We start from the raw sequence: 87,223 nt of genomic DNA, 5'->3' as shown, positions 1-87,223 counted from the left end.
ATAACATCCCAGTTCACGAAAAAGTAATGCAAGGTGTTTATGGTAGCTATGCAGAGGCTTTACAAGAGATTAGGGCTAAAGATATAGACATCCAAAAGAATTTTGCAGAGCGTTATGGTATAGACATGAAAGAAATGTTTGAGGATTATTACAATGCCGAGAATACAACACCTTCTGGAGATGGAGATAATGCTCCAACACCAAAAAAAGAAGACTCTAGCAACGACGATTTATTAGGATAAATTGGCACTTCGAGTGATTTCGGTTTATATCGAAATTGTATCTATAAGTTGGGCGTTGCCTACTTTTGCTATTAAAGGCAAAAGTAGGTCAGGCTTTCACTACTCGCTCTCTGCGAGGAGCTCAAACAGACCGTTCAATCGCTAACGCGGACAGACCTCAAAGGTTTTGGAGACTCTGCAAAGTCGAAGTCAAAACTTTTGAGGTCTTAGCTTCAATCGTAAATCAAAAATCGTATATCGTAAATCAATATGTCTAACACTATTTATATAGGTTACAATTTTAAAGTCAATCCATTACAACCAGCAACCGAAATTTTAATTGCTGAGCTCGGTTATGCAGGTTTTGAAAGTTTTGTAGAAACAGAAGAAGGAGTGACGGCTTACATTCAAAAAGACGAATGGAACGCTCAGATTTTAGACGACATTCATATCTTAAGTTCTGATGAGTTTGAAATCAAGTTCGACTTCAATGCCATAGAACAAACCAATTGGAACGAAGAATGGGAAAAGAACTTTAATCCTATCATTGTTGACGATTTGGTTTCGGTACGTGCGCCATTTCATGAAAAGCCAGACACAAAATACGATTTAATCATAGAACCCAAAATGAGTTTTGGCACAGGGCATCATGAAACAACGCATATGATGATTCAACATATTCTAAAAAATGATTTTAAAGGAAAATCTGTTTTAGATATGGGTTGTGGTACTGGTGTTTTGGCCATTTTAGCGGAAAAAGTTGGTGCTTCTAAATTAGATGCCATAGACATTGATAATTGGTGTTACCTCAATAGTTTAGAAAATGTAGAACGGAATCAATGTGAACATATTTCGGTATTTGAAGGCGATGTAAAACGATTAGAAGGAAAAAAGTACGACACTATTATTGCTAATATTAATAGAAACATATTACTCGCAGATATTGCTGTTTATGCACAATGTTTAAACAAAAACGGCAGTCTTTTTCTAAGTGGTTTTTATGAAGCTGATATTCCAATTATTGAAGCAGAATGCGCTAAGCACATGTTAAAATTGACCGAAACTATACAAAAAGGGCTGTGGGTTTCGCTAAAATTCATAATTTAGTAGTGTTAAATTTTAGGAAATTGTTACACTGAGTCTTTCGACTATGCTCAAAATAACCCAAAGTCGAAGTGTCTTAGTAACGTAGAACTCTCAAATCGGTTAACGCCATGACAAAAGAAAAATATTCAGAAGAACTTCTAGTTGAAGAACAAGAATTAAAGCAAAATGAAATCGTTTTATTTAATGACGAAGTCAATACATTCGATCATGTTATTGATACACTCATTTACGCATGCGATCACATGCCAGAACAAGCGGAACAATGTGCCTTACTTGTGCATTACAAAGGCAAGTGTACGGTAAAGACTGGCTCTTATGACGATCTAGAACCACGATGTTCCAAACTCTTAGAAGCAGGCCTTAGTGCTGAAATAGTTTAATAAAAAATCCCACGCTTTGTGGGACTTTTGGTTTTTGAAATATTTTTTAATACTTTCAATTTCCTATTGTTTTAGCAACTGTAGAAGGTTTACAGTTTTTATAATATAGTATTAACCTTTAAACTTTCTCAGCTTTGGTAAAAATTATAAAGTCGATGGACAAACAAAATCCGTCGTCTTTAAATCGGTATTTTTTATAGCACCAAAGCCACCAGCAACATCAATCAACTTATCAAAACCTCTTGCTTTTAATATGGAAGCTGCAATTACAGAACGGTAACCACCAGCGCAATGCACATAGTAGGTTTTATCTTTACTGACCTCATTCATCTTTTCATTAATAAAATCTAAAGATAAATGCTGTGCGGTTTCAAGATGCGACGATTGGTATTCGCCATCCTTCCGAACATCCAATATATTAATGTCATCTGCTTTTGCGCGTTGTGCAAATTCTTCAGCCGAAATTGAATCTAAAGTCTCAATATCCTTTCCTGCATTTTGCCAGGCTTCTATACCACCTTCTAGATAACCTAAGGTGTTATCATAACCCACACGAGATAATCTGGTAACTGCTTCTTTAGATTTTCCTTCTGGTACCACTAAAACAATTGGTTGTTTAATATCTTTTATTAAAGCACCCACCCAAGGAGCAAATCCACCGTTTAATCCAATAAATACGGAATTTGGAATATGACCTTTAATATAATCAGATTGTGGTCTTACATCTAAAACCAAAGCTGCTTCATGATTTGCCATTGCTTCAAATTCTTTTGGATTCAGTGCAACATCACCAGTCTTTAAAACCGTATCAAACGCGTCGTAACCCATTTTGTTCATCATGGCATTTTTTGCAAAATACTGTGGAGGTGGAGCTATACCATCAAGCACTTCTTTTACAAATTCAGCTTTAGTCATATCAGCACGTAGAGCGTAATTGGTTTTTTTCTGTTCCCCTAAAATACCAACAGTTTCTTTACTTAAGTTTTTTCCGCAAGCAGAACCTGCACCATGCGCAGGATACACAATAACGTCATCGGCTAATGGCATAATTTTATTTCTGAGCGAATCGAATAACATTTCTGCTAAGTCTTCTTTCGTTAAATCAGATTTAATGGCTAAATCTGGTCTGCCAACATCGCCTAAAAATAAAGTGTCGCCAGAGAAAATAGCATGATCTTTTCCGTATTCATCTCTTAATAAATAGGTTGCAGATTCTAAAGTATGTCCTGGAGTATGTAAAACCTTAATGGTTACGTTTCCAATTTTTAATTCTTCACCATCTTTTGCCGAATGTATGTCATATTCCGTTGTCGCTCCTGGACCGAAAACAATAGTTGCTCCAGTTTTTTTGGCTAAATCGACATGACCAGAAACAAAATCGGCATGAAAATGAGTTTCTAGAATATATTTTATTTTCGAGTTATTAGCTTTTGCCTTGTCAATATATTGCTGAATTTCTCTAAGAGGGTCAATGATAGCCACTTCACCTTCAGATTCAATATAATAAGCACCTTGTGCTAAACATCCTGTATATAATTGTTCAATTTTCATGTGTCATAATTTAATAAAGTACAAATTTACAAAACTTCGATTTTCGGAATGTGACTTTTGTCACAAAGTGTCTTAAAAAAGTTCTTTGTAAACAATATAGATGGCCATAATTAATGTAAAATATCCGAAGCCTTTTTTTAGTTTTTTACCACTTATAAATTTTGAGATATACATACCTAACAGAATGCCTAAAACGGAAATTGCCGTAAAGCTTAACAGAAAAGGCCAATCAATTGCTGTATTTGAAACATCTCCTAGAAAACCGATTAGAGAATTTACCGCAATGATAAAAAGTGAGGTGCCAACAGCTGTTTTCATGGGTAATTTTGCAAGTAATACTAGAGCTGGAATAATGAGAAAGCCACCACCTGCACCAACAAGACCAGATAATAAGCCAATAATTGCAGCTTGTAATGCTATTAATGGGTAATTATAGGTGATATCTTCAATAGCGATAGGACTTGTATTTTTTCGACCTTTAATCATTGAGTAACTGGCGAGTAACATAATGATAGCAAAGAATACCATGATGAATATACTATTGGTAACCGCAAAGCCATTTACTGTAAAGACAACTTCTGGAATTGTTGGTACAATAAAGCGTCTGGTTAAATAAACCACAATAAAAGCGGGAATGGCAAAAACAATGGCTGTTTTTAAGTCGACACAGCCTTTTTTGTAATTTTTAAATGCTCCAAAAATGGATGTTGTACCAACAACAAAGAGCGAATATCCTGTAGCGATTATAGGATTAAGACCTATAAGATAGACCATTATAGGAACGGTTAAAATAGAACCTCCACCACCAATTAAGCCTAAAACTAAGCCAACTAATAGAGCGCCACAAAAGCCTAAAATTTCAGTTAATTCCATTTAATGCGGAAGTTTGTTTTTTAATAAGCCGTAAGTATAAGTGCCTAAAATCGCAGCTGCAATAACAATGATTATAGAAAAAGCTCCTGTGCCTAAAAGCATATACATTGGTCCAGGACACGCTCCGCATAAAGCCCAACCTAATCCAAAAACGGTACCTCCAATAATGTATCTTGTAAAGCCTTGTTCTTTTAATGGTACTTTTAAAAGGCTACCTTCTGTCGTTTTAATCTTACCCATTTTAGAGAGTAATAACAAAATAATACCTGTGCCAACGGCAGAACCAATTATACCATACATATGAAAGGATTGAAATTTAAACATTTCGAAAATACGGTACCAAGACACAGCCTCTGACTTTACAAGTACAATTCCGAAAATAATACCAACGATAAAGAATTTTATATATTTTCCCATAATTAAAAGAGTATTGGATAAATAAGATGAATCATTATTAAACCTCCGATAAAGAAACCGACTACCGCTATTAATGATGGCAATTGTAAACTACTTAATCCGGTAATGGCATGTCCGGAGGTACAACCACCAGCATAGCGTGTTCCGAACCCAACAAGAAATCCACCAATAATAAGTATTAAAATACCTTTAAGACTAAAAACGCTATCCCAACTAAATAATTCTGGTGGTAATAAGCTTTGTCCAACATTGCTAAAACCAAGGGCATTTAAATCTTTAACAGTGGCTTCACTGAGGTTTATGTTGATGGGATTTGATAATATATAATGTGCAATAAAAGCTCCGATGATGGTTCCGAGTACAACGACCAGATTCCAACGTTGACTTTTCCAATCAAAATTAAAAAATGCGACACGTTTTCCTGCACCACCAATAGCACAAAGTGTTCTAAGGTTAGAGGACATGCCAAAAGTTCTACCAAAATAGAGTAGTAGAAACATAATGATGGCAATAGCTGGACCAGAAATATACCAAGGCCAAGGTTGTAAAATGTATTCCATAGATATTATTTTGACGTAAAAATAGCTTTCTAATTATTAAGGTTATGTGACAAAGGTTACTAAAAGTCTAAAATTGAAATTTTGTTCCTGCCGAGTTCAATTCGGTTTTCACGTTCAAGCTGTTTTAAAAGTCTTGAGATAACGACTCTAGACGTGTGTAGATCTTCTGCTATTTCTTGATGTGTAATTTCCAATAGCGTCGAAGCTGAAAGTTTTACCTTATCTGTTAGGTATTTAAACAAGCGCTCATCCATTTTCATAAAGGCAAGGGTATCGATGGTTTCTAGCATTTCATCAAAACGAATTTGATAACTTTGAAGGATAAAGTTCCTCCAACTTTCGTTAGAGTGAAACCATAATTTCATATGTACAATAGGAATCATTATTACAGTGACATCTTCATCTGCTACAGCTCTAATTTTACTTACCGCTTTTGCCATGCAGCAGGTTAATGACATGGCACAAGTATCTCCAGACTCTAATACATAAAGTAAGAGTTCGTCACCATTTTCATCTTCTCGTAATACTTTAATATTTCCTTCAATAAGTAAAGGAACAAAATTTAAATCTTGACCAATATCTATAATAATATCACTTTTTTTAAATGTCTTTAGAAAGGCGACATTAGTGATGTTGTCTATTATTTCAGAATCGAATAAGTAATTAAAAGGTAGAAGTACTGCTTTTGAAATCATGCTTCAAAAATAAGAATTAGAATTTTGAAAAAATAGTTTGGTTGGTTTTTAATAAATATGTTATATTTGCACCCACTAAAAAAGGCCTCGTGGCGCAACTGAATAGCGCACTTGATTACGGCTCAAGAGGTTACTGGTTTGAATCCAGTCGAGGTCACGAATAAATAGTTTCAAAAGAAAAAACGCCAAGTTTACTTGAGCGTTTTTTTGTTGAAACTATTTTCAAAGCGGAGCTTAATGGATGCGCAGCAATCCTTTAAGCTCTGTTTTGTTGAGAAATTGAATTAATAGTCAAGTTTACTTAGCGTTTTTTGGTTTTAGGAGATTACTAGTTACGATAGTAAATAGAAAAAATTTCTTGGACACGAATCAAGCTTATAAGTTTTAGTTTGTTAAATGGGTGCGAGAATAACCGTTGCCAAAGCAATAGCTTAACTCTTCTTGAAAAAACCTAAAACTGTAGGTGTTCAATTTACTCATATAATATGAGTCAGTGACAAATAGATCTATCAAGTCGCTTACATTATGAATAAGATCATTTATAGTGTATGGCAACGTGTCTTTTTATATTTCATATTAAATGCTTTGCATTGTAGAAGAAAAGGTTGTTAAAGAATAGCATTGTTAGAGGCTATTCGCAAAGCGATAATTGTTTAGATTTAATGGTGAATTTAACACTGCATAAAATTAATCCTACCCAAGCGAGTGCTTAGTCACATAAACACGCCAACCGATTATAGCCAGCTGAAATTTACTCGCTTTACTAAGGTCTAATCGTTTTTTAGAATAACTAGGAAGCATCGCTTTGTTAACTTTGGCGATGAGTTTAAAGATGGAGGTCTTCATGGTTTTGGTTTATAACACAAGTCTCTTTTTAAACTTTTGTTAAATGAGAGTCAGGTTCAAAAATAGTAAAACTTATTCTAGAACTAAGTTCTACTTTTCAGCCTGTTGGTGGTCAGTTTGGTTGTGGTTTAGATTATAGCTAAAATAAGCTCGATAATCAATTTGGCTAGTGTCATCATAATTTTTTGGTTTTAGAGGTTAATAAAATACATTGTTTGTTTGATTGAGTTTTCAATATATAATCTTAAGGCTATGTTCTCCAAACGTTTTTATAAAAATCGATGAATTTGAATTCGAATTTGTAAGATAAAAAACAAAATATGTTTCGTAAATATGTGACTTACCTACAATAAGATTATAATATGTAACTTTAAAATTTATTTATGGTTTCGTATTGTTACTTTTTAAGGGTATTTTTTGACTAGTTTTTCTAATCGTAGTGGCATTTGGTTATCAAACTATCAGATTTTCAGTAATTCATCTTTTTTCGAATTTAATTTTCTGACATATATCATCTTTTATTTGAACTATTTTTTGTAATTATTTAAGTCCTAATCGTCATACTTAATAATAAAAGTATCTTTGTAAAAAATTAAGAAATGAAAAAAATTGCTTTAATACTTGTAATGCTGTTTTCTGGATTCACTTGGTCGCAAGTTTTAGTTATCAACGAATTAGAGGCAGATAATCCAAGTATAGATTCTAAAGAGTTTATTGAGTTAAAATCACAAACACCTAATTTTTCTACCGATGGTTACATTTTGGTATTTTTTAATGGCTCTAATAGTGGTGGTGATTCTAGCTACTTTGTGTACGATTTAAATGGGTTTACAACGGATATTAACGGTCTGTTAGTGGTTGGTAGTGCTAATGTTTCGCCATTTCCACAAGCTTTAATGGCAGAAAATGTCATTCAGAATGGAGCAGATGCAGTGGCAATTTATCAAGCTTCGGTAAATGATTTTCCTGAAGAGACTGTGGCCACTCAAACCAATTTAATTGATGCCATGGTTTATGGTACTAACGATTCTGACGATACAGGTTTATTAGCCTTATTAGGTCAAACGATTCAGCATAACGATAATGGTACCAATGCCAATCCTAAATCTATTCAACGTTTTGTGGATGCTATGGGTAATGTAACGTTTTCGGCAGCGCCAGCAACTCCAAGACGCGAAAATGATGGTTCAGGTATTACTATCAATCCAATTGCTATTTCTGTAGCAGCTACAGAATATAGTGAAGGTGACGTTTTTGATATCACTTTAACTTCTGAAGTAACCATGACATCAGACGTTAACTTTAATATTAGTTTAAGTAATAACGGATTTAATACGGCTGATTTTTCAGGAAATACCAGTCTTACCATTCTTAGTGGTGAAAATGTAACGACGACGACTATTACTCTGGTCGATGATGCTGATAATGAAGGTGATGAGGTTATTAAAATTAGACTTTTAGATTTGGTAGAACCGATCATACCTTCAAACGGAGCGGTTGAAATTAGAGTGGTTGATAATGATTTTACTACAGCAGCTTGGGGAACACCATTAAATCCAACATACGGAGCTGTTGCGAGTACACAGCCAAGCGGTTATTACGATAGTTTGGACGGTTTAGCTGATGTTGCTTTGCGCCAAGCCATGCAAAATATTATTGCAGATCCACCAACGGTTAGAGCACACACCTATACCGATGTTATTGATATATTAAGAGAAGCAGACGAAAATCCTGAAAATAGTAACGAAGTCTGGTTGGTTTATACCGAACAAGGAAGATCAAAATTAGATTACCAAACCACTTCTGTGAATACGGGTAAATGGAATCGAGAGCATACCTTCCCACGATCGCGTGGTGGATTTTTTAGCATTGAAGAAGATGAAATTGCCGATGGTATCGATGTATTTTGGGAAACGGAAGCCGATTCATTAAGACATGGAAATTCTGATGCACACGCTTTACGCGCGGCAGATGGTCCAGAAAATAGTAGTAGAGGTAATCAGTTTTATGGAGAGTACAACGGTCCAACAGCTACCTCAGATAGTTTTAAAGGTGACGTTGCAAGAGGTATTTTCTATATGGCTGTGCGTTATAATGGATTGGAAGTTGTCAACGGGTTTCCTGATGGTATTGTTGGACAATTTGGTGATTTAGCCACCTTATTAGATTGGCATAGAAATGATCCACCAGATGATTTTGAAATGAATAGAAATAATGTCATTTATAACTGGCAGAAAAATAGAAATCCGTTTATAGATCAGCCTGATATGATTGAATATATCTGGGGAGATAACGTTGGCGATATTTGGATGCAATCATTAAGTCTAGAAGAGCAGTCTCAATTACAACTGAGCGTATATCCTAATCCTACTCAAGGAAGGGTTACGATAAAAGGTAGCCATACCGCTGTTGAGGTGACTGTTTTTTCTATTGATGGAAAGCGTTTAAAGCATTTTGAAGGAGTAGAGGATACCATTGATTTAGATGTAGCGTCTGGTTTATACCTTTTGCAATTAACAAGTCAGAATCAATCCGTAGTTCAAAAGATTATTGTAGATTAAATAGAAACGTTTTAGTTATAAAAGTAAAAGCCAAACTGAATTTTTAGTTTGGCTTTTTTTTGTTTGATTGAGGCTGAGACTATTTTGTTCTCGCTATTAACGAGCCTTCTGATTTGCCATATTCAATATTCGGAATACCACTATTAGATTTCCAATTGGCAATGCTCTGAGATCCAGTGTCTGTCCTTAGACTTATTTTAATACTTGTTATTTCTCCTTTGCGATTGCGTTTTAATTTGGAGTACTTTACAGTGATTCCAATTTTTGCGAGATTCAATTTATGATTTTCTAATACTTTATCCGTAGAATATTTTGAAATGTAGGCTAAACTCGCATTTTTAGATTCATCGTCGTCAGTAAATGATATGGACGATATTTCAGCTTTTAGCGTTTCAATTTGTTCAGTTTCTAATGCAATATTGCGTGCTTCACCATTTTTCATTGTAATCTTAATCACTCCATTTTTTCCTTTTTCTCCATAAGTTTTTACTGCATCTTCTCCTCTTAACACACTCATACCTTTAATTTGTTTAGGGTTTATAGTGTGCATAGCCGCTTTGCTTATTTCTTTTCCGTCAACAAGAATCAAGAATTTTTTATTAGGTTCTGTAAAATAAGGTAAATCTTTATTTTGTTTTAACGCTCCAATTGTTATAAGTACATCATCATTTGAAGAGATTTTAGTTTTATTAGATTTTGTATGTTCAGTATGTTTTGTTTTGGATTCTTCGTCAAGTTCCTCATCAGTTTTAGAGGTAATAATTATTACACCATTTTTACCTTTTTCTCCATATTTGTCTGTGGCAGACTTTCCTTTTAAAACGTTCACTGTTTTTATCGTTTCTGCATTCATTCCTATAAAGGAAGCGTCGTTTTCTGAAATTATTTTGTTGTTAACAATATATAAAGGTTTTTCTTTTTTTGAGATGACTAAAAGCTTGCTTTTTTTACCATTCCCAGCATTATCCGTATGAATGTTATAGGTAATATTGCTGTCTTTGATTAGTGTCTGTATCAACTTCTATTTTTAGATCATCTCCATTGTTATGTAGATGTATAGTTCCGATATTAGTGTTTTCGCCAGTTGTATTGATTTCATCTTCAATAACTTCTGTCACATCTTTTATGGCACTTACTCCAAAACGGCCATCGCTGTTCATTTCAAAGTAAAACGATTTAATACCCTTAGTGTTTTTTACGTTATAGTTTGTAGAACCATGTTCGGTTTCAAAATCAATATTTATTTGTGAAATGTCACCATTGTTATTTCGTTTTATGCGGTTTACGGTCATGGTGACATCCTTTGCTTTTAAGTAAGATTTCATTTCGTCTAAACGACCGTCTGTCATGTTTTTAGTAAATGTGACTTTAACGCTTTCCTCCATAACGAATGAAAAAGGGTTTAATTGATCTGATAAATTATATTTTGAAAGTAACGCGTTAACTCTAGTGATAAATGCTGCTTTAGTGTCACTAAGTTCTGGTTCTCCAATAATCTGATCTAAGTGTAGTGCTCCGTTTTCTTCTCTGCCTATAAAACTGCCATTTTCTTCAAAAAACTCTTTGTAAATTAAAAACGTTTTAATAGCTGTATCGCTATGAGATTCATAAGTAGAACCAGATAACTTTAAATTAATATGCGTAATCTCATTTTGCTTATTGCGCTCTAAATTAAGAACACTAAGTGTCGCATTTTTTTCTTCAAATTCTTTGATTATAGCCTCAAATTCTGAATCTTTTGTGTCTTTGGTGATAATAGAAATCACCTTATCTTGATTTGATGAAGTTCCATTGACAGTCTCTGTTTCAACGTAAACTTCCTCCGTATTCATACTTATTAATAAGACGGCTACGAGCGGAAGAATGAAAAGGTATTTCAATTGTTTTGTGTTGTGTGATCTGGATTTGTTCATCATAAGAATTCGTTTTTTGATGGATGAATTATAAAAATGATTTGATAAGGACAGATCGTGATTTGATACACTTGTTTTTAGTAATAAGTGCTGATATGCTTTTTTAGATGCGGTTGCAATTTGGGTTTCAGAGTCTGCGATGTATTCTAAATTTTGGCGCACTTCTTTTCTGTAAAGCCAAATTAACGGATTAAACCAAAAGAGTACACAGGCTAATTGTGTGAATATAATATCTATGGAATGCCATTGATTGACGTGTACTTTTTCGTGTGTAAGAATCAGTTCTAGTTCATCGTCTTCATAAAGTTTTGGATTATAAACAATCCATTTAAAAAATGAAAATGGTGACATGTCGTTTTTAATAATCACATAGGTGAATTGTTCGTCTCTAAGTTTCGGGTTTTTGAGAAGCAATAAAGCTAAGGACCCAAATTGTAATATAAATTGAATAAGAAATAAGACGCAGCCAATACCATAGATAATAGGAATGAGACGTGTCCAATCAAAATTAGTTTCAGATTGTGCCACAACAACATCTGAAGCTAAAGTTGGAATAAAGTCGGTATTTTGAATAGCAACGGTTTCCATGGGTATATAAACAGGAATCACTATTAATGGAAAAATAAGTGCCACGACTAAACCAGCCAATAGAAACCATCGATTGTGCTGAAAAAAGGTTTCCTTCTTTAGTAACAAGAAAAAACACAAATAGAATAGTGCTATGACGACAGAAGCTTTTAAAAGATATTCCATAATTATTTTTTTTCTTCTATAAGCTTAATGATCTCTTTTAATTCGGCCACGCTAATTTTTTCTTCTTTAGCAAAAAAGGAAACTACATTTTTGTAAGAGCTGTTAAAATAGTTTTCAATAGCTGTACTCATAAATTTAGTTTTGTAAGCTTCTTTCGATACTATTGGGAAATACTGATGCGTTTTTCCGTAAGCTTTATAACTAACATAGCCTTTTTCTTCCAGATTTCTTATAATGGTAGATAGCGTATTGTAATGCGGTTTATCTACTTTAATTTCGGCTAATACATCTTTTACAAAAGCGTTTTCTAGCGTCCATAAGATGTGCATTATTTCTTCCTCTTTATTGGTGAGTTTTTGCATAATTTTAGTGTTGTTTTCAAATATAACTGTTTTTTTAGTTATATAACTAAAATAATAGTTAATTAACGAAAAATATAGTTTTGGTTTCTGTAGAAATGAAATGTTATCTTTGCGCCTTTAATAAATGATATCATATAAAATGAGTGTAATTCTTGTTATAGCTGGTTTAGCATTGTTGGTCGTTGGTGGTGATTTTTTGGTACGTGCTTCGGTAGGACTTTCATTTAAACTAAAGTTGTCGAAGTTGGTGATAGGTATGACAGTAGTTTCCTTTGCAACCTCTGCGCCAGAATTATTGGTGAGTTTACAAGCGGCTTTAGACGGAGTTTCAGATATTGCTTTAGGGAATGTCATTGGTTCTAATATTGCTAATATCGGATTGGTTTTGGGTATCACAGCCATTATTTCACCACTTGCAGTAGATAAAGATTTTTATAAACTGAATTGGCCAATGATGATGTTAGCCTCTTTTGTATTATACTATTTTTTGTGGAATGATAACCTTTTATCTGCGATCGAAGGAGCGATTCTTTTTATAGCGCTCATCGTCTTCCTAGTGGTTTTAATTAGAAGTTCTCGTAAATCCACTAAAGCGAATTTAGGCGATGTGGACGATTCGCTTGCTGTGGTTTCTAATTTTAAAATCATCACTTGGCTATTAATTGGTGCGGCAGGTTTGTATTTTGGATCCGACTGGCTGGTAGAAGGCGCAAAGCAATTAGCAAAATCCGTTGGTATTAGTGATTACGCCATTTCAGTAACCGTTATTGCCATTGGTACTAGTGTGCCAGAACTCGCAGCTTCCGTTATTGCGGCTTTAAAAAAGGAGAAAGCCTTATCTTTAGGTAATCTTATTGGTTCTAATATTTTTAATATTGCTTCTGTTTTAGGTTTAACAGCAATTATAAAACCTATTGAGGTAAACCCAGCAACACCAGAAATTTTAGGAACTAATATTTGGTGGATGATTGCTTTTGCGGCCATTTTAATTCCTTTTATCATCATCCCTAAACGTTTTGAAATTGGACGCTTAAAGGGAGTGGTGCTTTTTGGAGCTTACTTAGTTTTTATTTATATCACCTTAAAATAATTTGAATACAATTTACAGGTTGAATTGTTTTTAGTTGAGTTACTTTCAGTACCATCAAAAAGCATTTAAAATTTTATAATAAAGCACAAAAAAAAGGCTTACAGTAATTTAACTGTAAGCCTCTTTAGATTTAATTTATAATATTTACTTAAGACGTAATATTAGCACTTTTTACAGTTTTTATAATTCTACCAGCAATTTTATAAGGGTCAGCATTGGAAGCTGGTCTTCTATCTTCTAACCAACCTTTCCAGCCTTTTTCGACTACGATAATTGGAATACGAATTGAGGCACCTCTATCAGAAACTCCCCAAGAGAAATCGGTAATAGCAGCAGTTTCGTGATCTCCTGTTAATCGTTGGTCATTAAATTCACCATAAACGGCGATGTGCTCTTTTACAACGGGTCTAAAAGCTTCACAAATTTTTGCATATGTTTCTTTATCTCCGCAGGTTCTTAAAACTTCGTTTGAGAAGTTAGCGTGCATACCAGAGCCATTCCAATCCATATCCTTACCTAATGGTTTTGGGTGGTATTCAATATAATAGCCGTATTTCTCAGTGAGTCGGTCTAATAAATATCTCGCTATCCAAATTTCATCACCAGCTTTTTTAGCGCCTTTTGCAAACAGTTGAAATTCCCATTGTCCTGATGCGACCTCTTGGTTAATACCTTCAAAGTTTAAACCAGCTTTGATACATAAATCGGCATGCTCTTCAACTAAGCCTCTACCATGAGTGTTTTTTCCACCAACTGAGCAATAATACATACCTTGTGGTGCAGGATATCCACCAATAGGGAATCCTAATGGTAATTGCGTTTTGGTATCCATAATGAAGTACTCTTGCTCAAAACCAAACCAAAAATCATTGTCATCATCATCAATAGTAGCTCTACCATTTGAAACGTGAGGAGTTCCATCTGCATTTAAAACTTCTGTCATTACCAAATATCCATTAATTCTGTCTGGATCCGGATAAATTGCTACAGGTTTCAATAAACAATCAGAAGATCCACCTACCGCTTGTCTTGTAGATGATCCGTCAAAAGACCACATTCCTAATTCTTCAATTGTGCCTTTAAAGTTTTCATGCTCTTCGACTTTGGTTTTACTTCTCAAATTTTGAGTTGGAAAATAACCATCTAACCAAATGTATTCTAATTTAATTTTTGCCATAATAAAAAATGTTCTTTGAATCTTAAAATATAGATACAAATATTGCGATTTTTTTTTATTGGTCAAAAAAAATAGGGCATTTTAGACGAAATGTTATGAATTATTGTTGATAACCCTATTTTTAGGTGGGCTTCGATCTAATTTTTAAATATTTTGTATTTTTGTCTCAAAATATTACTGATATGTCAACATTGAGATTTCATGCTGTAAAAGCGGCTTTAAAGCGAAAGCCAATAAATATTAAAATAAAGAAACGTCGTTCCGAAATTTTTGGATCTAATGTGTTCAATGAGGTCGCTATGCGTCAATATTTAACCAAAACGGCATTAGATAGTGTTTTAGAAGCTATAGAAAAAGGCACAAAGATAGATCGTCTTGTTGCAGATCATATTTCCACAGGAATGAAAGAATGGGCTATTACTAAAGGCGCAACACATTACACCCATTGGTTCCAGCCTTTAACAGGCGCAACGGCCGAAAAACATGATGCCTTTTTTGAAACTATTGGTGGTGGTTTGGCTATTGAAAAATTTGGTGGTAATCAATTAGTACAGCAAGAACCTGATGCTTCTAGTTTTCCTAATGGAGGTATTAGAAATACATTTGAAGCTAGAGGTTACACAGCTTGGGATCCAACATCTCCTGCTTTTATATACGATTCAACGTTATGTATACCTACAGTATTCGTATCTTATACAGGTGAAGCCTTAGATTATAAAACTCCTCTTTTACGAGCTTTACAAGTTGTAGATAGTGCTGCTGTGGCAGTTTGTAAATATTTCGATAAAAATGTAAAAAAAGTAAATGCATCGCTAGGATGGGAGCAAGAGTATTTTTTAATTGATAGTGCTCTCGCCACATCTCGACCAGATATTTTATTAACTGGACGAACCGTGTTTGGACATTCGCCAGCAAAAGGACAACAGCTCGATGATCATTACTTCGGATCTATACCTGGCAGAGCGATGGCTTATATGCGCGACTTAGAACACCAATGCATGCTGTTAGGAATTCCTGTTAAAACAAGACACAATGAAGTAGCACCAAACCAGTTTGAATTGGCTCCTATATATGAAGAAGCAAATTTAGCTGTAGATCATAATGCCTTATTAATGGATATTATGCAAAAAATTGCGAAGCGTCATAATTTTACAGTGCTCATGCACGAAAAGCCTTTTGCTGGTGTCAACGGTTCAGGAAAGCACAATAATTGGAGTTTAAGCACCAATACAGGAGTTAATTTATTGTCGCCAGGAAAAACACCAATGAGTAACCTTCAGTTTTTAACCTTCTTTATTAATACCATTAAAGCAGTACAAACTTATGAAGAGTTGCTGAGAGCTGCCATAGCATCTGCAAGTAACGACCATCGTTTAGGAGCAAATGAGGCACCACCTGCTATAATTTCAGTTTTTATAGGAGAGCAATTAACTAAGGTGCTAAAAGAATTAGAAACAGTTACGAAAGGTAAGTTGTCTCCTCAAGAAAAAACCGATTTAAAGTTAAATGTGGTAGGTAAAATTCCGGAAGTGATATTAGACAATACGGACAGAAATAGAACGTCTCCTTTTGCCTTTACGGGTAATAAGTTTGAATTTAGAGCGGTTGGTTCTTCAGCAAACTGCGCCAGTCCTATGACGGTTTTAAATACTATTGTGGCCAAGCAATTAATCGATTTTAAAATTGAAGTAGATGCTTTGATTGATGAAAAGTCAATGAAGAAAGATGATGCTATTTTTAATGTGTTAAGAGAATACATTAAAACGTCTAAAGCGATTCTTTTTGAGGGTAATGGTTATAGCGAAGCTTGGGAAAAGGAAGCTAAAAAACGAGGTCTAAGTAATAATAAAACAACACCTGAAGCTTTAAAAATTAAAAAAGCAAAATCCACTATTGCACTTTTTGATAGTTTGGGTGTTATGAATAAAGTAGAGTCCGAAGCACGTTACGAAATTGAAATGGAAGAATACAGCCTTCATATTCAAATTGAGAGTCGTGTTATTGGTGATATTGCAAGGAATCATGTGGTGCCAACAGCAGTGCGCTATCAAAATATTTTAATCGAAAATGTCACAGGACTTAAAACCATTTATGGAGAGCGTTTTAAGGATTTAGCTAAGGAGCAATTGTCACTCATTCAGGAAATTTCGCATCATATCGAAGCTATTAATTCTTTAGTAACGCAGATGACAGATGCGCGTAAAAAGAATAATAAACAAACTGATATTGAAAAGAAAGCTAGTGGGTATTGTAATGAGGTAAAACCCTTGTTTGAAAAGATCAGATACCATTGCGATAAATTAGAGTTAATGATCGATGATGAGCTATGGCCATTAACCAAATATCGCGAGCTTTTATTTACTAAATGATGATATTTCAGCGGTTTACTGTAGGTTTTTTGTTTTGACGTACGTAGTTCTACGTATAAAATTGTAGAAAAAAAATGTAAATTGTGTCGTTTGTCGATGACTTCAAACTAGTTGTCGAAAAGGTACTAATATCACAATAAATAATTGAAAATAGTCATTTTTGAAAAAGGTTTAAGTTGTATTTTTGTCCTGCTATTAATCAATACTTGTAAAAATGAAAAAGTTACTACTTAGTGTAGCTATTCTTGTTGGCGCAACCTTAATTCTTTCTCAGGATAAAACTGAAGACTTAAATAAAGTAACAAAAGAATCAGTGGTGAATGTGCAAGCAAAGCTTCAAGCAGAATCTTAAAAATTAGACTTTTATTAGTCGTTAAGATAAAGGATAAAATCGATGTTTCGGTTTCATCCTTTTTTTGTTTTAAGAATCGTTAAGTGTTATCTTGTTATTGTTTTATAGTGCCGCCCTTTTTAAAATCTTCTATGGAATAAACTTACCTTTTAATAAAAGGTATATGATTCCAAAATTCAGTATTATTTTATATGCTCTAGTTATTGCTTTTGCTTTTTCTAATTTTGGGTTTTCTCAAAATGATGATGAACAAAGTGAAAAATCTATTAATCGTAGATATGCCTTTTTTAATTTTCGAGGATCTCATGCGGTAGACTTGGGCGCAGGTACAGCAATAGTAGGTGCCGATTATGAGGATCCTCAGTTTGAAGCTTATTTTAGAATAGGTTACAAACATCATCTTACAAGTCACTTAAATCTTAATGTTACGTTTAATAAATACAATGTTGCAATAAAGGACATATCTAATGAAGGTTTTATGTCTTTCGATTTAAATTTTGAATTTCTATTCAGTCCTTATACCAAGTTTTCTCCCTACATATTTGCCGGAGGTGGTTATAATTCTTCTAACGATTTTGAAAGTACTGCTACAAAAGCTCAAGGTGGCTTAGGTTTGGAGTTAATTATTACTGAAGGTGTAGGTTTAAAATTATTTGGAGAATATAATTATATGTTTACGGATGAGCTCGATGGACTGGTAGCAGGAGATTTTAATGATGTGCTACTAAGAGCAGGTTTAGGACTCAATATTTACTTCGGTGGCAACAAGAAAAAAGAAGCGCTACGAAGAAAAATGAAAACCGTAATTAATTCCAACCTAATCATTCCTTATAATTAAACGCAATTCTTACTTTTGCAGCAACAATATTAATCACATAGTGTTATGAGTAATTCGGTGAGTAAAAGATATGCGCAAAGAGGTGTTTCTGCATCCAAAGAAGATGTTCACAACGCTATAAAACATATTGATAAAGGTCTATTTCCGCAGGCATTCTGTAAAATAGTGCCAGATTATCTTACAAACGATGCTGATTTTTGCTTAATAATGCATGCTGATGGTGCTGGTACAAAATCCTCATTAGCTTATATGTATTGGAAAGAAACTGGAGACCTTTCGGTTTGGAAAGGCATTGCACAAGATGCTTTAATTATGAATATTGACGATTTACTTTGCGTCGGTGCAACGGACAATATTATGCTGTCCTCAACTATTGGCAGAAATAAGAACTTAATTCCAGGCGAAGTCATTTCTGCCATTATTAACGGAACAGAAGAATTAATTGAAGATCTGAAATCATTTGGTGTTACCATTCATTCCACAGGAGGTGAAACTGCCGATGTTGGTGATTTGGTTAGAACAATTATCGTAGACTCTACAGTTACAGCACGTATAAAGCGAAGTGATGTCATCGATAATGCCAATATTAAAGCCGGAGACGTGATTGTTGGTTTAGAATCTTTTGGACAATCTACTTACGAAACCGAATACAATGGTGGCATGGGAAGTAATGGATTAACATCAGCAAGACATGATGTGTTTTCTAAATACTTAGCCGAAAAATATCCAGAAAGTTTTGATGCCAGTGTGCCAGAAGATTTGGTTTACTCTGGTCAAATGAAACTTACAGATGCCGTTGAAAACGCACCTATAGATGCTGGTAAATTGGTTTTATCGCCAACACGTACTTACGCACCAATTATAAAAGCCATTTTAAATACCTATAATAGTGATGCTATTCATGGTATGGTGCATTGCAGTGGTGGAGCACAAACTAAAATACTTCATTTTATAGAAAATCTTCATATTGTAAAGGATAATATGTTTGCAGTACCTCCGTTATTCAAATTGATACAAGAACAATCTAAAACCGATTGGAAAGAAATGTATCAAGTATTTAATTGTGGGCATCGCATGGAATTATATGTAACACCAGAAGTTGCCAATGAAATTATTAAAATTTCAAAGTCCTTTAATGTTGATGCTAAAATAATTGGTAGGGTAGAAACGTCAAATACTAAAAGATTAACGATAAAAAGTGACTATGGAACTTTTGAATACAGCTAAGGAGAATGAAAGTTTCCCCAAAAAAAGAAACTTTAACTTCACTCCTTTTCTTATTATTACGATTGTATTAATAGCTCTTAATATCGCAGCCGGATTTTTGTTTGAGATGCAAGGCTTAAGAGTGGTTAGGATTGCAACAACGCTTATATTTTTTATTGGGTTTTTATCTCTGAGATTAAAGCATAAAAGGCTTTTTAGTATAATTCTTGCGCTAATTCTTTTATCAGATGTTGGTCTATTTAATTATGAAAACAAATGGTTTTGTTTTCTGAGATTTGTTACCTATATCATTATGAATTTGTTATTAAGCTATCATCTTTTTAATAAATCATTCTTTAAAAAGTTGAAGCCTTTTGCTTTGGCTGTAATTTTTGTCATCTTTTTATCCTGTGTGTTTTTAATTGAAAATTTAGCACAATTAATTGATTTTACCGTTTTTGGCAGATTTCATGAGTTTCTTTATTACTTTTATACGCTAACCACGTTTTTATTAGTATTTCTCACTGTCGTTTATAATCTTAATGAGTATTCTAAAAAAATGGATGTTTTTTTAGCAACAGTCGTCGCATTTTTAGCTTCCGATATTTTGTTAATGATAGGTTATTATGAAGATTTATACATTGTGATCCAAATAGAACGATTTTTTCAAATAATGGCTATTGCATTATTAATTTATTATGTGGTATTATTTGATGAGAGTAAAAGGTTGAAAATAGAAAATTAAGTAATACAATTGAAGAAGGGATTTTTGAATACAAGCAGCAACGGGTTAAGTAAAAATAGGGAAGGAGTGAATCTTTCTTATTTTATTATTGGAGTAAGTTTATTAATTCTAATTAATGTGGTTTTGGCACAATCTTTTGATTTGCAAGAATGGCGAATTACAAGAAGTATTACTACAGTTATTATTTTTGGTTGGTTTTTATCATTTAAAGTTAAAAAAAAGCTATTTTTTTCTTTAATTTTTGCGCTACTACTGATTGCAGATTTAGCTCTGTTAGACTATGAAGCAAAGTGGTTTTGTTTTTTAAGATTCATAACGTTTATAATTATTAATGCGCTTTTATGTGTTCATTTATCTAAAAAAATATCAGTAAAGCAACTCACACCTTTTGTATTAGTTACTATTTTTATTTTATTTGTGTCTTGCATATTCTTGGCAATTCAGCTATCCGAGCTTATAGATTTTACAATTTTTGGACTATTCCATGAGGTATTGTTTTACACCTATGCATTGTCAACATTTTTACTCGTGCTGTTTACAGTATTAACCAGTTTAAATGATTACTCCAAAAAAAATGATATTTTCTTAGGAGCCATAATTGCTTTTTTTCTGTCAGATGTCTTATTAATGATAGGCTATTACGAACAATTTTATTTAGCGTTTCAAATTGATTGCTTCTTTCATATTCTAGCAATGGCATTACTTATATACTATGTAGTGTTGTGTAATGACAATACTGCAGAGGCCGACAGTGGATTCATAAATTGAAAAGACATACGCTATCAATTTAAAACTTAGATCTGTTTAAGTACATGTTTAGAATTAATAACTTTTTATGGATCACCTTTGGTTTATGCCTCATTTGTCCTGTAACATTGTTTGCGCAGCCAGATTCATTGTATTTTCAGAATAAGACAAAAAAGAAAGCCGCTAAATTAGGTTGGACCACCAAAAAAGAAGTGGGTTTCGATCTAAATCAAGTGTCGTTTACCAATTGGAATTCTGGTGGTACCAATTCAATTTCAGGTATTCTTACAGGAAGAGCGACTGCCAGATATAAACAAGAAAGATGGTTTTGGAATTCTGACTTCAATGTCCGCTATGGTCTTAATAAGCAGGAAGATGCTAACATCAGAAAAACGGACGATGTTATCGAGGTGATTTCAAATGTAGGTTTAGAAAAAAATCCAGAAAGTAATTGGTTCTACTCCGCCAGGTTTAGTTTTAATACGCAGTTGGCTAATGGATTTAATTACCCGAATAGAGACGAGCCTATATCGCGCCTAATGGCACCAGGTTATATGTTTTTTGGATTAGGAATGGAGTACGGTCGCTTTATTGAGCGTTTATCATTCTATGCTTCACCCTTTACACTAAAAACAACGTTTGTTTTAGATGACGATTTAGCCAACAGAGGTGCTTTTGGTGTTGATCCTGCCATCTACGATTTAGAAGGTAATCTTATAAGGGAGGGAAAAAAGGTACGACAAGAACTAGGAATCCTATTAACCAACCAATACCAACAAGAAGTTTTTGAAAATATAAATGTGAGAAGTCTATTGCGCTTATATACGGACTACCTTAATAATTTCGGTAACATAGATATTGAATGGGAAGTCAATTTTGATATGAAAGTCAATAAATATGTCAGAGCCACATTTGGTTCACATCTAAGATATGATAATGATATTAAAGTAGAGGTGGAAACCAACGAAATTACAAATGAAGAAACGGTCCTTGTTGGTGCAAAATTACAATGGAAACAGATTTTAGGAGTCGGAGTGGTAGTGGATTTAGATAATATTATGAAGACGTCTACTGATCCATAATTACAGACTGCCATCGCTTAGATACCTGTAATCTTCCAGCTCATTCAATTTACCAATGCGTTTTGTAGTCCCATTTTTAAGCAAATAAATAGTATCAGACGCTTCAATAATGTGCTGGTACATATGATCTGAAATAATAATCGCTTTTTCTTTTTTTTCTTCAGCAATCATGTCTTTTACACTTTCAATATGTAAAGGTGATAAGTGCGAAAAAGGTTCATCTAAAAACACAATTTTACTTTTTGATTTCAGAATAACATACGTTTCAATAATGCGTCTTTCGCCACCAGATAAGGCTTTAAATTTTAAGTTTTCATAAATTGAAAAAGCCTTAAAATGTGATGTAAAATTAGTCCAATCTAAATTATAGAGTTTAAAAACAAAGCTCAGTTTCATATCATCAGGAATAAAATGATACTGTGGTAAATACTTAGCAATACCTGTGTTGTATAAAGGTTTTAGAAGTGGTTTGTTGTCTATTCTAACCAACTTATATTTCGGTTTTAAGTTCCCAAAAGCAATATTGAGCAAACTACTTTTTCCACAGCCATTACTGCCTAAAATGGCTGTTACTTTTCCAGTTTCCGCTTTTAGGTAAATACCGTTTAAAATACGTTCGTTTTTAAAGTAGAGTTCTACATTGTCGAGTTCAAATATCAATTTTAAAACTTGTGTTTAGATGAATTCCTTAAAAATAAGAAGAAAACTAACGGTTAAAATACAATCGACAATAAACATGGTAGAAAATAGCTTTAGAGACGATATACCTATGTTTTTATAAAACGTTAATTTACGTCTATTAGGTGTTTCATTGATGTAATACCATGCAAAAACCGTAAGACATAGTTTGGTGGCAATTGCAGGTCCGATATGCGGATTAAAAAACGCAATAATGGTATTTGCAATAAAAGACCAAACCACAAATGTTTTGTAAAAAGCGAGTATAGCTAGGAAACGATGCATCGTTCTAGGCTAACGTTATTTAAGTGCGATTTATTTTCTGTAAAAAAATGAATTTCAATTAATTTAGAGAAAAGAGAAAAATACATTTAATCTTTAATTGGTTAAATAAAATCACAAATTATAATCAGTGAGTTACAATTAAATCTTTGTTCTATAATCTAAAAGCGTAGCGGTCTATGTTCTTTTTTTTTAAAAAGTGAAGCGGTCTAATTTCTTATTTTTATCGTATTTTTGAAATTCAATTTTTGAACATAGATGTTAGAGAAAATACAGATTATAAAGCAACGTTTTGATGAGATCAATGACCTGATTATTCAGCCAGATATTATATCAGATCAGCAGCGCTATGCCAAGCTGATGAAAGAATACAAGGATTTTAAATTAATCATTGATAAAGGCGAAATTTATAAAGAAGCCTTAGATAATTTGGCTGAAGCTGAAGAGATTATTGCTGATGGTTCTGATGCCGAAATGGTAGAAATGGCCAAGATGCAACTCGATGAAGCTAAGGTATCTATTGACAAGATGGAAGAAGAGATTCGTTTTATGCTCATTCCTAAAGATCCAGATGATGCTAAAAATGTAGTGGTTGAAGTCAGAGCAGGAACAGGTGGAGATGAAGCGAGTATTTTTGCAGGTGATTTATACAGAATGTATTCTAAATACTGTAGCGATAAAGGCTGGAGAGTTGATGTGGTAAGCACAAGCGACGGAACCTCTGGTGGATTTAAAGAAATTATTTTTGAGGTGTCTGGTGAAGATGTTTACGGAACTTTAAAATTTGAAGCTGGTGTGCATCGTGTACAACGTGTACCACAAACAGAAACTCAAGGACGTGTGCACACAAGTGCTGCAACAGTAATGGTGTTACCAGAAGCAGAAGAGTTTGATTACGAATTAGATATGACTGAAGTACGTATTGAACGTACCACATCAACAGGTCCTGGTGGTCAATCCGTAAATACAACGTATTCAGCAATTAAGTTGCATCACGAGCCAACAGGTATGATTGTGAGTTGTCAAGATCAGAAATCATCACATAAAAATTTAGAGAAAGCTCTTAAGGTATTACGTTCTCGATTGTACGATTTAGAATTGGCGAAACAACAAGCCGCAGATTCAGAAAAACGAAAAAGTATGGTAAGTTCTGGTGATAGAAGTGCTAAAATTAGAACCTACAATTATCCGCAAGGACGTGTTACAGACCATAGAGTTCCTGGATTAACACTTTACGATTTATCAAATATCATTAATGGTGATATTCAAAAAATAATAGACGAATTAATGTTAGCTGAAAACACGGAGTTGTTGAAAGCTAATGATAATGTGATTTAAAATTCCTGCGAAAGCAGGAATCTTATGAATCAGTAATATATTTTGAATTTTAATATCTCACTGCTAGCGCTCGTTTGTAACGAGTGCTCATGTAAAATCCGAAAGCGACTAAAATAGAGCGTTGTTTTTAAAACGACCCATTGATATGAAACCATACACTCATTATATTTTTCTGCTAGTGTTGATGCTTTGTAATTTGAAAGGTGCCGCTCAAAATGAGACAAGAAAAGAGACCTTAGAAAACGAATGTATTTTCGATCAAGCAACACAAACAGATGCATTTCTAAAGGGTATTAAAGAATTAGAAGGCTATAAATGGGATGCTGATTCTAAGACTGCCGAAATTAGTTTAAACGATGATTGGTATTTATCCTTAAAAAGAGGGGGTTGTGATAGTTTTGAGTTATCCGCATCTTTCATTTACGATCGATTGTTAGATTTTGAAACAGATAAGCAATTAATTTTTGATCAAGTGATTTGGATTACCAATTTAATTGAGGGTTTTGACGACGAAGGCATTAAGAGTGCACTAAATAATAATCGAATTAGTACAGAAGTCTTAGATGAAAAGGTTTCTATTCGTTTTACGGATGATATGCTCAGCGATTTTTATTATATGATCTTTCAAACTGAGGATGATCATTCTTTTATTACTTTTTCATTTTATATGGATTAATCAATGACAACACAACAACTAACAACCCAAATCAAAAAAAAGCAATCCTTCCTCTGCATAGGCTTAGACGTCGATTTAAATAAAATCCCAAAGCACTTATTAAAAGAAGAAGATCCTATTTTTGATTTTAATAAAGCCATTATCGATGCCACGCATCACCTCTGTGTGGCTTATAAACCCAACACAGCATTTTACGAAGCCTACGGCATAAAAGGTTGGCAAGCTTTAGAGAAAACGATTAATTACCTAAACGAAAATTACCCTGAAATTTATACGATTGCAGATGCCAAACGAGGCGATATTGGTAATACAAGTACCATGTATGCCAAAGCTTTTTTTGAAGACTTAGGCTTCGATAGTGTTACGGTTGCGCCATATATGGGAAAAGATTCGGTAGAACCGTTCTTGGCTTTTAAGGATAAACACACCATTCTTTTGGCATTAACTTCTAACCAAGGTGCATTCGATTTTCAAACTAAAACTGTAGATGGCGTTGAGTTGTACAAACACGTTTTAGAAACCTCTAAATCTTGGAAAAATTCAGAAAACTTGATGTATGTGGTTGGTGCTACTAAGGCAGAATTCTTAGCGGATATTCGCAACATTATTCCAGAAAGTTTTTTGTTAGTGCCAGGTGTTGGAGCCCAAGGTGGAAACCTACAAGAGGTTTGTAAATATGGTATGAATGACGCTGTAGGCCTATTAATTAATTCTTCAAGAGGTATTATTTATGCGTCTCAAGATGAAGATTTTGCAGAAGCTGCTGCAAAAAAAGCGGAAGAGTTGCAATTGCAGATGACTCTTGAACTGAGTCGTCATTAATTAAAAAATTGAATACGTAGAATGTCCCCTTGAGGGGACTTTAGGGGTGTTTTTGTGATTATAATTCTTTTTAGTTTAGTAATTTCAACTGGTTTTTACAATATCTATGACGCATACTGACCAACTTAATCGTACTATTCAACTACAAAAAGTACCAAAGCGAATCGTTTCGTTAGTGCCTTCGCAAACGGAACTGTTAGTCGATTTAGGTTTAGAAGCGTCCATAGTTGGAGTTACAAAATTTTGTGTGCATCCAAAGCATTTAAGATTGTTTAAGAACGTTGTTGGTGGTACAAAACAAATTCATATTGAAAAAATAAAAGCGCTTAGGCCAGACATTGTGCTTTGCAATAAAGAGGAAAATACCAAAGCCATCGTAGAGCAACTAGATGGTGTTGCGCCAATTCATATCAGTGATATTTATAATCTTGAGGATTGTTTTGAATTGATTAAAATGTATGGTGAACTATTTCAAGTTGAAGAAAAAGCGTCAGAATTAATTGGACATATTCAAAAGGAACGCGAAGCTTTCCGAAGTCGTATTAAAACAAAAACACCATTAAAAGTAGCCTATTTTATTTGGAAAAAACCTTGGATGGTGGCTGCCTCAGATAATTTTATTGATGTGATGCTATTAGAAGCTGGTTTTGTAAATGTGTTTAAGGATGAAAAACGCTATCCTGAAATCGATTTAAGCCATTCCAAATTGCAAGAAGCAGACTTAATTTTTTTGTCGAGTGAACCTTTTCCGTTTAAAGAAACACATGTTTTAGAATTACAATCTCAATTCCTCAGCAAGACAGTTAAAGTTGTAGATGGAGAACTGTTTTCTTGGTATGGTAGCCGTTTGTTAAAGTCTTATCGCTATTTTGAATCGCTTTATGATTAAGCATTAAAAAAAGTCGATATTTTAAGGATACCGACGTTTTAATTCACTGTTGTGACAAGCGCTGAAATTTACACGACAAAGCTATTTTTCGTTTGTAGGATAACTATTCGTTGTCAGACCAATATGTTAATCCTGCAAAGCAAACACCTTCTTCAATAAATCTGTACTACGAGAAGACGCTTTACTTCTAATTTCTTTTTCCTCAACAGCAATCATGGTGTAAACACCTTTTAACGCTTCATTGGTAACATAGTCTGTTAAATCGGTACTGACGTTATTTGTAAAAGGAATGTTATTATATTTTGTGATAAGATTATCCCAAATTTTATCAGCACCAACTTTACTAAAAGAAGCACTAATGACTGGTTTAAATTTATCGTAAAGTTGCGTTTGTGTTTTAGAGGTTAAATAATTTGTAGCAGCATTACTTTCTCCCAAAAGGATGGTTTTAGCATCATCAAAAGTGATATCCTTTACAGCATTTACAAAAATAGGAGTCGCTTCTTTAACAGCATCTTCAGCTGCTCTGTTTAAAACTTTTAAGCCTTCATCAGCCAAATTTCCTAAACCAATTTTTCGTAAACCGTCGTCCACTTTTTGTAATTCCGCAGGCAAGACTATTTTAACCAAGTCGTTTTTAAAGAAACCATCCTCAGATGTTAACTTAGTCACTTGTTTATCGATCCCTAAATCTAGAGCTTGTCTTAATCCGGCTGCAATATCCGCATTGCCAAGCACACTGCTAGTGCCTTCTGGCAAAGAATCCACCACTTGTTGTAATTCTGCACAAGCCGTTAGGTTAAAAATTATAAGTACGGCAAATATTCTTTTCATCATGAGTTAAGGTTTTATATCTTTAGCAAAGATAAATTATACAATTGAAATCAGTCCAAATATTAATCTTAATCTTATGTATTTCTGCATTTAGTTGCACGTCGTCGATTGCTGAAAAAAATCTAAATCCGTATAAGCAGTATATTACAGTTCTTGGTATTGCACAAGATGCTGGATATCCTCAAATTAATTGCGAAAAAGAATGTTGTGCCGCTTACTATAAGTCGGAAGAATCAAAGAAACTCGTATCATGTTTAGGCTTGATTGATTTAGAGGCGAAACAAAAATGGCTTTTCGATGCTACACCAAACATTGGAGAACAAACCGAAATATTAAAAAAAGACCATTTAGATAATGGTTACATCATAGATGGTGTGTTTTTAACACATGCGCATATTGGGCATTATACAGGTTTAATGTATTTAGGTTTAGAAGCTTTGGGCAGTGATAAGATTCCTGTTTATGTAATGCCGAGAATGAAAAATTACTTAGAAACAAACGGACCATGGAGCCAATTGGTTAATAAGAACAATATTGAATTACAACGCTTAAAAAATGACTCAACTATTAATTTGAATAATAGGCTTGAAGTAAAACCCATCCTTGTGCCACATCGTGATGAATATTCAGAAACCGTCGGTTATAAAATTATTGGTAAAAATAAAACGGCTTTATTTATTCCAGATATTGATAAATGGGAAAAATGGGAGAGAAATATTATTGAAGAAGTCAAAAAAGTGGATTATGCATTTCTCGATGCTTCCTTTTTTAGAGATGGTGAATTAAATAGAGATATGAGTGAAATTCCACATCCTTTTACTACTGAGACTACGACCTTATTTCAGGATGAAGATTTAGTAACAAAAAATAAAATTTATTTTATTCATTTCAATCACACCAATCCTACTATAAGGGATAAAAATGCTTTAAAGGATAGTATTCAGAGTCTCGGTTTCAAATTTGCTAAAGAAGGTGATAATTTTCAGCTTTAAAATACGTTGAAACATTAACTATATCAATAATTGTTTATTTTTAGCATAGTATTTGATTAGTCATTGATAAATTGTATAATATATTATGAGTTGTTTTATGAAAAAACGCTTTACATTAATTATAATTTGTGTCCTAACAGCAACTTATTCTTTTGGTCAAATTAAAGTTTCAGAATTTTTACAGGAATCTACAATTGCATCAGCAGATGGCAATAAACTCTATTTTGTAGATTTTTGGGCTACGTGGTGTGGTCCTTGTATTACCGCAAAAGAACACTTGGGAGTGTTGCAAAAGCAATTTCCAAGCGATTTTTATGTGGTATCCTTAACAAGCGAAAACCCATTAATTGTTGAGAAATTTTTGAAGAAAAAACCGAATGGTCTAGCAGTCGCTATTGATTATAATAAAGAAACCTTTAAAAAGTATAACGTTTCTGTACTGCCAGAAGGTGTTTTGTTTAATGCCGAAGGAAAAGTATTATGGAAAGGTGGTGCGCCAGATTTAAAGAAGGACATCGTTGCTAAATATTTAAGACAACAAAAAACAACCACGTCCTTAAAAACCTTTTTTAACGTGGTTTCTTTAGAAGAAGAAAGCATCGCTGAGTACATGCCAATCGAGGATTTAGAAATAAAATTTATTAATAGTAATGACGAGGATTTAATGGTCATTACTAATGATGATTATTTGAAATTGTCAGGGTCGTTAAAACAGATTGTAGGTTACTTAGCTAAAATTTATAAGAATCAAATTGTATTAGAGGAAGGTTTAAATACCAATTATGAAATTTATTTTAAAAAGCCATTCAACACTGGCGAGAATTTGGCATTTAAGCTTATTACTAAAATGGAGCTTGGTGTTGAGAGAAAATATAATGAAGGCGAAGGCATCAGTTTTGTGATCGACACACCTAAGTTTTGGGATACCGACCAAATTGATTGGGGAAAAAATAACTCTCAATATTTAGTTGGCGATTCTCAGATTAAAGCAGATAACGTATCTCTAAAAGATATGGCATATCAATTAGCACATGTATTAGACATGCCAGTAATTGTGCCAGACGATAGTGAATTAAGCTTAGGACTTCACGACTGGGATTTTCATTACAAATTCTTTCAACTCATGCAATCTGATCTTGAAGACAATTACGGCATTAAAGCCGAGAAAAAAGTGGTGTCTTACCCTGTTTATCACATACAAAAACGAGTAAAGTAATTAGTGATGTCTGTTTTAGTGAGAATTAAATAAATTTACAGAGGTGAGTAGTTAAATACGCACTAAGAATTAATCATAATTAATTTTTTGATATTTGAATTATTAATAATTGTCCGTTCGAGCGCAGGCGAGAACTATTGATGTGCTTCTTGTAGGTCTCGACTGCGCTCAACCAGACCGTAGCTAATTAATTATCAATTCCCATAAGTAGCTATCTACAGTTCTCTATAAATTTAAAATTAGGCTACTTTTTTTGGAAAACAGTAATTTAAAACTGTGTATTTCTAATAGCTTAAGTCGTTATTTAGAATTTAAGTAAATCCAATTATGACATTTCCAATTGACTAAAAATATATCAGCGAAACGCAGTATGAATGAAAGGTGGAATTTCCAATGGACTTCAAAACCCGAATGATGGCACCTAATGGTGGCGAAATAGATTCAGATGAATTCTTTTTTTAGCTTCATCCTTTTTTCGATACATCTGATAAAAAATGAATAAGCCGAACCTGCAACTATATTGCGCTTGAAACAAAAAACGCAAGAAAATAGAAAGGATTTCCAGAAAACAGCATTGTCATTGGAAATGAGGATTCAGGCGATGTGATTTTTTTAAAACATATTGTTAATGGCTTACTATCTGAAGCAATTTATTCATAGGCTCATGGCAACATTGAAAAAATACCGGAATCAATTAAAGCATTAGACGAATAAAAAATGATGTGTGATTATTGTGTCTATCTCTAAGGTCTTGTAAAACTTCAACGCTAATAATCGACACATAATTTTCAGATGTAAAAGTACTATAAGTCATATCATAACAGTGTAAATACAAAAAGAGCCCCGAATTGGAGCTCTTTTTTATATGTAAACGCTAAACGTTTATTTAGTCTTAAGTATTAGTTACTTAAAACTCTAAACTCAGTACGTCTGTTTCTTTGGTGTTGTGTTTCAGAACAATCAGCACCGTTAGAACATCTGTTTGTTAAACGTGTTTCACCAAAACCTCTTGCAGTTAATCTGCTTCGAGAGATTCCTTTAGATACTAAATAGTTAACTACAGAATTAGCTCTTTGTTGAGATAAAGATTGGTTAAAATCGTCATTTCCTCTAGAATCTGTATGAGACATGATTTCGATGCTTACTGCAGAACCAGATAAGATTGGTAATAAAGTATCATCAATAGTCTTTTTAGATGCAGGAGTTAATCTTGCGCTACCTAATTCATAAAAAACAGGTAATACGTTTGGATCTAATAACTCACAATCAACTTCTTCCCAAGTAGTAATACCACCTTTCTTGTCTAAAACAGTTCTTGTAACCGTTTGGTATTGAGCAGCAATAGTGTTAGTCGTTGTTGATGCAGGTGTATCAATAACACGTCTTTTAATCGTTTTGTATTCAGCAGGAATTTCAATTTCATCCATTCTTGCAGGTGTTTTAACCACACGTTTTGTGTACGTTGTTGTTTGCTCTGGCACAGGAATAGAGTTTGTACTTGCGTCTGAAGATAATGTTGTAAATCCAACATCTCTCGATTGTGCAGGATATTCAACGAAACAAGCTGCAACACAGTCATCTTTGTTTACAGAAGGACAATCTTCTAAAATCTTATATTCCCATCCAGATGTTTTTGGATAAACTTCAAAAGTTCTAGAGTCATTTCCAAAAGAAGCAGGGACAACTTTTAAATCATTACGGCTCGCTTGTTTAACGTAAGGGACGTCAACGTTTTCGTAAGTAGCAGGCACATAGACAAACTTTTTAGAAGCTTCTTTTATTAAAACACGTTCTTCAACAGTTTTGTAAGTTGCAGGTATTACTTTTAATGTGGTGTAAGCCGGATACGTTTGTATCGTCTCTTCAATTTCTTTAAAGGTATCCTTTGTAATACATTTTACATAGCATTTACCTGGTTCAGGGTTGGTTGGTAAGCCTTGGGCTTGAGAAAATCCGATGCCAGCAATAAAGCAGACAAATAATAATAGTTTTGTTTTCATGGATAAAAATTAATTAGTTAATGGATTACATTTTTTTAGAGACATAGGTCTCTTACATCTTATTAGACGCAAATAAATCACAAGGGTCACAATTAACTTTTAGTTAGGATACGAGTTAATATTAAGTATGCAGTAGATTCGAGGGATGTTTATTGTTTTCAACAAACGGGTCGGCAATTTATAAAAAAAAATTAAAAAATTAACATAATTTTTGTGAATAAATTTTTAATAACTTTTCTTAAAACAGGAATATCCTTGTTAATTACTGAGGTTTTTTATGAAAATATCACCGTTTTATTATCATAAACCATTACTTTTCTATTGGCGTGAAGTTTAATAGCATTAGATAATACGATTTTTTCTAAATCACGGCCTTTCGCAATTAAGTCTTTAATAGAATGAGAGTGAGATACATGCGTTACGTCTTGTTCTATAATCGGTCCTGCATCAAGCTCTTCAGTAATGTAATGACTTGTGGCTCCTATAATTTTAACACCACGTTTGTAAGCTGAATGATAAGGTTTCGCGCCAACAAAAGCAGGTAAAAATGAATGGTGAATATTTATAATTCTATTCGGATATTTATGAATTAAAGTGCCTGAAACAATTTGCATATATCGTGCTAAAACGATAAAATCGATTTGATGTAATTCTAAGAGTCTTAATTGTTCTTGTTCAGCTTCAATTTTTGTTGTTTTGCTGATAGGAACATGATAAAATGGAATTTTAAAGCTGTCAGCAATTGGTTTTAAGTCGCTGTGATTACTTAGAATAAATGGAATTTCTAAATGTAATTCTCCAGAGTTGTAGCGTCCTAAAATATCATACAAACAATGGTCATATTTAGAGACAAATAATGCCATTTTTGGTTTTTTGTCTGCTTCAAATATGTTCCATTTAAGTTGAAAGGTATCTGCCAAAGTAGTGCTAAATAATTGTTTGAATTTTTCAATAGAAAAGGAAGCAGAATTAAATTCACATTCCAAACGCATAAAAAAGATATTCTGTTCTCTATCTACATGCTGATCTATGTATATGATGTTGCCTTCTCTATTAGAGATGAAATTAGTAACTAAGGCAATTATATTTGGTTGGTCTTCACAATGAATAAGAAGTGTAATCTGATGCATCATAGTAATCTGAAATTAAGTGTTAAAAGTAATTAAAATTGCCAGTGTCACTTACTTTTTATAAGTTTTAGATATTTGTTGATTATTGCTTTAATTTTTTGAATATTCCGTAAATTTGTGGCTCTAAATTCAACATTTATTAAGAATGATACAAGTGCCACCATACAAGCCAAAATATAAAATAAGAATTGTAACTGCTGCCTCTTTATTTGATGGGCACGATGCTGCCATCAATATAATGCGTCGCATCATTCAATCTACAGGAGTCGAAGTAATTCATTTAGGTCACGATAGAAGTGTAGAAGAAGTCGTAAATACAGCAATTCAAGAAGATGCAAATGCTATTGCAATGACCTCTTACCAAGGCGGACACAATGAGTACTTTAAATATATGTACGATTTGCTTAAAGAAAAAGGAGCAGAACATATTAAAATCTTCGGTGGAGGAGGTGGAGTTATTCTTCCAGAAGAAATCAAAGAATTGATGGATTATGGCATCACCAGAATCTATTCTCCAGATGACGGAAGAGAATTAGGGCTTCAAGGTATGATAAATGATTTGGTGCAACAATCGGAAGCCCCTTCTAGCTTTCCCAAAGGGGAAGAACCTAGAGTGTGTAACCAAGATGCTTCAGAACTCAGTAAGATGTCTAATGCTGAATTGATAAATTCCGTAAAGAATAAAGACGTAAAAACTATAGCACGTTTGATATCATTAGCAGAAAACAGGCATGATAAATTTGAAGAACTATTTTCAAAGCTGAGTGAGAGTTCTTCCCCTCAGGGGAAGCTAGAAGGGGTTTCTTGTCCTGTTCTTGGGATTACAGGAACAGGTGGAGCAGGTAAATCCTCTTTAGTAGATGAGTTGGTAAGACGTTTTCTTATTGATTTTCCTGAGAAGACAATTGGTTTAATTTCTGTAGATCCTTCTAAACGAAAAACAGGTGGAGCATTGTTAGGTGATCGTATTCGTATGAATGCGATTAACTCACCACGCGTTTATATGCGTAGTTTAGCAACACGTCAATCTAACTTAGCATTATCTAAATATGTCAATGAAGCTATTCAGGTTTTAAAGGCTGCAGAATACGATTTAATTATTCTTGAAACTTCGGGTATTGGGCAATCTGATACTGAGATTATGGAGCACAGTGATGTGGCTTTATACGTTATGACACCAGAATTTGGTGCAGCAACACAGCTCGAAAAAATCGATATGCTAGATTTTGCAGATTTAGTAGCCATCAATAAATTTGATAAACGTGGTTCTCTTGATGCTTTGCGCGATGTGAAGAAACAATACATGCGTAACAATAATCTTTGGGATGTTCATCAAGACGATTTACCTGTTTACGGAACCATAGCCTCTCAGTTTAACGATCCAGGAATGAATACGCTTTACAAAGCTATTATGGATAAATTGGTTGAAAAGGCAGATGCAGATTTAAAATCGACTTTTCATATTTCGGATGAAATGAGTGAGAAGATTTTTGTGATTCCGCCTTCACGTACACGTTACTTATCTGAAATTGCAGAAAGCAACAGAGCTTACGACAAAACAGCTAACGACCAAGTGGAAGTTGCTCAGAAATTATATGGAATATATAAAACAATCTGTTCTGTCGGTAATGTCACCTTGAGCGCAGTCGAAAGGTCTTTTATTGGAAAATTAGGCTTAAATGAAGATGAAATCCTTAATCAAGTTCAGGATGACACAACGAGAGATTTTATAAAATTATTAATCGCCGAATTTGACCGTGTAAAACTAAATCTAGATCCATACAACTGGGAAGTTATTACAGGATGGGACGAAAAAGTAAACAAATACAAAAACCCAATCTATTCTTTTAAAGTAAGAGATAAAGAGATAAAAATTGAAACACATACAGAGTCATTGTCACATACACAAATACCAAAAGTAGCTTTACCAAAGTATCAAGCTTGGGGAGATATTTTAAGATGGTGTTTACAAGAAAATGTACCCGGAGAATTTCCATATACGTCAGGATTATATCCTTTTAAAAGAACAGGTGAAGATCCAGCGCGTATGTTTGCAGGAGAAGGTGGTCCAGAACGTACCAACAAACGTTTTCATTATGTAAGTATGGGCTTACCTGCAAAACGTTTATCGACGGCTTTTGATAGTGTAACACTTTACGGAAATGATCCAGATTTACGTCCAGATATTTATGGTAAAATCGGGAATGCAGGTGTCTCTATTTGTTGCTTAGATGATGCTAAAAAATTATATTCTGGTTTTAATCTAGCAGATGTAATGACGTCGGTGAGTATGACGATTAACGGGCCAGCACCTATGTTGCTTGGTTTTTTTATGAATGCAGCCATCGATCAGCAATGTGAAATCTACATTAAAGAAAACGGCTTAGAAAAGGAAGTTGAAGCAAAAATTGCGAAGCTATACAAAGGCAAAGAACGTCCAAGGTACAATGGTGAATTACCAGAAGGAAACAATGGTTTAGGCCTAATGCTTTTGGGTCTTACAGGAGATCAAGTATTACCAGCAGATGTGTACTTAGATATTAAAACAAAAACAATTGCCCAGGTTAGAGGAACTGTACAAGCCGATATTTTAAAAGAAGATCAGGCTCAAAATACGTGTATTTTCTCTACGGAATTTGCCATTCGTTTAATGGGAGATGTGCAAGAGTATTTTATAGAAAATAATGTTCGTAATTTTTATTCGGTGTCAATTTCGGGTTATCATATTGCAGAAGCTGGTGCGAACCCAATTACGCAATTAGCGTTGACCTTATCTAACGGATTTACTTATGTAGAATATTACTTAAGTAGAGGAATGGATATCAATAAGTTTGGACCAAATTTATCATTCTTCTTTTCAAACGGAATCGATCCAGAATATGCGGTTATTGGTCGTGTAGCTCGTAAGATTTGGGCTAAAGCCATGAAAAATAAATACGGAGCCAACTCTAGAGCTCAGATGTTGAAGTATCATATTCAGACTTCGGGTCGTAGTTTGCACGCTCAAGAAATTGACTTTAACGACATACGTACAACGCTTCAAGCTTTGTATGCTATTTATGATAATTGTAATTCATTACATACCAATGCGTATGACGAAGCAATTACAACTCCGACGGAAGAGTCTGTAAGACGTGCCATGGCCATTCAATTGATTATCAACAAAGAATTAGGTTTAGCTAAGAATGAAAATCCAATTCAAGGGTCTTTCATTATTGAAGAATTAACCGATTTGGTTGAAGAAGCTGTTTTATTAGAATTCGATCGCATTACAGAACGTGGAGGCGTTTTAGGTGCTATGGAAACCATGTACCAACGTTCTAAAATACAAGAAGAAAGTTTGTATTATGAAACCTTGAAGCATAATGGTGAATTCCCAATTATTGGTGTCAATACTTTTTTAAGTAGTAAAGGGTCGCCAACGGTTGTGCCGAAGGAAGTGATTAGAGCGACGGAAGAAGAAAAACAATATCAAATTGAAATATTAAAGCATCTTCATGAAGCACATGATACTGATGAATTATTAAGAGACCTTCAAGAAAGAGCCATTAGCAATCAGAATATTTTTGAAGCATTGATGGAAGTTTGTAAAGTATGCTCTTTAGGCCAAATCACGTCAGCATTGTTCGAGGTTGGAGGGCAGTATCGTCGTAATATGTAATTCCGTAGGGACAAGTCGCGACTTGTCCGTACCGATGTTTTGTGAAAGAATTTGCAATGATTCCGCAATCCGTAGGGACAAGTGGCGACTTGTCCGTACAGCATATTGGATATAAAATTGCAATGGGCAAAAAAAATATAATCATTTCAAAGAATAAAAATATATGAGAAATCGCAAGCATAATCGTATGAAAGGATATGATTATTCGCGCGATAATTTATATTTCATAACCATTTGTGTGGATGGTATGCGGTATTGTTTGGGTGATGTGGTTGATGGGAATGCCGATTTGAATGATAATTTCGATTTGAATGCGAATGCTGATTTGAATGATAATGCCGTAGGGACAAGTCGCGACTTGTCCGTACATAAAGGCGATGTGCAAAAATCATCCCAAAAAATCATGAAATTGAATTCATTTGGTGAAATTGTAAAAGCCCAATTAAATTGGTTAGAAAATCAATATCAATATGTTGTAATGCATTCCGAAGTTGTAATGCCAAATCATATGCATGCGATATTAGAAATAGATCGCAGTTTAGTTTCAGAAAAAGGAGTGAAAATAAAATCATTATCAGAATTAGTTGGAGCTTTTAAAACCACATCATCAAAATTAATTCGTAGGTCAGGTTTTTTAGAATTTAAATGGAAGCGTTCCTTTCACGATCATATTATCAGGAACACTAAAGCTTACCAACATATTTCAGATTATATTCAAAATAATCCCTCAAAATGGGATCACGATGTATTCAATAAAACATGCTAGAAAAAGAATTCAAAGTAAAAACAAGTTGGTCGTCTAAACATAAAAAAGCCGATTCCGATTTGTTTTCAAACTCTAAAACGCATCAGGTTTATATAAAAGATAAAGCACCTTTTATTGTTTCGGCTGCAAAAGAATTTAAAGGAGATCAAACCAAACATAATCCTGAAGATTTATTTTTATCAGCACTTTCATCGTGCCACATGATGTCTTATAAGTATTTGTGTGATAAGAATGGGATTACTTTAATTGATTATACAGATGACACTTCAGGCAAATTAAAAGTTAAGCCAGATGGAAGCGGAGCATTTGTTTCCATAGTATTATCGCCTATTGTGACTATTTTAGAGAAAAATAAAATAGATTTGGCAATTCGTCTTCATACAGAAGCAAATCGCCTTTGTTTTATTGCCAACTCTTGCAGTGTACCAATAACACATAAGCCACAAATACAAATCGTTAAATAACATTATGTCTTTCAAAAAATTACATCCTTTATTAAAAGAATCATTAGAACATGTGGGTTTTGAAACCGCTAATGCACTTCAGAAAAAAGTGTTGCCTACGTTAAAAGGAGGTTCTAGTGCTTATGTAATTGCTCCTAAAGGAAGTGGTAAAACAACAGCATTGATTATTGCTATTATTCATAAATTAAAAGCAGAAGCTTATGAAGATTCACCAAGAGCAATTGTTGTGGTAAACGATAAAGAGCATGCCTTGGCTCTAAAAACTGAATTTGAAAGGTTCACCAAGAATACAGATTTAAGAATCTATGCGCTTTATGATGAATATGATATCGATAAGCAAAAAACAGAGGTGTATTACGGTCAAGATATCGTCATTGCAACTCCTGCACGTTTGAGTAAACTTTATTTTTTAAATGGGATTCACTTAGGGGAAATTCAAATTTTTGCACTAGAAGATGCCGATTATTTAGCTAGAAATAATGGATATAACCATATTTTACGATTGTCGGAAAGTATTAATAAATGCCAATTTATAATTACTGCGGATACGATGAATTCTAAAATTCAGAACTATCAGAATGGGTTTATGAGTAATGCGCATTTGATAGTTTCAAAGTAAATACTCACAACGTCAGCATCCAGTTGCGTTGTAGTTTTCTGAATTTCCGTAACTCTCCTCTTAGAATTGGTAAAAAATCTTTGCCGTTACTTTTAGAATGTTCCAAACGTTTACAATTATTGTAAAGACGATGTGTTAAGCGGTCTAAAGTTTCGAGATGTTGGTGTTTTTTATCAGAGTAGCGTTCGCGTTCTGCATTGATAATTTCAGGAGCCAAGTTAGTCGATTGCTGAATAATATCTCCCGTAAAATAAATATACGCATCCTCAGAACCATCTGTATTTAAATACACCAAATCCTGATTGAGATAGGTCGAAATACTGCGTGATAACACAATAATATCCATGGCCTTTTGGTATACAGGCAAATCCTTTAAATGAGACGGTAGGTTGTAGTTCATAATTTCAATAGCAGTCGATACGAAATTAAGCTCTAAAATTGATATTAAACTTTTGTATTTAAAGTAAATTTGTATATTTACTTTAATAATGATGTTATTATAGTTAAAAATCTTTAAATGAGTATAGATAATTTGAATTGGAAGATTTTGAAGTGTTTGCAGCAAAATGCACGTATCTCTAATGCCGAAATTGGAAGACAAGTAGGTATCACGTCTCCAGCAGTTTCAGAACGTATTAAAAAAATGGAAGATGCTGAAATAATTCAAGGCTACACCACTTTTATATCACCTTTTGAAGCTGGTTATCAGCTGAAGGCTTTAATTACATTACGTGCTTTTATGGGCATGTTGAAACCGTTTTTAGAGAAGGTAAAAACCTATGATGAGGTTGTTAATTGTTACCGTATTACAGGAAACGAAAATATTGTGATGGAAGTGGTTCTGAAAAATCAAAAACATTTAGAAGCATTTATAGATCAGTTGATTAGTTATGGTGAAACCAAAACGCAGATTGTGTTGTCTCATGTGGTGAAGCATAGTGAGATAAAGCCGCTTGTGTAGGGACAAGTCGCGACTTGTCCGTACAGTGCGTCCGTCCGTACAGCGAATCTCTTTGTGCAATGCATCCGTCCATAAAGTCCACGCCAATTCAGATGCATCAATTTCCATCAAAAAAATCATCAGGATTAAAAGGAATATCGTCATCAGGATCATGATCGTCATAATTAACGCCAGGTGGATTAAAAAGTCCCCAGCGATCAATAGTATAATTCCAAGGATCAAAAGTGTTTACCCATTCGGCAAAAAGGATTCTAAATGCTTCAACATCTTGTCTTAAAAGGTTGAGGTATTCTTCATCTTTATAGCCATACATTTCTAATCCTCTTACATCAGTAATGAGTTCTTTTGCTGCTTTTCTAATCAAAGTGGCACTTTCCATTTTTAAGTCATACGGTGTGTCCTTGTTGGTAGCTCTTGTAATCTTAGCAGGAATAATCATGGCATTCTTTCTCAAATAATCAAGATTATGCTGAAGCAGTTCTGATTCAATATCATTTTCGAATTTAATGTCTGTATTTTCAACCACCTGTACTAAATGTGTTACCAATTTATAGATGTCCTGAGCTTTTTTGAATAGCGGTGATTTTTTCCAATCATCTTTCATAATTGCAATTTTGTAGGGCTAATATTTTCTTTTCGATTTATCAATTTATTACCAAATTAGGAATTCAAAATTTTTGATTGAAGGCTGAAACAGAATTTCTTAATGCAATAAGCCTTTAAATGATGTAAAATATTGAAATCAATTCAAATTAAAAAATCCTATTATTTATTTTTTAACCTCATGAAACAAAAAGATGGATAAGTCGTATTTTTGAATTCTAAAGTGTAGAATTATGCGAATTTTAGTTGCCTTATTAATTGTAACATCTTTGGTAAGTTGTGGTGAGCATAAAAAGCCGATTCTAGGCGAAACACCATTTCAACTAAAAATGAATGCTGAATTTAAGGACGCATCAAAATCACCTTTAAAATCTAGAGATTTAAAAAATTTTAAGGGTCTAGACTTTTTTGTTTACGATTCTACTTTTGTGGTGACTGCGACTTTAAAACGCACTCCAGATACAGAATGGTTTAATATGAAAACAACCACTGACCGTTTATCTAAAGAGCGCATTTTTGGTGTTTTGACTTTTGAACTGAAGGGCAAAACATTTCAATTAAATGTTTACCAAGGCGAAGAGATGCTGACGACTGAAGGTTTTGAGGATTATCTTTTTTTGCCTTTTTTAGACCATACCAATGGTAATTTAACCTATGGAGGAGGACGTTACATAGATTTAAGAATTCCTGAGGGAAACATCATGGAAATCGATTTTAATTCTGCCTACAATCCTTATTGTGTGTATAATGAAAAGTTTTCCTGTCCTATTGTCCCTCGAATTAATTATTTAGATATTGAAGTTAGGGCTGGAATAAAGGCATTTGTTAAAGAATAAATTAAAATGAGGTTCTAGTGAATTTAGATTAAGACTTAAAATATTTTTTCAACCAAATAATTCTCAAAAACCACTCCCTTAACTGTTTTCTTTTGTTTCTTAATAACATCATAATACTTATTATCAAAAAACGGAAGTGCAGTTTTACTGACGTCAGATTTAATGACTTCAAAATCATTCATCATAACTTGCGATTCTATAATCCGCAATAATTTAGACCCAATGCCTTGGCGCTGGTAATCTTTATGAACAAATAAGCCATCAAAATAATTACCATTTTTTAAGTAGGCAAAACCGACGATGATGTTTTCAATTTTAGCAACAATGAAATAAAGTTTGCTAATGCGTTCTTCCCAAGTTTCAATAGCATCAGCACCAGAAGCCCAAATCATAATTTGTTTTTCGGAATAATGTTTCGAGTTTATATGCGTAATTGTATCTCTAAAAATCGATGTGATTTCTGGAATATCTTCTAAAGTCGCGGTTCTTATTTCTATTTGGTTTTTCAAACTAATACTATAAACTATTGATGGTTTTCCTAATAGCAACCAAATTAGTTAACAAACCTTCCAGATTATCTAAATGCAACATATTAGCTCCATCGCTTTTGGCGTTTGCAGGATCAAAATGGGTTTCAATAAAAAGGCCATCTACATGATTTACGATTCCGGCTCTGGCAATCGTTTCAATCATATCTGGCCGTCCGCCTGTAACACCAATACTTTGGTTGGGTTGTTGCAGAGAATGCGTTACATCTAAAACCGTTGGTGCAAATTGGCGCATGGTTGGGATACCTCTAAAATCTACAATCATATCTTGGTAGCCAAACATGGTGCCGCGATCTGTAATCCAAGCGTGTTCGTTACCTGCATCTTTTACTTTTTGTACAGCGTGTTTCATGGCTTCCGGACTCATAAATTGTCCTTTCTTTAAATTGACCACTTTCCCTGTATTTGCAGCAGCAACAACTAAATCGGTTTGTCTTACCAAAAATGCAGGAATTTGTAAAACATCAACATATTCAGCAGCCATGGCAGCATCAGAGGCTTCATGTATGTCTGTAACGGTTGGTACATCAAAGGTTTCAGAAACCTTTCTTAAAATCTTCAAAGCTTTTTCATTGCCAATACCTGTAAAACTATCAATTCTACTACGATTGGCTTTTTTAAAACTGCCTTTAAACACGTATGGAATTTCAAGTTTATCTGTAATTGTAATTACTTTTTCAGCAATGCGTAAGGCCATGTCTTCGCCTTCAATGGCACAAGGACCACAAAGCAAAAAGAAGTTGTTAGATTGGGTATGTTTTAATTTTGGAATGCTTATCAAAATTTTCGACTTAAAAGTTAAGTGACAAAGATACGATTCTGGATGGTTTGTTGAAGAATAGACGACACGTAATTTAAATAGTCACTTTACGGATTTTCGTCTTAGGTCTTCTGTCTTGGTTTAAGTCGTTTTTCTTAAAATTCCTTCTTAATACTATTTCGAACAATCCACAGTGACATTATAAAATTACCAATCACTAAAAGACCTCCGTAAAAAAGTATGTTTTTAGACGATTCAGACCATTGAATAATGTGAAGTAAATTAGATAAATAAGCTAAAATTAAATAAGACGACAAACAGACGAAGACGATACCTAATGAAAAATTTAATTGTCTACTCGGTTTAATCAATTGCCATAAAAAAGGAATGCCAAAAAGTAAAATAGGGTAGGCAGAAATACCTTCCATTTTATTAAAGTTCGTAAACCAATACACAATAACAGACAAGAAATAGAGGTAAGGAATGTATTTGGTGTATTTGCTAATTATATCCATCATTTTAATTTTAAGTAGTTAAGACGAAAACCTTAAGTTTTGTAGAGAAAAGCCCAATTAGCGATTGGTTTCTTAGGATAGGCTTTTTACTGTAATTCAATTCATTAACCCAAGATACAAAGGGATCGTTCTTCAAAAATAAATTATAACATATTATTAACGAAATGAGTAGAATTAGATGTACCTTTGCACGCTTAAAATCAGCATAAGTTATGGCTAATATCAAAAACATCGCAATTATTGCACACGTCGATCACGGAAAAACTACTTTGGTAGATAAGATTATGTATCACTGTCAGTTGTTTCGCGAAAACGAAAACACTGGAGATTTAATTTTGGATAATAATGATTTAGAACGCGAAAGAGGCATTACAATTACCTCTAAAAACGTTTCTGTTGTATACAAAGACACTAAAATTAATATTATTGATACTCCTGGTCACGCCGATTTTGGTGGTGAAGTAGAGCGTGTATTAAATATGGCTGATGGTGTTGTACTATTGGTAGATGCTTTTGAAGGCCCAATGCCACAAACACGTTTCGTTTTGCAAAAAGCGATTGATTTAGGTTTAAAACCTTGTGTTGTAATTAACAAAGTGGATAAGGAAAATTGTACACCAGATGAGGTGCACGAGAAGGTTTTCGATTTAATGTTTGAGCTTGGTGCAGAAGAATGGCAGTTAGATTTCCCAACAGTATACGGTTCTGCAAAGAACAACTGGATGAGTGACGATTGGAAAAACGAAACAGATAACGTTGAGCCATTATTAGATATGGTGATTGAGCATGTGCCAACTCCAGTTTTTGAAGAAGGTACAACACAAATGTTAATTACATCTTTAGATTTCTCTTCATTTACAGGTCGTATTGCAATTGGTCGCGTACAGAGAGGAACTATTGTAGAAGGACAACAAATCGCTTTAGTAAAAAGAGATGGATCTGTTATAAAAAGTAGAATTAAAGAAGTTTTCATTTTTGAAGGCTTAGGACGTAAGAAAGTAAAAAGTGTTCAAACAGGAGATATTTGTGCATTAGTTGGTGTTGAAGGTTTTGAAATTGGTGATACGGTTGCTGATTTAGAAAATCCTGAGGGTTTAAAATCGATTGCGATAGATGAGCCAACAATGAGCATGTTGTTTACGATTAACGATTCTCCTTTCTTTGGAAAAGATGGAAAGTTTGTAACGTCTCGTCATATTAAAGATCGTTTAGAAAAAGAATTAGAAAAGAACTTAGCATTGCGTTTAGGTGAAACTGATACAGCAGATAAGTTTATGGTTTTTGGTCGTGGTGTCTTGCACTTATCGGTTTTAATTGAAACGATGCGTCGCGAAGGTTACGAACTTCAAATAGGACAACCACAGGTAATCATCAAAGAAATTGATGGTGTTAAATGCGAACCAATTGAAGAGTTAACCATTGATTTACCTGAAACAGTTTCTGGAAAAGCGGTTGAGTTTGTAACCAAGCGTAAAGGTGAGTTATTAAGTATGGTGACCAAAGGTGAGCGTATGATTTGTGAGTTTATGATTCCTTCTCGTGGTATTATCGGTTTACGTAACCAACTACTAACAGCCACAGCAGGTGAAGCCATTATGGCACACCGTTTTAAAGAATATCAGCCATTGAAAGGTGAGATTCCTGGTCGTATTTCAGGATCTTTAATTTCTATGGAAAACGGTACAGCAATTCCTTATTCTATTGATAAATTACAAGATAGAGGCAAGTTCTTTGTAGAGCCAGGTGAAAATATTTACGAAGGTCAGGTGATTGGAGAAAACTCTCGCCAAGATGATATGTCTGTAAACATTACGAAAGCTAAAAAGCAAAGTAATGTCCGTAGTTCTGGAGCAGATGATAAAGCTAAGATTGTACCAGCTATTAAGTTTTCTTTAGAGGAAGCTTTAGAGTACATACAAAAAGATGAGTATGTTGAAGTGACACCAAACTCATTAAGATTGCGTAAAGTTTACTTAAAAGAAGTAGATCGTAAGCGTAATAAAATTTAATAAGATATTTTATTTATAAAGTTGAAAAGAGAAATGCTGAAAAGTGTTTCTCTTTTTTTTGGTTAAGTCTTAATTTTCTGAGTTACACGAGCTTATTTATTTTTAAAAAATGAACATAATATTTTAAGTTTTCTATCTTTACAAAAAACCAAAGATGCCTTTACTTTATTTCGATCCAGGCTTAGGTGCTATGATTATTCAAGCAATTGTCGCTGCTGTAGCAGGTTTTGTGCTATTTTCAAAAAATTTAATGTACAAAATAAAGTTGTTTTTAGGGCTTTCTAAGCCTCTTGAAGACGACGTTTTTGACGATATTGAAATTAAAGATTCAGATATAGAAAATCAAGATTCTAGTGGACGTTAAAAACGCGCATCCGTCTTCATTTAGAGATCCTTCAGGTTATGTTTATATCGAGAATGGAGATATAAAAAGACGAATTAACCCTATTTATTTTAAGCAATATCAGGCACTAACCGATAGTGGTTTTTATAATATATTGTTCGAAAATGGGTTATTGATTAAACACGAGGAAGTTGAAAGTACTACTGACCAAATTATTATAAAAGCAGAAAAAATTCCCTTTATAACCTATCCGTACGAGTGGAGTTTTAACATGTATAAAGAAGCGGCTTTACTAACCTTAAAACTGCAAAAATATAGTTTAGAAAAAGGATTTTCTTTAAAAGATGCTTCAGCATTTAATATTACTTTTCACAAAGGTAAAGCGCTATTTATAGATACTTTATCCTTTGATTTTTACAAGGAGAATTCACCATGGCGCGCTTATAAACAGTTTATAACGCATTTTTTTGGGCCATTGGTATTAGCGCATTATCATGGTGCTCAGCAATTAAAACTACTCAGCAATTTTATTGATGGGATTCCTGTAAAAATGCTTAGTTCTATGTTGCCTTTTAAAACCAAGCTTAGTCCTATTTTGTATTCAAATATCCATCTTTTAGCAAAGCTAGAAGATCAGCATAATGAAGATTATAAAGGTGAAACTAAAAAAGCCACTTTGTCTAAAAAAGGGCAGCTTAATATTATTAAAAGTCTCTACGATTACATTAAAGACTTAGAGTTGAAGGAACATTCTGAATGGGGAAATTACTACACTAAGACCAATTATACAGATGCGGCTTTTATTAAAAAATCAGATATTATAAATGGTTGGGTAAAAAACTTGAAACCCTCACGTTTAATAGATGTTGGTGGCAACGACGGTACATTTGTAAGAAAGCTTGATAGTGCCTTAGAAACAGCTTTGGTCTGCGACATAGATAATAATGCTGTAGATTTTAATCACAAAACCCAAAAATTAAATAAGGAACAGACTATGCTACCATTTGTGTTAGATGTTCTAAACCCTTCAGCAGCTATTGGCTTAAATAATGTAGAGCGCGATTCGTTTATAAATCGAATTAAAGATTTCGCTCCACAGGTCACTTTAGCTCTAGCAGTAATACATCATATGTCGTTATCAGGTAATGTGCCTTTTAGCGAATCTGCTAAGTTTTTTAGTTCTTTTTCTGAGCATTTAATTATTGAATTTCCAAAAAGAAATGATTCTTGGGTGCAACGTCTTTTAAATAATAAAGCAGATTTTAAGGATCATTTTGAGTTTTATACCATCGGGAATTTTGAGAAAGCTTATAGTGTTTATTTTGAAGTAGTAGAAAAAATAATTATTGAAAATTCTGAGCGTGTACTCTATTTATTTAAAGTATCATGATTTCAAAATTAAAAAAATGGTTAGCACTTTACTTAGAAAGTAATAAGCAATATCCAACTCTTGTCGCTATCGCTTCAGGTCTATATCCATTAGTTTATTATTATAATAATAATTTACTTATGGCTAATTCCTGGTTACAATTCATTTGGTTTTTAGCATTGTTTGTCTTTATCCCTATTCTTCTTTTTAATCTTACATACTACATTGTAAATAAATTTGACATTTTTCATTCTGTTAAAGCGCATGCCCTAGCTGGTCTAAACCTTTTTACCTTTGGTGCTTTAATACTTTTGATTTCCATTGGAATTACAAAACTATACTTAGTGATTTTGGGTATTTCGGCTTTAGGCCTGATGTTTATTATTTCTAAGTTTCTAAAAAAAATTGTGTTACTTCAGTGGGTTATGATAATTTTTACAATCTTATTATTAATACCCAAGTGCTTTAGTTATTTTAGTTATTCTGATGATTGGGAGCAATTGCCAGATACCATAGCTGACGTGAAATTTGTAAAGCAACCTAATATTTATATTATTCAACCAGATGGTTATGCCAATTTTTCAGCATTAAATAAAGAGCCTTACAACTACGATAACGGAGCGTTTAAAACATTTTTAAAAGGTCATAATTTTGAAATTTATAGCGATCACAGGAGTAATTATTTCTCTACGTTAACCTCCAATGCGTCTATGTTTGCAATGAAACATCATTTTTTTCTGGAACCTACTAGCGCGAAGACCTCATACTATGATTATCGGAAAAGTTTGGCAGGAAAGAATAATGCCATGCAAATACTAAAAAATAATAATTATAAAACGTTTATGCTTTTAGATTATCCATATATAATTATTAATAGGCCAAAGCAAGATGTAGATGTTTTAAATTATAACTACAATACAATGTCTTATCTAGGAAATACATGGAAAGGTAAAGAACCGCTTGACACGTTAGCACATTTAATTACCTCAAATAAAAAAACTAATAATTTCTTTTTTATTGAAAAGATTTTACCAACACATATTGAAAATTTAAAATCGAAAAGTAAGGGAGTAGAGGGTGAGCGTATTGCCTATTTTAAAAGGCTAGAAGAGAGCAATACCTGGCTTAGGAAAATGATTGAAACCATAAGTTTACATGACGAAAATGGTCTTATTGTTTTAATCTCCGATCATGGAGGTTATGTTGGTTTAGAAGCTGCTGAAGAGGTTTATAATAAACAGCAAAATCCAGATTTAGTTAATTCTATTTTTTCTTCTTTATTGGCTATAAAATGGTCTGGTAATAAAACACAACACTTTCAGGATAACCCTAAGAGTAATGTAAATCTCTTTCGAGTTTTATTTTCTCATTTATCAGAAAATGAAACTTATTTAAATAATTTAGAAGACAATGGCAGTTATCAAATCATAAAGCAGAACGCGCCATTTGGTGTTTATAAATTAATCGATTCGTCAGGCCAAGTAGTTTTTGAAAAAGAGTAAAACGATTAACCTAAGCTTAATACTTAACCGACACAACGGAAAGTTATTTTGATGATTACGTTGAAGAATTTCTACAATCTAATATTATTGAGGTATAAGGAATATAAAAATAAGTTTCATCTATGGTCGCATTCACATTGGTAAAGCAAGATTTTACAAGGGCTTCATACTCTGGTTGAGTTCTCACAAATTGACCTCTGTCTTTTTTTAAAAAATACTGCGATATTTTATTTTGATTAGGAATATAACAGCCATCAAAAGATACAAACCGACCCTCTGGCTTTAAAGCTTTCTTTGCAATATTGAATAAATTAAAACATTGCTTATCATTTAAGTGGTGTAAAACTCCAGCAGAAATTACAATATCAAACGTATGTATTTCTGTTAAGTCCAGGTTGTCAACTCCTGCACACTTAAAGTGTCCTTTGTTACCATATTTTTTTTTAGCTTGGGCTATGTAATTGGCATCTAAATCAATTCCGGTATAATCTACATCAGGTAAAAATTCTAATATATCACCAGGACCACATCCTATATCTAAAATTTTTTGTCCTGGTTTTATTGCAACGTTTTTTTCTACAAAAAGTTTACGGGCTCTATAGCCACCAACAATTTTTTGATAGGTGGTGTAAATAATTGGGTGACTAAGTATATTTCTTGGATCAAGGTTGTTTGGCACGTCTTCTTTCTGATTTTTATTGGTACAAAATTAATAGAATAACCATTAAATAAGATGTTATATTTGATTTTTACTAAAACTCTTTAAATTAAAAGGTTCAACTGCAATGAATCGCGTCTTCCATTTTCAAAATCATATATTTAAAATCACTTTAGTTATTGTGGTGCTTTTACAGCTGTTATTAGCATTTCAGGGCTTTGATGTATGTGATGATGGTTTTGTTTTAACCTTCTATCAACAAATTTTCACAAACCCAGAAAGTGTTGAATATAATTTTCTTTATTGGTTTGCTGGTATTGTTGGTGGACTCTGGTACCAACTTTTTGAAGATGGTGGTATTTTATGGTTTAGGTTGCTGACAATACTGGTAAATACATCAGCGTTTTGTATCACGTTTAAGTTGCTAAAACCATACATTAATCACTATTTTTTACTGTTAGCCTTGGTTATGGTCGTCTTTGTTAATGATTATGGCTATTTAACGTTTTACCATAATCATTTAACTGCGTTTATGGCAGTTTTGATAATTTTTGTATTGCATAAAGCGGTGATTAAAGACCGCACATTGTTATATCTAACAGCAGGATTTTTACTCAGTATTAATATTTTTACTCGAATCCCAAATCTGGTGCTATTTTCATTAATCCTAGTGATTCCTTATGCCTCTTATTTAAGAAAAGAGTCTTTATTAAAGGCGGTTAAACCTATGAGTTTTTTGGCTATAGGTTCTGTTTTAGGATTACTTATAGTGTATCTCACATTATGGTCACTAGGTCAAGTAGATGTTATGCAAAACGCACTTTTTACTATTGGCGATTTGGGTCAAACAGAGAATAGCTCGCATAATTTTAAATCTATTTTTAAAGCTCCTTACTATAATTATAGAAGCATTTCTATTGAAGCGTTAAAGCTTTTGGTGATCTTAATTACACTCTATGGACTAAAACGTATCATACCAAACAATAAAATAAGTACTATAAGTATTTATATACTGACAGTTTTATTGTTTGGGTACTGGTTTAATACTCAAAATATATATCCAATTTATTGTTTATGCTTACTAGGCAGTATAATGATTATTGGGTTAAAAAAAGTGCAAACGGAAATAAAGTATCTAGGACTTTTGTCTTTAATAACTTTAGTGACTATTTCTCTCGGTACTGGAGGTGGTATAAAAAATAGCGGTTACATGGCGATTTGGATTAGCCTGCCTTTATTTTTCTATGTGGTAAATAATTTAAATCTGTTTTTTGAAGATTCTAAAGTTATAAAAAATAAATTTTTATTTCTGCCAGAAAAAAAAGTAATTCAGTTCTTTTTGTCTCCCATTATAGTTTCATTTTTAATGCTTAAAACTTATACTATTTCTCAACAATCATACTTTGACTTAGGCAGCAGATTTCAAAAAACATATACTATTAATAGTCCTTTGGCAAAAGGTATATATACAACAGAAAGACGCGCTAAAATCACCAATGAATTGTTATTAAACTTAGATCAATTTATTGAGCCAGATGATTATTTAATGGTTTATGATCGTATACCAATGCTTCATTTTTTAACGGAGACTAAGCCATATATGTACAATCCATGGGTTTGGATTTATGATTATAATTCATTTGAAAAAAAACTACTGAAAGCAGAAAGAGAAATTCCTGTATTACCAGTAGTCGTGCAACAAAAATTTGAAACTATTTATAGTTTTTCAGAACCAATTACTGATTTTATGTCAACCCAAAAAGAAAATAGTAATTTTCACAGTAATGAGCGTAATGCTATTATGAATGCTTTTTTAGAGCGAAATAATTATCGTATTGTTTGGAGTAATTCTTATTTTAACGTTTATCAATCTAAGGAAGAAATTAATAAAGCTAATTGATTTAGATTATATTAGTTGCGTTTTAAGATACGATTATGCAAGACAACGAAATTTCCATAATAATTCCGGTTTATAACGAGTCTGAAAATTTAGATGCACTTTATGAGAGGTTACACAAAACGGTTCATAGCTTAACAGACCGCTATCAGATTTTATTTATTAACGATGGTAGTACTGATGATTCCATGTCTAAAATACAGTCGATCTCTGAAAGAGATTCAAACGTTTTTTATGTAAATCTTAGTCGCAATTTCGGACATCAAATAGCTGTTTCGGCAGGTTTAGAATATTGTAGTGCTCAATGTACTGTAATTATTGATGCTGATTTACAGGATCCACCAGAATTAATTACGGAATTATTCGCGAAATATAAAGAAGGATTTGATGTCGTGTATGCTAAAAGAAACAAACGAGAAGGTGAATCTTTTCTTAAAAAACTTACGGCTAAATGGTATTATAGGTTACTAAAAAATTTAGTTTCATTTGAAATTCCATTAGATGCAGGCGACTATAGATTAGTATCTAAAAAAGTAGTGTCGGCAATTAATAGTATGCCAGAACAGAATAAGTTTTTAAGAGCACAAATCGCATGGTTAGGCTTTAAACAGTCGTATGTTTTGTATAATAGAGATTCAAGAAAGCATGGTAAATCAGGCTATACTTACAGTAAAATGATGCGTTTAGCTTTTGATGGTATCACAGGTTTTTCAGACAAACCACTGCTGTTTGTGAGCCGTTTAGGTTTCGTAATTTCTATTTTTTCATTTCTACTTATCGTCTATGCTATATTTGCGCATTTTGCTTTAGAACAAACCATTACAGGTTGGACCTCTTTAATTATCAGTGCGGCATTTATTGGAGGTATTCAGCTGCTATCTGTAGGTGTTATTGGTGAATACATCAGCAGAATTAACGTAAACGTAAAAGATAGACCCCTTTATATTGTGGATGCTACAAATATTAATTGTTCTAAAGAAAATATAGTTTAATGCGAAAAGGTGCATCTTAAAGCGTTCTAAAATTTGTATTTTCACGTCAATTATTTCAAAATTTCCAAAACATTTATAACGTTAAAACATATCAACCCTCAGATAAAGAACTCTGGAATACTTTTGTAAAAAAAAGTAACCAGGATACCTTTTTGTTTCAACGCGAATTTATGGATTACCATAGCGATAGATTCAAAGATGGTTCTTTATTGATTTATAAAAATGACAATTTAGTTGTCTTATTACCAGCAAATATCTCAAAGAACATACTATTTTCTCATCAAGGTTTAACGTATGGAGGGTTTATAATGTGTAAAGAATTAAATACGCTCGAAGTAGATGAGATTTTTAAGAGTTTATTTCAATTTTTAAAATCAGAAGAAATTAACTATTTAGAGTTAAAATTGTTGCCACACTTTTATAAAAAGAATCCTACAAATATTGTGTCAGATTATCTTGTTAGCATTAATGCAGATAAGTTTAGAACGGATATGGTCTTAGCTATTGATTATAGTGCAGCATTACATATTCATAAAACTAAATTAAAACATTTTAGAAGAAACACAAATAGAGGTTTTGAAATTAAGGAAGAATCAAGTTTGGATATTTTTTGGAATAAGGTACTAATACCTAGATTAAAAGAAAAACATAATACAGTACCTGTGCATTCTTTAAAGGAAATTATGAGTTTAAAGTCTATCTTTCCAAATCAGATTAGACAGTTTAATATTTATTTAGATGGAAAAATTCTAGCTGGTATCACTATTTTTGATAAAGGTAGTGTGGTTAAATCACAGTATGGAGCTACAACTATCGCAGGTCAGCATGAACGTGCGTTAGAGTTTTTATTTATTCATCTAATTAATAAATTTAAAGAAGAAGGAAAAACTTTTTTTTCAATGGGAACAGTCAGAGATACTAGTAAATCTGAAGGTTACAACGAAGGATTGCTAAAACAAAAACAAGAGTTAGGTTGTACTGTTTTTTATCAAAATTTTTATAAAATAGACGTGATATGATAAAGTTTCTAGACCTACATAAAATCAATAATCGTTTTAGAGAAGAATTTCAAGCATCTTTCAGTAAATCGTTAGACGATGCGCATTTTATTCTAGGAAATAATGTCGCCAATTTCGAAAATGAATTTGCAGCCTATTGTGGTACAAAATATTGTGTTGGGACAGCAAATGGATTAGATGCACTTACCCTTATATTAAAAGGCTATATTCAACTAGGAAAACTAAAAAAAGGCGATAAGGTTATTGTGCCTGCCAATACATTTGTGGCTTCTGTTCTTTCCGTTTTACATGCAGATTTAGTACCAGTTTTAGTAGAGCCAGATGCTGACACGTACACCATTTCTGCAAATACAGACACCAAATTGTTTGTGGAAGCCAAAGCCTTAATTATGGTGCATTTGTACGGACAATTAGCAGATGTGGCACATTTTAAAAAAATTGCAGAAGATTTCAAACTTATTTTAATTGAAGATGCAGCTCAGGCACATGGAGCAGTTTTAAATGTAAGCCCAATGACGAGCGACACATCTTCAAGTTCATCTTCATCTTCGTCTTCGTCTTCGAATTCGTCTTCAACCAAAGCAGGAAACCTTTCAAACGCAGCAGCATTCAGTTTTTACCCAAGTAAAAATTTAGGAGCGCTTGGTGATGGAGGAGCAGTAACAACCAATGATTCAGAATTAGTTGAACAAATAAAACTATTACGAAATTACGGAAGTGAAAAAAAGTACATTAATAAAATCGTTGGGTTTAATAGCCGGCTAGATGATATGCAAGCCGCTTTTTTAAGTATCAAGTTGAAGACTTTAGATGCGGATAATGAACGACGACGATCCATCGCAAAAGCCTATTTAAATGGTATTACCAATCCAAAATTAAAACGACCTTTTTACGATGGTTCTAAAAACCACGTCTTTTATGCGTTTGTGGTTGAGGTTCAAGATAGAGACGCGTTTATTTCGTTTCTCAATAAACATAAAATAGAGTTTTTAATCCATTACCCAATTCCACCACACCAACAAGAAGCTTTACAAGCATTTTCGCATTTTAATTTGCCACTAACAGAACAGATTCATAAAAGAATTATAAGTTTGCCAGTAAGTCCTGTAATGACAGATGCAGAGGTTAAAACCGTTATAGACGTTGTAAATACTTACTAATTGAAAAAACTTTTTAATTACATAAATAACAAAGTCTTAGTAAAAGCTGCGGGAATTAACGTTACTAATATCAGTCTCAGAATTATAGCAGGCATTCTCGTTTCTAAGTTTATTGCGGTTTATATTGGACCTCAAGGTATGGCGCTGATCGGAAATTTGAGAAATTTTTTAAGTGCCATTCAATCTTTAGCAATTTCAGGACTTTATAAAGGGGTAGTGAAATTTATAAGTCAGGTTAAAAATGACGCCCTTGCTTTAACCAAAACCTTATCGACGGTTTTTTATTTTGGTTTTTTATCTTCTGTACTTTTAGCGTTTTTGTGTTATTATAATGCAGCATGGATTAATGGGTTTATTTTTTCCTCAAATTACAACTACGTATATGTTATTGAGATGCTCGCTGTGGTTTTACCATTATATGCGTTAAATATGTTCATTTTTTCCATTATGAATGGATTTTCTAAGCATAAATACCTTTTGCTTATTAATAGTCTTGGTCAGGTATTAGGACTTTTAGTCACCTTACTGCTCATATATCAAGAAAATATAGATGGAGCATTAATCGCTATAGTGATTACACCAGCACTTAATTTGCTAATTACTATTGTCGGTATTGCTTTTAGAAGAAGCTTAGTATCTTCTATAAAAATCACCCAGGTAAGTTTTAATATTATCAATAAACTTGGTCCTTACATGATTATGGCCTTGGTAAGCACTGTGGCGATGCCAATTGTAATGATTCTTATTAGAAACTATCTCATTGAAGAAACTGGTATGAAGTCGGCAGGCTATTGGACAGCTATGACAAGAGTGTCCGATTATTACCTTATGGGTTTTAATTCTTTAATGGCACTTTATATTTTACCACGTTTTACTGAAATTAATTCTAAAATTGAATTTAGAAAAGAAGTCTTTAGCTTTTATAAAACCATAATGCCTGCATTTTTAGCAATCTTATTAGTGGTTTATCTAAGTCGATCAGTACTTATTAATCTTTTGTTTACCGAAGATTTTAGACCTATGGAAGATTTATTTGGGTACCAAATTTTAGGAGATATTGCGCGTGTGCTTTCTATGGTCATAGCCTATCAGTTTTTAGCAAAAAAGATGTTTACACATTTTCTGATTTTAGAGGTGTTTCTATTTGTTATGATGTATTTTTCAAGCCTATTTCTTATTGATGATTTCGGAGTGAAAGGAGCTGTAATGGGACATTGTTTAAGCTATTTTATGTATTTCGGAATAATATTATTACTCTTTAGTAGTTCTCTATTTGGTGTCTTAGATAATGAAGGAGTAGAGAAAAATAATTAGTCTATTTACAACCAACAACCAACAACCAACAACTGAAAATTGAAACTTCCAAAATTTATTAGTAATAATACGGTGCTTAAAATCACATCGCTTAACGCTGTGGTTATTACTATTAGGTTAGTGATTTCTGGATTTATGCAATGGTTGCTTGCTACAACTGTTGGTGCAGCAGGTATTGCTAGTATTGGACAAGTACGAAACGTTATGGCTATGTTATCGAGCATATCTACTCTAGGCACATTTAATGGAGTTGTAAAATATGTATCGGAATTTAAAGACGATCAACCAGAATTGTCCAAAGTATTTTCTACCGTTACTATTTTTGTTGCTATAGGATCCTTGTGTTCTGCATTGGTCTTGTTTTTTGGAGCCTCATTTTTGTCTCACTATGTATTTAGTTCGCAAGACTATGTTTTTGTGTTTCAGTTTTTGGCTGTAATTATTCCCTTCATCGCTATTGGTCGTGTTGTAAATGGTGTGGTTAGCGGATTGTCAGACTATAAACGCTATGCTAAAATTGAATTAATCAGTTACCTTTTAGCCACTGTAGCACTTGTTATTGGGCTTTACACGTCAGAATTAAAAGGAGCGCTTATTGCCATTGCCTTAGCACCAGTGATTCAGTTAGTCGTTCTGGCTTTTGTGTTCGGTAAAATCTTAAAATCTTATGTACCATTTAGATCGCTCAGTATTGGTTTTATTTATAAAAATAAGTTGTTGGCATTTACCTTAATGTCTTTTGTCTCTACCTTTTTGTTGAATTATATCGAGCTAGATATCAGAACCTTGATCACCGATGAGCTCGATAGAGACCAAGCTGGTTATTGGACAGCAGTCACCTTTATTTCAAAAAATTATATGGTGTTTGCTACAGGATTATTTACCTTATATGTGCTACCAAAATTTGCACGCATCCATAATAAACTCGATTTTAAGACAGAAGTACTCAATATTTATAAAACCATTCTACCCATTTTTGGTCTAGGAATGATTTTGGTCTATCTCTTAAGAGAGTATATCATCCGATTTATTTATCCTGAATTTACAGGAATGGAACCTTTATTTAAATGGCAATTATTAGGCGATTTTATTAGGTTGGGAGCGTTGGTGTTATCGCATCAGTTTCTAGCTAAACGTATGGTTAAAAGCTTTGTCATTACCGAAGTGATTTCGCTAGGTTTGTTTTTTGTGCTTTCAAAAGTATTTATTCAGTATTATGGCACGGAAGGTATTGTAATGGCTCATTTTGTGAGGTATATCATCTATTTTATAATTGTTGTATTTGTGATAAGAGGGTATTATCAAACTAAATCTAGTAAATAGCACTTCGATTATGACAGGTGTAAGTTATTCTGCGAGGTTTTAGTCCCTATAATTATTGGGACTTGCTGGTGTTAATTAGAAAACCAATCTAAGTATTTAATAAAACTAATTTCTGTTATCTTTTTTAAATTATAACCATTAGGTATTTTGAGATGTTTGTTGATGCCAATAGGCATCATACGTTTATAAAAAACAGATAAAGTTGTGTTTTGCCGACTCCAGAGGAGTCGCACACTATGAAAATGTCAGTAGTTTTTAAGTACGACTCTTAAGGAGTCGATATAAATTCACTAAAAACTTTTTTGTAAACATTTACAGAGGTCAGTAGTTAAATACGTACTAAAAATTAATCATAGTTAATTGACTATAAGTCGTTTGAGTCATTATTAATGGTGCGTTCGAGCGCAGTCGAGAACTATTAATGTATTTTTTGTAGGTTTCGACTGCGCTCAACCAGACAGGAGTTAATTAATTATCAATTCCCATAAGTAACTATATACTGATCTCTAAACCTTTAACTCCTCTGGAATTAGACTTAGAACTAAGAGTATATTATAAAGTCGACTATAAAAGTTGATGACTATTATTTCAAATATGCTTCTTCCAAGTTTTCAAATAGTGTTCAGCGCAAGTCTTATAATTATGATGTGTTTCCACAAACTGTCTCGCATTTAAAGAAATTTCAACGATTTTTTCAGGATTCAAAATTAACCATTCTATTTTTTGTGCAATATGTTTTGCATCAGGTAAAGCATTAATAGCAACGGTATCTTCTTCAAGATTATAAAATCCTAACCATTCTTTTTCAGCTCCCGTAAAAACTACTTTTCCTTTAGCCATGGCTTCTAAAGCATTAAAACCTTGGTCGTAAGCGTATATTTGGTCTAACATTATATGTGCTTCATTATAGGCTTCTATATATTGTTCATAAGGCAAACTTCTTACCGTTATAATTTTTATTTTATTGGAATATGTTTCGTTTATAATGGCTAAGGCATCTTCAAAAATATCATTTCCTTTTTTGTAATAGTTATGGGAATTAATACCATGAAATATCACAATTTCATCTTCAATATTTAAGTGGTTAAAATCTAACTGTTTTGTATTTATAGGATTTGGAATAAGTCCTAAATACTTTGGATGATTAAGTAAAGGCAAGTGGTAATCTAAATCTGAAGCAATGACTCCAGCTATCGATTTATAGATATGATGATGAAGTTCTACATAATCTGGCTGTAAAAATTTTAGACCATAAGGACTAGAAAATTGTTCTTTTCCGTCTAAATAAGGAGTAAGGATTGAATATCTGAATTTCTGGTCGTGAGCATATTTTACGCTTATATAATCCGTGCCACAAGACAATAGAAAAACAGTTCTGTTCCAGCTAGAAATTAAATCAAAAATATGCTTTTCAATCTTTGCTGTGCATAAAAATGAAGCTTCATTAATAAACTGAACCACATCATAATCACTGAGCTTTGGTTTTAGTTCAATAATTTGTTTTTTAATATGAAGTGATTCAAGGTCAATTTTTGTGAACCTATAAATAACATTTTTTATCTTTTTTAAAATTCCTGTTTCATATTTTTTTTGAATTGGTAGATCGACATCATAATTTTTAAAACCATCTTTTGCGGCCACTATAACAACGTCATGACCAAGTTCAACTAAGCCTTCTTTTAGAGAATTATGAAGCCTACTATATTCACCAACCAATAAAATTTTCATCTGCTAATTAGGTATAATTGTCATTTCATAAATCATTTGTGGTAAGGGCAAAATAATATCATATTTCATTTATATCCTTACATTTGTTTCAAAGATACTAGTTAATGCCAAAAGCCGATAATAAAAAGATTTGTATTGTGGTGACTTCTTTAGGCAAAGGAGGTGCAGAACGCTCTTCTGGCTTGTTATCTCAAATGTTATATGATGTTGGGTGTGATGTCCATGTAGTGAGCGTTCTCAATAGTATTGAATTTCCGTACAAAGGAAAATTGCTGAATTTGGGAGAACTTAAAGATAATGACGATTCAGCTCTTGGAAGATGGAAGCGGTTAAGAGTTTTAAAAGCATATCTAAAAGCGCATAATTTCGATTATATTATTGATAACCGAACGCGAATAGGCTTTTTAAAGGAATTAGTGATTTCTAAATTTATATACAACCCGAAGAACATAATTTATTGTATTCGGAGTTATAAAATGGCGAATTACATAAATCCAAAACCATTTTTAGCAAAACTATTATATGGAAACGCTTACAAAATAGTTTGCGTGTCTAAGGCAATTGCTGAAGACATCAAGAAAACGTATGCCTTTAAAAATGTAACGACTATTTATAATTCCATTGATATTCCAGAAGAAACGGAAAACTATAAGTCAGACCATCGCTACATTCTCTTTTTTGGGCGTTTAGATGATGAAGTAAAGAATATCTCGTTATTGTTAGAAGGTTATGCAAAATCGAATTTGCAACGTCACGAAATTAAACTCAAAATTTTAGGAGAAGGGAAGGATTTAGAAAAATTGAAGCAGCTTGTGCAGTCGCTAAATATAGCATCTGATGTTCAGTTTTTAGGGTATAACTCAAATCCTGAACCCATAGTGAATGCTGCCTTATTTACAGTGTTAACAAGCAAGTATGAAGGGTTTCCAAGATCGATTTTAGAATCGTTAGCATTAGGCACTCCTGTTATTTCTGTGGATTGCAAATCAGGTCCAAATGAAATCATTCAGAATAATACTAATAGTATTTTAGTAGAAAATCACCATCCAGAACAATTAGCAGAAGCCATGAACCGTTTGGTTGAAGATAAAGATTTATACTTACTTTGTAAGCAAAACGCAAAATCGAGCATTTTGCCATTTTCCGCACAAAATATTTCAGAACAATGGCAATCTATTTTAAAGTAAAACACACATGAATACTATAGATAAGGTTAATTTAATTACGATTCCAAAAGTGCATGACGAACGTGGTGTCTTAGCAGTTATAGAAAAAGACGCTATTCCGTTTGCAATCAAACGCGTCTATTACTTGTACGATGTGCCAACAGATAGCAGTAGAGGAGGCCATGCACACAAGGTGCAACAATCTGTAATTATTGCCTTAAGTGGTAGCTTTGAAGTCATTGTAGATGATGGTAACACCAAAAAAAGCATCATGTTAAACAAGCCCAATCAAGGTTTGTATATTCCAACACACATTTGGCGAGAAATTGAAAATTTTTCATCTGGCGCGGTCTGTTTGGTACTAGCATGTACAGATTATGATGAATCAGAATATATTCGGGATTATGAGGTGTTTCAAAATCAGGTATTAGGATAGTATAGTTTCTCTCCCTTTAAAGATTTTAGTTTAACCAATAATCTTAAAAGCCATTTTGGACTTTTCAAAAGTAAATTTTGTCTGAAATTAAGATTTTCAGAATCTAAATGAGATGTGAAATACAGAAAATGAGGTTGGTCATTTTGAACCTTACTTAATATTGCCATTGAGTATCGGTTCCGATCTAAAAAAGCTTTTAAATCCTTATTTTGTTTTTCTTCTACTAAATATTTGTCAAACTTTGCTTTTTTGCTCAGTTCAAAAGTGGTGTTAGATAAACTGGATGGATAGTAATTATAATGTGCCAGTTGTTTATTTACAAATAGAATATCATAGTACAACCCGAATCTAATCCATAAGTCTGTATCCTGTCCTGAAATAATAGACGTATCAAAAAAGCCTGTCTTTTCTAATATGGCTTTGTGAAACACAATACTCGAACTGTGAATTATAGAAAATTTTTGGCTAGCGTTAAAGTAATTATGTTTATCGTAAAGTGTGACCTGTTTAAAACTGTAATCTACAGGTATTATTTTGTTATCATATTTCTGAGCAAGACCAGCAGTGAAAACTTTCATCTCAGGAAATTCTCTAATCGCATCATACATAAATTGCAAATAGGAGTTTTCCCAAGTATCATCGCCATCTAAAAGGGCAATGTAATCGCTTGTTGCCGCTTTTATTCCAACGTTTCTTGCATTTGAGGCTCCTTGGTTTTTAATGGTTAAAAGCTTTATACGTTTATCTTTTAGAGATTCAATAACGGTTACGCTATGATCTGTAGAGCCATCATTAACAACGATAATTTCAAAATCTTTGTAGGTTTGTTTTAAAACGCTTTGTAGCGTGTTTTTAATGTACGCTTCTTTATTATAAACCGATATGACTACTGAGAAAAACGCCATTATTTTTTTGAGTTTAAATAGCAATAATACGTTAATCGGTACAAATCGAAAATTTTGAGAGACGGATTCTGACCCAATAAATTGTTTTTGAAAGCACTTTGGTATTTTACATAAATTGATGACAGTAGTTTTGAGATGCCTTTACCTTTTAGCGCAGCATATACTTTAGTAATCTTAGTATAGTTTGAAGGTAACAAACCTTGCTTCACAAATAGATTGATGGCTTCTACAGAGTCTAAAGATTTTTTTAGAAATGTGTCACTATCTTCAATACCAAGATGATAAACAGGATTGTCAATATGTGCAATAGAAATTTGACGTTCCTTTAAATCGAAAGAAAATAAGGTGTCTTCATGTCTTAAATTCGGAATGTCTTCATTGAATTTCACACTTTTAAAAACCCTTTTATGAATCAGAAAACTTAAGGTTAAAAAACTTAAATACCTATTTTCGTTACGTGCATCAACAGGTAAGGCTTCTCTTTGTATGCCATATTTCCAGCGTAATACATGTGTGTCGTCCACACGATTTTCAGGATACAAAATACCTCCATAAATAATATCTGAAGTTTCAGAAATAGATTTCAGATATAAGCTGATAAAATCTTTGCTTTTTGGTATAACGTCCGAATCTAAAAAAAGACACCAGTCATGCTTTGCAGTTTCAGCTAATTTATTTCTAATCGCGCTACGACCAATATTTTTGGGTAAAATGCGGTACGTACAATCCGAAAGTCTTTCTATAGTTTTATTGTTTTCTTGAAGTTTTAAATCTGTAGAACAATCATCAAAACATAAGATTTCAAAAGGAATTTCAGCATCAGATAACTGCTTATGTATTTCAGATACGAGGTCTAAAATAGCATAATTATAAACAGGAATTAATACTGAAATCATAAATGGTACGTAGTTTAATTTTGAAATTTACGTGACATGCAAAACCTACTTTTCTAATAGAAATACAGTTTCTGCTTTAAATCCAAAATTGTCCGAATCACTTTTATCAAATGTCTTAATTTTTACTTTAAAACCAACAGATTCTAGTCGATTTTGTAAACCTTCGACAGAATACACGCGAACATGGTCTTTTTGTCCGAAGGCAATTTCTCTTTCTTTTTCTGATATTATCTTAGAATCTTCATAAATAAGACCACTTTTAAAAGGTGTTTGTATATAACAGATGCCATTTGGTTTTAGGACGCGGTATAATTCCGACATGGCCTTTAAATCCTCATCAATATGTTCTAAAACATGATAACAGATAATGATATCAAAAAAATGACTATCGCAGTCAATAGCCGTAATATTGAAATTATAATCGGCTCTAAATTCATTTTCAAAATCAGAACTGTAATAGTTGACGTTTTGAAGTAACTTGAATTTTTTAGATAAAGATTTTGGTGGTGAAAAATGTAAAATGGTGCCTTTAAGAACTTCTTCGTCAATAAGGATTTTATAAAGTCGGCGCGTTCGGCTTCTGCTTCCGCAGTTAGGACATAACAAATCTTTATCGTTTAGCGTTACAAAATGTTTTAGTTTGAAGTTACAGATATTACATTGATAGGCATCACCTTTGTATTTAAAACTGATGAGTCGTCTAAAAAGTAGCTCATTTTTTTGCAGAAATGATTTAGGTATGAAAAGCTTGGCGACTTTTTTTAAGCTTGTGTACATGGTTTAGCTCTTACGTTGCACCACTTCAAATACTTTGTTTTCGTCGCATTTTAAGGTTTTGCTTGGGTATTTTAAAAGCAAGGCATAATCGTGTGTGGCCATTAAAATGGTGTTGCCGTTTTTATTAATGTCTTGCAATACTTCCATGACTTCGATACTGGTTTGTGGATCTAAATTTCCAGTAGGTTCATCAGCTAAAATAAGTTCAGGATCATTTAATAAAGCACGAGCAATGGCAATACGCTGTTGCTCTCCACCAGAAAGCTCATGTGGATATTTAAAGCCCTTGGTTTTCATAGCTACCTTATCTAAAACAGCATCGATACGATCTTGAATTTTGTCTTTTTCTTTCCAACCCGTCGCTTTTAGTACAAATTCTAAATTTCCATTAATGGTACGATCTGGCAACAATTTAAAATCTTGAAAAACAATACCCAGTTTTCTTCTTAAAAATGGAATATCATTTTCTTTCATGGTTTTTAGATTGAAATCAACCACGGAACCTTCGCCTTCCGTTAATTGTAAATCACCATAAAGCGTTTTCATAAAACTACTTTTTCCGCTTCCTGTTTTACCAATAAGATACACGAAATCACCTTTTTGCATTTCAAAATTCACCTTAGATAGCACCATACTATCGCCTTGATAAATGGTTGCATCTTTAAGTTCTAAAACGGTTTCGGACATATTCATAAATTTATAATGTAAAAGTATCGTTTAAAATTTCAAATGCAAAACTTAATTTTGAGTTCAGAGTTCAGAGTTCAGAGTTCAGAGTTCAGAGTTCAGAGTTCAGAGTTCAGAGTTCGGAGTTCATAGTTTATAGTTCAGAGTTTCAAATTAAATTCTGTACGCCACGACTAAATTTCGTATTTCAGTTATAACTGTTAGTCCTCTTCATCTTCATCTTTATCTTCATCTTCATCTTCATCTTCATCTTCATCTTCGTCTTCCCCTACTAAAGCTTAAAATAATCAATATAGTTCTGTAAATCTTTATCTCCACGACCAGACAGATTAAGCACAATAATATCCTCTGGTTTAAATTTTTTATGCTCAAAAACAGCCAAAGCGTGAGAAGTTTCTATTGCAGGAATAATACCTTCGAGTTGCGATAATTCTAACCCAGATGTCATCGCTTCATCATCTGTAATGGCAATAAATTCAGCACGACCAGTTTTATACAAATTGGCATGCATCGGACCAACACCAGGATAATCTAAGCCTGCGGAAATAGAATACGGTTCTGTAATTTGTCCATCAGTAGTCTGCATCAATAAGGTTTTACTACCATGAATGATGCCTTCTTTACCTAATTGCGACGTAGCTGCACTTTCACCAGAATGGACACCTTTACCAGCAGCTTCAACGGCAATAATTTTTACAGCTTCATTATCTAAATAGTGATAATAAGTACCAGCTGCATTGCTTCCTCCACCAACACAAGCAATAAGGTAATCCGGATTTTCGGTACCTTCCTTTTCTAATAATTGACTTTTAATTTCTTCGGAAACTACCGCCTGAAATTTAGCCACCATATCTGGAAAAGGATGCGGCCCAACAACACTACCTACAATATAATGGGTGTCGAGAGGATTATTAATCCAGTCGCGCATGGCTTCATTGGTTGCATCTTTTAAAGTACGACTTCCAGATAGTGCTGGTACTACTTTAGTCCCTAACATTTTCATACGTGCAACGTTAGGTGCTTGGCGAGCAATATCTTTTTCTCCCATGTAAACGACACATTCAATTCCCATAAGCGCACAAACGGTTGCTGTTGCTACTCCGTGTTGACCAGCGCCAGTTTCTGCAATAATTCTGGTTTTACCTAAGCGCTGTGCCATAAGGATTTGCCCAACCGTATTATTTATTTTGTGGGCACCTGTATGGTTAAGGTCTTCACGTTTTAAATAAATTTTAGTGTTGTATTTTTCTGAAAGACGTTTGGCAAAATAGAGTGGAGAAGGTCTCCCAACATAATCTTTTAATAAGGCATGAAACGCTTCTTGGAATGAGGGTTCTGCCATTATTTTTAAATAGTTTTCGCGTAGTTCTTCAATATTTGGATAGAGCATTTCAGGTATGTACGCTCCACCAAATTCTCCGTAATAGCCTTTTTCATTGATGTTGTAAGTCATAATTCTATGTGATTAAGACCTCAAATATTTTTAAAACTTTTGAGGTGTGGTAACTTCATTTTTAAATTGTTCTAATGCTGCAATATGTTTTAATCCTGGTTCAATTTCAAATTTACTATTCACATCAAGCGCATAGCAGTATTTTGAAGCCTGACTTTCTTTAAATTCTTTAATCTTTTCAATTTCATTTAGCCCAATGCCTCCGCTCAAAAAGTAAGGTTTGGTGGATCGATAATTTTCTAAAACATCCCAATTGAAGGTGTAACCATTGCCGCCTGGTAATTTACCTTTAGTGTCGAAAAGGAAATAGTCAACAACGGCTTCGTAGGGTTCCAAAACACTAAAATCGAATTCATTTTTAATTGAGAAAACTTTAATTATTTCCTTATTTGTGCCTTTTAATAATTTGCAAATCTCAGGCGATTCATGTCCATGAAGTTGTAAAACATCTAACTGATGTTTTTCAATTTGCGCTACTATAACTTCCACTGTTTCATCTACAAAAACTCCTACTTTTTTGATGGAACTCGGTAATTCTGGAATGATATCATCAAAATTGCGAGCGGACTTTTCATAAAATATAAAACCAAGATAGTCTGGTTGCAGTTCCGCAACATCAGCAGTGTTATGTTTCATACCACATATTTTTAGTTTCATATATGCTTGCGAAAGCGGGAATCTTATCTCGCTTTTATTTTTTTAATTAAGACCTACAAGGTTTTATAAACCTTGCAGGACATTCTTGTTCAACAGACCTCACAGGTTTCAAAAACCTGTGAGGTCTTTTATGAATTTTTCAGCACTTTGCCCAGGATTATCTGTCTTCATAAAATTCTCTCCGATTAAAAAACCTTGGTAACCATAAGGCTGTAATTCTTTAATAGCGTCTATGGAACTGATACCACTTTCGGATATTTTTACAAAATCGTTTGGTATTAACTGACTCAATTGCTTTGAGGTTTCTAAACTGACTTCAAAGGTTTTTAGATTCCTGTTGTTAACACCTAACATATCTAACGATGGCATCATAGATTTATGCAATTCTTCTTCATTATGAACTTCTAACAAAACATCTAGCTTTAAGCTTTTTGCTAATTCTGAAAATTGCTTAATTTGTGCTTTGTTTAAAATGGAAGCAATCAATAAAATAGCATCTGCACCAATGGCTTTGGCTTCAATGATTTGATATTCGTCAATTATAAATTCTTTACGTAATAAGGGTAAACTGCAATGTTCTCTAGCCACTATGACATCGTCCATGGTGCCACCAAAATGAATTTCGTCTGTTAAAATAGACATGCCACATACACCTGCATTTTCGTAACCGACTGCCACATCTTCAACCAAAGCTGTATCGTTAATAATTGATTTTGAAGGTGATTTTCGTTTAAATTCCGCTATAATCCCTGTATCACTTGCTTTTAACTTTTTTGATAATGAAGTCGTTTTCATTTCAAAATAAGGCAATTGCTCATACGCTTTAATCGGAATTAATTCTTTTTTGAGATTCACCTCCTTGTGTTTGTCTTTGACTATTTGGTCTAAAATGTTCATTTTTTCAGTATTCAGTATTCAGTATTCAGTATTTAGTATTCAGTTTTTGCGCACTGAAGACTAGCATCTGAGAACTTATTTTTTACTTAATTCCACTAATCGATTTAAACTTTCTTTCGCTTTTCCACTAACCAACGATTCCTTAGCCAGTTCGAAACCCTCTTTATGTGAAATTTGTTTTGTTGTCGCTATCGCCAAACCTGCGTTGGCACAAACCACATTATTTTGTGCATCTGTTCCGTTTCCGTTAATGATATCAGTAAAAATTTTAGCGGCTTGTTTTACGGTATTTCCGCCAAAAATTGCAGATTGTTCAATCTGGGAAACACCTAAATCTTGCGGCTCGAATAGGGTTTCAGATGTATTTGAAATCACTTTTGTTTGTCCTGTTAAAGAAATTTCATCATAACCATCCAAGGCATGCACTACAGCATAATTTTTATCTGTTTCTTGATATAAATAACCATAAAGTCTCAATAATTCGAGATTAAAAACACCAACCATTTGATTCTTTGGAAAGGCAGGGTTCACCATAGGACCTAACATATTAAAAAACGTTTTGACTCCAAGTGCTTTCCGAATTGGAGCTACATTTTTCATAGCAGGATGAAACAGTGGAGCATGTAACACACAGATACCAGCTTCGTCGATACTTCGTTTTAAAAAATCGGCATTACTCGTAAATTTTATACCCAAATGCTCCATAACATTAGATGAGCCGCAAGCTGATGACACTCCGTAATTGCCATGTTTTGTGACATGGACTCCCGCTCCTGCAGTTACAAATGAGGATAATGTAGAAATATTGAAGGTGTCTTTTCCGTCACCTCCTGTACCACATAAATCAATGGTGTTGTAGTTGTCTAAGTTTACAGGAATACATAATTCTAAAAGTGCATCTCTAAATCCTCTCAGTTCTTCTATGGTAATGCTACGCATCATATAAACGGTGAGAAATGAAGCGATCTGACTTTGATTATATTTTCCTTCTGAAATATTAACCAAAACGTTTTTAGCTTCAGTGCTTGTGATACTTTCTTGGTTAATAAGTCTGTTTAATAGTGCTTTCATAGGCCTTTCCCTAACCCTTTCTACTTCGACTGCGCTCAGCACAAGCTTCAAAAAGGGAATTTGTTAATTCTTTTATTTATACGTTTGATTTAATTTGAAAATCTTAGCTTTTTACTTAATACTTAATACTTAATACTTAATACTTAATACTAAATACCTAATACCTAGTCATTCACCCAATTCTCTAAAATCCGTTTCCCATTCGGTGTGAGAACAGATTCAGGATGGTACTGAACTCCTCTCACATCATATTCTCGATGTCTTAACGACATAATTTGTCCGTTTTCGTCAAAAGACGTAGCTTCTAAACATTCTGGTAAATTAGTATTTACGACCCAAGAATGGTAACGACCAACTTCAAACGTTTTATCAAGACCTTTAAAAAGATTTTCGTCGTCAACAGATACTGTAATATTGGTAGCAACTCCATGATACACATGCTCTAAGTTTTCTAGAGTGCCTCCAAAAACTTCGCCAATAGCTTGTTGTCCAAGACATACACCTAGTATACTTTTGGTATGTGCATACACCTTAATAATCTCCTTTAACAAACCAGCTTCATCTGGTATGCCAGGACCTGGTGATAACACAATTTTATCAAATGCATCAACGTCTTCAATGGATAGCTTATCGTTTCTTTTTACAGTGACTTCGCAATCTAAATCTTCCAAATAATGAACGAGATTGTATGTGAAACTGTCGTAATTATCTATGACTAATATTTTTTTCATACTAATTTTCTGCTTTGGCAGTCCCGAAATTTCGGGATTATTTGTTATTAATACCTACAAGGTTTTTGAAACCTTGCAGGATACTCTTATTAACACCTACAAGGTTTTTAAGAACCTATGAGGTCTTTTGCGTTAAGGATTGAGCGGTTTGTTTGAGCTCCTCGCAGAGAGCGAGTAGCGAAAGCCTGACCCTTGGGTAACGCCCAAATTTTAAACATCTTCTGCCATTTCAATAGCTTTTGTTAAAGCACCAAGTTTGTTATATACTTCTTGTAATTCGTTTTCTGCGCTAGATTTTGCCACAATACCTGCTCCTGCTTGCCAAAATAATTTATGATTCTGACTTAAAAAGGTTCTAATCATAATGGCTTGATTAAAGTTACCATTAAAATCCATAAAACCGATAGCTCCTCCGTAATAACCTCTGCTGGTTTTTTCGTATGTCTCAATGAGCTGCATCGCTTTGTGTTTAGGCGCACCACTTAAAGTTCCAGCAGGAAAGGTGTCTGCAACCACTTGCATGGTGTTGGTGTTTTTATGAATAGTGCCTGTAACTTTGCTTACCAAATGGATCACATGCGAGAAAAATTGTACTTCTCGGTAATTTTCAACAGTGACGTTGCTACCATTTCTGCTGAGGTCGTTTCGTGCTAAATCTACCAACATGACATGTTCTGCATTTTCCTTATCATCTTTAATTAAGGCTTCTGCTAGTTCCGCATCTTTTAAATCATTTCCACTACGTTTAAAAGTGCCTGCAATAGGATGAATTTCGGCTTTGCCATCGCTGACCACTAGTTGTGCTTCTGGCGAACTTCCAAATATTTTAAAATTACCATAATCGAAATAGAAGAGGTAAGGCGAAGGATTGATACTTCTTAGTGCTCGGTACACATTAAATTCGTCACCACTAAATTGTTGCGAAAATTGTTTGGACAACACCAATTGAAAAACATCTCCTCTTGCACAGTGTTTTTTTGCTAGTTCTACGTGATTTTTGTAGTCGTCATCTGTAAGATTAGATGCAATTTCACCTTTTGTTTTAAAATCGTAGGAAGCGTATTGTCTGGTTTGAATTAATTGAAGAATGTCATCAATGTTATTTTCCGTATCAAAACAATGTGCAAAAATATAAGCTTCGTTTTTAAAGTGATTAATGGCAATAATATTTTGATAAACAGCGTAATAAATTTCTGGAATGACCACAGAATTATCTTTTTTTGAAATCTCGATGTCTTCAAAATATTTTACTGCATCGTACGCTGTGTACCCAAAAATGCCATTATTAATAAATTTAAAATCTTCAATGGTATCTACTTTAAAGCGTTGTGTGAATTTGTGAATTTCATCGACCACACCAACGGTTTCAACAAAATTACTTTTAGAACTACCATCAGGATAGGTTTGCGATATGGTATTGCCTTCAACCTTAATAGACGCAATGGGATTACAGCAGATATAAGAAAAACTGTTATCATTAGCGTGATAATCACTACTTTCTAATAAAATACTATTAGGAAATTTATCTCTAATTTTAAGATAAATGCTCACAGGCGTGATTGTATCTGCTAAGATTTTTTTATAATGGGTGTAAAGACTAAATGTTTTCATATTTATGCTGAACTCGTTTCAGTATCCTTTTGTTTTACGTTTTAATTTACTTTTGATGTTCCGATAGCTATCGGAATTGTGTCAGTATCTTTTTGTTTAATACTTAAGAATTCTTTTAAAAGGTGCTGAAATAAATTCAGCATTAAAAAAGGCTTGTCGTGAATGACAAGCCTTTTTTTATATGTTTACATACCAAGGATTAGTTCACGAACGTAAGTTTGAGAAATTCCACCACCAAGTATGATTTGTATTTATTTTCATCTGAATGTCAAATATAGATATCATAATTCGCAATCTCAAACATTTTATCTGTAATTATTGATTTTTTTTGAATGGGAGATAGAATATCTTTTAAATGTCTTTAGCGATGTAATGAAATTTAGAATTATAGAGGTCAGTAGACAGTTACTTGTGCGAATTGATAATTAATTAGCTACTGTCTGGTTGAGCGCAGTCGAAACCTACAAGAAGCACATCAATAGTTCTCGACTGCGCTCGAACGGACAATTATTAATAATTCAAATATCATATCATCAATTAATTATGATTAATTTTTAGTACGTATTTAACTACTGACTTCTGTAAAATGAAATGTTTGAATTAATTTTTTGTTAATTATTGTATGTTCAAAAGTCCTATTGATAACTTTATACCAAGAAACGCATATTGTAAAATTTTTAGCAACTCAGGGCAAGATTAAGAGCGAACACCAAGTGATCTATAAAAAAAACTACAGAAAAAACTACAGAAAAAGCTACTGGATCAATTCCGATAGCTATCGGAACAGCATAAACATGAAACCATTTATTCTTCTATTAATTATAGGTTTAGTTTCTTGTAAAAATAAGACTCAGGATACGCAACCTAAACCATCAGAGACTAACGTCGTTTTGGAACATACTGATACTATCAACACGGATTTTGATTTAGAGATTTACGATTATGATGGATTAGAACCTTTGATAAATAAAAAAGATGGTAAAATTCATGTTGTAAACTTTTGGGCAACCTGGTGCGCACCTTGTATTAAAGAGTTACCTTATTTTGAAGTTATTAATGAAAAGTATAAAAATGATAATGTTGAAGTGCTGCTTGTGAGTTTAGACTTTCCAAGTAAGTACGATTCGGCATTAAAGCCTTATATAAAGAAGAACAATTTAAAATCTAAAGTGGTGGCTTTCGATGATATTGATCAAAATCGTTGGATTCCTGCAATAGACGAAAGTTGGTCTGGCGCATTACCAGCCACTATTATTTATAATGATGAAAAACGTCAGTTTTATGAAAAATTATTTACACAAAACGAATTAGAAACCGAACTCAAACAATTTTTAAAATAGAAACATATGAAAACTTTAAAATTACTTACAGCCTTAGTGTTAGTATTAACACTTTCTGCTTTTACAATCAACACAGATACTAAAGGTTACGGTATCGGTGATATTGCTACAGATTTTAGTCTCGAAAATATTGATGGAAAAATGGTCTCTCTGTCAGATTACAAAGAAGCTAAAGGTTTTATCGTCATCTTTACGTGTAATACTTGTCCTTATTCCGTAGCCTATGAAGATAGAATTGAAGCTTTAAATAAAAAATACGCTTCAAAAGGTTATCCTGTTATTGCTATTATGCCAAATAATACAAAAGTAAAACCAGGAGATAATATGGAAGCGATGCAGCAAAGAGCAAAAGAAAAAGGCTTTACATTTCCTTATTTGATGGACAAAGGTCAAACGGTTTATCCGCAATATGGTGCTACAAAAACGCCTCATGTTTATGTTTTACAAAAAACTGAAAAGGGAAATATGGTAAAATATATTGGTGCTATTGACAATAATTATAAAGACGCTACAGCGGTAACAGAAACTTACGTTGAAGATGCAGTGTATGCACTTTTAAATAACACCGCTATTGAGATTAAGGAAACTAAAGCGATTGGTTGTTCTATTAAAGTGTAACCTTAGAAAAGGCACAAAATAAATCGATGAGTTCCTGAATTAAGTTGAGGATAAAATGTTAAAAAATGAATCCAAAGTGTAACACTTTGGATTTTTTTACGTCTATATCATAAAGAAATGTTAATTTTGTTTAAACATAGAACTTAAAAATGGCAGATTTATCCCAGCAAGATTGGACAAAACAGCTTAAAGAAGACAATAATTCGGTGATTTTAGACGTTAGAACACAAGATGAAGTCGATTTAGGCATGATACCTGATGCTATACATATAGATATTTTTAAAGGCCAAGGTTTCATTGATGAGATTGAGCAATTAGATAAATCTAAAAGTTATTATGTGTATTGCAAATCTGGTGGTAGAAGCGGACAGGCTTGCGCTATTATGAACCAATTAGACATTGCTAATGCCTATAATTTGTTAGGCGGATTTACAGATTGGCAGGGCGAAGTTGCCCACAAACAATAATACCAAAAACATGAAAAATAGATTTACCATTTGCTGCCTTTTACTTGTATTAAGTATCGGTACAAGCTGCATCAATTCAAATTCAGATAGTGAGGTTAAACTCGTAACGGCTCAAGAAATGCAATCTATTTTAGATTTAGAAGATGCGCAAATTATAGATGTGAGAACAGCAAAAGAGCATCATGAAGTTCGGATAGCAAATTCTCAAAACATAGACTTTACGTCTCCAACCTTTGAACAAGATATTTCAAAACTAGATAAAAAGAAACCTGTAATTGTTTATTGCAAATCTGGTGGTAGAAGTGCAAAATGCTCTAAAAAGATGATAGACGCAGGCTTCGAAAAAGTATATGATCTTGAAGGTGGTATATCCAAATGGAAACATTCCGATAAGCTCGAAATTGAAATCAAATCATAAAATGACCAACCGAACTTAACGTTCGGGTTTTTTATACACTCCATTTCTCTTCTTTTATTCTTAAGGTTTTTATAAATTAGACGACTGTTAAATGCGAACCGTATTTTCGTCTCTTACATTTGTAAATTAAGATTTCGTTTATGAACTTTAAAAAAGTACTTCTCTTTTGCCTTTTGGCATTTTCGTTTTCCTTTAATTTAGATGCTCAAGTTTTTGATCCTGTAAAGTGGGAAACTAAAACCGAAAAGATATCTGATACCGAATACGATTTAATATCCATAGCAACAATTGATTCTGGTTGGCATTTGTATTCTCAAACTGTACCAGATGGTGGTCCAATTCCATCAACCTTTACCTATGTAAAGCATTCAGATTTTGAATTGGTTGGAAAGACGATTGAAGAGGATGGAAAAATTGTTGATGATCCTGTTTTTGAAATGAAAATTAAGTTTTTTGAAGATAAAGCAGAGTTCAGACAACGCATTAAAGTTTTAAATAAGGAATTATCTTTAGTTGAAGGTGAGGTTGAATTCATGGTCTGTGATGATGAAAAATGCATGCCACCAAATTATATTGATTTAAAATTCAACTTAAAAGACGCTAAAGTTCTTGAAGCTAAGTCAGACACTATTTCATTTGGTACACCAGAAACGAATACTTTAAGTTCTGAATCATCTCCTAAAATTCTTAATCCTGTAAAATGGAGTACATCTGTTGAACAACTAAATGCTTCTGAATATGTTTTAGTATCTACAGCAACCATACAAGACAATTGGAAGTTATACTCGCAAAATGTTGAAGAAGGACCAATACCAACAAGTTTTGAATATGAACTTGAGGATGGTGTAACCTTAGAGGGAAAAACCAAAGAAGAAAAAGGTAAAGTGGTAATGGATAAAGTCTTCGGAGCGGAGATTAAATTTTTTAAGAAGTCTGCTCAGTTCAGACAAAAAATTAAAGTTTCAAATAAAGACATCATATCGGTTAAAGCCGAAGTTGGCTTTATGGCTTGCGATGATACACAATGCACACCACCAACATATTTAGATTTAGAATTCGATTTAACTAACCCAGTAAAAACCGAAGATCTCACAAGTACATCTAACGAAGATAAAGGTGATAGTAAAGGCTTATGGTCTATCTTCATAGTCGCTTTCCTTTCAGGATTTGTGGCTTTGTTAACTCCTTGTGTCTTTCCGATGATACCAATGACGGTTAGTTTTTTTATAAAACAAAGCCAGTCTAAAGCCAAAGGTATTAGAAATGCTATTATTTATGGCTTATCAATTATTGTAATTTATGTTCTGTTAGGTACTATTATTACAGCAATTTTTGGTGCAGATGCTTTAAATGCACTGGCAACCAATGTTTGGTTTAACCTTATATTCTTTTTACTATTAGTGGTATTTGCCATTTCGTTTTTAGGAGCTTTTGAAATTGTATTACCAAATTCTTGGGCAAATAAAGCCGACCGTCAAGCGGATCGTGGCGGACTCGTTGGTATCTTTTTTATGGCTTTAGCGTTGGCAATAGTTTCATTCTCGTGCACTGGTCCTATTGTAGGCACCATCTTAGTAGAAGCAGCATCTAAAGGCGGTATTGCACCAGTGATTGGCATGTTAGGCTTTTCGTCTGCTATTGCCTTACCATTTGCATTATTTGCAGCATTTCCAGGTTGGTTAAATTCGTTACCAAAATCTGGTGGATGGTTAAATACTGTAAAAGTGGTTCTAGGATTTTTAGAATTGGCCTTGGCATTTAAATTTTTATCGCAAGCCGATTTAGTACTACAATTACACTTCTTAGAGCGTGAGGTATTCTTAGCGATTTGGATTGCTATTTTTGGAGCCTTGGCTTTATATTTATTTGGAAAAATTCAGTTGCCACATGATTCACCGCTGAAACACATTTCAGTAGGCCGATTATTGTTAGGACTACTAACGCTTAGTTTTACCATATATATGATTCCTGGACTTTGGGGAGCACCTTTAAATTTGATTAGTGCATTTCCTCCACCATTAGATTATAGTGAGTCTCCTTATGGAGTAGGGAACTCAAAAGGTGGAGGAGGAGCAAGTGCAAGTCATTCAGATTTACCAGAAGGAGCACATTTATTAGCACCTCATGATATTTTAGCCTTTAATGATTACGATCAAGGCTTGGCTTATGCAAAAGAAGTCGGTAAACCCGTAATGTTAGATTTTACAGGTTGGGCATGTGTGAATTGCCGTAAAATGGAACAAAATGTTTGGGTAAAACCTGAAATTTTATCGAAGCTTAAAAATGAGGTCGTTTTAATTTCATTATATGTCGATGAGCAAATTGATTTTCCTGAAGGCGAAGCACCAGATTCAAAATTAAGACCAGGAAAAAAGTTGAGAAACAAAGGTCAGAAATGGAGCGAAATGCAAACCATTAAGTACAAAACCAATACACAACCTTATTATGTGCTGATGGATCATAATGAAGACAACCTAAATGAGCCTGTAGCTTACACACCAGATGCAAAGCAATATTATAAATGGTTGAAAGAAGGTATTGGGAATTTTGAGAACTAATAAGTTTAAAACACCAGACTAAAAACAGAGCCTTCACCTTCTATACTTTTTACAATAATCCGGCCTTTGTGAAGCAGCATAATTTGCTTACATAAACTTAAGCCAATACCGCTTCCTGTCGTTTTACTGGTAAAAAACGGTACAAAAATATTTTCAAGAATATCTTGCGGAATTCCAGAACCATTATCAACGATTTTTATAACAGTATCTCTGTTTGGGTTTTGATTTGCTAAAACTTTAATTTTTGCGTTTTCTTTATCTTTGCAGGCGTCAACAGCATTTAAGATAAGATTTATTAATACTTGTTCTATTAAATGTGTGTCAATATCTAATTCTAATTTTTGCGTAGATACGTTGAATTCTATATCAATATTTTTAGCTTTTATCGATGGTTCCATCAACAATTGAATATTGTTGAGCACATCTGAAACCTTAGTTCGCTGTAAATTTAAATGGGTTACTTTACTTAGACTTCTATACGTTTTAGCAAATTTTAAAAGTCCTTCACTTCGGTTTTTAATCGTTTTAATACCAGCATTGAGGTCTTCTAATTCTAAACGCGATTCCTCAGGTTGTTCTATTGCAATTTGTAAATTTCTTTGCAATGTATCTGCTAAGGATGAAATTGGTGCAATAGAATTCATGATTTCATGAGTCATAACACTTAATAATTTCTTCCAAGATTCAGACTCATTTTTATTTAAAGTATCATCTATATTTTGAATGACAATTAATTTGAAAGCATCTTCATCAACCTGAAAAACAGTGTCAGAAATCAATATTTTAATACTATCGTTTTGTAAGGCAATAGAAATAGAATCTGGTTCTCGATGATAGGTTTCAAAAATAGTATTGTATAATTCGGGCTTTCTATTTTCAATAAATCTGATGTTTTTAAAAGAAGGTACATCGAGTATATCTCCAAAAGAATCATTACTCCAAAGTACATCTCCAGATTCAAGATTATAAGCGATAATTCCAATATCCACCATTTCTAGAATCTTTTGTAGATAAACGTATTGCGCCTGATTCTGAGAATTTATTTCTTTAATCGTTCGATTGATTTCATTAAAACCAGTATATAAAAATCGAATATCTTTTGGACCAAGATCTTCTGGAAACCATCTTGAAAAATCACGATACTTCACCGCTTCAAAAAAATCATCCATTGCTACAAAGCGACGCTTTATAAAACTGTACGTATTTATAAATAAGTATAATAAAACAATGCTAAGAACAATTGTATATGCAGTTTGTTCTGTTTGAAACTTATAAACTAACCCAAGTATGGCACTTACGATGAGTACGATTCTAAAAAAGAGCTTTAAGATGTAGCCTTTATAGTTCATATTTTTCTAATCGTCTGTATAAAGCAGCTCGTGTGATTCCTAATTCTTTGGCAGATTTAGAAACGTTCCCTCTGTTTTTTTCCAAAACTGTAAGAATGGCATTTTTTTCTAAATCGTCTAAATTTAAACTTTTAGTTTCAACACTAGTGGTTGAGGTGGTTCGTTCTATGGAAGAGAAAACTAAGTCTTCTGGTTTTAGAATACTACCGTCGGTCATGATTACAGCACGTTCTAAAACATATTGCAGTTCTCTTACATTTCCAGGGAAATCATGTTTCTTTAATTTTGAAATAAATCCGGAATCAAAAGTAAAAGGATTCTTATTATATTTTTCGGCATAAAGCGATACAAAATGATGAGATAATTCTGTAATATCGGTACCACGATCTCTCAATGGAGGCACGATAATATCAACCGTATTTATTCTGTAGATTAAATCCTTTCTGAATTTCTTTTCGTCTGCTAATACGTGTGGATTAATATTAGTGGCGCAAATTAAACGAATATCAATAGGAATGGCATCGTTAGAACCTAAAGGCGTTACTTGTCTGTTCTGTAAAACGGTTAAAAGTCTTGTTTGCTGTCCTAAACTAATATTACCAATTTCATCTAAAAATAATGTCCCTCCATTTGCGGCTTCAAAGCGTCCTTTTCTATCTTCTCTTGCGTCTGTGAAAGCACCTTTTTTGTAACCAAAAAGTTCACTTTCAAATAGCGAATCTGTTAAGGCTCCAACATCGACTTTTACAAAAGGTTGATCACGTCTATGTGAATTATCATGAAGCGCGCGAGCAATTAAATCTTTACCTGTTCCGTTTTCTCCAAGTACCAAAATATTAGCATCAGTTGGTGCCACTTTTTTTAGTTTTACGAAAACATCGTTCATAACTTGACTGTCGCCAATAATGTCTGTGCTACTTATGCTGTTGTCGTTGTTTTTAGATCCTTTAGATTTTTTCTTGCTCAGTATAGTGGTTATGGTTTCTATGATTTTGTTATTCTTCCATGGTTTCATTAAAAAGTCAGCAGCTCCCTCTTTAAGACCTCTTATCGCTAAATCGATATCGGCATAAGCTGTCATAAGGATAACAGCAGTTTCAGGCTTTTGTTTTCTGATTTTATTTAACCAAAAAATACCTTCGTTACCAGTATTGACTAAACCATTAAAGTTCATGTCTAGTATAATGATATCGTAGTTTTTCTTTTCTATTTGAGAAAGTATGTTGCTTGGGTTTTTTTCGGTGACTACTTCCTTTACAAGTGGTTTAAGGAGTAAGCGCAATGCTGTAAGCACGTCAGCATCATCGTCTATAACTAATATTGTTGCGTTTTTTAAAACCATCCATACAATATTACGATTTTATATTCAGCTATTTTATATTCAAAAACTAAAAATTTTTGGGTCAACAAAAGTGTGCATTTTCGAACATAAAGTGTATCAAAACCGAACACTTTTATTTTTGAATAAAAACATAAACAACTGATTTAAAAGTCTTTAATGTTTTGGCATCATCTTCACTATATGAACTGTATAAACAAAGAATAAAAAATGGACGTTCCAATTCAGAAGAAAAAATTTTCAAATCAAAAGCTAGGACTTATTGGTGGAGTATTAGCAATAATAGCTTTAATCGTTTATGTGATTTTACAAACCTCTGGTGGTTCTAAATTGAATGTCGAAAAAGAGCGTATTTCTATAAATACAGTTTCTAAAGACGTGTTTCAAGAGAACATACCTGTTAACGGAATCGTATTGCCAATTACAACCATTTATTTAGATGCCTTGGAAGGTGGTCGTGTGGAAGAAAAATTTGTAGAGGATGGTGCCATGTTAAAAAAAGGAGAGCCAATTTTGAGATTATCGAATACAGATTTAGAGTTGAGTTTGGTGAATCAAGAAACCTCGGTTTATAATCTATTGACCCAAATGCAGATTTCGCAAAATGCAGCACGTCAGAATACAATTAACAGACAAAATCAGTTTACAGACGTAGAAAATAATTTGATTGAGGCCGAGCGTATATATAATTTGAACAAGCGTTTATATGACAAAGGTGCTATTGGAAGAATGGATTATGAATCGTCTCAGAATAATTATGAGTATCAAAAAGAACGCATGAAATTGTCTAAGCAAGTCTTGTCAGAGGATACAATTTCAACAAAACTGGAAGTCAACCAAGCCAGAAACTCATATGCCAGAACACAAAGTGCTTTAGAATTAATGCGTAAAAAAGTAGGTGATTTAGTGGTGCGTGCGCCAATTGATGGGCAGTTAACATCACTAGATGCAGAGATTGGTCAATCTATAACGAAAGGCACACGTTTAGGACAAGTTGACGTCACAAGCGGCTACAAAGTAAGAGTCGATATTGATGAGCATTACATCTCTAGAATTTATAATGGTCAGACAGGAACGTTTACACTTAATAATAAACTTTACATTTTAACTATAAAGAAAGTGTTTACACAAGTGACTAATGGACGTTTTCAAGTCGATATGAAATTTGAAGGTGATGTGCCAGAAGGGATTAGAAGAGGTCAAAACCTACAAATTAGAGTTGCTTTAAGTGCAGAGAAAGAAGCTTTATTAGTTTCTAAAGGAGGCTTCTTTCAAAAAACTGGAGGCAACTGGGTTTTTAAAGTAAGTGAAGACGGTACAACAGCATACAAAGTAAACATTAGATTAGGAAGCCAAAACACAGAATATTACGAAGTGCTTGAAGGTTTAAATCCTGGAGATAAAGTAGTAACGTCTAGTTATGATTCTTTTGGAGATACTGAAGAACTTATTTTGAAATAGAAAAGTTAGAAAAGAGATTATAGATAAAAAATAAATAAAATTAACAAAGCTAAAAGCCAAGGGCGAATAGCTAAAAGTAAATAAGAACAGAATGATACAAATTACAGACTTAGAGAAATTTTACAAGACTGAAGAAGTACAAACTATTGCGCTTAACAAATTATCATTTGGAGTAAAAGAAGGTGAGTTTGTGGCAATAATGGGACCTTCAGGTTGTGGTAAATCTACTTTACTAAATATTTTAGGATTACTAGATGATCCAGATGGTGGAAGTTTTATGTTCAACGGAATAGAAGTGGCAGGCTTTAATGAGCGTAGACGTTCAGAATTGCGTAAGCATAATATTGGGTTTGTATTTCAGAGCTTTAACCTTATAGATGAACTTACGGTTTTTGAAAACGTAGAATTGCCATTAATATACACAGGCGTAAAACCAGCACAGCGCAAAGAACAAGTGGAAGCGGTTTTAGAGAAAATGCAAATAATGCATCGTCGTAATCACTTTCCTCAGCAATTATCTGGTGGACAACAGCAACGTGTCGCTGTAGCAAGAGCTGTAGTAAATAAACCAAAATTAATTCTTGCAGATGAGCCAACTGGTAACTTAGATAGTACCAATGGAAATGAAGTTATGGACTTGCTAATTGATCTTAACGAAGCGGGTACAACAATTATTATGGTAACGCACAGTGAGCACGATGCCAAATACAGTCACAGAATCATCAGAATGTTAGATGGACAGAAAGTGACGGAAAACATATTAGCTTAAATCGACTTTCATCAATCAATCAGTTGGAAAACGCTTCAGTATAAAATTAATCAACCAATCAATCATTTATACTGAGATGTTGAAGCCAAATTAATCAAAAAGCGAACAGTAACTTTTGCTGAACTAGTTTCAGTAATTATACTGAACGTTTGATACCAAATTATAATAATCCAATCAATCAAATCAATCAGATGCTGAAATAAATTTAGCATAAGACGAACAGTAACTTATAGAAAAGATGTTTAAGAATTATTTCAAAATAGCGTTCAGAAACCTTATCAAAAATAAGGTGTATTCATTTATTAATATTTCTGGACTAGCTGTTGGTATGGCAGCTACTATAATGATAGGTTTATGGATCGTTGATGAGTTAAATTATAATAGCCATTTTAAAAATAAAAAGACCATTGCTCAAATTTATCAGAGTCAGACAATCAATAATACCATTGGTACTGGTCCTGCAATTCCTAGACCATTAGAATTTGCTTTACGAGAAGGTCATAATGATAATTTTAAGCATCTTGTTATGGCATCTTGGGAACAGCCAAGATATTTAAAGTATGGTGAAACTAATATTTACACAAATGGAAATGCCATGCAAGACGATGGTCCAGAAATGTTAGATTTAGATATTATTGAGGGAGTGAGAAATGGTCTTAAAGAGCAGAATTCGATAATGATGTCTGCATCTTTAGCAAAATCTTTATTTGCAAATGAAACTGCGATTGGTAAAATAGTCAAAGTAAATAACGAAGATGATTTAATGGTAACTGCAGTTTATAAAGATATCCCTCAAAATAATACATTCAGTGATATGGAATATCTCATACCATGGAAATATTATGTCACTACACAACCTTGGTTAGAACTTTCTAAGGAAGCTTGGGGAAATAATTCATTTCAATTATTTGTTCAAATTAATGAGAATACAACCATGGATGCTGTTACCTCTAAAATTATTAACGTTAAGAAAAATACATCAACAGATACAGCACAGTTTAATCCTCAAATATTCTTATTTCCGATGAAAGATTGGTATTTAAGAAATGATTTCGAAAATGGTGTGCAATCTGGAGGGCGTATAGAAAACGTATGGCTGTTTGGTATTATTGGACTATTTATTTTGTTGTTAGCTTGTATAAATTTCGTGAATTTATCCACCGCACGTTCAGAAAAACGAGCAACTGAAGTAGGTATTAGAAAAGCCATCGGTTCGCAACGTGGCCAACTTATATTCCAATTTTTAAGCGAGTCGTTTCTAATTGTTGTTTTATCGTTCGTATTTTCACTTGGTATTGTTATATTATTTTTAAATGGATTTAATAATTTAGCGAGTAAAGCGATTGTTTTTCCTTGGGCGAATATTCAATTTTGGCTAATCGCATTAGTCTTTGTATTTGTTACGGCTTTTTTAGCTGGTAGTTATCCAGCCTTGTATTTATCATCATTCAATCCTGTAGCGGTTTTAAAAGGCACGTTTAAGTCTGGTCGTTTTGCTTCATTACCTCGAAAATTTTTGGTGGTAACACAGTTTACGGTTTCAATTGCATTAATTATTGGAACACTTGTGGTGATGAACCAAATTCAATTTTCTAAAGACAGACCAGTTGGTTATGATACAAAAGGCTTAATTCAAATCCCTGTAATGAGTAGTGAGTTTATTGGGAAAAAAGATATAATGCGTGAGCAGTTTTTAGCTTCAGGTGGAGCTCTAGAAATGGCTGGTACAAGCGCACCAATGACAAATGTTTGGTCTAACAGGTCAGGTTATACTTGGGAAGGTAAACCTGTTGGTTTTCAAGAAGATTTAGCGTATACTTCTGTTTCTTATGAATTTACAGAAACTTTAGGTTTAAAAATAGTTGAAGGTAGAGGGTTTTCCAGAGAATTTGCCACAGATTCTAATGCGGTGATTCTTAACCAAACAGCTGTGAAATATATGAATCTTACAGATCCAATCGGAAAATATATTAGAGATTCTGATACTGAAGATGTCGATCCACCATTAAAAATTATTGGTGTGGTAGAGGATATGATAATACAATCTCCCTATAGTCCTGTGAAACAAGCAATGTATGTCTTTGAGAAATATGGGAATACAGCATTCTATAATGTGAGGCTTAATCCTGAAAAAAGTACGAGTGAAAATTTAGTACTAGTTGAAAGTGTCTTTAAGAAAAACTTCCCAAATACTCCTTTCGATTATCAATTTGTAGATGAAGAATATGGGGCAAAATTTAGCTCGGAAGAACGAATTGCGAGTTTAGCAAGAGTCTTTACTGCATTAGCTATTTTTATTAGTTGTTTAGGCCTTTTTGGATTGGCATCATTTGTAGCCGAACAACGTACTAAGGAAATTGGAGTTCGAAAAGTGTTGGGTGCATCTATTAGTCAGTTATGGTTATTACTATCTAAAGATTTTATAACTCTGGTAATTATAGCTTTATTAATCGCATCACCATTGGCTTATTATGTAATGGGAGCATGGTTACAGAAATTTAGTTATCGAACTACAGTCAGTTGGGATGTGTTTGCTATTGCATGTTTTGGGGCATTAATAATTACTCTGATCACGGTCAGTTTTCAAGCTATTAAGGCAGCGACATCTAATCCTGTGGATTCATTACGCTCGGAGTAAATCAATAAGAATTCAATCAAAAAAATCATGTTAAGAAATTATCTAAAAATAGCACTAAGAAACTTGTATAGACACAAGGGATTCACTTTACTTAATATAACAGGCCTTGCTATTGGTATGACTGCTGGTTTTCTAGTTCTACTATATGTGAATTTTGAATTGAGCTATGACAATATGCACAGTAAAGGAAATTATATATATAGAGTTGTTGCTGATATTGATACGCCATCAGAAAAAATTGAAGCACCTATTGCTGCATGGGCAGTTGGACCAAACATAGAAAAAGAATTTCCAGAAATTTTGAAATTCACAAGAGTTTCAGATGAAGACTTTACAATAGTTAAAGATGGTACTAAATTTTTAGAAGAGCAGGTTATTGCAGTAGACTCTGCCTTTTTCGAAATTTTCGATTTCGAACTTTTAAAAGGTGATAAAACTCAAGTTTTAAAACAACCAAATAGTTTAGTGATTTCTGAAACTATGGCGACTAAATACTTTGATTCCAAAAACCCAATAGGAGAGAATTTGGTAGTCGAAGGTCTTGATAATCCTGCAACTATAACAGGGGTTATGAAAGATATCCCTGAAAATTCTCATATTCAGGCAGATATTATAGTGTCAATGATTACTTATAATGCTGCACCAAACAGTAGAGATGGTCAATGGGACAATTATGATCCATCTATTTATATTTTAACAGCAGCAGAAGTAAGTCCAAAAATCCTAGAAGCAAAGTTTCCCGATTTTCTTGAAAAACGAACTGGAGATGAAATGCGACAATCAAAAATGTTTGTTACTTTATTTTTAGAACCATTTAAGGATGTGTATTTAAAATCGGATCGTGGTAGCTCAATTTCTGGTAGTATTAGTAATGTATATGTATTTTCAGTTATAGGCATTTTTATATTACTAATTGCGAGTATCAATTTTATCAATTTAGCGACAGCACGTTCAGTTGAAAGAGCAAAAGAAGTAGGGATTAGAAAAGTTATTGGTGCAGAGAAAAGTCAACTTGGTTTTCAATTTATTGGTGAGTCTATTATTCTCTGCATCATAGCATTTTTTGTAGCTGTGGGATTAACCGCTTTAGGATTGCCTTATTTTAATGATTTGGCAGGCAAAATAGTAAGTGTTGGTGTTTTTGCAGACCCTATTAATATCCTCTATCTATTTTTAATGGCCATGGTAATTGGTGTTATAGCAGGTGTTTATCCTGCAATAATACTCTCTTCATTTAAGCCAATTAGTGTGCTTAAAGGCAGTTTTTCAACGGGCACTAAAGGTATTTTATTACGAAAAAGTTTAGTAGTCGTACAATTTACAATCTCTATTTCTTTAATAATCGGAACTATCGTTATCTACAATCAGATGCGATTTATGCAAAATCAGGATTTAGGATTTAGTAAAGAGCAAACCATAGTAATCCCTACAGAAATAGGAAGTGGTCAAGATGCATTGGTAAATAGTATTTCAAAAATTCCAGGAGTGAAAGGTACAGCTTTAGCGTCAAGTGTTCCAGGTACAGGGAATTCTGCTGCCTATTCCGAAATTGAAAATCAACAAGGTGATTTGCAGATTGCTAATTTAGATTTGTACTTCGTTAATGAAGATTATCTTAAACAATTAGGAATGAAAATTGTTGCAGGTAGAGGGTTTTCTAGAGATTTTGCTTCAGATTCAAGTAAAGCGATGATTATAAATGAAAAGGCAGTGTCTCTTCTCGGTTATGCAAACGCACAAGATGCTATTGGTGCAGACTATCAACAATGGGGAAGTAATGGTGAGATTATAGGTGTGGTTAAGGATTTTAATTATAAATCTTTGCAAGACGAAATTAGTCCTTTGACCATGCGATTAGACTCAGAACAAACCGATATTATTACCATAAAAATTCAAGGAAACAATACATCACAAACTTTAGCTTCTATTGAGGAGACGTGGAAATCAATTATGCCTGGAGATCCATTTGAGTATTATTTTTTAGACGAACTTTTCAATAATCAATATCAGGCAGAAGAACAATTTGAAAGTTTATTTATGAGTTTTGCTTTATTGGCAATTTTTATTTCATGCTTAGGACTTCTCGGATTAGCTGCTTACAGTACAATACAGCGTAAACGTGAAATAGGAATACGTAAAATTATAGGTGCATCTGTTGGAAGTATAGTTAATCTGCTTTCTAAGGAGTTTATAAAATTAGTAGCCATTGCATTTGTTGTTTCGGCACCAATAGCTTGGTATTTAATGCATAGTTGGTTAGAAGATTTTGCATATAAAATAAATATTAAATGGTGGATGTTTGTCGTTGCCGGATTAGGCTCTATGGTTATCGCCTTAGTTACCGTGAGTTTTCAAGCTATTAAAGCAGCGACATCTAATCCTTTGAAGTCATTGCGTACAGAATAGTCATCATCAATCAAAATCAAAAAAAGAAATCATGATCAAGAATTATTTCAAAATAGCATGGAGAAACCTAATGAAGCATAAGGTGTTTTCTATTATAAACGTTATTGGCCTTACTATAGGTTTAAGCGCATCATTTGTCATTGGACTAATGATTTATTATGATTACACTTTTGATGATTTTCATAAAGACGGCGACCATATTTATCGTGTGGTTTCTGAATTTACAGACCCAGAAGAAAAATATTATAATTCAGGCATAACACTGGCTTTAAAAGGTGCTATTGAAGACAATTCAAACTTTGAAACTGTAAGCGAATTTTACATCGAAAGACCATCAAATGTAGTTAACAAACAAAACGATATTACCTTAAAATGGCCAGAATTTGTGATTTTCGCTGACCAAAATTATTTGGATATTTTTCAATATAACTTTTTAGCAGGCAATAAAACTGAAGCACTAAAAAATCCAAATCAAGTTGTATTAACCCAAACAAGAGCAGCAGAATATTTCCCAAAACTTTCGCCTACAGAAATTGTTGGTAGAACATTAATTTACAACGACTCAATAAATGTTAAGGTTACTGGTGTTGTAGAAAACTTTACAGAACGAACAGATATCGTTTTTAAGGAATTTGTATCTCATGCAACCTTACTACAAACTAACAAAAAAAGAGATATTACTAAGCGCTATTGGTTTAATACAAACGGTAATTCGCAATTGTATGTAAAGTTTAAAGAAAATGCAAATGTAGCAAGTGTACAAAAACTTTTGGATGATTTGGCGTTAGAACATACGGACGAAGATGATATCAAATATGGCCAATCGCGCAAATTTAAGTTACAAGCACTTAAGGATATTCACTTTAACGAGGATTACGGTACTTACGATTGGGAAAAGGCACAAGCCAGCAAACCGCTATTAAGAAATTTGGCACTTGTCGCACTCTTTTTACTACTATTGGGTTGTATTAATTTTATCAATCTCAATACGGCACAAGCCTCGCAGCGCGCCAAAGAAATTGGTATCAGAAAAACCTTGGGCAGCAGCAGAAAACAACTTATTGTTCAGTTTTTGGGCGAAACGTTTTTGTTAGTTTTATGCTCAGCAATTTTGTCATTATTACTTTCAAAATGGTTGATTAGCGTATTTTCAGATTTTGTACCAGAAGAATTAAGTTTTCAATTATTTGGTAATCCTCTAATTGTAATAGGTATTATTATTTTACTTTTATTAGTTACATTTTTATCTGGGTTTTATCCTGCTTTGGTACTTTCAAAATACAATGCGGTTTCTGTGATGAAAAATCAAATGTCTTCAGCCGAGCGTAAAGTAGGTTTACGTAAATTTTTAACGGTGTTTCAGTTTACAATTGCGCAAGTTTTTATCATTGCCACATTATTGGTTGGTAAACAAATTAACTACTTATTAACTAAGGATATGGGGTTTAAAACGGATGCTATTGTTTCGGTATTTCAGCCAAGAGCCGAGCAAGAATTTTCTAAAAAATTGCTGTTTGCCGAAAAGTTGAAAACAATTCCAGAAATAAAACAAGTCAGTATTGGCGGAAAAGGTCCAGCTTCAAATTCGGTAAATTCAACAAATGTTACCTATACCGATGGTAAAAACATAGCAAAATCCGAAATGCAATATATTAATGGTGATTTAAATTATGCCAAATTATTTGAGCTTCAACTTTTAGATGGACGCCTTTACAGAAACGATACCATTAGAGAATTGGTGATTAATGAAACATTATTGAGAAAGTTAGGATTTTCTAATCCAGCCGAAGCAATTGGGAAACAAGTTGAAACAAATAATAAGCTTATTCCCATTGTTGGTGTCATGGCAGATTTTAACCAACGTTCTTTAAAGTCCGAAATAAAACCGATGGCACTAGCTGGCGATTGGTACCGACCTTATGTTAGTTTGTACCAAGCTGTACACATATCGTTTTATAATGAATCTTCAGAAAATTTGAAGTCCACATTATCAAAAATCGAAAATGCTTATCAACAAGTCTACTCCGAAACCGACGATTATCGTTTGGAATTTATGGACGAGACTATAGCTGAATTCTACAATCGCGAACAAAAAATATCTAAGCTACTTAACTGGTCAACTGGACTTTCAATTTTAATAAGCTGTTTAGGACTTCTGGGTCTTGTGATTTATACCACAAATCGTCGTGTCAAAGAAATTGGCGTGCGCAAAGTTTTGGGCGCCTCGTTATTGCAAATCAATACGCTGCTGTGTAAAGAATTTTTAGTGCTCGTCGCCATTGCGTTTATTGTTGCTGCGCCAATTGCTTATTTTGGTATTAACAATTGGCTACAAGATTTTTCTTATAAAACAAGCATTAGTTTTTGGGTGTTTTTGGTAAGCGGATGCGCTATGATTTTATTTGCTTTATTAGTTATAAGTGCGAAGACATTACAAGCGGCAAATGCTAATCCTGTAGATTCTTTGCGCTCGGAGTAAAATATTCAATTATTCAAATTTTAAAGTGTCCGATTACGTACAAAAAGTGTACTAAAACCGAACACTTATAATTTTAAAAATATATTTAAAACTTTAGTAATCAATAGTTTATATGCTTGGCGTCATCTTCACTATATAATTGGTAACAAATTAAAAATATCTAAAATCAATCAAAAATGAAAAAAATCATCTTACTATTTGGATTAGTAGCAATTATTGGAAATGCGTATTCTCAAGTTCCAGAAAATCTAACAGATAAAGAGAAAATCTATGGATTGTCTAAAGTATGGAAAGAAGCAGATAAGAACTTTGTTTTTTTTGACCAAGTACCGTCATTGGATTGGG

General features: G+C 33.3%; 79 protein-coding genes, 1 tRNA gene and 1 pseudogene. 47 read left to right on the top strand and 34 right to left on the bottom strand.

The window, feature by feature from the left end; translation table 11 throughout:
* The 3 genes and pseudogenes from AB8B52_RS00910 to AB8B52_RS00900 form a co-directional block, all read left to right on the top strand.
* Nucleotides 1-242 (top strand): annotated as a pseudogene (locus tag AB8B52_RS00910) (microtubule-binding protein); the annotation flags it as partial.
* Between the two features lie 249 nt (nucleotides 243-491).
* Entirely contained in the window at nucleotides 492-1,328 is an 837-nt protein-coding gene (gene prmA, locus AB8B52_RS00905; RefSeq protein ID WP_406024306.1) for a 50S ribosomal protein L11 methyltransferase, read from the top strand.
* Between the two features lie 107 nt (nucleotides 1,329-1,435).
* Nucleotides 1,436-1,708 (top strand): ATP-dependent Clp protease adaptor ClpS, encoded by a 273-nt coding sequence (locus AB8B52_RS00900; protein ID WP_406024304.1) that lies wholly within the window; start codon nucleotides 1,436-1,438, stop codon nucleotides 1,706-1,708.
* 144 nt (nucleotides 1,709-1,852) lie between these two features.
* On the opposite strand, the gene AB8B52_RS00895 is transcribed toward AB8B52_RS00900, so the two are convergent.
* The 5 genes from AB8B52_RS00895 to AB8B52_RS00875 form a co-directional block, all read right to left on the bottom strand.
* Nucleotides 1,853-3,259, bottom strand: a complete 1,407-nt coding sequence (locus AB8B52_RS00895) for a rhodanese-like domain-containing protein (protein WP_406024302.1) — start codon at nucleotides 3,257-3,259, stop codon at nucleotides 1,853-1,855.
* Nucleotides 3,260-3,331: 72 nt separating this feature from the next.
* Nucleotides 3,332-4,132, bottom strand: coding sequence for a sulfite exporter TauE/SafE family protein (locus AB8B52_RS00890; protein WP_406024300.1), 801 nt, complete (start codon nucleotides 4,130-4,132; stop codon nucleotides 3,332-3,334).
* Nucleotides 4,133-4,549, bottom strand: coding sequence for a DUF6691 family protein (locus AB8B52_RS00885; RefSeq protein ID WP_406024298.1), 417 nt, complete (start codon nucleotides 4,547-4,549; stop codon nucleotides 4,133-4,135).
* A gap of 2 nt (nucleotides 4,550-4,551) precedes the next feature.
* Nucleotides 4,552-5,109, bottom strand: coding sequence for a YeeE/YedE family protein (locus AB8B52_RS00880; RefSeq protein ID WP_406024296.1), 558 nt, complete (start codon nucleotides 5,107-5,109; stop codon nucleotides 4,552-4,554).
* Nucleotides 5,110-5,168: 59 nt separating this feature from the next.
* Complete coding sequence (locus tag AB8B52_RS00875) at nucleotides 5,169-5,804, bottom strand: Crp/Fnr family transcriptional regulator (protein WP_406024294.1); 636 nt, start codon at nucleotides 5,802-5,804, stop codon at nucleotides 5,169-5,171.
* An 83-nt stretch (nucleotides 5,805-5,887) separates the two neighbouring features.
* Here AB8B52_RS00875 and AB8B52_RS00870 point away from each other — a divergent pair.
* Nucleotides 5,888-5,961, top strand: a tRNA-Arg gene (locus AB8B52_RS00870).
* A 536-nt stretch (nucleotides 5,962-6,497) separates the two neighbouring features.
* On the opposite strand, the gene AB8B52_RS00865 is transcribed toward AB8B52_RS00870, so the two are convergent.
* A complete protein-coding gene (locus AB8B52_RS00865) occupies nucleotides 6,498-6,650 on the bottom strand; it encodes an SsrA-binding protein (protein WP_406024292.1) in 153 nt (50 codons plus the stop codon).
* A 599-nt stretch (nucleotides 6,651-7,249) separates the two neighbouring features.
* Between AB8B52_RS00865 and AB8B52_RS00860 the strand changes: the two genes are divergently transcribed.
* A complete protein-coding gene (locus AB8B52_RS00860; RefSeq protein WP_406024290.1) occupies nucleotides 7,250-9,211 on the top strand; it encodes an endonuclease in 1,962 nt (653 codons plus the stop codon).
* Between the two features lie 79 nt (nucleotides 9,212-9,290).
* Here AB8B52_RS00860 and AB8B52_RS00855 read toward each other — a convergent pair whose 3' ends face one another.
* Genes AB8B52_RS00855 through AB8B52_RS00845 form a run of 3 tightly spaced genes read right to left on the bottom strand, consistent with a single transcriptional unit; the run spans nucleotide 9,291 to nucleotide 12,239 of the window.
* Complete coding sequence (locus tag AB8B52_RS00855) at nucleotides 9,291-10,229, bottom strand: hypothetical protein (RefSeq protein WP_406024288.1); 939 nt, start codon at nucleotides 10,227-10,229, stop codon at nucleotides 9,291-9,293.
* The gene (locus AB8B52_RS00850) at nucleotides 10,189-11,877 is read right to left on the bottom strand and encodes a M56 family metallopeptidase (protein WP_406024286.1); all 1,689 of its coding nucleotides are present in this window, start codon (nucleotides 11,875-11,877) and stop codon (nucleotides 10,189-10,191) included. Before AB8B52_RS00850 ends, AB8B52_RS00855 begins: the two co-directional genes overlap by 41 nt.
* A gap of 2 nt (nucleotides 11,878-11,879) precedes the next feature.
* Nucleotides 11,880-12,239, bottom strand: coding sequence for a BlaI/MecI/CopY family transcriptional regulator (locus AB8B52_RS00845; protein ID WP_406024284.1), 360 nt, complete (start codon nucleotides 12,237-12,239; stop codon nucleotides 11,880-11,882).
* 139 nt (nucleotides 12,240-12,378) lie between these two features.
* On the opposite strand from AB8B52_RS00845, the gene AB8B52_RS00840 reads away from it, so the two are divergent.
* Nucleotides 12,379-13,329, top strand: coding sequence for a calcium/sodium antiporter (locus AB8B52_RS00840; RefSeq protein WP_406024282.1), 951 nt, complete (start codon nucleotides 12,379-12,381; stop codon nucleotides 13,327-13,329).
* A 148-nt stretch (nucleotides 13,330-13,477) separates the two neighbouring features.
* Here the strand turns inward: AB8B52_RS00840 and AB8B52_RS00835 are convergent, their stop codons facing one another.
* Nucleotides 13,478-14,506: a glutamine synthetase beta-grasp domain-containing protein gene (locus AB8B52_RS00835; RefSeq protein WP_406024280.1), complete on the bottom strand. Its 1,029-nt coding sequence runs from the start codon at nucleotides 14,504-14,506 to the stop codon at nucleotides 13,478-13,480.
* Nucleotides 14,507-14,688: 182 nt separating this feature from the next.
* On the opposite strand from AB8B52_RS00835, the gene AB8B52_RS00830 reads away from it, so the two are divergent.
* The 7 genes from AB8B52_RS00830 to AB8B52_RS00800 all read left to right on the top strand — a co-directional run bounded on the left by AB8B52_RS00830 (nucleotide 14,689) and on the right by AB8B52_RS00800 (nucleotide 21,845).
* The gene (locus tag AB8B52_RS00830; protein ID WP_406024278.1) at nucleotides 14,689-16,875 is read left to right on the top strand and encodes a glutamine synthetase III; all 2,187 of its coding nucleotides are present in this window, start codon (nucleotides 14,689-14,691) and stop codon (nucleotides 16,873-16,875) included.
* A 214-nt stretch (nucleotides 16,876-17,089) separates the two neighbouring features.
* Entirely contained in the window at nucleotides 17,090-17,227 is a 138-nt protein-coding gene (locus AB8B52_RS00825; protein WP_406024276.1) for a hypothetical protein, read from the top strand.
* Between the two features lie 163 nt (nucleotides 17,228-17,390).
* The gene (locus AB8B52_RS00820) at nucleotides 17,391-18,065 is read left to right on the top strand and encodes a Curli production assembly/transport component CsgG (protein WP_406024274.1); all 675 of its coding nucleotides are present in this window, start codon (nucleotides 17,391-17,393) and stop codon (nucleotides 18,063-18,065) included.
* 45 nt (nucleotides 18,066-18,110) lie between these two features.
* Complete coding sequence (locus AB8B52_RS00815; protein ID WP_406024272.1) at nucleotides 18,111-19,292, top strand: AIR synthase related protein; 1,182 nt, start codon at nucleotides 18,111-18,113, stop codon at nucleotides 19,290-19,292.
* Between the two features lie 292 nt (nucleotides 19,293-19,584).
* Nucleotides 19,585-20,016, top strand: coding sequence for a hypothetical protein (locus AB8B52_RS00810; RefSeq protein WP_406024270.1), 432 nt, complete (start codon nucleotides 19,585-19,587; stop codon nucleotides 20,014-20,016).
* Between the two features lie 9 nt (nucleotides 20,017-20,025).
* A complete protein-coding gene (locus AB8B52_RS00805) occupies nucleotides 20,026-20,784 on the top strand; it encodes a hypothetical protein (RefSeq protein ID WP_406024268.1) in 759 nt (252 codons plus the stop codon).
* A 44-nt stretch (nucleotides 20,785-20,828) separates the two neighbouring features.
* Nucleotides 20,829-21,845, top strand: a complete 1,017-nt coding sequence (locus AB8B52_RS00800; RefSeq protein WP_406024266.1) for a DUF3078 domain-containing protein — start codon at nucleotides 20,829-20,831, stop codon at nucleotides 21,843-21,845.
* Here the strand turns inward: AB8B52_RS00800 and AB8B52_RS00795 are convergent, their stop codons facing one another.
* The gene (locus tag AB8B52_RS00795; RefSeq protein ID WP_406024264.1) at nucleotides 21,846-22,505 is read right to left on the bottom strand and encodes an ABC transporter ATP-binding protein; all 660 of its coding nucleotides are present in this window, start codon (nucleotides 22,503-22,505) and stop codon (nucleotides 21,846-21,848) included. It abuts the gene before it with no gap.
* A gap of 15 nt (nucleotides 22,506-22,520) precedes the next feature.
* Entirely contained in the window at nucleotides 22,521-22,808 is a 288-nt protein-coding gene (locus tag AB8B52_RS00790; protein ID WP_406024262.1) for a hypothetical protein, read from the bottom strand.
* Between the two features lie 255 nt (nucleotides 22,809-23,063).
* Between AB8B52_RS00790 and prfA the strand changes: the two genes are divergently transcribed.
* The 4 genes from prfA (at nucleotide 23,064) to AB8B52_RS00770 (ending at nucleotide 26,530) form a co-directional block, all read left to right on the top strand.
* Nucleotides 23,064-24,143, top strand: coding sequence for a peptide chain release factor 1 (gene prfA, locus AB8B52_RS00785; protein ID WP_406024260.1), 1,080 nt, complete (start codon nucleotides 23,064-23,066; stop codon nucleotides 24,141-24,143).
* A gap of 145 nt (nucleotides 24,144-24,288) precedes the next feature.
* Nucleotides 24,289-24,819 carry a hypothetical protein gene (locus AB8B52_RS00780; RefSeq protein WP_406024258.1) on the top strand — a complete coding sequence of 177 codons (531 nt, stop codon included), beginning with the start codon at nucleotides 24,289-24,291 and terminating at the stop codon, nucleotides 24,817-24,819.
* Between the two features lie 3 nt (nucleotides 24,820-24,822).
* The gene (pyrF, locus tag AB8B52_RS00775; protein ID WP_406024256.1) at nucleotides 24,823-25,641 is read left to right on the top strand and encodes an orotidine-5'-phosphate decarboxylase; all 819 of its coding nucleotides are present in this window, start codon (nucleotides 24,823-24,825) and stop codon (nucleotides 25,639-25,641) included.
* A 106-nt stretch (nucleotides 25,642-25,747) separates the two neighbouring features.
* Complete coding sequence (locus AB8B52_RS00770) at nucleotides 25,748-26,530, top strand: ABC transporter substrate-binding protein (protein ID WP_406024254.1); 783 nt, start codon at nucleotides 25,748-25,750, stop codon at nucleotides 26,528-26,530.
* A 126-nt stretch (nucleotides 26,531-26,656) separates the two neighbouring features.
* Here the strand turns inward: AB8B52_RS00770 and AB8B52_RS00765 are convergent, their stop codons facing one another.
* Nucleotides 26,657-27,367, bottom strand: coding sequence for a DUF4197 domain-containing protein (locus AB8B52_RS00765; RefSeq protein WP_406024252.1), 711 nt, complete (start codon nucleotides 27,365-27,367; stop codon nucleotides 26,657-26,659).
* Between the two features lie 41 nt (nucleotides 27,368-27,408).
* Here AB8B52_RS00765 and AB8B52_RS00760 point away from each other — a divergent pair, with 41 nt between their 5' ends.
* Together AB8B52_RS00760 and AB8B52_RS00755 are read left to right on the top strand one after the other, a co-directional pair.
* Nucleotides 27,409-28,356 carry an MBL fold metallo-hydrolase gene (locus AB8B52_RS00760; protein WP_406024250.1) on the top strand — a complete coding sequence of 316 codons (948 nt, stop codon included), beginning with the start codon at nucleotides 27,409-27,411 and terminating at the stop codon, nucleotides 28,354-28,356.
* Nucleotides 28,357-28,453: 97 nt separating this feature from the next.
* Complete coding sequence (locus AB8B52_RS00755; protein ID WP_406024248.1) at nucleotides 28,454-29,572, top strand: TlpA family protein disulfide reductase; 1,119 nt, start codon at nucleotides 28,454-28,456, stop codon at nucleotides 29,570-29,572.
* 899 nt (nucleotides 29,573-30,471) lie between these two features.
* Here AB8B52_RS00755 and AB8B52_RS00750 read toward each other — a convergent pair.
* The gene (locus tag AB8B52_RS00750) at nucleotides 30,472-31,572 is read right to left on the bottom strand and encodes an OmpA family protein (protein ID WP_406024246.1); all 1,101 of its coding nucleotides are present in this window, start codon (nucleotides 31,570-31,572) and stop codon (nucleotides 30,472-30,474) included.
* A gap of 275 nt (nucleotides 31,573-31,847) precedes the next feature.
* The gene (gene purU / locus AB8B52_RS00745; RefSeq protein ID WP_406024312.1) at nucleotides 31,848-32,702 is read right to left on the bottom strand and encodes a formyltetrahydrofolate deformylase; all 855 of its coding nucleotides are present in this window, start codon (nucleotides 32,700-32,702) and stop codon (nucleotides 31,848-31,850) included.
* Nucleotides 32,703-32,847: 145 nt separating this feature from the next.
* Between purU and AB8B52_RS00740 the strand changes: the two genes are divergently transcribed.
* The 4 genes from AB8B52_RS00740 (at nucleotide 32,848) to AB8B52_RS00725 (ending at nucleotide 38,212) form a co-directional block, all read left to right on the top strand.
* Complete coding sequence (locus AB8B52_RS00740) at nucleotides 32,848-36,363, top strand: methylmalonyl-CoA mutase family protein (RefSeq protein WP_406024243.1); 3,516 nt, start codon at nucleotides 32,848-32,850, stop codon at nucleotides 36,361-36,363.
* 163 nt (nucleotides 36,364-36,526) lie between these two features.
* Complete coding sequence (locus tag AB8B52_RS00735; RefSeq protein WP_406024241.1) at nucleotides 36,527-37,129, top strand: transposase; 603 nt, start codon at nucleotides 36,527-36,529, stop codon at nucleotides 37,127-37,129.
* The gene (locus AB8B52_RS00730) at nucleotides 37,123-37,593 is read left to right on the top strand and encodes an OsmC family protein (RefSeq protein ID WP_406024239.1); all 471 of its coding nucleotides are present in this window, start codon (nucleotides 37,123-37,125) and stop codon (nucleotides 37,591-37,593) included. The genes AB8B52_RS00735 and AB8B52_RS00730 overlap by 7 nt, the downstream gene beginning before the upstream one ends.
* A gap of 4 nt (nucleotides 37,594-37,597) precedes the next feature.
* Nucleotides 37,598-38,212, top strand: a complete 615-nt coding sequence (locus tag AB8B52_RS00725) for a DEAD/DEAH box helicase (RefSeq protein ID WP_406024237.1) — start codon at nucleotides 37,598-37,600, stop codon at nucleotides 38,210-38,212.
* 4 nt (nucleotides 38,213-38,216) lie between these two features.
* On the opposite strand, the gene AB8B52_RS00720 is transcribed toward AB8B52_RS00725, so the two are convergent.
* On the bottom strand, nucleotides 38,217-38,612 hold the full coding sequence (locus AB8B52_RS00720) for a hypothetical protein (RefSeq protein ID WP_406024235.1): 396 nt from the start codon (nucleotides 38,610-38,612) through the stop codon (nucleotides 38,217-38,219).
* Nucleotides 38,613-38,729: 117 nt separating this feature from the next.
* Between AB8B52_RS00720 and AB8B52_RS00715 the strand changes: the two genes are divergently transcribed.
* Entirely contained in the window at nucleotides 38,730-39,173 is a 444-nt protein-coding gene (locus AB8B52_RS00715; protein ID WP_406024233.1) for an Lrp/AsnC family transcriptional regulator, read from the top strand.
* A gap of 97 nt (nucleotides 39,174-39,270) precedes the next feature.
* On the opposite strand, the gene AB8B52_RS00710 is transcribed toward AB8B52_RS00715, so the two are convergent.
* Nucleotides 39,271-39,777 (bottom strand): hypothetical protein, encoded by a 507-nt coding sequence (locus AB8B52_RS00710; RefSeq protein WP_406024231.1) that lies wholly within the window; start codon nucleotides 39,775-39,777, stop codon nucleotides 39,271-39,273.
* Between the two features lie 232 nt (nucleotides 39,778-40,009).
* Here AB8B52_RS00710 and AB8B52_RS00705 point away from each other — a divergent pair, with 232 nt between their 5' ends.
* Complete coding sequence (locus AB8B52_RS00705) at nucleotides 40,010-40,612, top strand: DUF1684 domain-containing protein (RefSeq protein WP_406024229.1); 603 nt, start codon at nucleotides 40,010-40,012, stop codon at nucleotides 40,610-40,612.
* A gap of 35 nt (nucleotides 40,613-40,647) precedes the next feature.
* Here the strand turns inward: AB8B52_RS00705 and AB8B52_RS00700 are convergent, their stop codons facing one another.
* The 3 genes from AB8B52_RS00700 to AB8B52_RS00690 all read right to left on the bottom strand — a co-directional run bounded on the left by AB8B52_RS00700 (nucleotide 40,648) and on the right by AB8B52_RS00690 (nucleotide 42,438).
* A complete protein-coding gene (locus tag AB8B52_RS00700; RefSeq protein WP_406024227.1) occupies nucleotides 40,648-41,121 on the bottom strand; it encodes a GNAT family N-acetyltransferase in 474 nt (157 codons plus the stop codon).
* Between the two features lie 7 nt (nucleotides 41,122-41,128).
* Nucleotides 41,129-41,944, bottom strand: coding sequence for a 3-deoxy-8-phosphooctulonate synthase (gene kdsA / locus AB8B52_RS00695; RefSeq protein WP_406024310.1), 816 nt, complete (start codon nucleotides 41,942-41,944; stop codon nucleotides 41,129-41,131).
* 131 nt (nucleotides 41,945-42,075) lie between these two features.
* Entirely contained in the window at nucleotides 42,076-42,438 is a 363-nt protein-coding gene (locus AB8B52_RS00690; RefSeq protein ID WP_406024225.1) for a hypothetical protein, read from the bottom strand.
* A 209-nt stretch (nucleotides 42,439-42,647) separates the two neighbouring features.
* Here AB8B52_RS00690 and typA point away from each other — a divergent pair, with 209 nt between their 5' ends.
* The 4 genes from typA to AB8B52_RS00670 all read left to right on the top strand — a co-directional run bounded on the left by typA (nucleotide 42,648) and on the right by AB8B52_RS00670 (nucleotide 47,658).
* Complete coding sequence (gene typA, locus AB8B52_RS00685) at nucleotides 42,648-44,444, top strand: translational GTPase TypA (protein ID WP_406024223.1); 1,797 nt, start codon at nucleotides 42,648-42,650, stop codon at nucleotides 44,442-44,444.
* A gap of 154 nt (nucleotides 44,445-44,598) precedes the next feature.
* The gene (locus tag AB8B52_RS00680) at nucleotides 44,599-44,808 is read left to right on the top strand and encodes a hypothetical protein (protein ID WP_406024221.1); all 210 of its coding nucleotides are present in this window, start codon (nucleotides 44,599-44,601) and stop codon (nucleotides 44,806-44,808) included.
* A complete protein-coding gene (locus tag AB8B52_RS00675; RefSeq protein WP_406024219.1) occupies nucleotides 44,798-46,177 on the top strand; it encodes a class I SAM-dependent methyltransferase in 1,380 nt (459 codons plus the stop codon). Before AB8B52_RS00680 ends, AB8B52_RS00675 begins: the two co-directional genes overlap by 11 nt.
* The gene (locus AB8B52_RS00670) at nucleotides 46,174-47,658 is read left to right on the top strand and encodes a hypothetical protein (RefSeq protein WP_406024217.1); all 1,485 of its coding nucleotides are present in this window, start codon (nucleotides 46,174-46,176) and stop codon (nucleotides 47,656-47,658) included. Before AB8B52_RS00675 ends, AB8B52_RS00670 begins: the two co-directional genes overlap by 4 nt.
* Nucleotides 47,659-47,713: 55 nt before the next feature.
* Here the strand turns inward: AB8B52_RS00670 and AB8B52_RS00665 are convergent, their stop codons facing one another.
* Nucleotides 47,714-48,337 carry a class I SAM-dependent methyltransferase gene (locus AB8B52_RS00665; RefSeq protein ID WP_406024215.1) on the bottom strand — a complete coding sequence of 208 codons (624 nt, stop codon included), beginning with the start codon at nucleotides 48,335-48,337 and terminating at the stop codon, nucleotides 47,714-47,716.
* Between the two features lie 106 nt (nucleotides 48,338-48,443).
* Here AB8B52_RS00665 and AB8B52_RS00660 point away from each other — a divergent pair, with 106 nt between their 5' ends.
* The 6 genes from AB8B52_RS00660 to AB8B52_RS00635 all read left to right on the top strand — a co-directional run bounded on the left by AB8B52_RS00660 (nucleotide 48,444) and on the right by AB8B52_RS00635 (nucleotide 56,021).
* Nucleotides 48,444-50,216, top strand: a complete 1,773-nt coding sequence (locus AB8B52_RS00660) for a hypothetical protein (RefSeq protein ID WP_406024213.1) — start codon at nucleotides 48,444-48,446, stop codon at nucleotides 50,214-50,216.
* A 35-nt stretch (nucleotides 50,217-50,251) separates the two neighbouring features.
* A complete protein-coding gene (locus AB8B52_RS00655; protein WP_406024211.1) occupies nucleotides 50,252-51,205 on the top strand; it encodes a glycosyltransferase family 2 protein in 954 nt (317 codons plus the stop codon).
* 209 nt (nucleotides 51,206-51,414) lie between these two features.
* Complete coding sequence (locus AB8B52_RS00650) at nucleotides 51,415-52,224, top strand: FemAB family protein (RefSeq protein WP_406024209.1); 810 nt, start codon at nucleotides 51,415-51,417, stop codon at nucleotides 52,222-52,224.
* A complete protein-coding gene (locus tag AB8B52_RS00645; protein ID WP_406024207.1) occupies nucleotides 52,221-53,384 on the top strand; it encodes a DegT/DnrJ/EryC1/StrS family aminotransferase in 1,164 nt (387 codons plus the stop codon). The genes AB8B52_RS00650 and AB8B52_RS00645 overlap by 4 nt, the downstream gene beginning before the upstream one ends.
* Entirely contained in the window at nucleotides 53,385-54,698 is a 1,314-nt protein-coding gene (locus AB8B52_RS00640) for an O-antigen translocase (RefSeq protein ID WP_406024205.1), read from the top strand. It begins immediately after the preceding gene.
* Between the two features lie 39 nt (nucleotides 54,699-54,737).
* A complete protein-coding gene (locus AB8B52_RS00635; RefSeq protein WP_406024203.1) occupies nucleotides 54,738-56,021 on the top strand; it encodes an O-antigen translocase in 1,284 nt (427 codons plus the stop codon).
* A 588-nt stretch (nucleotides 56,022-56,609) separates the two neighbouring features.
* Here AB8B52_RS00635 and AB8B52_RS00630 read toward each other — a convergent pair.
* Complete coding sequence (locus AB8B52_RS00630; protein WP_406024201.1) at nucleotides 56,610-57,749, bottom strand: glycosyltransferase; 1,140 nt, start codon at nucleotides 57,747-57,749, stop codon at nucleotides 56,610-56,612.
* 104 nt (nucleotides 57,750-57,853) lie between these two features.
* On the opposite strand from AB8B52_RS00630, the gene AB8B52_RS00625 reads away from it, so the two are divergent.
* On the top strand, nucleotides 57,854-58,936 hold the full coding sequence (locus AB8B52_RS00625; protein WP_406024199.1) for a glycosyltransferase: 1,083 nt from the start codon (nucleotides 57,854-57,856) through the stop codon (nucleotides 58,934-58,936).
* A 7-nt stretch (nucleotides 58,937-58,943) separates the two neighbouring features.
* A complete protein-coding gene (locus AB8B52_RS00620; RefSeq protein WP_406024197.1) occupies nucleotides 58,944-59,351 on the top strand; it encodes a sugar 3,4-ketoisomerase in 408 nt (135 codons plus the stop codon).
* On the opposite strand, the gene AB8B52_RS00615 is transcribed toward AB8B52_RS00620, so the two are convergent.
* The 10 genes from AB8B52_RS00615 to AB8B52_RS00570 all read right to left on the bottom strand — a co-directional run bounded on the left by AB8B52_RS00615 (nucleotide 59,336) and on the right by AB8B52_RS00570 (nucleotide 69,036).
* Entirely contained in the window at nucleotides 59,336-60,256 is a 921-nt protein-coding gene (locus tag AB8B52_RS00615; protein ID WP_406024195.1) for a glycosyltransferase family 2 protein, read from the bottom strand. The two genes, AB8B52_RS00620 and AB8B52_RS00615, sit on opposite strands and share 16 nt — an antisense overlap.
* Nucleotides 60,256-61,152, bottom strand: coding sequence for a glycosyltransferase family 2 protein (locus AB8B52_RS00610; RefSeq protein ID WP_406024193.1), 897 nt, complete (start codon nucleotides 61,150-61,152; stop codon nucleotides 60,256-60,258). Before AB8B52_RS00610 ends, AB8B52_RS00615 begins: the two co-directional genes overlap by 1 nt.
* Nucleotides 61,153-61,197: 45 nt before the next feature.
* Nucleotides 61,198-61,929 carry a class I SAM-dependent methyltransferase gene (locus AB8B52_RS00605; RefSeq protein WP_406024191.1) on the bottom strand — a complete coding sequence of 244 codons (732 nt, stop codon included), beginning with the start codon at nucleotides 61,927-61,929 and terminating at the stop codon, nucleotides 61,198-61,200.
* A gap of 3 nt (nucleotides 61,930-61,932) precedes the next feature.
* A complete protein-coding gene (locus AB8B52_RS00600; RefSeq protein WP_406024308.1) occupies nucleotides 61,933-62,616 on the bottom strand; it encodes a cell division ATP-binding protein FtsE in 684 nt (227 codons plus the stop codon).
* Nucleotides 62,617-62,887: 271 nt separating this feature from the next.
* Nucleotides 62,888-64,069 (bottom strand): tryptophan synthase subunit beta, encoded by a 1,182-nt coding sequence (trpB, locus tag AB8B52_RS00595; protein WP_406024189.1) that lies wholly within the window; start codon nucleotides 64,067-64,069, stop codon nucleotides 62,888-62,890.
* Nucleotides 64,070-64,099: 30 nt separating this feature from the next.
* On the bottom strand, nucleotides 64,100-64,726 hold the full coding sequence (locus tag AB8B52_RS00590; protein WP_406024187.1) for a phosphoribosylanthranilate isomerase: 627 nt from the start codon (nucleotides 64,724-64,726) through the stop codon (nucleotides 64,100-64,102).
* Between the two features lie 108 nt (nucleotides 64,727-64,834).
* A complete protein-coding gene (trpC, locus tag AB8B52_RS00585; protein WP_406024185.1) occupies nucleotides 64,835-65,623 on the bottom strand; it encodes an indole-3-glycerol phosphate synthase TrpC in 789 nt (262 codons plus the stop codon).
* Between the two features lie 75 nt (nucleotides 65,624-65,698).
* Nucleotides 65,699-66,694 (bottom strand): anthranilate phosphoribosyltransferase, encoded by a 996-nt coding sequence (trpD, locus tag AB8B52_RS00580; protein WP_406024183.1) that lies wholly within the window; start codon nucleotides 66,692-66,694, stop codon nucleotides 65,699-65,701.
* A 164-nt stretch (nucleotides 66,695-66,858) separates the two neighbouring features.
* Entirely contained in the window at nucleotides 66,859-67,425 is a 567-nt protein-coding gene (locus AB8B52_RS00575; protein WP_406024181.1) for an anthranilate synthase component II, read from the bottom strand.
* A 210-nt stretch (nucleotides 67,426-67,635) separates the two neighbouring features.
* A complete protein-coding gene (locus AB8B52_RS00570; protein WP_406024180.1) occupies nucleotides 67,636-69,036 on the bottom strand; it encodes an anthranilate synthase component I family protein in 1,401 nt (466 codons plus the stop codon).
* Nucleotides 69,037-69,830: 794 nt separating this feature from the next.
* Here AB8B52_RS00570 and AB8B52_RS00565 point away from each other — a divergent pair.
* The 5 genes from AB8B52_RS00565 (at nucleotide 69,831) to AB8B52_RS00545 (ending at nucleotide 74,437) form a co-directional block, all read left to right on the top strand.
* Entirely contained in the window at nucleotides 69,831-70,376 is a 546-nt protein-coding gene (locus AB8B52_RS00565; protein ID WP_406024178.1) for a TlpA disulfide reductase family protein, read from the top strand.
* A gap of 6 nt (nucleotides 70,377-70,382) precedes the next feature.
* The gene (locus AB8B52_RS00560) at nucleotides 70,383-70,994 is read left to right on the top strand and encodes a thioredoxin family protein (RefSeq protein ID WP_406024176.1); all 612 of its coding nucleotides are present in this window, start codon (nucleotides 70,383-70,385) and stop codon (nucleotides 70,992-70,994) included.
* A gap of 149 nt (nucleotides 70,995-71,143) precedes the next feature.
* Nucleotides 71,144-71,461 (top strand): rhodanese-like domain-containing protein, encoded by a 318-nt coding sequence (locus tag AB8B52_RS00555; protein ID WP_406024174.1) that lies wholly within the window; start codon nucleotides 71,144-71,146, stop codon nucleotides 71,459-71,461.
* Nucleotides 71,462-71,471: 10 nt separating this feature from the next.
* Nucleotides 71,472-71,879 (top strand): rhodanese-like domain-containing protein, encoded by a 408-nt coding sequence (locus tag AB8B52_RS00550; protein WP_406024172.1) that lies wholly within the window; start codon nucleotides 71,472-71,474, stop codon nucleotides 71,877-71,879.
* 140 nt (nucleotides 71,880-72,019) lie between these two features.
* Nucleotides 72,020-74,437, top strand: coding sequence for a protein-disulfide reductase DsbD domain-containing protein (locus AB8B52_RS00545; protein WP_406024170.1), 2,418 nt, complete (start codon nucleotides 72,020-72,022; stop codon nucleotides 74,435-74,437).
* 5 nt (nucleotides 74,438-74,442) lie between these two features.
* On the opposite strand, the gene AB8B52_RS00540 is transcribed toward AB8B52_RS00545, so the two are convergent.
* Together AB8B52_RS00540 and AB8B52_RS00535 are read right to left on the bottom strand one after the other, a co-directional pair.
* Nucleotides 74,443-75,786 carry a sensor histidine kinase gene (locus AB8B52_RS00540; protein ID WP_406024168.1) on the bottom strand — a complete coding sequence of 448 codons (1,344 nt, stop codon included), beginning with the start codon at nucleotides 75,784-75,786 and terminating at the stop codon, nucleotides 74,443-74,445.
* A complete protein-coding gene (locus AB8B52_RS00535; RefSeq protein ID WP_406024166.1) occupies nucleotides 75,776-77,128 on the bottom strand; it encodes a sigma-54-dependent transcriptional regulator in 1,353 nt (450 codons plus the stop codon). Before AB8B52_RS00535 ends, AB8B52_RS00540 begins: the two co-directional genes overlap by 11 nt.
* A gap of 207 nt (nucleotides 77,129-77,335) precedes the next feature.
* On the opposite strand from AB8B52_RS00535, the gene AB8B52_RS00530 reads away from it, so the two are divergent.
* From AB8B52_RS00530 to AB8B52_RS00510, 5 genes are all read left to right on the top strand, one after another.
* The gene (locus AB8B52_RS00530) at nucleotides 77,336-78,586 is read left to right on the top strand and encodes an efflux RND transporter periplasmic adaptor subunit (RefSeq protein ID WP_406024164.1); all 1,251 of its coding nucleotides are present in this window, start codon (nucleotides 77,336-77,338) and stop codon (nucleotides 78,584-78,586) included.
* A gap of 91 nt (nucleotides 78,587-78,677) precedes the next feature.
* Nucleotides 78,678-79,355 (top strand): ABC transporter ATP-binding protein, encoded by a 678-nt coding sequence (locus tag AB8B52_RS00525; protein ID WP_406024163.1) that lies wholly within the window; start codon nucleotides 78,678-78,680, stop codon nucleotides 79,353-79,355.
* A gap of 238 nt (nucleotides 79,356-79,593) precedes the next feature.
* Nucleotides 79,594-81,993 carry an ABC transporter permease gene (locus tag AB8B52_RS00520; protein WP_406024161.1) on the top strand — a complete coding sequence of 800 codons (2,400 nt, stop codon included), beginning with the start codon at nucleotides 79,594-79,596 and terminating at the stop codon, nucleotides 81,991-81,993.
* A 27-nt stretch (nucleotides 81,994-82,020) separates the two neighbouring features.
* Nucleotides 82,021-84,399: an ABC transporter permease gene (locus AB8B52_RS00515; protein WP_406024159.1), complete on the top strand. Its 2,379-nt coding sequence runs from the start codon at nucleotides 82,021-82,023 to the stop codon at nucleotides 84,397-84,399.
* 31 nt (nucleotides 84,400-84,430) lie between these two features.
* The gene (locus tag AB8B52_RS00510; protein WP_406024157.1) at nucleotides 84,431-86,878 is read left to right on the top strand and encodes an ABC transporter permease; all 2,448 of its coding nucleotides are present in this window, start codon (nucleotides 84,431-84,433) and stop codon (nucleotides 86,876-86,878) included.
* Nucleotides 86,879-87,223 lie beyond the last annotated feature (345 nt).

It is taken from the genome of Winogradskyella sp. (assembly GCF_045105575.1).
Classification (GTDB): Bacteria; Bacteroidota; Bacteroidia; order Flavobacteriales; family Flavobacteriaceae; genus Winogradskyella.
The sequence above is the reverse complement of the archived record's forward strand: the minus strand, read 5'-3'. Positions and strand labels throughout refer to the sequence as shown.

Coding starts and splice junctions, on each gene's coding strand:
- AB8B52_RS00900 (WP_406024304.1), top strand. CDS start 1,436: ATGACAAAAGAAAAATATTCAGAAGAACTTCTAGTTGAAGAACAAGAA.
- AB8B52_RS00560 (WP_406024176.1), top strand. CDS start 70,383: ATGAAAACTTTAAAATTACTTACAGCCTTAGTGTTAGTATTAACACTT.
- AB8B52_RS00875 (WP_406024294.1), bottom strand. CDS start 5,804: ATGATTTCAAAAGCAGTACTTCTACCTTTTAATTACTTATTCGATTCT.
- prfA (WP_406024260.1), top strand. CDS start 23,064: ATGTTAGAGAAAATACAGATTATAAAGCAACGTTTTGATGAGATCAAT.
- AB8B52_RS00555 (WP_406024174.1), top strand. CDS start 71,144: ATGGCAGATTTATCCCAGCAAGATTGGACAAAACAGCTTAAAGAAGAC.
- AB8B52_RS00525 (WP_406024163.1), top strand. CDS start 78,678: ATGATACAAATTACAGACTTAGAGAAATTTTACAAGACTGAAGAAGTA.
- AB8B52_RS00570 (WP_406024180.1), bottom strand. CDS start 69,036: ATGAAAACATTTAGTCTTTACACCCATTATAAAAAAATCTTAGCAGAT.
- pyrF (WP_406024256.1), top strand. CDS start 24,823: ATGACAACACAACAACTAACAACCCAAATCAAAAAAAAGCAATCCTTC.
- AB8B52_RS00840 (WP_406024282.1), top strand. CDS start 12,379: ATGAGTGTAATTCTTGTTATAGCTGGTTTAGCATTGTTGGTCGTTGGT.
- AB8B52_RS00895 (WP_406024302.1), bottom strand. CDS start 3,259: ATGAAAATTGAACAATTATATACAGGATGTTTAGCACAAGGTGCTTAT.
- AB8B52_RS00815 (WP_406024272.1), top strand. CDS start 18,111: ATGAGTAATTCGGTGAGTAAAAGATATGCGCAAAGAGGTGTTTCTGCA.
- AB8B52_RS00780 (WP_406024258.1), top strand. CDS start 24,289: ATGAAACCATACACTCATTATATTTTTCTGCTAGTGTTGATGCTTTGT.
- AB8B52_RS00550 (WP_406024172.1), top strand. CDS start 71,472: ATGAAAAATAGATTTACCATTTGCTGCCTTTTACTTGTATTAAGTATC.
- AB8B52_RS00885 (WP_406024298.1), bottom strand. CDS start 4,549: ATGGGAAAATATATAAAATTCTTTATCGTTGGTATTATTTTCGGAATT.
- AB8B52_RS00565 (WP_406024178.1), top strand. CDS start 69,831: ATGAAACCATTTATTCTTCTATTAATTATAGGTTTAGTTTCTTGTAAA.
- AB8B52_RS00810 (WP_406024270.1), top strand. CDS start 19,585: ATGAATTTGTTATTAAGCTATCATCTTTTTAATAAATCATTCTTTAAA.
- AB8B52_RS00880 (WP_406024296.1), bottom strand. CDS start 5,109: ATGGAATACATTTTACAACCTTGGCCTTGGTATATTTCTGGTCCAGCT.
- AB8B52_RS00540 (WP_406024168.1), bottom strand. CDS start 75,786: ATGAACTATAAAGGCTACATCTTAAAGCTCTTTTTTAGAATCGTACTC.
- AB8B52_RS00800 (WP_406024266.1), top strand. CDS start 20,829: ATGTTTAGAATTAATAACTTTTTATGGATCACCTTTGGTTTATGCCTC.
- AB8B52_RS00670 (WP_406024217.1), top strand. CDS start 46,174: ATGATTTCAAAATTAAAAAAATGGTTAGCACTTTACTTAGAAAGTAAT.
- AB8B52_RS00710 (WP_406024231.1), bottom strand. CDS start 39,777: ATGAAAGATGATTGGAAAAAATCACCGCTATTCAAAAAAGCTCAGGAC.
- trpD (WP_406024183.1), bottom strand. CDS start 66,694: ATGAAAGCACTATTAAACAGACTTATTAACCAAGAAAGTATCACAAGC.
- AB8B52_RS00575 (WP_406024181.1), bottom strand. CDS start 67,425: ATGAAAAAAATATTAGTCATAGATAATTACGACAGTTTCACATACAAT.
- AB8B52_RS00835 (WP_406024280.1), bottom strand. CDS start 14,506: ATGGCAAAAATTAAATTAGAATACATTTGGTTAGATGGTTATTTTCCA.
- AB8B52_RS00770 (WP_406024254.1), top strand. CDS start 25,748: ATGACGCATACTGACCAACTTAATCGTACTATTCAACTACAAAAAGTA.
- AB8B52_RS00755 (WP_406024248.1), top strand. CDS start 28,454: ATGAAAAAACGCTTTACATTAATTATAATTTGTGTCCTAACAGCAACT.
- AB8B52_RS00600 (WP_406024308.1), bottom strand. CDS start 62,616: ATGTCCGAAACCGTTTTAGAACTTAAAGATGCAACCATTTATCAAGGC.
- typA (WP_406024223.1), top strand. CDS start 42,648: ATGGCTAATATCAAAAACATCGCAATTATTGCACACGTCGATCACGGA.
- AB8B52_RS00610 (WP_406024193.1), bottom strand. CDS start 61,152: ATGATTTCAGTATTAATTCCTGTTTATAATTATGCTATTTTAGACCTC.
- AB8B52_RS00620 (WP_406024197.1), top strand. CDS start 58,944: ATGAATACTATAGATAAGGTTAATTTAATTACGATTCCAAAAGTGCAT.
- AB8B52_RS00605 (WP_406024191.1), bottom strand. CDS start 61,929: ATGTACACAAGCTTAAAAAAAGTCGCCAAGCTTTTCATACCTAAATCA.
- AB8B52_RS00530 (WP_406024164.1), top strand. CDS start 77,336: ATGGACGTTCCAATTCAGAAGAAAAAATTTTCAAATCAAAAGCTAGGA.
- AB8B52_RS00860 (WP_406024290.1), top strand. CDS start 7,250: ATGAAAAAAATTGCTTTAATACTTGTAATGCTGTTTTCTGGATTCACT.
- AB8B52_RS00820 (WP_406024274.1), top strand. CDS start 17,391: ATGATTCCAAAATTCAGTATTATTTTATATGCTCTAGTTATTGCTTTT.
- AB8B52_RS00655 (WP_406024211.1), top strand. CDS start 50,252: ATGCAAGACAACGAAATTTCCATAATAATTCCGGTTTATAACGAGTCT.
- AB8B52_RS00660 (WP_406024213.1), top strand. CDS start 48,444: ATGAATCGCGTCTTCCATTTTCAAAATCATATATTTAAAATCACTTTA.
- AB8B52_RS00645 (WP_406024207.1), top strand. CDS start 52,221: ATGATAAAGTTTCTAGACCTACATAAAATCAATAATCGTTTTAGAGAA.
- AB8B52_RS00510 (WP_406024157.1), top strand. CDS start 84,431: ATGATCAAGAATTATTTCAAAATAGCATGGAGAAACCTAATGAAGCAT.
- AB8B52_RS00845 (WP_406024284.1), bottom strand. CDS start 12,239: ATGCAAAAACTCACCAATAAAGAGGAAGAAATAATGCACATCTTATGG.
- AB8B52_RS00690 (WP_406024225.1), bottom strand. CDS start 42,438: ATGATGGATATAATTAGCAAATACACCAAATACATTCCTTACCTCTAT.
- trpC (WP_406024185.1), bottom strand. CDS start 65,623: ATGAACATTTTAGACCAAATAGTCAAAGACAAACACAAGGAGGTGAAT.
- AB8B52_RS00730 (WP_406024239.1), top strand. CDS start 37,123: ATGCTAGAAAAAGAATTCAAAGTAAAAACAAGTTGGTCGTCTAAACAT.
- AB8B52_RS00750 (WP_406024246.1), bottom strand. CDS start 31,572: ATGAAAACAAAACTATTATTATTTGTCTGCTTTATTGCTGGCATCGGA.
- AB8B52_RS00590 (WP_406024187.1), bottom strand. CDS start 64,726: ATGAAACTAAAAATATGTGGTATGAAACATAACACTGCTGATGTTGCG.
- AB8B52_RS00865 (WP_406024292.1), bottom strand. CDS start 6,650: ATGAAGACCTCCATCTTTAAACTCATCGCCAAAGTTAACAAAGCGATG.
- AB8B52_RS00740 (WP_406024243.1), top strand. CDS start 32,848: ATGATACAAGTGCCACCATACAAGCCAAAATATAAAATAAGAATTGTA.
- AB8B52_RS00715 (WP_406024233.1), top strand. CDS start 38,730: ATGAGTATAGATAATTTGAATTGGAAGATTTTGAAGTGTTTGCAGCAA.
- AB8B52_RS00705 (WP_406024229.1), top strand. CDS start 40,010: ATGCGAATTTTAGTTGCCTTATTAATTGTAACATCTTTGGTAAGTTGT.
- AB8B52_RS00625 (WP_406024199.1), top strand. CDS start 57,854: ATGCCAAAAGCCGATAATAAAAAGATTTGTATTGTGGTGACTTCTTTA.
- AB8B52_RS00765 (WP_406024252.1), bottom strand. CDS start 27,367: ATGATGAAAAGAATATTTGCCGTACTTATAATTTTTAACCTAACGGCT.
- AB8B52_RS00790 (WP_406024262.1), bottom strand. CDS start 22,808: ATGCATCGTTTCCTAGCTATACTCGCTTTTTACAAAACATTTGTGGTT.
- AB8B52_RS00830 (WP_406024278.1), top strand. CDS start 14,689: ATGTCAACATTGAGATTTCATGCTGTAAAAGCGGCTTTAAAGCGAAAG.
- AB8B52_RS00545 (WP_406024170.1), top strand. CDS start 72,020: ATGAACTTTAAAAAAGTACTTCTCTTTTGCCTTTTGGCATTTTCGTTT.
- AB8B52_RS00825 (WP_406024276.1), top strand. CDS start 17,090: ATGAAAAAGTTACTACTTAGTGTAGCTATTCTTGTTGGCGCAACCTTA.
- purU (WP_406024312.1), bottom strand. CDS start 32,702: ATGCATCAGATTACACTTCTTATTCATTGTGAAGACCAACCAAATATA.
- AB8B52_RS00515 (WP_406024159.1), top strand. CDS start 82,021: ATGTTAAGAAATTATCTAAAAATAGCACTAAGAAACTTGTATAGACAC.
- AB8B52_RS00725 (WP_406024237.1), top strand. CDS start 37,598: ATGTCTTTCAAAAAATTACATCCTTTATTAAAAGAATCATTAGAACAT.
- AB8B52_RS00735 (WP_406024241.1), top strand. CDS start 36,527: ATGAGAAATCGCAAGCATAATCGTATGAAAGGATATGATTATTCGCGC.
- AB8B52_RS00615 (WP_406024195.1), bottom strand. CDS start 60,256: ATGGCGTTTTTCTCAGTAGTCATATCGGTTTATAATAAAGAAGCGTAC.
- AB8B52_RS00535 (WP_406024166.1), bottom strand. CDS start 77,128: ATGGTTTTAAAAAACGCAACAATATTAGTTATAGACGATGATGCTGAC.
- AB8B52_RS00520 (WP_406024161.1), top strand. CDS start 79,594: ATGTTTAAGAATTATTTCAAAATAGCGTTCAGAAACCTTATCAAAAAT.
- AB8B52_RS00890 (WP_406024300.1), bottom strand. CDS start 4,132: ATGGAATTAACTGAAATTTTAGGCTTTTGTGGCGCTCTATTAGTTGGC.
- AB8B52_RS00680 (WP_406024221.1), top strand. CDS start 44,599: ATGCCTTTACTTTATTTCGATCCAGGCTTAGGTGCTATGATTATTCAA.
- AB8B52_RS00630 (WP_406024201.1), bottom strand. CDS start 57,749: ATGAAAATTTTATTGGTTGGTGAATATAGTAGGCTTCATAATTCTCTA.
- prmA (WP_406024306.1), top strand. CDS start 492: ATGTCTAACACTATTTATATAGGTTACAATTTTAAAGTCAATCCATTA.
- AB8B52_RS00850 (WP_406024286.1), bottom strand. CDS start 11,877: ATGGAATATCTTTTAAAAGCTTCTGTCGTCATAGCACTATTCTATTTG.
- AB8B52_RS00720 (WP_406024235.1), bottom strand. CDS start 38,612: ATGAACTACAACCTACCGTCTCATTTAAAGGATTTGCCTGTATACCAA.
- trpB (WP_406024189.1), bottom strand. CDS start 64,069: ATGACTTACAACATCAATGAAAAAGGCTATTACGGAGAATTTGGTGGA.